Source organism: Acinetobacter sp. A2 (genome assembly GCF_048537555.1).
Classification (GTDB): domain Bacteria; phylum Pseudomonadota; class Gammaproteobacteria; order Pseudomonadales; family Moraxellaceae; genus Acinetobacter.
In genome coordinates this window covers 2709272-2824614 of record NZ_CP183239.1, presented here as the reverse complement: position 1 = coordinate 2824614, position 115343 = coordinate 2709272, and the positions used below count along the sequence as shown (strand labels likewise).

Below are 115343 nucleotides of genomic sequence, written 5' to 3'. Positions count from 1 at the left end.
GCTGTTTTTATCAAATGCTGCACGAGCTTCTGCAGGCGAAAGCCAAATAGGTTGAATATCTTTCCAGTTTAGCTGGGCTTGCTTTAATATTTTGCCCAATAATTCATGTGCACTAGAGCCTTTTTGCACGGCAATGCGTTTGCCTTTTAAATCTTGCAAAGATTGAATCGGACTGCCCGATGGAACAACCAAGGCCTGTGAATTTGGGGTCACCACTTCATAACCGACATAGCGAATATCTTTGCCTGCAGCTTGGGCGAAAATTGGTGGGGTATTGCCCACGTAGCCAAAATCGACAGCACCCACCGCCAAGGCTTCTAACATTTGTGGGCCAGCAGGAAATTCTTTCCAGTCAACTTTGACATTGGGCAGCTGCTGCTCAAATAACTTTTGCTGACGAGCAACCAGTAAATTTAAAGCAGACTTTTGGTAACCAATGCTCAGATGTTGTAGAGGGGCAGCCGAACTTTTTGCTGAATCAGCATTGGCTGAAATTTTTTCACAGCCTGTGAAGCCTAGACTGAACAGACCTAAACTAAATAATGTGAATGTTTGTAGCGCTTTCATTTAACTGTCCTGATTTTTTGTTTTATGGCGATGTGCTTGTTGTGGGTTTTAAAATTGCAGCTTGAATGTCAATTTTTTGTGGAATTAACTTTTGTTGATAGAAAGCATCTGCAACTTGCTGTTGTTGTTGAACCACTTGCGCAGAAATGTTTTGCACGCCAAAACCCATGCGGGCAATAGAACGGCTCAAAATATCGACCGATAAACCCGTCGGTTTTTCTAAGAGTTGTGCAGCCTGTTGTGGATGTTGTTGAATCCACTGTGTGGTGGTATTCAGTTGCTGCACCACTGTGTTTAACAATTCAGGATGAGCTTCGGCAAATTGACGATCTGCCAAATAAAACTGATGATTGCTCACCAAGTTTTGTCCTGTGGCCAGAACACGTGCACCGAGCTGTTGTTCTGCCGCAGCAAAGAACGGATCCCAAATGACCCACGCATCGACAGCACCACGCTCAAATGCAGCGCGGGCATCGGCAGGGGGTAAATACACCTCATGAATATCTTCAAGTTTGAGCTGATGCGCTTGCAAAACTTTTAACAGCAGATAATGCACATTGGAGCCTTTATTCAGTGCAATACGTTTGCCTTTTAAATCTTGGACAGACTGAAGGTTTGAATTTTTGGGTACTATTAATGCTTCAGCCAAAGGTGCAGCAGGCTGATTGGCCACGTACACCAAGTTAGCTTGTGCTGCCTGAGCAAAAATAGGCGGTGCTTCCCCCGCTTCTCCAAAAACCACACTGCCGACATTTAAGCCTTCTAAGAGCTGAGGACCTGCAGGAAACTCCACCCAATTAATTTTGACATTCTGATTTTTAAGGGCGTTTTCTAGTACGGCACGTTCTTTGACAATTGGCAAAATACCGTATTTTTGATAGCCAATATTTAAGGTGATTTGATTGGCTGCTTGGTTTGGAGTACAGCCTGAGAGCAGCATGATTCCGACCCAAGCCGTAGATGTAAGAATCGTTTTTTTCAAAAAAGATGTCGAAATTGGGTACATGCAAATGTGCTCCTGAAATTAAACCCCCCAAAGGGTGTAGCGGGCTGGATGACACATACGCTAAACAGGTTTGTTTTTTGAAAAAAATAATAAATCGGAAATTTCTAAGCAGAAATTGATATAAATAAAAAAGTGCAAACCTTATGTTTAAAACTGCACAAATTGCAGGGGGGGTCGTTAGCAGCATTTATTATTAAGTTTATGATTTTTATTATTTATTTTTATTATTGAAGTTGAGAGATAAATATAGTGAATTTACAGCTAAGGCTTTGTTTTCAAAATAGAAGTATTTTTTTTGCACTGGTTGCATAAGCTTATGCAAAATTGAGCTATATCGCCTACAGGCAAAAAGTCACTTTATAGTGACTTTTTGCAGACAATGGAGTTGCGTTGATAGTTATATAAGGCCTGACGGGCATCGGGCAGTTCATCGACACTGGCAGGGGAAAAGCCTTGTTCTAAAAACCAGTGTGCGGTGCGGGTAGTCAAAATAAACAACTGCTGAATACCCATGGCTTTGGCTTTATCTTCTAAATAATCCAGAATTTGGCGGCCACGATTCGATTTACGATACGCAGGATGCACGGCTACGCAGGCAATTTCAGCAGACCTTAATTCATTGCCTGTGGTAGGAATAGGGTATAGGGCAGCACAGGCTAGAATCATGCCATCTCGCTCAATCACTGCAAACTGCCCAATTTCATTTTCCAGACGTTCACGTGAGCGATAGACTAATACACCTTCTTCTTCTAAAGGGCGTAATAGTCGAATCAGACCGCCCACATCTTGAATATTGGCTGTACGCACTTCTTCATAATGCGCATCACTGACCATGGTGCCTGAACCATCGCGGGTAAATAGCTCTTCTAATAATGCACCATCATAAGCATAAGAAATCAGGTGCACACGATGCACGCCGTTGAGCGAAGCCTCTTGTGCTGCATTTAAGTGCAGTGCCAATTCAGGATGATGCTGTTGCGCAGCTTGAATATATTGATTTAAGTGTTGCGGGTGAATTTCACGTTGCAATTGCCCTTCGGTATTCAGTAATCCGTGCTGTTCACCTAAGAAAATGAGCTTATCGGCTTTTAAATGAATGGCAGTTTTGGTGGCGACTTCTTCTGCCAAGAGATTAAACACCTCACCTGTGCTGGAATAGCCTGTAGGCCCTAACAACACAATATTGTGGTTTTCCAAATGGCGCTGAATGGCATCAGTATCGACACTGCGGACTTCACCTGTGAGTTGGTAATCGACCCCATCACGAATGCCATACGGTTTAGCGGTAATGAAGTTGCCTGACACCACATCGATACGTGCGCCATACATGGGTGAGTTGGCCAGCCCCATCGACAATAAGGCTTCAATTTGCAGACGAATTGAACCCACCGCATTCATCACACAGGATAAAGATTCACGTGTGGTGACACGACGTTGTAAATGAAAAGGGGTGTCAATTTGGCTGAATTTCAGATTTTGATTAATTTGTGGACGCGCGCCGTGGACCAAAATCAGACGAATTCCCAGCGAATGCAGCAGGGCAATATCGTGAATAATATGCTGAAAATTTTCATGCAGCACCGCTTCGCCATCGAACATGATCACGAAAGTTTTATTACGATGGGCATTGATGTAAGGCGCAGAATGTCGAAACCAATGCACATATTGTAAGGTTGTGCTGTGTGGGTTTTCTGCTGAAGTCATGCGCTGGCCTATTTCAATGATCGAGTGCTGTCTTTGATTCTAATCAAAAAAATCTGTAGCGGAAGTCTAAATATAAAAAAACACCTGAATGGTGATTCAGGTGTTGGGAATATGCGAACTCATCGTTGAGGTCGAAATATGCTTTTAGCCAATAATGCGAATGATACGATGCGTGCGTTCATTAATCAGGACATAGTCACCATTGATTTTGTACCATTGTTGGTAACGACCTGTATTGGGTAAACGACGTGCTTCACGGTCACTGACTTTATTGCGTGAAATTTCATAGCCACGTGGGAAGTTTTGACCTACACGCCAGTCACGGCTTGGATTCACACGTTTCTGATTATAACGTTTTTGCTCCCATTGCGTATGCTGACGTTGATTGTCCCAGTGGTTGCTGTGATGTTTATAAGTAGCACTGGCTTGATGGCGACGGTCATCATAACGGTGGTCTGGTGCAGCCATTGCAGAAGTTGTCAGGATGGCCGTTACAGACAGGGCAAGAATGCTGAGCGCTTTTTTCATGAGTGTTTACCTTCGGTTTCTTTTGAATATTGAGTTGATGCATTCAAATTAATGCAGAACTCAAGAGAAACGATGGTGGATAGTTGGCTGAATTGTGAATTTGATGGAGAAAACTAGGAGTGATTGATGGCAAATAATTATATTGACAAATATAGTCAAACATATACAATTTAGGTATTAAATTTTAAAAAACTTGCAATGAAATACTTGACTGAAAGCTTAAAGAAAGTAGAGCAAGACCTTGCTTATTTTGTATCCCCTGAAAATAAAGATGGGTTTATTAAGGAATTTGCATCATGGGTCTATGGTGAGTGGTCAAAGAATGATTTCTATGAAACCGATATTGTAGATTTAGGCTATGATTGTTCTTCGTACCCTGAAAAAACAAATCAATCACTCTCCGATAAATGCCCCACCTATGCTGATTTTATTAATGCAAATACAGGCTTTTCTGAATGTACTCACGTTTCAGGACAAGGTATGCGCTGTCAAGAATATGAGGAAAAATTATTAGAGATTTTTGGTGATGCTTGCGCTAAAAAACTAGATGATTTAGTAGAGCCATATCAACTAGAAGTGCCTGAAAAATACAAAAAATTTGCAGAAAATATTAGTGAACTAATTTTCCTTGAAGTTGTTGATCATCATGAGGATTCAGAACTTTATGAGGTTTGTGACGATATTTTATTAAAATATAATCAGCTAGGAGTCGCATCATCCCCTTATACATGCCCTATCTGTGGATGGGATGAAGACAATGATCTAGCCATATATTGTGATGAATCCATATTTAAAGACTATACACTTGAGGATTTCAAGAAGTTAGCGGAGATTGATTAATGTATTCTCCTGCTAAATTCGGTGAAATGATTGGGAAGTCGGTTAAAACTCTACAAAGATGGGATGCCGAAGGTATTTTGGTTGCATGTCGAAATCCTAAAAATCGCAGATACTACACGCACGATCAATACCTTGAATATATCGGTATAAAAGCAACGGAAGCTAAATCGTCAGTAATTGTTTATTCAAGGGTATCTAGTGTTGCTCAAAAGCCCGATTTAGCTAATCAGGTGTCAGCTTTAGAAACTTTTTGTACTGTAAATGGCTATGCTGTTGATGATTGGGTGTCAGAGGTTGGAAGTGGTTTGAATTATAAAAGAAAGAAATTCAATCAGCTTTTTCTTGATATTGAAATGGGTAAAGTTTCAATGCTTGTCATCGCTCACAAAGACCGTTTGGTGCGTTTTGGTTTTGAGTGGTTTGAATCTTTTGCTGAAAGACATGGTTGTAAAGTTATTATTATGAATCAAGAATCTCTTTCCCCAACGGAAGAAGTAACACAAGACTTGTTAGCGATTATTCATTGTTTTTCCTCTCGACTTTACGGATTAAGTGATCCTAGACAAAATAATGGACAGCACGTCCCTCTAAAGATAACGTAACTTTAATCTTTGGAGATTCAAGAAATGGCTAAACGTTTTAGTCCCGAATTTAAACAGCAAGCGATTGATTATGCACTTTCAAACTCACACGAGTCTGTAGCTGCAATCGCCCAGAAATTAGGTGTGGGTTATTCAACATTAGATAAATGGATTCGTGAAACCAATCCGGCAGGTTCAAGCAAACGTCAACTTTCACCAGAACAACAGCGGATCGTGGAATTAGAGAAAGAAGTCAAACAGCTCAAGGAAGCCAATGACATCTTAAAAAAAGCGCATGTGTACTTTCTAACAGATCATGCCAAGAAAAGTACACGGTAATTCAAGATCTAGATATGAATGAAGTCACCGTATCTTCTGCCTGTAAATACCTAGGTGTCAGCACTTCAGGCTATTATGCCTGGCGAAAACGTCAAGCCAATACGGCACAGAAATATAATGACTTAAAAGCCGTATATTGGCAGCATCATGCACGATTGGGTGCACCTTCATTAGTACATGACATGCATGATTTAGGTTACAACATGAGCGAACGTACTATTGGAAGGATGCTAAAAAAGCTTGGTTTACGTAGCAGGATTGCACGTAAATACAAGCATACGACTGATTCAACCCATCGTTTGCCTACAGCACCCAACTTGTTGGATCGCCAATTTACAGTTACTCAGCCTAATAAAGTCTGGACAACAGACATTACCTATATCCGCACTAAAGAAGGTTGGTTGTATTTATGTGTGATGCTAGATTTATTTAGCCGTCGTATCGTGGGGTGGCAAACCAGCCATCGAATAGACCGCCAGTTGGTGTGTGATACGTTTAACTATGCAATGGCTCGTCAGGGTTATCCAACTGGTGTTATGGTTCATTCGGACCAAGGCTCACAGTACTGTAGTCGTGATTTTAGAGCGCTGTTACTGAAAAATGATTGTACTCAGAGTATGTCTAGACGTGGAAACTGTTGGGATAATGCAGTGACTGAAAGCTTCTTTCATACATTAAAAGGTCATGTGGTACATGGCAGTGTGTTTTCGACTCGAAAAGAAGCGAATGCTGTCTTGTTTGACTATATTGAAATTTATTACAATCGAGTCAGAAGACATTCTGCAAACGGCTGGTTAAGTCCAGAAGCCTTTGAACAGAAATATATTAAAAGTTTAGAGGGGCTGGTTGTCCACGATACTGTCTAGGATCAAAGAAAATACAAAGAAAAAGTTAAAGAATTAGTGAACATCAAGGAATAACTTTTGAAACTAACACGCATCCACCATTGTAAAAACTTGAATGTGCAAAAGTACAAACAGCTTGAGAAACAAGCTGTTTTACTTGGTCGTATTCGTAGCGAGGTGTGGGCTAAATATGGTGCTATTTCAGGTTTGAATATCAGTGACAGAGCTATTCGTGATGCGTGGATGAAAGAAAGTCGTGACTTTGGTGTTTCTGCAAATGCGTGGAAAGAAACGCTACGTGATTGCATAGGTGATATTAAAGCCTATCGAGAAGCATCAAAAGACAAAGTAAAGCAGGCGATCCGAAAACGCACCTCCTGTAATAATGAACAAAAAAGACTATACACCTTGCTTAAAAAAGATGAATGGATGACTGATAATTTCCTCCATCGTCAAATGCGTAATCACTTTAAGCATGGTGTTAATCACACACATAATCAAATTATTGTTCGTGCGGATATGTGTAAAACCTTTGAGTTAAATGGTCAATGTTGGCTTAAAGTACCAAGCCTAATCCCTCGACAAACCATTAAAATCCCATTAAATACGACTGTTGATTTTGCACCGCAAGGCACATTAAGAATTATTCTAAAAAATGGCAATATTGAAGTTCATTCAACCTATGATGCAGTTGAAACACAAGATTGTGGTCAGGAAACAGTAGGTGTTGATAAAGGGTACTCAGAAGCTTTTGTGGACTCTGATGGCGATGTATATGGGAGTGGTCTAGGCAAGCTGATCTCAAGTGAATCAGATTATTTAAATCAAAAGTACAAGCACAGAAACAAGCTCAGAGCGATTGCTAAAGCTAAACCACACAAGAAACAGAAAATTGAGTTAAATAATCTAGGTCGCAAGAAGCTAGATAAGCGACAAGATACTCAAAAAGCAAAGCTCAAAACATTAATATTTACAGCAACTCACAAGTTGGTTGATAAAGCCAAAGTGATTGTTGCGGAAGATTTAACATCCCCAATTCAAAGTAAACGCAACTATGGTAAAAACACCAATAGACGCTTAAATACATGGGCTAAAGGTTTGTTAGCTAATGCCCTAACTTCTATATCTCACCGTAGAGGTTCTACGGTGCATCTAGTCAATTCTGCATACACTTCGCAAAGTGATTCTTTCTTACGTGGGCTTTTAATAGGCACACGCAAGGGAGATCGCTTTCATCGTTTTAATGGGGAAGTTGTGCAAGCTGATTGGAATGCTGCGAGAAACGTGCTTGCAAGATTAAACGACAATGAGATAAGTCGTTATACGCCTTACAAAACTGTAAAGCGTATATTGCAAGAACGGACTGATCGCTATAAGTCGGAACTGACCGACTCAGGCTCTAGTTACACGTTTGGCAACAAGACATTAACAGAGTGCGAATTAGTCCTTGAGTATGTTTGACTACATTTTAAGGAACAGAATGGATGTACCGCTTTGCAAGATGAGAAACCAAGATGTGCTTGGTTATCTATTCTTTTGAAGGGATTACCGTGGAAAGTAAAGAATCCATAAAGCTCAGGTATATTATTTGGGCTTTATGGTTTTCTAAGATATTGAGTAATATGGGGTAAATTGAGATTTCGTATGGGCTGATTATTTGAGGGTGTAAATAATTCTGTATAAATCACATTCTCGCCAACAAGTACAACCGATAGACCACCAATTTTTCTTGGTGTCGCACTGGCTTTCACGAGACCATCCTGTTTAGTTTTAGATCCATTGATAGCAAGGGAATCTGTTGTTTTTGGGTGATGCTGAAAATATGGTTGTTCATCCTTTAAAGTTTGATCAATATTTTCTGGAGACATTTTTTTTAATTGTTCTGCTGGCAATTCATGCAGGCAAATTGTACTTATCATTTGTTAATTTCACATATTATTTTTATCTAAGTATTGAGCATAACAAAATTTTTAAATTATAGGAAAAGCATGCCAAATACCTCACAGATCCAACCCCATCTAAAAGAATGGTGGTGATACGCAACACAAGTGAATATTATTTATAATAATCAATATCTTAATAATAAATCATGATTATAAAATCAAGAAAAATCCAATTTTGAAACAAGTCAGTTTTTAGACAGTTTTGATAGGTCTTACTGATAAATGTAATCAAATCATAATCTTTGGATGCTTTTTAAAGCGTCCAAGTAAGTTAGGAATATCAGTTTACTTTTTCGTGGGAATGAGTGCCCATAAAAAAGCCCAAACTCTAGATTGGGCTTCTCGATAAAATTCAATTACACATTCAGGCGTGTTTATGAACCTGCAATACGCAAGATATGATGGTTTTCCAAATCGACTAAAATATAGTCCTGATTAATTTTATACCATTGTTGTTTGCGTTCAGGTCTAGGCAGGTCGTGATCTTGATAATCGACCTTATAGCCATTGCCACGATAGTGCTGCGGCATGACATAGCCCGTTTGCCACTTATGTTGCTGCAAGCGTTTTACACCACGTTCTTCACGCATACGACGCTTGTCTTGTACGCGCTCTTCCATATTGGCACGAAATTCACGTTTATTTTGTGCCTGATAACGCGGGTGTTCCGCATGATCCCGATCAAATTGAGGAGCAGCAGTCGCTAAATTACTGCCAAGTAAAGCACTGAAAGACATTGCCAGAACTGTCAAAATCTTTTTCATGTAAACCCCTCATTTCTCATCTCTATTTCACAGTTCATACTTTAGCCATTAAATGCAGAGAAACTGTGAAGAAAGCACATGAATTTTTTAAATAAAGCCTGATGCTACAGTATAGAGTCTATTCTATTATGTGACAAAAAAAGCATTTTGAATGTATGTGCGTGCAGAAAATAGAGAGGAAGGGGGTGGGGTATTTTATTTTAGATCGAGCATGACCATAGCAGCGAGCCGCTATGGGATACATCAGTTCCACTGATCTGCCAAACCTTGTAAAGACTGCACTGCGCTCGCTACACATTCGGCTTTTTCTTTGTCATCTAAGGCAACAATCAAATGTTGGCTCAGTTGTAAAGTTTCAATACTTTGAATCACGGCTGTTTTTCGTTTCATATCCGTCATCGCAATCTACCTCAATACTGTTGAAGATGGATTTAGAATAGAGGATTTATATTAATTTGAAAAACAGTTTAATTTTATTGTTTCAATCCAATAAAACGATTAATGTCTTGACCCTGAGTTTGGTAGCTTCACTGGCTTTTAGTAAGCGTAGTTTAAGTCGGTATAGTCGGTGAGTGATTTTTGAATATGTGCATTAATAAATTCACGCACATCTTCAGTTGTCATTGGTGCACCTTGTTTGGTAATCACGTGTTCAATTTCAGGTTGCCCTTCAATTTTAATACGATAGACAAAGTTTTTGACCACGTGATAGCGATCATCCAACTTTTCAATGCCAGTGACATAGTGGTAAGCATGTTCAAAATTGAGATCGGTATGTGAAAACACAAACTGATCAAACAATTTGATTTTTTGGCTGTTGTCGAGCGCTTGAATATCATCCACGATGCTGGCTTCAAACTTCATGCCGTATTTTTCAGAAATAGGCTGACCATCAATCAGTAAAGACACCATGCCATCTTCTAGCGGGGTTACGGTGATGTTATTTAATTCAGTCATGTTGTTCTCTGCAGCGTAAGAGTGGGATAGAAAGGCAGAAGCGTAGCGAGTGAATTCTGTTTATGCAAGATAGACACAGACAATTACTGCGGTGGCCTTTAAGTGCTTATTTTACACAAGATGAAGGTCTGAAAACTGACAGTATGCTACGTAACCTGCATAAAAAAGAAAGCTGATCTGAATTTGCTGCAGCACTGGCAACATGAAGGCTAAGTCATGCGTGGGATAGATATGTATTTCATATATCTATCCCGTGAGGGTGCGCTGTGATCAAGCTGTGCTATGTGTGGTGGTCATTAAGCCACTTGTGTTTGGGCTATAGCGTACTGTGATTTGGCTGCCTCCCATTGCAAAACTGGAACTGCACGGGTAATGGCCAAATTGATTCGCTCATTAAGCAATTCACTTTGTACGGTGTATTCAGGGCTAAAATCTCGGTCTGTGGCATAGACACCAATAGGCAAGGTTTGTGCTTGGAAAAAACTGAATAAAGGGCGCAATTGATGTTCTAAAACCAGTGCATGTCGCTCGCTGCCACCAGATGCAGCCAATAATACTGGCACATCAATCAGTGCATTTTGTTCAACAAAATCAAAAAAATGTTTAAATAAACCTGTAAATGACGCCCGATAGACAGGTGTTCCTACAATCAGTGCATCTGCATTTTCTACAGCAGCTAAATGGTCTTGCACTTGTTGAGGCAATTGATTGCGGTAAATTGCACCGCCTAAAAGTGGCGCAATTTCACTAAATTTAATGAAATGTACCTGAATCGGGATGGCTTTGGCCAAACGCTCTACCAGGGTCTGTAACAGCGCTTCTGTTTTAGAAGGCGCATTGAGCCCCCCGGAAATGGCAACAATATTGAGCGGTTTTTGCTGAGAATATGACATGTGCTGAACAACCTAAAAATAAATTAATTTGGAATGTCGCTATTAATCATGATTGGGCTGTGCACTGTAAAATAAGCAAAAGCTGTAAAGTTATCTCATTTCTAGATATGCACTATAGGCATAGATTGGGGCTAAAAACTGAAGCATAAGTTGTTAAAATTTATATTTATATTTTATTTAAATAAGGTTTTTCGTTTATAGATGGCGTATATATAAAAAAGTGATGCGTATTCAAGTAATTTAAAAAAGCTGAAAATGACGATTTTTTGCACAAACGTAGTATTAAAAAGCGGGATGCAGACGCACAGGATTAATCCTGTGCATCAATACTTTGACCGTTCATGTGTAAGCTGTCATCGCCCATTAAATATAAATAGGCTGGCATGATTGCATCGGGTGTTGGTAAGGTTTTCGGATCTTCATTTGGATAGGCTTTGGCACGCATGGCTGTACGGGTCGCACCTGGATTAATGCAGTTGTAGCGAATATTCGGGTGAACTTGCTCTTTGGCAAATAATTGGCTGACCGCTTCAATCGCAATTTTAGAAACTGAATAAGCCCCCCAGCGTTCACGTGCTTCACGACCAACCCCTGAACTGGCAAATACCACCGAGGCATGTTCTGATTTCGCCAAAAGCGGCAATAATTCCTGAGTCAAGACAAAAGGTGCACGTAAATTCACTGCCATGACATCATCCCAGACATCTGCAGGGTAATTTGCTAACTCGGTGCGTTCACCTAAAATGCCTGCGTTGTGCAAAATACCGTCTAAACGTCCGAATTGTTTCTCTAGGGTATCGACCAGTAACTCATAGTCACGTGGCGATGCGCTAGATAGTTGCAGCGGTAAAATAGCAGGTTGTGGTGCACCTAAACTTTCAATTTCATCATAAATGACTTCAAGTTTATTGAGTGTACGACCATGCAGTACCACGGTGGCCCCATGCAGGGCATAACTGAGGGCAGCGGCACGTCCAATACCATCTCCCGCACCGGTAATGAGGATAATGCGATCTTTTAACAGATCGGGGCGAGGTTGATATTCTGAATATTTCATGGTCATCCCTCCTATATTGATTTTTTATTGGTCATGTTTTAAATGTGATATTCGTGCTTTGACAGGTGTTATAGAATCAACTCAGGCATTGGCATTCAGGCTGCTTGATGATGTTGCGGCTTGCAGCAGCAATTTATCTAAAACCGTATGTAATTCAGCGACTGAATCCACTATACAATCTGCTTGCCACGCTGTTAAGTCATCTTTGTGTTGCAACGGTAAATAACCGTAAGCGGCCAAAATGGTGTACATATTGGCATTGCGGCCTGCATCAATATCACGTGGATGGTCACCCACATAAATACACTCTTCAGGGGCAATTTCAATCTGTTTGGCTGCCAAATACATGGGTTCTGGGTCAGGTTTGGTGTGGCTGACATCTTCAGGGCAGACCAAAACTGCGCAGCGTTCAGTTAAATTCAGTGCTTTGAGCAGTGCTTCGCTGAGCCAGCGGGGTTTATTGGTGACAATTCCCCACGGAATTTGACGCTGTTCCAAAGCTTCGAGCAGTGGATACATGCCTTCAAACAGATCGGTTTCGACTGCAATATCTGCACCGTACAGGTCTAAAAAGCGCTGTCGGTGCGCAAGAAATACTGGATCATCTACCTCAAGTTCTGGATAGACCAGTTTTACCATTGCCCGCGCACCTTCAGACACCTGTGTACGAATAGTTTCTGCTGCTACGATCTCACAGCCTTTGTCGCGGCACATGTCTTGAATGATGCGAATAAAATCTGCAGCGGTATCAATTAAGGTGCCATCGAGGTCGAATAAAACGGCTTTCATTCTGTTGCCTCATTGACCGTGTAAACCATGTAGTTCACATCAACATTAGGTGCCAACCAATAGCGTTTAGTCAGTGGGTTGTAGTGTAAACCCGTCATATCTTTGAGTTTTAAACCCGCTTGGCGAATATCATGTGCCAATTCAGATGGTTTAATAAATTTATGATAATCGTGCGTACCTTTGGCCAGCATACGAAGCACGTATTCTGCACCAATAATGGCAAATAAGTATGATTTTGGATTGCGGTTAATGGTAGAGAAAAATACATGACCACCTGGTTTGACCAGTTTTTGGCAGGCTTGAATAATTGAGGCAGGGTCGGGTACGTGCTCTAACATTTCCATGCAGGTCACGACATCGTACTGGCCAGCTTGTTGTTCTGCCAGTTGCTCAACTGGAATTTGGCGATACTCAATATTATTTACGCCTTCTTGCTCAGCATGGATACGCGCCACATTTAAAGGTGCTTCGCCCATATCAATGCCGAGTACATTGGCACCACGTCGTGCCATGCTTTCTGCCAAAATCCCGCCGCCACAACCGACATCCAGTACTTTTTTGCCTGCTAAACCGCCTGCATGTTCATCAATCCAGTTCAGGCGCAGTGGGTTAATCATGTGCAGGGGACGGAACTCGGAATGCTGATCCCACCATATGGCTGCAAATGCTTCAAATTTGGCAATTTCTTGTGGATCAACATTCAGTTGCGACATGGGTGTCACCTCAATTTAATCGTGATGATGGTAAAAATATGTATAAACCCTAGTGTAGCGTTAATTCTAAAAAAAGCGATAAAAGCTGTAAAAAAGTTCACAGAAGGAAAACGAAATCGGCATATTTGATTTATAGTGTTGCCATAAACTAAACAGAATGATTTAGAGGACTATAAACGCAATGAAAAAATTCCTTTTAGGTAGTTTGGCAACGGCCATCTTTGCTATTTCTGGTAGTGCAATGGCTGCAAATTTTGTTGCAGGTAAAGATTACAGCGTTGTTGCTAACCCAGGGAAAGTGGATGTCCCAGGTAAAATTGAAGTACGTGAATTCTTTTGGTACGGCTGTGGCCACTGCTTTACCCTAGAGCCATATATGCAGACTTGGTTACGCAAATTGCCTAAAGATGTGAATTTTGTGCGTACCCCAGCTGCCATGAACCCTGTATGGGAAATGAATGCGCGTGGCTATTATGTGTCTGAAGCATTGGGCGTACGTAAGAAAACTCACTTGCCATTGTTCCATGCTATTCATGACAAAGGTCAGCAAATTTTTGACCAACAGTCTCAAGCCAAATTCTTTGTAAAATATGGCGTGCCTGAAGCGAAATTTAACAGCATGTTTAACTCGTTTGCGATCACTTCTAAAATTTCACAAGCTAAGCAATTGGCGCGTCAGTATCAATTGACGGGTGTACCTGCCGTGGTTGTAAATGGTAAATACATCGTGCAGGGCGATAACGGCAAAGTGATTCAGGTGGTGAATTACTTGGTCGATCAAGAGCGTAAAGCCAAGAAATAAAACTACGATGCTGTGGTGAAATCACCTTGTGCCTAAAACCGCAATGATTGAAAGATCATTGCGGTTTTTTATGGCTAAAGTGTTTAGCAGATAACTTTAAATAGGCTGCGGACGCTGCCAGTGGCAAATACCACGAAATAGCAAATGGACTTGGGTAATGCTTTGTTGTATGAAGTGTTGCTGTTGTTGCTGCAATTTTTCTGCTTCAAATTGCTGTCCCAAACTGATCCAGTTCATTGCCCAGTTTAAAGACAAATTAATTAAAATATTGGCCAGGACGTGTAAGTCTTCGGCATGTTGAAAATGCTGCACACTTTCTACCCGTTGCAAATCATTGGCTAAATCTTCAATTAAAAAATCAATTTCACGGGCAATGGCTTGGCGTAAAACGGCAGAACCGCCCCAGCGTTCGGCAATTAAAAAAATCCATTGGTGTGGGCGTTGATCGACTGATTTAAAAAACAGGGTCAGTGCCGTTTCTGTCTGTGCATCGGGTTGGTACAAATAGCCTTGCCCCAATTGATGCAAAATCCCTTTAATGTGTAGGGCAACTTGATCGACCAAATCGAGTGCTAAAGCATCCATATCTTGAAAATGCCGATAAAACGCGGTGGGCACGAGCCCAATCTGTCGTGAAATTTCCCTTAAGCTGATGCTGCTAAAGGCACGTCCAGAAGCACTCAGTTGTAGTACCGCATCAATAATGGCCTGACGACTTTGTTGTTTTCGTTCTTCTCGAATCGACATTTTATTTCCTGATTCTGCCAGTGCCGCGCAGTCTAACAAAAACCTGAATTGCAGGATAATACTAAAAGATGAATGAAGCGATGTTGCGGTTATTGTGGCAGAAGTAAGCGAAACTGCACAGGGAACAGCCTAGAAAAGCGACCTTCGCTGTGGCATCTGTTATACTTGCGGGCAATTGATTTGAGCCAAAAATAAGGACCCATTATGCGTATTGACCAACGAGCCTTAGACCAATTACGTGAGGTAAAAATTACCCGTAACTATACTCGCTATGCTGAAGGTTCAGTTTTGGTTGAGTTCGGTCATACCAAAGTTTTGTGTACGGCCAGTATTGATAACTCTGTACCTCGTTTTTTAAAAGGTCAGGGGCAGGGCTGGGTGACAGCAGAATATGGCATGTTGCCACGTTCAACGCATACCCGTAGTGACCGTGAAGCAGCACGTGGCAAACAAAGCGGGCGTACACAGGAAATTCAGCGTTTGATTGGTCGCAGTTTACGTGCCATGGTCGATTTAAAAAAACTGGGTGAAAATACCATTACCATTGACTGTGATGTGATTCAGGCAGATGGCGGTACCCGTACTGCAGCCATTACAGGCGCGGCAGTGGCATTAATTGATGCCATGAATGTATTGCTAGAAAAGAAAAAAATTAAGCATGACCCATTAAAAGGTTTGGTAGCTGCAATTTCTGTAGGCATGTACCAAGATGAGGTATTACTGGATTTATGCTATGAAGAAGATTCAAACTGCCAGACCGATTTAAACGTAGTCATGACCCAAGCAGGTGAATTTATTGAAATTCAGGGTACTGCAGAAGACAAGCCGTTTACTCGCGTGCAGTGCAATGCCATGTTGGAAATGGCAGAAAAAGGTATTCAGGAATTGGTGAAAAAACAGCAACAGGCTTTAGGCTGGTAAACCAAGTTTTCTAAGATTGTACCGCTGTTCAAAACGCATCTTCGGATGCGTTTTTTTATGGATGCGCTTGAATCATGTCAGGAGGGCTGAATCAAAACTATACAATACCGATGCACGGATTCTTTTAAGATGATCGAAAATGTTTAAAACAGGAAGATGCCCATGAAATTACTGATTATTTTGATGTCTGCAATGATGTTGCTACTGACTGCATGTGATTCACGTTCAGAACGTGAAAATGAAGACAATCGTAGCGTACTCGGTCAAGCTTCTGACAACGACAACGACAACGACAACGACAACGACAACGACAACGACAACGACAACGACAACGACAACGACAACGACAACGACAACGACAACGACAACGACAACGACAACGACAACGACAACGACAACGACAACGACAACGACAACGAAGATGATGATTGAGTAGAAATTCAGGCATAAAAAAGGAGGCAAGCTTGCCTCCTGAATTTCAACTTATCTAAGTTCAAGCATTGAAACGCATCGATAAATCAATAGCTTTCACATCTTTGGTCAAGACACCCATCGAAATATAATCAACGCCTGTGCTGGCCACTTCACGTAAATTTTCAATGGTGATATTGCCAGATGCCTCAAGTTTGCAACGCCCCGCCACATGCTGAACAGCATCTATCATCTGTTGCTGGCTAAAGTTATCGAGCATCACAATATCAGCTTTGGCATCGAGGGCTTGATTGAGTTCATCCCAAGTTTCCACTTCAACTTCTACAGGCTTACCCGGAGCAATGGCATGTGCTTTGGCAATTGCCTGAGTAATGCCACCCGCTGCCATAATGTGGTTTTCTTTAATTAAAAAGGCATCAAACAAGCCTAAACGATGGTTTTGACCACCACCAACAGTCACGGCATATTTTTGTGCAATACGTAAACCTGGTAAGGTTTTACGGGTATCTAATAATTTGGTGTTTAAGCCTTCAAGCTGTTGCACATAAGCCGCAGTTTTGGTGGCAACCGCAGACAAGGTCTGCACAAAATTCAATGCAGGACGCTCTACGGTTAATAGGCTGCGAGCTGAACCTGCCAATTTTAAAAAGGCTTCGTTAGCAGCAACTCGATCTCCATCATTTTTTAACCAAGTCACTTGAACATTGGCATCGTAAGCTTGAATCAGTGCATTCACCCACGGCTGACCTGCCAGAATCATATCTTCGCGGCTGATAATGGTCGCAGTGGCCTGCTCATCTTCAGGGGTCAATAATGCGGTAATATCACCATCGCCAATATCTTCTTGCAGCGCTTGCTGAATATTGATTTGGATAGAGTGTTCAAGCAAAGATGGAGAGATGCTCATAAGATTTTCCGTGTCGGTTTTGCCCATGAAAATTGCGCGTTATATTAGCATTGTTCTGCGTCTGGATGTATTTTTTAGCCACGTTCGGGTGTAATTTAAGATGTTCATTGCCATGGCTTGGCATTAAACTGAAAATAGACTTCTATTTTTCTTTTCTAATTGCTTGAGGGTTGCCTTATGCAGCATGAGCCGTCGTTTCAGGTGGTTGAAGGACAATTACAGGGGGCAAGACAAGTCCCATCTCCAAATTTCAACGCCCGTCCGACAGACCAAGAGATTCAATTGCTGGTCATCCACAATATTAGTTTGCCGCCGTCACAATTTGGCGGGGGCTACATCGAGCAGTTTTTTCAAAATCAGCTGGATTGGTCGCAGCATCCTTATTTTCAGACTATTCAGGGCATGCAAGTGTCGGCACATTTGCTGATTTTAAGAACAGGCGAAGTGCTACAATTTGTCAATTTTGCAGATCGGGCTTGGCATGCAGGGCGTTCTAGTTATATGGCACAGCCTGAATGTAATGATTATTCGATAGGTATTGAGCTGGAAGGCAGTGACGATTTACCTTTTGAAGAGGTACAGTATGCACGTTTGGTACAAGTGGTGCAGGCCTTGCAACAGGCGTATCCACGTATTCAGCAGCATATTGCAGGGCATTCCGATATTGCCCCTGGTCGTAAAACTGACCCCGGGCCATTTTTTGACTGGCAACGTTTTCGTGAACAGTTATCTCAAGCTAAAGCTTAGACATTACAGAAAAAATTGATCAATCAATAACAAAACTTTGTTGATGCTTTGATTACAATAGCGACTAAATTTTTAATTGGGTGGTAACGATGGCGCTTTGGCGATCGACCTTTATTGTCAGTGCAATGACCATGCTGTCACGGGTACTTGGATTAGTCCGTGACGTGGTGTTGCTGAATGTATTTGGTGCAGGTAAAGATTTCGATACCTTTGTGGTGGCGTTTCGTATTCCCAACTTTTTCAGGCGCTTGTTTGCCGAAGGGGCATTTTCGCAGGCCTTTATTCCGGTACTGACCGAATACAAAACCAGTCGTACCCATGCCGAAGTGCAAATTCTGATTAGTCGGGTTTTTGGCTGTCTAATGACAGTAATGACAGGGCTAACCTTTGTTGCCATGGTGGCTGCACCTGCAGTAATGTATATCTACGCACCAGGCTTCCATAGCGACCCAGCCAAGTTCGCTTTGGCGACAGATATGTTCCGCCTGACCATTCCTTATTTGTTGTTTATGTCGTTAACGGCATTTGCCAGCAGTATTTTAAACAGCTACGGCTCATTTACTACGCCTGCCTTTGCACCTGTATTGCTGAATCTGGCAATGATTGCAGGGGCATTATGGCTCACGCCGTACATGGCAGAGCCAATTATGGCACTGGGCTGGGCGGTGATTATTGCGGGTGCTTTACAACTTGCAATTCAAATTCCTGAATTGTGGCGTAAAAAACTGCTGATTCCACCCAAGGTTGATTTTAAACACGAAGGTGTGGATCGGATTATGAAGCTGATGCTGCCTGCTTTGTTTGGGGTGTCGGTTACGCAAATTAACCTGTTACTCAATACCATTTGGGCCTCTTTTATGCAGGATGGTTCGGTATCTTGGTTGTATAGTGCAGAACGTATGACAGAGTTGCCGCTAGGTTTAATTGGTGTGGCGATTGGTACAGTTATTTTACCGTCACTGTCTGCACGTCATGCAGAACAGAATATGGACAAATTCCGTGGCATGATGGACTGGGCGGCACGGGTAATTATTTTGGTGGGTGTACCTGCCAGTATTGCACTGTTTATGCTGTCTACCCCGATTATTCAGGCCTTGTTTGAGCGTGGTCAGTTTACCTTTCAAGATACACAAATGACGGCTTTGGCCTTGCAATGTATGAGTGCAGGGGTAATTTCATTCATGCTGATTAAAGTCTTTGCACCGGGCTTTTATGCGCAGCAAGACACCAAAACCCCTGTACGGGTTGGTTTAATGGCCGTGGCAGCCAATGCTATTTTAAACGTGGTGTTTATTGGCTTTTTTAAACTGATTGATTGGGAAGCTGAGCACATGGCATTGGCGTTGGCATCTTCAGGTTCGGCTTTGGTCAATGCTGGCATGCTGTATTTTTATTTGCATCAGCGCAAGATTTTCCGTTTTGGTGCTCACTGGAAAAAACTTATTCTGCAATTTTCCGTTGCCAATGCGGTGATGATTGCTGCGTTATGGTACGCCTTAACTTGGTATAACGGTGATGTATCACAGTGGATGCGTGTGGCTGAAGTGACTGCACTATGTGTAGTGGGTGTGCTGGCATATGCGATTGGTTTATTGGCAACAGGCTTTAGACCACGTCATTTAAAACCATAAATACAGAAATCGCTGTTGAATGCATCCCAAACATCAAAGTAAAAAAATACCGCAATTTAAATTGCGGTATTTTTCTCTCAGCGCTTGATCAAAAGTGTGAGTGGTGATTATTTTAAAATCTCTAAGAGTTCCACATCAAAAATAAGCGTGCTGTTTGGCTCAATGGCATCACCTGAGCCAATTTGACCGTAGGCCAATGCAGCAGGAATGAAGAAGCGGTATTTGGCACCGACTTTCATTAGCTGTAAACCTTCAGTCCAGCCCTGAATGACTTGACTCACCTGAAATTCAGCGGCCTGATCACGAGCAATGGAGCTGTCAAATACCGTACCATCAATTAGGCGACCTTCATAATGCACTTTGACAGTCGAGGTGGCTTTTGGTGATTTACCTGCACCCGCTTGTAAGACTTGATATTGCAAGCCAGACTTAGTGACTTTTACCCCTGCCTTTTTTGCATTGTTACTTAAAAAGGCTTGCCCAATTTTTGCATTGGCATCGGCTACTTTTTTTAGTTCAATCAGTTGTTTGGCTTCGGCTTGTTTTCTAAATTGGGTTAAAACCCGCGCCATTTCTTCATCGCTCAGACTGGCAGGTTGGTCTTGGGTAGCCATTTTTAAGCCTGTCATAAAGGCTTCTAAATCAATGTCTTTTAGCGTTTCAGCATTGCTGCGCCCCATTAAATAGCCAAAGCTATAACCCACCTGATCTGCAACAGGGCTTTTATTGGTCACTGTTTTTGCAAAACCACTGCTACTGAGTAGCGCAATACACACAAGGGCGAGGTGTTTTTTCATTATTTCCGTCCTAAGACAATACAGGAGAGCCAAGCTCTCCTGAAAGGGCGATGTTGTTATTTCACTTCAATCAGTTCAACATCAAAAATTAAGGTGCTGTTGGCAGGAATCATACCCGGTACGCCTTGTTCACCGTAGCCCAATTGTGATGGGATATACAGCGTGGCTTTGCCGCCTTCTTTCATAAGTTGTAAGCCTTCAGTCCAACCTGGAATCACTTGGTTCAGTGGGAATTCAATTGGTTCGCCACGTTGTACTGAGCTATCAAATACTTTGCCATCGACCAGTTTACCGGTGTAGTGCACTTTCACCACAGAGCTTGCTGTTGGCTGTTTGCCTGTACCTTCTTTAACGACTTGGTACTGTAAGCCAGATGCTGTGGTTTGTACGCCTGCTTTTTTACCATTTTCAGTTAAGAATGAATCACTGGCAGTTTGGGCAGCTTGTGCTTGAGTCGCTTGTTTTTGTTGCAACTCTTGCTGGAACTGTTCATAGGCTTTTTGTAGTTCTTCTTCAGTATAAGCAGGTTGTTTACGCGCATGACCTTCACGCACACCTGTTACAAAGCTGTTGATGTCCAGCTCTGGTGGGGTTTGATGTGCCACTTCATAACCCAAAGCGTAGCTGATTTTTTCAACGGCTGAGGCATTTGCAGACGCCTTAGAAGTCGCAACCGCAGGGTTTTGAGAGGCATAATAAACAGGAACAAGTGCAGCACCGCCTAAAATTACAGCAACAGCGATGGGTAAGGCTTTACTCATAGGTTTTCTCAAATTCATTTTATAGTTAAAAAAGCAGCATTCATCTTAGCAGACTTTTTTACAGACTTTTCTATTTTGATACCTGCGTTGAAGCAGGTATCGATTCAACGTTTTAATATATGCTGCTTACGCAGTTTATTCTATAACAGACTGAATATCTAAAACATTTTTTATACATAAATCTTATCAATTCAGGATTCGCTGTGAGCAAATTAAGAAAACTCTGATTTAGTTTGAGCTGCAGGAAAATTTTTATTGTAATCGTAAAATGATTAAGACAGCGTTCTGTGGGCTTGTCGTCCAATAATTGGATTAACCTTCGGTTCGGCCCACTTTTACGAAATATACTCTCATTCGGTAAAATGAAAAGTTGAAAGCATCGCAAGAAAACCATCTTGCGATGCTGTGCTATTACCACTTATTTATTCGCCATATTAGAACTATTCATCCACAGTTGACTTGCGCTGCAAACAAAGCAGTGCTTGTTTTTGCTCAGGTTGTGGATGACACTTCCGAGTATCTTCATGTTATCTAGGTTTTTAGATAAGCGGTTTTACCTAAATAAAGATAGACATAAATATATTTGACTATCCTGATTTAACTTAAAATCAGTCAAAGTCGGCCTTTAACACCACCCGATAGCGAGCCTTGCCTTGATGCAAATGTTCAATGGCCTGATTGATCTGTGACATTGGAAAAACTTCGACTTGCGGGGCAATCTGTTTGCGTGCTGCAAATTGAAGTAATTGACGCAGAGCTTTGGGTGAACCTGTTGAAGACCCCGTCACTGATTTTGCACCACCAATCAAGCTGCCTGCCTTAATAGGCATGGGTTCCAGCGCTAAACCTAGCATGTGAATAGTGCCATGCGGTGCCAGCGTGCTTAAATAGGCATTCCAGTCCAAGCTCACATTTACCGTACTTAAAATCAGGTCAAATTTGCCACGTTGGGTTTTAAGCGCAGCGGCATCACGGCTGTTCACCACATGATCTGCCCCCATGGCCAACAATTCTGCAGTTTTGTCGGGGTTAGTACTAAAGGCCGTAATTTCACAGCCCCATGCTTTTAAGAGTTTGATTGCAATGTGGCCTAAGCCACCAATACCAATCACAGCAACATGATGCACTGCTTGAATTTGGTGTTTCAGAATCGGATCAAATACGGTAATACCGCCGCAGAGTAACGGTCCTGCACTGACAGGATCGACCGCATCGGGTAAGGGGATGACCCATTGCCAGCCTGCTCGGACTTTATCGGCAAAACCGCCTGCATGCCCAACAATGGTGGCTGTAGTGCCATTGCTGCACAGTACTTGTTCACCCGCTATACAGGCATCGCAGTATTGGCAACTGTCTGCTGTCCAGCCAATACCTACGCGTTGTCCAACTTTTAAGCCCTTGGCTTCTGCACCCAATTGGGTAATGGTGCCAATAATTTCATGTCCTGCCACTACAGGATAGACTGAAGAATGCCAGTCATTTTGAATGACCGAGAGATCGGAATGACATAAGCCGCAATATTCAACTTTGACTTCCACCTGATGTGCCTGCAGTTCACCTGCATCAAACTCATAGGCTTGTAGTGGTTCACCCGCTTGCATTGCGGCATAGGCTCGAATGGTATTACTCATATTGCATTGTCCTTGTCATGGGCTGACTGTGTGATTACGGCTAAGGATTAGTATGCTGAACCTTTGTCAGGGTTTTAAAGTTGCAGTGATTTTCATGGTCATTGACCATACCAACGGCCTGCATAAAGGCATAACAGGTAGTTGGCCCTACAAATTTAAACCCTTTTTTCTTTAAGGCTTTAGACATGGCCACACTGGTTGTGGTTTGTGCAGGGGCAAGACGATAGTCTGGCACGTCATTAGAAATTGGCTGCTGTGCGACAAAATCCCAGAGCCATTTCACAACATCTATCTCATCATCTTTTAATTTTTGCCATGCAATTGCGTTGTCACGAATGGCAGTTAATTTACCTGCGTGCCGAATCAGGCCTGCATCTTGTAATTTAAGTGCGATCTCGTCATCACTGAGGGCTGCAATTTCAGCAATGCTGTATTGAAAAAAATGCTGGCGATAAGCTTCACGTTTTTTTAGAACGGTAATCCAAGACAAACCTGCTTGTTGGCCTTCTAGGCAAAGCATTTCAAACAGATGTGCTTCTGCAAAGACAGGCCGTCCCCATTCTAAATCGTGATAGGCCATATAGAGCGGATCATCAGAGCACCAGCCACAGCGTTGTAAGGTCATGTGCGTACTCCTGATCAATTAAGGCATAAAATAATCGGGCAGATTAGAGCTGAAATTGCGCCCATTGGTCGTTTTGGTTATCCCAATAATATAATTCGGCCTGTTCTAAGTCCTGAAAGGAAATCCAGTTATCTTTACCGACTTTATCTGAGTAGCCTGTGCTGATGAGCAAGGCATCTTCGGTAATTTCCATGACCCAACCTTGATGGCTTTGTCCTGCCAATACAATTTTTTGTTGATTGCCAGATTCAGCAAATTCCACCAGTCGATTAATCAGGGCTTCAGACATGAAATGTTCCTAACAAAATTAACGTAAATAAGGATAAGGATTGACCGCACCGCGTCCTTTACCATTTAAATAGAGCCCATAATGCAAATGTGCTGCGGTATGTCGGGCATTGCCTGTATTGCCCACATAGCCAATATGTGCCCCAGCTTTGACATAATCGCCAACTTTGAGTCCACGCTTATGTCCATCTAAGTGTGCATAATAATGCCAAGTGCCTGCGGGGCCGAGTATCCAAATCACTTTACCACCTAAGCGATTATCGCGTAAATCTGCAATTAAACCTTCGGTGGCGCTATACACTTTGCTGCCTTTAGGGGCAATGATGTCGATGCCTTCATGCAGGCGTCCATTGCTGCGTGAAGCACCCCAAGTGTCACTAAGTCGATTTGCTTTAATGCCTCGCACTGGAATGGGCAAGCGGGTTTTTAATTGCATTTGATTGAGTTTGCGTACCAAGTCGGGTGGTAAGGGTGTACTGGGTTTTTTCGGGGCAGAACTACAGGCGGCTATCAGCAGCATGAGCATCGATACGCTTAAAATGGCAATCCATCGAAACATAGAACATCCTTGTAATAGCAGTGAATGCAATGCGTTGAGTGTTCACAATGTTTGACTATGTCATAGATTGATTGCCGAGATCAATTTTTTCATGGCAGTGGGAATTCCTAAATCACTGGCTTGTTGCGGGCTTAACCATTGTGCATTTAGCTCAATCGCAAGGTGTTCTTGCAAATCGGCATCGACCTGAAAACAAATGGCTTCGAGCTGCCAGGTGAAATGGGTAAAACTGTGAGAAATTTGTGCACGTTGCTGCACGTGTTTAAGACCTAAACTTTGGCACAACTGCTCAAAAGCCAATCTATCTTCAATCACAGGTAGACACCATAGCCCGCCCCACAGTCCTGTATTGGGACGCTGTTGCCAGAGCCATTGTTCAGCACATTGCAACACCAACACCTGTGCAGATTTTACAGGTACGGCTTTTTTCGGTTTTTTAAACGGTAGCTCTTGTTCTAAACCTTGTTGATGGGCTTTGCAGTGTTGCTGCATAGGACAATAAAGGCACAATGGTTTTTTCGGGGTACAAATGGTGGCGCCTAAGTCCATAATAGCTTGGGTGTAGTCATGGTTACGTGTGACAGGGCAAAGCTGCTCTGCCAGTTGCCACATGGCACGTTCATGCACAGGTTTGGATAAATCATCTTCAATGGCAAAAAAGCGTGCCAATACGCGCTTTACATTGCCATCCATAATTACGCCGTATTGACGTAAACCCAGTGACATCATGGCACCGCCTGTAGAGCGACCAATGCCAGGCAAGGCCATCCATTGTTCCAAGGTGCTTGGGAAATGCCCTTGCTGTGCCACAATTGTGGCTGCTTTATGCAAGTTACGGGCGCGGGCGTAGTACCCTAAACCGGCCCAATAAGGGGCAACTTCATCCCATGTGGCACGGCCTAGGTCTTGTACGGTAGGGAAGCGCTGTATAAAACGCTCAAAATATTGCAATACGGTTTTGACCTGAGTTTGTTGCAGCATAATTTCAGACACCCACACCGCATAAGGATCATTGGCCACTTGCCACGGTAAGTCATGGCGTCCGTGTTGATCGAACCACGTGAGGAGAGCATCAGAAAATGAAAAAGCAGTCATGCGAACCCAGTTTGTAAAGTAGCGGCCTAGTATAGCCAAACTGGCGCAGGAATGAGGTGCATAAAAAAGAAGATGACGCAGCATCTTCTTTTATTTGGGCTTGACCCTGTTGAGAGAAAAAAGCAGTCGCTTAGATTTGACCGCTCATGCCCCAACGGTTATCCAGTTTTAAGGTCTGACCTTCATAACGCGGAATAATGTGGATGTGTAAATGCTCAGATTTGGCATCGAATACATCGCCATCATTAAAGCCAATATGAAAACCCGCAGGCTGATGACGTAATTGCAACTCATTGCGCGCCAGTTCCAATAAAGACAACAGGCTTTTACGCTCTTTGTCGGTGACTTCAAAAAAAGAACCCACATGACGTATTGGAATAATTACGCAATGTCCTTTAGACAGGGCATTCGGTTCAGGCAAAATCACCCCAAATTCATTTTTTGCCAAAACATCGTAATCATCATAATTGCAATAAGGGCATTGCTCAGTCATTGTTATATCCTCTTCTTTAAAATTTTCTTTGGCTTGCGTTGAGTATATGCTGCGTTATATGTACAGCAGATTAATTGGCCAAACGTCGATCTAGCACTTCATACATTGCCGCTAAACCTTGCTGCTCTGCAGAAGCGTTGTAGCCTAAATCTACACCGTTGGCTTTAGCACGCTCATCGGCTTGAGGGTTACTGAAGCCGTGTTTGGCATCTTCAAAAATAATCACTTCATGGTCAACTTGTGCCGCATGCATTTCTTCACGGAAACTTGCTACATCTTCTAAAGTCACCATGCTGTCTAGCTCACCATGCAATACCAAAATCTCGGCTTGAACCTGACCTTGTTGTGCAGGGGCTTTCGGGCTTAGGTTCGCGTGGAAGGTCACGACGGCTTGCACAGGAGCACCAGAACGCGCCAAATCAAGGACCACTTTGCCACCATAACAGAAGCCAATTGCAGCGAGTTTATCGCGATTTACTTCAGGTTGGGCAGCTAAAGCGTCTAAAGCTGCAGACGCACGAGTCACAATTGTGTCTGCATCTTCAAAAGTTTGCATCATCCATTCGTTGGCTTGAGTGGCGGTGGTGGTGACTTTTTTGTCGCCATACATGTCTATTGCCAGTGCAGCAAAACCATGTTCAGCCAGCTCTCGGGCACGTTGTTCGGTGTATTCATTGCGTCCCCACCATTCAGGTGCGACAATCACGCCCGCGACAGCTTCGCTGGTTTCTGGTGCTGCAAAATAACCAATCAGTTTGCTTCCATCTGCAGCAGTATATTCAATTTCGCGAGTTTTGATTGCTAAAGCCATGCCTTCTTTCCTTATCGTTTTCAATGCCATGATTAAAGCATAATAATATGGCACGCATTTTTAAAAACAGGGTAAAACCTGCTTATAAATGTGAGAAAATATTTTAAAAATCGTGGAATGGGTATGGATTTACTTAAAAACAGGCATAAAAAAAGAAGGAATCATCCTTCTTTTTTATTTAAGTTTTGCAGAATGTCTGACTAGACTTTCCCGCGAGATAAGAAACCAACAATTGCCAGAATAACAGCAATGACTAATAAGATAATGGCAAAGTCTTTAGACAGACCTGCAACACCACCAAAACCAAGTAGACTCGCGATTAATGCAATTACTGCAAAGATAATAGCCCAACGAAACATAATTTTTCTCCATGTGTTTTTATAGCTTCTGAATTCAGTATAGGGATGTGCGCGCAGTGCACTGTTTTGTTTTTGTGTATTAAATGTTCAGTTATTAAAGTTAAGTGTTTGATTCGTTTAAAGACTAAAGCAAGCCTACAAGTCCCCAGAAGGCTGTTATAATGGGGCGGTTTATATATTTTTTGTGCGCTATGTCTGATCAATTACGACCTGAATTTTGGAAAAACTATCCGCTGAATGCCTTAACTACAGCGGAATGGGAAGCCTTGTGCGATGGTTGCGGTTTATGCTGTTTGGTCAAATTAGAAGATGAAGACACGCAGGAAGTGGCTTATACCAAAGTGTCGTGTAAGTTACTGGATTGCAACACAGCGCGTTGTTCAGATTATGCCAATCGCTTTGAATTCGTACCCGATTGCATTCAACTTACCCCAGAAAAACTGGAAAAAATTCACTGGTTGCCGCCAAGTTGTGCTTATCGACGTTTAAAAGAAGGTAAAAATTTGCCGTCTTGGCATTATTTAAATACAGGTTCGCGACAAAGTGTGATTAAAGCCAAAAAATCTGCGGCTGGGCGCTGTATTTCAGAATTAGATGTTGCAGAAGAAGATATTGAAGATTATGTGGTGCGCTGGGTGCGTTGATTTATCTTCAATGTAAGGTCACGCTTAGAGTTTCAGAATAAATCAGCACGATTAGAAATACTCCAAAGCCTGAGATCATAGTAGACTAGAGTGAAGTCAAGTATAGAAATAACAAGATGTCAGAAAGTCATATTCCGCTGCCTGAGCGCTTGCGCCCACGTGATTTAGCGCAAATTATCGGCCAAGATCATTTACTGGGTGAGCAAGCACCATTGCGCCAAATGATTGATCAGGGGCATTTGCCTTCAATTATATTTTGGGGACCACCAGGGGTCGGAAAAACCACCATTGCTTTATTGTTGGCACAGGCGGTAGACCGTCCTTTTATCAGCCTTTCTGCGCTGAATACTGGGGTTAAGGAACTGCGTGAAATAATTGCCGAAGGCGGTGACTTACTTACACCTGTGGTCTTTATTGATGAAATTCATCGTTTTAATAAGTCACAGCAAGATGCCTTATTGAATGCAGTTGAAAAGGGCAAAATCACCTTAATTGGTGCGACGACTGAAAACCCTTCATTTGAAGTGAACAGTGCTTTGTTATCTCGCTGTCAGGTCTATACTTTAAAAGCCCTAGATGCCGATGCAATTCAGACCTTGCTAACACAAGCCATTCAGCAAGATCAGTTCTTAAAAGACCGTTATATTCAGATTGAAGAATTTGATGCTCTAATTCAGTTTGCCGCAGGCGATGCACGCAAAGCTTTAAACTTACTGGACTTGGTTGCAAGTACCTTTGAACCAGATGTAGAAAACATCATCACCAATGCCATTGTGGTGAAGGTCGCACAACAAAATATTGCTCGTTATGACAAGTCGGGCGAACAGCACTACGACTTGGTGTCGGCCTTTATTAAGTCAATTCGTGGCAGTGACCCCGATGCAGCATTGTATTGGATGGCACGCATGCTTAAAGGCGGTGAAGACCCGACTTTTATTGCACGCCGTATGTTAATTGCAGCTTCAGAAGATATAGGCAATTCCAACCCGAATGCCTTGTTGCTGGCAGGCGAGTGCTTTCGTTCGGTACAAGTCATTGGCATGCCTGAAGCACGGATTATTTTAGGACAATGTGCGGTGTATCTGGCCACCAGTGCCAAAAGTAACAGCACTTATTTGGCAATTAACAAAGCGATGGATCTGGCCGAAAAAACAGCGAACTTGCCTGTGCCACTGCATTTACGCAATGCACCAACCAAGCTGATGAAAGAACAGGGTTACGGGGTAGATTATTTGTATCCACACAATTACCCAGAGCATTTTGTGCTACAGGAATATATGCCACCTGAATTGAAAGGTACTAAACTGTATGAGTCAGCACGCAACAAGCGTGAGGTTGAAGGCGAACGTTTACAGCAACGTCGCTGGCAGCAAAATCAGTCATAAGCTATTTAGTGCAGCTGATAAAAATAATTGGCATAAAAAAAGCTCAAGCATACACTTGAGCTTTTTTGCATTGGTTTACAGACATCAAAGAGGTGTCTGTAAGCAAAGACTTAAAGCGGTTTGATGTTTACAGCGTTCGGGCCTTTTTGACCTTGAGTTACGCTGAATTCAACTTGTTGACCTTCATGTAAAGTCTTGAAGCCTGAGTGTGCAATTTCGCTGAAGTGTGCAAACACGTCTGGACCTGATTCTGGTTGAATAAAGCCAAAACCTTTAGTTTCGTTGAACCACTTTACAGTGCCTTTCATCGTAGTATTCGACATAGGGAAATATCCTGCTGAATTTTAATATTTTGCAATCTAAAAAGATTTGGAATAACTGGGAAAAAGATGCGACTTAAAATCTGAACAAAACGAAGGATTACAAAATAAAACTACGGACTTAGACGATTAAAACGAACTTCATATTTTTCTAGTATGGGTACAAGCATACACGGAATTGCAGAATACACAATTTAAATTCAAATTAATTTAAAAAAGGCAATCAGGTCATGTCTTCTAAACTCATTTATTTTGAACAAATCCGCTTGGCAATTTATGCTTTGTTGGCACAGTAAAAATGAAAAAGCCGAGCAAAATAGCTCGGCCTTTAGAATTCAAGACAACTGAAGATTAGATGTTGTCTAAGTCGATGCCTAAACGTGCAGCAACTTCTTCATAAGCTTCAACCACACCGCCTAAACCTTGACGGAAACGGTCTTTGTCGAGTTTTTTCTTGGTGTCTTTGTCCCATAAACGGCAACCGTCTGGAGAGAATTCATCACCCAATACGATACGGTCGTGGAATACACCAAACTCAAGTTTGAAATCGACCAGAATCATGTTACCTGCATCAAACAATGCTTTTAATACATCGTTGACTTGGTAAGTCAGTTCTTTCATTTTTGCCAATTGTTCTGCATTGGCCCAACCTAAAGCAATCGCTTGAGATTCATTGACCATCGGATCGCCAAGCGCATCGTCTTTAAAGAACAATTCAAATGTTGGTGGAGTCAATTCTTTGCCTTCTTCTACACCTAAGCGACGGCAAAGTGAACCTGCAGCGTAGTTACGAATTACACATTCTACAGGAATCATGTCTAACTTTTTCACCAATACTTCGTTTGGTGTAAGTAGCTTTTCAAAGTGAGTTTCGATACCCGCTTCAGCCAATTTTTCCATGATAAAGGCGTTAAAACGGTTGTTCACCTTACCTTTACGATCTAGTTGTTCGATTTTTTCGCCATTGAACGCAGAGGCATCATCACGAAAGACTAAAATCAGGTGGTCTGCACTGTCTGTGGTATAAACAGATTTCGCTTTACCAGTATAGAGCAAGGTTTGTTTTAACATGAGGGAACCTTTTTCAAAAAAAAATGCCTAGTACGGCTAGGCTGGCCAATTTTGGTAAATCTGGGCCAACAGATCTGCAGCTTTTTCTTGGTCTGCAAAGCTGTTATCGGCATTGAACACGGCTAAGTTGTTGCTCGAACCGACAGAGGTCAATCTTAAGACATAAATCTGTTGATCGACCTTAATGGTTGCCTCGTAACGGTTCTTACTTTGACCAACAATGCTGTAATTCAGACTGCTGAGGGTGGCAAGAGTGTATTGCCAAATTGTAGCAGAATTTCCATCAATTTTGAGTAACGGATTTTGGTTTCCATCAACTACAGGCTGAGGACGGCCAATTTGGGTACTGTCTTCAACAGTCGTATTCGCTTGCACAGCTTCAGGACGTGGCATTGCAAAACGGTTGCCACGTGAATTTTCAAGCTTTGGCGCATTGGCCGTTGCAAGCGGGTCAACGCTTGGTGCAGGATACAATGGCGTTGCAGGTCGAACCACAGAACCTTCAGGATATTGAAGTGGTGCTAAAGTGGTGGTGTCTTTATAGTCCAATGAACCATTGTTAATGGCCAGAGAACTACAACCAGCCAAACTCAATACTGAAAGTGCGGCGATAAAACCAAAACGTAATTGCATCATACTAAGCTCTTTTATTGAATGACACCCGCAGCCTGAAGGGCTTCGCGTAGCGGTGCACGATATTGTTCTGCAAGCGGAGTTAATGGCAGGCGAATACCTGTACCAATTAATCCCATTTCATGAAGTGCCCATTTCACAGGAATTGGGTTCGATTCACAAAATAGAATATTGTGTAAATTTGCAATCGTACTGTTCTGTTGCTCTGCACCTGCCGCATCACCAGCAATCGCGGCCGCGCAAACTTGGCTCATGGCTTTCGGTGCAACATTGGCAGTTACAGAAATATTGCCTTGTGCGCCGTGTAGCATCAGTTGATATGCTGTCGCATCATCGCCTGAGTAAACCACCATGTTTTTGCCGTTCAAGCCAGCTAATAACTGCTGACCACGTGGCACATCGCCTGTTGCGTCTTTTACGCCCACAATATTAGGGATGTCTGCCAAGCGAATGACAGTTTCGTTAGACATGTCTACGCCCGTACGACCTGGTACGTTATATAGAATGATCGGTAAATCTACCGCTTCTGCAATGGCTTTATAGTGTTGATATAAACCTTCTTGGGTTGGCTTATTATAATAAGGCGTTACCAATAGGGCCGCATCTGCGCCCAGTTGTTGTGCTTCTTTGGTCAGTTCGATGGCTTCATGCGTTGAGTTTGCACCAGTACCAGCAATGACAGGAATACGCTTATTTGCGACGCGAATAATTTCTGCGATCACTTTGGTGTGCTCTTCCATACTTAAGGTCGATGCTTCACCAGTTGTGCCCACAGCAACAATACTGTTGGTGCCTTGTTCTATGTGCCACTCAACCAGCTTCTCGAGACCTTTCCAATCTACGCTGCCATCTTCTAACATTGGGGTGACAATTGCGACAATTGAGCCTTGAATGGTCTGTGCTTGCTGAGTCATTTTTTAAAAAGATCCTATTTTTCCATCCACAATGGTGTAGAAAAGAAGACGTGGATGGTTGCAGTATTTTGATTTGGGTCAAAATTTAATCAATTTGATTAAATAATGCTTAGCCAAATTATGACTGATTCAGTGTGTCAGAACAATATGCTTTCGTCAAAGCAAACAGAAACTTTGTGAAGTTCGGTAAAAAATGAATTGAACAGGTATTTGTTTTCACAATAAAAAGCAAAAACGACCACAGCAAAGCTGAAATGATTTTCTGCAGGTCTTTAGATCATGCTACTTGAGTCATTTTTAATGCCGCAGGCTGAAATTTGTCACTGAAACCATGATTATTATAGAAAAAAACACTCAATTCAGAGTTTATAGCTCTTATATCTGAGTATTTTAATCGGAATATATGGGTTTTTTGCCTTTCAGATTAATAGCTTTTAAGTCTACTCTGCTTTATGCAGGCTTCTTAAATAGTGAGAATTTTCTAGCGAAATAGTGGTATTTATTTAAAAAAATGAGGGTAACGCAGCTGAATTATTGTTTTTTTCGCTATATTTTTTGCCGCAAAATTTATTTGTACTGTCTTCTGATCTTCAAAAAATCACTTTGGTCTAACACTTATTGATAGCTATTGCTGCTGTTTAAAACTGCGCAAGATGCAGGCTTTCACATGGCTATCTAATTCTAGTAGAGGGACCCAATGGATAGATCAACACAACATACAGATCAACGGCATGCGGTGATTACCGTTGCGATCTGTTTTTTAATTGCAGTCATTGAAGGCCTAGATATTCAGGCAGCGGGTATTGCGGCTGCAGGTATTCGTGAACATTTTGGACTAGACAGCTCACAACTTGGGGTGTTTTTTAGTGCGGGTATTTTAGGTTTATTGCCTGGGGCATTGGTTGGTGGACGTTTTGCAGACCGTATTGGTCGTAAAAAAGTACTGATTTGGTCAACTGCGGTATTTGCCTTATTTACTTTGTGTACCGTTTGGGTCAATAGCTTTGAAAGTTTATTGGCGGTACGTTTCTTGGCGGGGGCGGGCTTAGGTGCTGCTATGCCAATTTTGATTACTTTGGCTTCTGAAGCAGTTTCACCACAAAACCGTGGTCGTGCTGTAGGTTTAATGTATTGTGGTATGCCTGTGGGTGCAGCCATTTTATCTTTAGTGGCCAGTACAGATTTTGGTTCAAACTGGAAAAATATTTTCTATTTGGGCGGTTTGCTTCCGTTTATTGTGATTCCGTTGATGATGTGGTTATTGCCAGAATCACGTGAGTTTTTAAAAGCACAAGCAGCAGGCAATCATTTGGCAGCACAAAACGCTGCGCCTAAAGCGTCTTTTAAAGATTTATTTAACTCACAAAACTTAATGCGTACCTTATTTATTTGGGTGAGCTACTTCTTTACCTTAATGGTGGTTTACATCATGTTGAGCTGGTTGCCATCCTTATTTATGGAGTTAGGTTTCTCACGTAAAGAAGGCAGTACAGCACAGTTCTACTTTATGGTGAGTGCAACTGTAGGTACCGTAATTTTAGGTATGCTGACCGACCGCTGGAAAAAAGCCTACGTTATTTTGTTGATGTACGGTGGCATTTTGGCAGGCTTATTTGCACTGAATGCAGCAGGTTCACTGACCCAAATGTATATGGCATCGGCCTTGGTGGGTGCATTCGTGATTGGCTGTCAGGGCGTGTTGTATGCTTTTGGTAGTATTGTTTACCCAACTGAAGTACGTGGTACAGGGGTGGGTGTTGCATCTGCTGTTGGCCGTGTGGGGGCAATGCTTGGCCCTGCAATTGCGGGTCAGTTATTGGCAGCAGGCTTTGGTGCGGCAGGGGTCGTATCAGCAGCCATTCCTTGTATTATTATTTCAGCAGTCTTCATGTTGTTATTGGTACGCCGTATTCAAACTGTTTAAAAGGATGAGAACAGCTTGAAGTCAAAATAGCCCGCAATGCGGGCTATTTTTTGTTTTGATTGAAAATTTTGAGTGAGCAAACCGCTTGATTTAGTGTGACAAGTACTGTCGCACAGCTGCCTGTTTTATCGAGGGATATCCACCACAAAGGGTATAATAGAACGTAAAAAAACAGTTAAAAAATAAGAGTGTGATGGACATGAAACAGAAAAAATTGATTGCTGAGTTTCAGGTCAGCCAACAGCAGTTTTCACTGTATTTGGTTGAATACGAATTTATTTTAGAACTTAAACGCAAGTTTCAGGCAACACGGACATCCCCAAAACAAAACGCATGGCTGGCGTTTGCAGATCAAGCCACTTATGAAGATGTTAATGCAGGGATTGATGCCTTTCAGGTCATGTCTTTAGCCCGACAACATTTGGTGAACTATTTGACTCGGCATCCACTGCCTTATTTTTATTTCCATGCTGCCACAGCACGTAAAGCCAAAGTCTATCCGCATTTTGTACGGCAGTTATTGTCACAACTGCCCGCCTATCAACATTGTGTGGAACAGGGTTCTTTTTATTTTTATCAAAGTGATACAACTCAGGTTTAAATTTCAGCTATGCTGATGGCAGTGTTTAGCTTTGAAAAGGAAACAGCATGCAGCAGGTCAATAGCGCCCTGATTGTGGTGGATGTGCAAAACGGATTTTGTCCGGGTGGAAATTTGGCCGTTGCCGACGCCGATCAAATCATTCCCTGCATTAATGCGCTTGGGCGCGTGTTTCATAATATTGTGATTACGCAAGACTGGCATCCTGCAACGCATGTATCCTTTGCGGCAAACCATGCGGGCAAGCAAGCTTATGAACAGATTCAGCTCAGCTATGGTGAGCAGGTACTTTGGCCTGTGCATTGTGTGCAAGGTACGTCCGATGCTGAACTACACCCAGACCTAGATTTACCAACAGCACAACTGATTATTCGCAAAGGTTTCCACCCTGAAATAGACAGTTATTCTGCCTTTATGGAAGCCGACCGCAAAACCACAACAGGATTAGCCGCGTATTTAAAGGCGCGTGAGATTGATACGGTTTATATTGTGGGCATTGCCACCGATTTTTGTGTGGCATGGACGGCAATGGATGCTTGCCAGTTAGACTTTCAGACTTATGTGATTGAAGATGCCACCAAAGCCATTGATCTAAATGGTTCTTTGCAGCAGGCATGGCAACAAATGCTGGCACATGGTGTGCAGCGGATTCAAAGTGCAGATATTTTAAATTAATGTCAGATACATGGTCTAAGATAAAAGAAGTCACTAAAAGTGCTGTTTTGCTATAAAAATGTATTGAATGTAAGATAAAACAAACAAAATCAATTTTTTAGATTGACCTTGTACTGACGAAATGTTCTGCAATTGGTTGTGGGTGTAACATGATTGTCATAATCTCTACCTACCATGCCTGCACTGAGGCGAAATAAGCAGACTGTCCCAAAACAGCATAGAGAAGATATGGAACACTTTCAGCATTCATCTGATACTTATTTTAATCGTGAACTTTCCTTAATTGAGTTTAACCGTCGGGTCTTGGCGCAAGCATTAGACCCTGATTTACCTATTTTAGAACGGTTGAACTTTTTAATTATTTTTTCACGTAATTTAGATGAGTTTTTTGAAATTCGAGTCGCTGGGCTAATGAAGCAGCTCGATTTGAATGCGATTACCCGTACCCCAGATGCAATTCCAACTGAACACGTGTTGGCAGAGCTGTCAGATAAAGTCCATCAGGCGGTCAAACAGCAATATGACACCTTAAACTTTGCAATTTTGCCGCAGTTACAAAGCTTGGGGATTCATTTTATTCAGTTTCAAGACATTCTAGATAAACATAAGGCTTGGATTGCCGACTATTTTGCGCGTCAGGTACAACCTGTTTTAACGCCAATCAGCCTTGACCCTTCGCATCCATTTCCACGTTTAGTCAATAAAAGCCTGAACTTTATTGTTAGTTTGCAGGGCAAGGATGCCTTTGGGCGAGAAATTGAAATGGCGATTGTACCTGCGCCACGTTCATTGCCTCGTTTAATCAACTTACCTAAAGAAGTTGCAGGCAGTGCGACAGAACACATTTTCTTGACGGCTATTATCCAACAGCATATCAATGATTTATTCCCAGGCATGAAGGCTACAGGCTGCTATGCATTTCGGGTGACGCGTAATGCCGACCTGATTTTGGCAGAAGATGTTGATGATTTGGCGGTAGCCCTTAAAGATGAACTTTCATCGCGTCGTTTTGGTCGCGCAGTGCGTTTGGAAATTGAAGATGACTGCCCGCAAGACATTATTGACTACTTGCTGACAGAATTTGATTTAGATGAACAGCAACTGTATCGGATTAGTGGCCCAATCAATCTATCACGTCTGACCAGTAGTTTTGACCGTCCTGAATTAAAGTATCCACCTTTTGTGCCCGTTATTCCCAAAGTATTTCGGAAGCAAAAACCAATTTTTGAAATTCTAAAAAAGCAGGATGTGTTGCTGCATCATCCTTTTGACTCTTTTCAGCCTGTAATTAATTTACTTAAAGAAGCGGCGAAAGATCCAAATGTGTTGGCAATTAAGCAAACCTTGTACCGCAGTGGCCCTGACTCTGAAATTGTACAGGTACTTGCTGAAGCTGCACGTAATGGTAAAGAAGTTACGGCAGTGATTGAGCTGCGGGCACGTTTTGATGAAGAATCTAACATTATGGTGGCCAACGTCTTGCAAGAGGCGGGTGCTGTGGTGGTGTATGGTATTGTGGGCTATAAAACCCATGCCAAAATGATTTTGATTGTGCGCCGTGAGCAAGACCAATTGGTGCGCTATGTGCATTTGGGTACGGGGAACTATCATGCAGGCAATGCACGCATGTACACCGACTATGGCTTAATGACCACACAGCCAGATATTTGTGAAGATGTGCATCGTGTGTTTCAGGAACTTACAGGTATGGGCAGATCGGCAAAATTAAAAACTTTGCTGCACGCACCATTTACCTTGCATAGTGAGTTGTTGAAACTGATTGAGCAAGAGATTGCCTTTGCGCAAGCAGGCAAAGCTGCCCGAATTATGATTAAAGTCAATGCACTGACAGAGCCTGAATTGATTACGGCCTTATACCGTGCTTCGCAGGCAGGGGTGCAGGTTGACTTAATTATTCGCTCAATTTGCTGTTTGATTCCACAAGTCAAAGGCATGTCGGAACGTATTCATGTGCGTTCGATTGTGGGACGTTTTCTGGAACATACTCGTGTTTATTATTTTGAGCATGGCGGGGCGAAAAAATTGTACTGTGCCAGTGCCGACTGGATGGGACGCAATTTATTTTCACGGGTGGAAACCTGCTTCCCAATTTTGGATGAGAAAATTAAACAACGCATTGTAGAAGATGGCTTGCTGAGTTATTTACACGACAACCAAAATGCTTGGGAACTTCAGGCCAATGGTGAGTGGAACAAAGCAGAGGTTGGTCAATCAGCGGCTTATAGTGCACAAATGCATTTGGTGGAACAAAAGCAACTGAATCTATAAACAGGCAAGTATCCCAAAATAAAAAACCTGAGTGGTGATATTTCCACTCAGGTTTTTGTTTTCTGGTGAGCTTCACCGTACTTTTATTATTTAAGCACTTTTAGAAGATTTACCTTTTAAAATTTCAGTTCTAAGGCTTTGTGCCAGTTCAGCCGAAGCACTGTCCATGCCATTGACCATAAAGGCGTGTCGCATCAATACATTGGTTGGATTTGGCATACTTACCAACTCATAATGCGCAGATAACTCGTCTAACAATTCATTGGGCAAGTGCACAGCATTTTCGCGGGCAGACAGTTGATTAACCAATCGCTCTGCCGCTTGAGCAGCAGACAGCTGCATGGCGTCTACCGAAGTAGATAAACCACTACGGGTTTGTAACACGAAGCGTTTTTCTTCACGGTAGCGCTTATAGAGTACTTCTGACAACAATTGGAATACGGTGCCAATCATGGCCATACATGGCACAGCATTAGGCGTATTGGCTGCAATACTGAGGGTTGCACCTTCTTCATGGAAGGGTTGCACGGTTTGAATATCTGAACGGTTTAGTTTGTAGTGCTGTACGCACAATTCAATGCTTTTATTTAGAAAAATTTGGCACAGACTAAAATATGGTACAGAAACAGTTTGATTGACGGTGTCTAATAACTGTTTTGGATCATAAAACTGAATATTGAGTGCAATGTTATTTTCGGGTTGCGCAGGCTCAATGGCTTTATTGGTTTTAGGTGGCAAGACTGGTTTAGGCTGCTGCTGAGCTTGAGCCAATGCCAAGGCAGTTTGGTGTTTTTCTTGTTCCAGTGCCTGTGTTAAAGCTTGCAACTCATGTTTTAAGCGTGACTCGTTGTTAATACGTGCCAGATATTCACTACGGCTTGGACGGGCAATGGCTCGATATGCTAACCACAATAAACCGTGAATAATTAAAGACAATAATGTTGCTAGCCACTGTGTTCGTAAAATTTCACCAATACTCGGTTGAATCAGCGTGATTTCAATGCTGCCAACTTTCTTTTCATTCACCAGTGCATCACGTACAAAAACTTCGCCCTGACGGGTACGTGATTGTCCACCTGTGGCCAAGACCTGATTGTGGGCATCTAAAATGCGAATAGAAGCAATGCTTGGATTGGTGGCATAGCGATTCACCAACAAGGCCAGCGATACCGTATTGGCAGGTTCCAGCTCAGAAAGGCTGTCGGTGACCAGTTGGCTGGTCATTAACTGCCCCTGATTGGCGCGGTTTTCATTCAATTGGTGTGTTGTTGCAAGCACCAATAAAAAGGTGTGAAAAGCAAAACTTACAATCAATAGGCTAGCAAATAGCCCTTGTCTAGGCGCATTCAAGGTAAAACTTCCAAGGCATTTATATTCAATTTAGATTATGATTCTCACAATAGTTGTAGCTCAGACCCGAGTCAATTCATGCGAGAAATCATTCTTATATCATTTTTAGGACCTGACCAACCTAATCAGTTTACTCGATTAATGCAGGTATTGTCCGCTCATTCCTTACAAATCTTAGATGTTGGCCAAGCTGTTATTCATAATCAACTGACTTTAGGTATTGTTGTTGCATCAGAAGACCAGACCGCAACCGCTTTAGCCATGAAGGAGATTCTGATTTTAGCACATGATATTGGCTTAACAGTGCGTTTTAAACCAATCTCTGCAACCGAATATGAGCAATGGGTAAACGAAGGTGGCCGTACCCGTTATATCGTAACGGCACTGGCACCCGAGCTAAATGCCTCACATTTGCAGGCGGTTACGCATATTGTGTCTAGTCAGGGTTTTAATATTGAAACAGTGACACGTTTGTCGGGTCGTCCGCAGCTCAATGCATCTGTAGATGAACCAAAACGTGCCTGTGTGCAGTTTGGTTTAAGTGGGCAAATGCTAGATGCTGTGGCCATGCGTGCTGCATGTTTAAGCCTGTCGAATGAACTGAGTGTGGATGTTGCCGTACAAGAAGACAATGCCTACCGTCGTAACCGCCGTTTGGTTTGTTTTGATATGGACTCGACCCTGATTGAGCAGGAAGTGATTGATGAGTTGGCTATTGAAGCAGGCGTAGGCGATCAGGTAGCTGAAATTACCGAACGTGCCATGCAGGGTGAGTTGGACTTTCAGCAAAGTTTCCGTGCCCGTGTGGCATTGCTGAAAGGCTTAGATGCTGCAGTGTTACCTAAAATTGCAGAGCGACTTACAGTCACTGAAGGTGCCGAGCGTTTAATTTCAACGCTGAAATCCTTGGGTTATCGCACTGCAATTTTGTCGGGTGGTTTCCAGTATTTTGCAGAATACCTACAGGAAAAACTGGGGATTGATGAAGTGCATGCCAACATTTTAGATGTGGAAAATGGCGTGGTAACGGGTGAAGTCAAAGGCCATATTGTGGATGGTGCACGTAAGGCATTATTGTTACGTGAACTGGCAGAAAAAATGGGCATTTCTTTGGAGCAAGCCATTGCTGTGGGGGATGGTGCCAACGACTTGCCAATGCTTTCCATAGCAGGTTTAGGTGTTGCATTCCGTGCCAAACCTTTGGTGCGTCAGAATGCCAATCAAGCCATTTCAAGTGTGGGCTTAGATGGCGTCCTGTATTTACTGGGTGTGCATGACAAAGATTTGAACCGCGCCTAATATGACAAATCAATGAAAAAAACGCGGCAGTCATGCTGCGTTTTTTGTTTGTATAATCAGCAGATAACGATAAACGGTAAGGAAAAACTGCCGATAAAAACAACAACAAGATCGAATCAAAAAAAATTTTTTTAGGGCAAAAATATAAGGTGTTTTTTTGTAATGACACGCGAATAAAGAGCCTGCTTCACTTCCCGAAAACTACCAAATTAAAAAAATGTAATGACAATATAATATTGCGACAAGGTGTGTCGCTTTATGAAAATACAAGTCTTTTTTTATCGAAAAAACGCAGCATAATGCATGCATAGAATTTAAATCGACATCCATTATTTATTTAAACGGTATTTGAAGTTGCAGACCAATTTAAAAATGAGGCTGCATCTTTAGACGGAGGTTTTTATGGTAACAGCGAATTTAGCGACCATTGTTGGCTTAAGCCTAGTCGCAGCTGCGTTGATTGCTGTTTTCTTTTCGCCTTATCGTCGCTGGTTAAACTTTATGTTGGCAGGTATGGTTTTTTGGGGCTTGTTAGAAGTAGTACGCTACAGTGTACAACGCGTGTTTGAGCTACCAATTACCTATAGTTATCTGTCTGCAATTTGCTTGGCGATGGCATTGGTAACTTTATTATTATTACGAGAAGATCGACGCGCAGAACGTGCTTTGGCAAAACGCCGCTATATTGAACATACCCCAGTGTATGAAGATGATCAGCAGCAATGCTCAAGCCGTTAATTAAAATAGATCCTTGATTTAAAAAAGATGCAACAGGTTTGCATCTTTTTAGTTTATAAATACGGTTAACTCACCCATAAAGTGTGCGACAAAAGTTTAACATCCAGCTTAAGATTGTTATACAAAGCCTTGCGGTAAAAAGCAGGAGTTGTGATAGGATGATGCGATCAACTCTCCAACAATTACAATAGGCTTCACAGTCATGAAACTTTCTGCAATTCCTGTGGTCAAACTTCCTTTAGTTGATGTCAGTACCGATCCACTTGACCTTTTAGTGGCAGGTTTGGCATTACGCATGAAACAGCTGGCACGTACCAGTCCAAAATTTATTGAGTTGGTGCATGAGCGTCAGTTCCGTATTCAAATTGGTACAGATTTGGGCATGGCGCGTCAAATTATTGTCAACAATGGTCATATTGATACGGTTGCTGGCGATGCAGAAAAAGCAGATTTTGTTTTGCAATTTGCAGACAGCGAGCAAGGGGTGAAAACCTTGATGAAAGGTGACCCAACTGCGTTCATGACTGGTATGCAAAATGGCAGCATTAAAATGGAAGGTGATTTTGGCTTGTTGGTCTGGTTTAACCAAGCAGCGAAATTAATTCCGCCTAAATTGCCAAAACCTGTAAAAGAAAAAATTAAATTAGCACGTCAGTTTATTAAACAAAAAACAGGCAAATAAGTTGCCATGATGTGAAAAAACCTCTGATCAGTTTTGACAGAGGTTTTTTAATGCACTTTATTCTACTTCTAAACAGAAAGTCACTGGCCCATCATTTACCAGATGTACTTTCATATCGGCAGCAAAAATACCCGTTTCTACTTGATCAAACTGGCTTTTGGCATAGTCCACCAATTGTTCGTAGAGCTCTTGAGCGGCTTGTGGGGGCATAGCAGGGCCAAAATCAGGACGTAAACCTTTTTGGGTCTGTGCCATGAGGGTAAATTGTGAAACCAATAACACACCGCCATTGGCCTGACTGACATTCCAGCCCATTTTGCCTTGTTCATCATCAAAAAAACGATATTTCAGAATTTTATCAATCAGCTTTTTGCCTTTTTCAAAATTATCGTCTTTGCCTAAACCTAAGAACACCAAAATACCCTGTTGAATCTCGCCAGTGATTTTGCCATCGACCACGACTTTAGCTTCAAGAACCCGTTGTAATAATGCACGCATACTCAGTATTAATCTAAGTGAAGAGATGGCGAGATTCTAACAAATTCATGCCCGCTGGCGTGATTAAAGATCAGCTTACTCCAAGTAACTAAGCGATAAACCCACCGAAAATGAAACAGGAATGGAGCCGTACGGTGCAGCAAAGTTGTAACAAGATTGTCGATAAAAGCCCTTTTTTGCTGAAAAAATTATGCTTTAATGCAAGAAGGATCGCGAAATGATGAGCACTATGACCCCAATTATTCAATCTTTGCTTGATACAGATTTGTATAAATTCACCATGTTACAGGTGGTACTGCATAAGTTTCCGCAAACGCACAGTGTTTATCAGTTTCGCTGCCGTAATCTTGAAGATACTGCCTATCCACTGACCGATATTTTAGATGAACTAAATGAACAGCTAGATCACTTGTGTCAGCTGAAATTTAAAGAAGATGAATTGCAGTATTTGCGCAATTTACGCTTTATTAAAAGTGATTTTGTCGATTATTTAGAACTGTTCCAGCTCAAACGCCGTTTTATTCAGGCTAGTATTGATGCACAGGGCCGCTTGGACATTCGGGTGGAAGGCCCAATGGTACAAGCCATGATGTTTGAAATTTTTGTGCTGGCCATTGTGAATGAACTGTATTTCCAGCGAATTCGCACAGATGAGGTCTGGGCAGAAGGCGAGCGACGTTTACAGCAAAAAATTGCCCTGATTCAGGACTATCAACAGCAGCAACAACCTGAAGACCCGCCATTTTTAGTGTCAGATTTTGGTACGCGTCGTCGTTATAGCTTTGCTTGGCAAAAGCATGTGGTAGCAGCTTTTCATCAAGCTGTACCCGATGTATTCCGTGGCACCAGTAATGTTCTGTTAGCCAAAGAATTAGGTATTACGCCTATTGGTACCATGGCACATGAATTTTTACAGGCTTTTCAGGCATTGGATGTGCGTCTGCGCGATTTCCAAAAAGCTGCGTTGGAAACTTGGGTGCAGGAATATCGGGGTGATTTAGGTATTGCCCTGACCGATGTTGTGGGAATGGATGCTTTCCTGCGTGATTTTGACCTATATTTTGCCAAGTTATTTGATGGTTTGCGACATGACAGTGGCGACCCGTATGCGTGGGGCGATAAAGCCTATGCACATTATAAAAAGCTGAAAATTGACAGCAAAACTAAAATGCTGACCTTTAGTGATGGATTGAATGTTGAAAAAGCATGGGCCTTGCATCAGTACTTTAAAGACCGTTTTCAGGTCAGTTTTGGGATTGGTACCAATTTGACCAATGACATGGGGCAAACGGCACTGAATATTGTGTTGAAGCTAGTCGAGTGTAATGGTCAGTCGGTGGCGAAATTGTCAGATAGTCCTGGTAAAACCATGACCGATAATGACACCTTCTTGGCATATTTGCGTCAAGTTTTTGATATTCAAGCACCAGTTTAAAGACCAACAAACCTATAAAAACTGAAAAAAGACCGAAGAAAATCTTCGGTTTTTTTCTAGATTAAAGCATGTGATTGTTAAAATTCTGAGAAAGTTATGAAAAAAACAGTATGCGCCCAAAAATGACCTATACTAAGTTAAAGTGGATTGCCAACCAGACTGAACAGCATAAAAATGAACGCTTCACCATTCGATTTTGGACTGCTGATTGAAGCAGAAGATTTAGTCCCCGTTTTAGGACATGACAAATTACGCATTGTCGATTTAAGCCGTAATTCGGTGTATGAGCAATTGCATCTGCCGCATGCCTTACAGGTCAAACCGAGCATGCTGTTACGTCAGGATGAAGATACTTCGGGTCTATTGCCAGAACCTGAAGCCTTACAGGATTTGATTCAGTATTTGAATATCTCGCCTGAGCATCATGTGGTGGCTTATGATGATGAAGGCGGTGCATGGGCTGGGCGTTTGATCTGGAACTTGCACTGTTTAGGCTTTGAAAATACCAGTTTGCTCAATGGCGGTATTCATGCTTGGTTGGCCGCAGGTTTTCCGACCACTTCTGAAGTTGAATCACTGAAACCTGTCAGTACACTTGCTCCTGTTGTAGCGCAAAATCAGTATCGTATTCAATATGATGAGCTATTAGAAAAGTGCCAAAACCAGTCTGTTCAACTGTGGGATTGCCGTACTGTAGATGAATATACAGGGCTGCGTTTGGCTGCACGACGCGGTGGTCACATACCAGGGGCATTGCATTTTGAATGGAGTACTGCCCTTAATCGTGAAAATCATTTAAAATTGCACCCCTTAGAACGCACACGACAGCGTCTGGAACAACTCGGATTCAATCTCAATGAACCTGTAGTGGTGTATTGTCAGTCACATCACCGTTCAGGTCTGGCCTATATTTTAGGAAGATTACTGGGTTGGCAAATTCAGGCCTACGATGGTGCGTGGAGTGAATGGGGCAACCGCCCTGACAGTCCTGTTATTACTGGAGAGTTGCCGTCTTGAGCCTCACATCACGTTTAAAAAAACAAATTTTCATTCAGGCACAGCGCGTTGTGCCACAACATCAATTATCACGTGTTGTAGGTAAACTTGCAGCTAGCGAGCATCCTGTACTGAAAAATGCGGTTATTACGGCATTTAAAGCCCAGTATGGCATTGATATGTCATTGGCAGAGCAAAGCAATGCCTTGAAATATAAATCTTTTAATGAATTTTTCACCCGTTCTTTAAAGCAGGGCGTACGTGAAATTGACAGCAATCCGAGCAGCATTGTATCGCCTGCAGATGGTGCAATTTCGCAATTGGGTAAAATTGAAGATGGCGCTATTTTTCAAGCCAAAGGCCAGCAATTTACTGTTGAAAATTTAATTGCCGACCCGCAACTGGCAGAACCATTTAAAAATGGTCAGTTTGCCACGGTATATTTATCTCCGAGAGATTATCACCGCGTGCATATGCCGTTTGCAGGCACACTGACTGAAACTCTTTATGTGCCAGGTGAGCTATTTTCGGTGAACCAAACCACAGCAGAAAATATTCCAGGTTTATTTGCCCGCAATGAGCGTATGGTGTGTTTGTTTGATACCGAACTGGGTCGTATGGCGGTTGTTTTGGTGGGTGCGATGATTGTAGCGGGTATTGAAACCGTAGCTACAGGCAAGGTGAAACCATCGGGGCGTTTAGAACTGAATCAACACCAATTGTTCCTTGAAAAGGGTGCAGAATTGGGACGTTTTTATTTGGGTTCAACGGCAATTGTTTTATTTGAAGAAAATAAAATGCAGTGGGATGCTGAATTCCAAGCCAATTCGGTGGTGGAAATGGGTAAAGCCTTGGGGCATACCGTTACCGCAGTATAATTTTATGGGTTGAGAAATAAAAAACGCCAAATTGATTTGGCGTTTTTTTGATTTCAATGAGCAGGATATTTTTAAACTTGAACTTAAGTCACATGGTATAAACGTTCTTTCGGGAACACGACTTTAAAGGTAGAGCCTTGATTTTCTTTAGATTCTACTTCCAAGTGTGCGTTGTGCTGCATTAAAACGTGCTTCACAATTGCTAAGCCTAAACCTGTGCCGCCAGTTTGTCGGCTGCGTGCGCTGTCTACACGGTAAAAGCGCTCGGTCAGACGTGGTAAATGTTTAGGATCAATCCCGATGCCTGTATCTTCCACAGTAAAATAGCCTTGATTGCCATCATCATGCCAGCCAATGGTAACGGTACCGCCTTTCGGGGTGTATTTAATGGCATTAGTAATCAGGTTACTAAAGGCACTGGCCAGTTCTACATCTGAACCGATTAAATCATAATGACTGTCAATATTTAAGTTGAGGGTATGACCATAATCGACATTATAGGCATGCGCATCATCAAATAATTGATTCATTAAACTTGGCATTTCAATGATTTGATTTTTGGCGATGGTTTTTTCATTTTCCAAGCGAGATAATAAAAGCAGGTCATTCACCAACGCATTCATGCGGCGGGTTTGTGACTGCATTTGCTCGAAAGCACGTTTCCAGCGTGGGTTAATCTCTTCTTGATCGGTAAAGGTTTCAATATAGCCACTGAGTACGGTCAGCGGGGTGCGCAATTCGTGTGAAATGTTATCGACAAAGTCTTTACGCATTTGCTCAAGGTTATGCATACGGGTCATGTCGTAGGCAAATAACAAACGGCTATCTCCACCAAATTGGGTCATTTTAACCTGTACGTATTGCCCTTCGCATACGGTCGATTTCATCTTTAAGCCATCGGGTGCTTGGTCAATATGGTTAAAATATTCAATAAAATTCGGTTGGCGCAAAATAGTCAGAATATTGCGTCCACGGTCTAAGGGCTGAATACCTAAAAGTTTTTCTGCGGCAGGGTTCCACCATTCAATTTGGTGATTTTCATCAATCAGCATGACAGCTTCATCTAATGCCACTAGAGATGACTGTGCGCGGTCAATCAGCCCGACCATTTCGGCCTGAACAATACGTTCCTGACGTTGTGAGCGATAAACATTGAATAACAATGCCCCCCAAATGCCGTGCAGATTGGGCGGCACATCATAGGGACGATTAGAAATCCAGTCGTTGACTAAGTATAAAGAGCGCATTTGCTGAAGAAAAAACAGCAAAAAGGCGATGCTAATACAAATCCAAAAATACCCAATCCCAAATCCAATCAAACTTGCAATAATGAGAAAAAAGGCCAGTAAACGAAAGTCTTGTTTGGCAAAAGTCCATAAACTGCTGTAACGAACTTGTTTGAGGTCACGGGCGAGTTCAGGGACTGGGTAAGGTTCGTACATAAAATAATTTTAGCCTAAAGCAACATCCGCACGCGTCGAGAAGCGATAACCTGTACCACGTACCGTTTGCACAAAACGGTCTACACCATACGGTTCCAAGACTTTACGTAAACGACGAATATGCACATCAATAGTTCGGTCTTCAATATATACATTGCCGCCCCAGACTTGGTCAAGCAATTGTGCACGGGTATAGGCACGTTCAGGATGGGTCATAAAGAACGCAAGTAAGCGATATTCAGTTGGCCCCATTTCTAAAATATTGTCACCAAAACTCACCCGCTGGCTAACTGGGTCTAGAATTAAACCGTTGGCATCAATGGTTTTTTCACCGCTTAGGGCATTGGCACGACGTAATACCGCTTTAATACGCGACACCAGTTCACGGGTCGAGAAAGGCTTGGTCATGTAGTCATCTGCGCCTGCATCTAGCCCTTGAACCTTGTGGTCTTCTTCGCCACGTGCAGTCAGCATAATCACTGGAATTTCTGCAAGGTTATCGTCACGTTTTAGGCGACGGCACAAGTCTACACCGCTGACACCGCCTGGCATCATCCAATCAAGCAAGATAAGCGCTGGACGTTGATCGACAATCATTTGATGCGCTTGTTTTGCATCTTCTGCCTGTAAGCACTGAAAGCCTGCCATATCTAAAGAGGTATGGATCATTTCCCGAATTGGGAGTTCGTCATCGACGATTAAAATGTAGTCATCTTTCACAACGCAATATCCTATAGATGTTAACGGTGGACCGTTTTATTTATGACAGGCTTATTACAAAGATTAATTATGACAGTATCATTGCAGAAAGGGGTAAACAGGCTATTTTTGCAATAATTTGTGACAAACTAGTGTCGATTTGATGAAATATCTGCAGATATTCAGTCAAAGTAAAATAATGAAATTAAAAAATATTATGAATATTTTTCAGTTTTATGACAGATTGCTGGAATCTTTATCAAGCACTTGCTCTTTGTCTGAAAAGGTTTGAAGCAGTGATAAAAATACAATGCGGCAAGACGACAAAACATCTTCCATCGATTGTTTAAAATCACTCATGACCCAGCGAATCGCAATTTGGGTGACATAGCCATTTAAGCCTGTGGCAACCAAGGAAATTTCACGGTTAGGGCGGTCTAAATGCGGCATCATCAACATCACAAAGGCCTGAATCATACGGTCAAAACGTGACATGGTTTCGTGAATAGTGGCCTGATTATGCAGTTCCTGTACCAACATGGCATCTATATAAATAATACGTGCCATTTGTGGGTTGTTTTTTAGGGTGGTCAGCAAGGCGGTCAGGCCTGCATCAATCATTTTTTTCGGGTCGGTGGATGCCTGCATAATGGCTTGCATGACATTTTGCTGCAATTCATCAATCAGTTTTAAAAAAATAGTCTGAAATAGTTCTTCGCTTTTTTTAAAGGATTCGTAAAAGTAACGCTCGGTCAGTTTGGCTTCGGTACAAATATCTTTGACAGTCACGGCAAAAAAACCATGCGTACCATAGGCCTGAATACCCGCTTCAATCAGTTTTTCCCGACGTGCCTGTTTGCGTTCAGTTAAAGACAGACCTTTAAACTGACGTTCTTTTTGTTGTTTTTGGGGCTGTTGTTGTGTGTCTGCGTGGATGGGCAGTTGTTCTGTCATCTTCACCTGAGCCAAATAAATTCGTTAATGGGTTTTATATTAGCAATAATTATCTGTTAAACCTATGTTTTCATATTTGTTTGCGATATTCGTTTTGACTTATATTGACAATAGTTATTGTCAAAATTATATTGAAAGCGATATAACTGCACAGCCCTACAGAAAAACAAGCAGGTCTGAACTGTGCAGGCAACACACTCAAGGAAACCACATGAAAAATTTTAAAAATAAAGTTGCCGCAATTACAGGTGCAGGCTCGGGGATTGGACAGCAACTGGCAGTGCTTTTGGCACAGCAAGGCTGTCATTTATCGCTTAGTGATGTGAATGAACAAGGTTTGGCCCAAACGGTAGACTTGTTAAAAAACAGCAATGTGCGTGTGACCATTAAAAAGGTAGATGTGTCTCAGCTGGAGCAAATGCGTGCTTGGGCGGCAGAAACTGTACAAGATCACGGCTCGGTGAATATGATTTTTAATAATGCAGGCGTGGCTTTGGGTTCTACTGTAGAGGGCGCAACTTACGAAGAACTGGAGTGGATTGTTGGCATTAACTTTTGGGGCGTGGTGTATGGCACCAAAGAGTTTTTGCCTTTAATTAAACAAACGGGCGATGGCCATATTATTAATATTTCAAGTTTGTTTGGTTTAACCGCACAACCGACTCAGTCGGCCTATAACGCAACCAAATTTGCGGTGCGTGGTTTTACAGAGTCTTTGCGTCAGGAATTGGACTTGGAAAACTGCGGTGTGAGTGCATTGAGTGTACATCCAGGTGGGATTCGTACCAATATTGCCAATAACGCAAAAATGAATGACAGCATGCGCACGTTGGGTATGAATCCTGAAAAATCGGCACGTGCATTTAATAAATTATTGCGTTGTCCACCTGAAGAAGCAGCACGTCAAATTTTAGAAGCGGTACAAAAAGATAAACGCCGTTTATTGATTGGTAATGATGCGAAAAGCTTAGACTTGATTCAGCGTATTGTTCCAACGGGTTATCAAAAAGTCACAGCATGGGCAACCAAGCTGGGTAAAAAACGTAGTTAATCTAATCTAGACTAAACAAGACCATTTAGACTAAAACCTGGATGGTCTTTTTCTTCCAGACGAATTGATAATACGCGCCTTGACCGATGCACAGGCTCACAAATGCCAAGGCATAGGCATACCAAATACCTTCCAAGCCCCAGCGTTGACTAAACAAATAGGCACATGGCACTTCAATCAGCACAATGGCTAAAATATTGATGATCATGGGTACAGTGACTGTGCCACTGGCACGCATAATTGAGGCAAAAATTGCACTGGCACCAAAGAATACAATGGCCCACAACACAATAAATAACAGTTGTTGACCTAGCACCACCACCGCAGGGTCGGTAATAAACAGCGCCATCAGATATTTAGAAAACAAATAGCCTAAACTGACTAAAATACCGGTAATCACCAGATTCATTCCTAAGGCGGTGCGGGTCACTTTGGCCAGTAGTTCGGCTTTACCTGCACCAATCGCTTGTGCAGCAAAAATAGAAGCGGCAATGGCAATAGACAGTGCAGGGAACTGAATGTAATTCAACACCTGATTGACCGCACCATAGGCTGCTGTGGCTTCTGCGCCATGCCGATTAACCAACCCCACAATCACCAAACCTGCCATAGACGTGGTGACCATTTGTAAGCCTGTCGGAATGCCTAAGCGTAAAATGACTTTGCTTAAATGGGGTTGATGCCGAATTTGGCGAAACAAGTGCCAATCTAGTTTGAGTGGATGATCTTTTTTATTTAAATAAATCACCAAGAAAATTAAAACAGCCAGATAACCTAAAATGGTGGCAATGGCCGGTGCAATAATGCCCAAACGTGGAAAGCCAAAATAGCCTGCAATCAGTACAGGTGTAATCACGACGCCCATGAGACTGGTCAAACTCAATGCAATCAATGGCGTTAGACTGTCGCCCACACCACGTAAAATAGAGGTATAGATAATATAAACAAATAGCAGCGGACTGCCTGCCAGCATCCATTGCACATAAGGTACTGAAAGATGCATCACTTTCGGGTCAGTGCCAAGTAATAGTAGAATTTGCTTGGCAAAAATTACGCCCAAGCAGGCAATGACACTGCCCCCAATTAGGGTCATAAATAAGGTCGAACCCACAATACAGCGTACTTTTTCAACATTTTGTGCGCCCCATGCTTGTCCGACCAATACGGTAGACCCTGCCGAGAGTCCAATCACAAAGGCCATCAGGCAAAAAATAATCGGGAAAAATACCGACACTGCAGCAATCGCATCGACCCCGAGCATTTGTCCCACAAACACAGTATTAATGGTGCCTGAGAGATTTTGCAAAATATTGGTGGCAATCAACGGCAATAGAAACACCAAAAAGGTTTTCCAAAGCTGAGGGTGATCGACCAATGCCTGAGGTCTTGCCATGCCAAATCCTGCGTTTGAACTGCGGTTGTTTTATTCACCCTAGCATGATTCGCCCCTAAAAAGCCTTAGCTTTTCAGTAACTCAGCGATGCAATTCCTGACTTAAACTGCCGATAAAATTTCCGCTGCACGTAACAGCGTCTCGGTTTTTTTGGCAAAGCAGAAACGAATTAAACGTAAGTCATCAGGCGGGCTTTGATAAAACGCAGACACAGGAATACCGACAATGCCATGTTGCTCGGCAAGGAAATGGCACATGTCTACGGCATTTAAATCAGGACGGATATTGCTGTAATCCAAATTTTGAAAATACGTGCCCTGTGCAGGACTCAACTGAAAACGTGACTGGGCAATACCATGATTAAATAAATCACGTTTGGCCTGATAAAAGCCTGCCAGCTCTGCAATATGTTCAGGATGCTGCTGCATATAGTTGGCCAGTGCCACTTGCACAGGCGTCACCCCACAGAAATTCACAAACTGATAGGCTTGGCGGAAGAGTTGCATTAAAGCAGGTGCGGCTGCACAGTAGCCTGTTTTCCAACCTGTGACATGAAAGGTTTTACCAAAAGAACCGACGACGAAACTACGTTCTCTGAGTTCAGGAAAAGACAGTGCAGAACGGTGTTGCTGATCATCAAAGACCAAATGTTCATAGACTTCATCGGACAGTACCACAATGTTATGTGCCTGAATCAGGTGAATTAACTGTTGCCACTCTTGTTCTGACCATACCGTGCCTGTGGGGTTGTGCGGTGTGTTGATAATGATCATGCGGGTTTTGGCATGAATCGCATCTTTAACCCTATTCCAGTCCACCTGAAAATGCGGAGCTTGCAATGGAATGTGCACAGCTTTTGCACCCAGCAGCTTTGCACATGGGGCATAGCTGTCATAACTCGGGTCAAAAATAATGACTTCATCGCCTGCTTGCAGCACGGTTTGCATAATGCTAAAAATGGCAAGGGTTGCCCCTGGGGTGATGGTAATTTCACTGACAGGGTCAAGCTGTAATTGATCGCGCTGCAAAAACTGCTGCGCCAGTTGTTCACGCAGTGGTAAGTAGCCATCACCTGAAGGATATTGATTGAAACCTGCATGTGTGGCGTGGCTTAATGCGTCTAGTAGTGCTGCAGGTGCAGGAAAATCTGGAAAACCCTGCGATAAATTTAAGGCATTGAGTTGTTGAGCTAAAGCCGACATACGGCTAAAAATACTGAGGCCTTGAGCAGGGAGTTTTGCGTGAATATTGAGCATAGAGAGGTTCTGATGGTGGCAGCAGTTTGCTTTACATCGTAGCGTTTTCAGGGTTGAATGCAAATGGGGATAGGGTTGGTTTTTTAGTTTTACGAGTGGTAGATAACTTTGTTAAATATCGAGAGATATAATCCCTCAAATACTAAAATGGGAGCACAATAACTCCCATTTTTAGATATTGTAAATGGAGATACTAAATTAAATTTCTTCAAATAACTCTTGGGCAAACTTTCGAGCTAAATCATCTTTTTCCTTATTTAGCTCAGGCAAATTTATAGCATACTGAATTGCTTCACGACCTGAAATTGCCATAGGCCCATAATCATCATAGTCTTCTCCAGTGTAGGCATTGTAAGCTCTGAAATCATCTTGAGTAAAATCTACGTCATAAAGTTGTGCTATATAGATGTATAGCCATGCTTCTTCATCAGTTTTGAATATTTTGTTATAAAGAAAATATTCAATCGCATCAACGTCACCACGATTACACAAGTATAGGACTTGTTTATAGACTGTTTCTGTATCTGCATCCCAATTAATTTCATTGAGATTTAGTGGTGAGTTTTGAATATAAGATTCAAAATATTCAGCTTGTTTTATATATTCTTCATACTGAGCTTTATTTTTCTTAGTTTCGTCAGAAAGGATATATTTTTGTTTATTATTGTCCCATTGGCTTCCAAAATTTGAGCCAGAGCGACCAAAAGGCGCAATCTGATTAGCTAAATATCGGTAATAAGCCCCGATTAAAGCATAGACATCTGCATTGTTTCGTTCTTTTGCATAAGAAAGTATTTTTTCAAAATGTTCTGCTATTTTTGAAAAATCAAAATATTCATCTTCAAATTCCAGATCAATTACTGGCCCATTTTCAAAATCGATATAGCTTAGCTCTTCTCTTAAACATCTAAAGTTGATGGCTTCTAAATTTAGCCATAAAAGTTCTCGATAGATAGTTTTAGAAATTGAAAAATAAAGTTGTTCTGAAATATCAACTTTTAACAGATTCTTAAGTTTTATGATAATTGTTGTAAGATGCTTGAGTAATGAACGACCTTCGTAATCATCCCAGTGCAGTTCATCTTCGTCATAATTTGAATAATCTGTTTCGGGGGGATTGTGTAATATTTCTAAAGTTAAAGCTCCAATTAATTCATGCTGATAATATTCTTCAGAATTATCATATTCAGCTAGAATTAAAAGATTTTGAGCTACAAAGGCACTATAAGTTTTATAGCCTTGGTATAACGCAATTAATTCATAAATATGTGAACGGGCAAGCTTAACAGAATATTGTTCTTGAACTTTTTTGGACAATTGAAAAGCGAATTCTTGAATAGACATAATTTTCTTTACCTTCAACTCTAAACTCTTATTCAAAGAATTTTTGGTGTCATAAGACTTTTAGCAACGCATGTTTAAATGCTAAGAACCAAACGAGTTGATACTTAAGAAAATTAAATTTCAGACATAATTTGATAACTATAAATTTATAGTTTAAATCCCTTTTTTACTCATGCGTAAGTACGGTAGGCGACCTTGCTTTTAAAATAATAAATTTTGCCTAAATTTACAACTGAAAAATGATAAATTTTTACCCGTCATTAATTCATCAATTAGATGATTTATCTAAACTAAAGTATTGGGGTTTAATACAAAATCAATCTCAAATCAACTCGACCAACGCCCGAATAATCCCTAGACCCAAACCAATAAATGCACCGACGACGACACCATTGACCCGAATCATGTGTAAATCGCCACCGACTTCGTTTTCAATTTTGCCAATCATTTCGCGTGAGTCCCATTCATGAATACGCTCACTAATAAAACGAATCACTTTTTCGCTGTATTGATCTGACAAGTTGACCGCAATAGCGCCCATTTTTTCATTTAGTAACTGACGCACAGCCGTGTTGGCAATGATATTTTCACCAACTTGCTGAATTGCGACACGCAGGTTTTGGGCAATCCCCGAGTCAGGCTTTTGCAAATCTTCCTTAATCGCATTGCAGAGAATCACCACTGCACCACTAATAAAGTTCAAGACCGGTGGGCTGTCTAACAGGGTGTTTTTAGTGTTATTCAGACGCAGGCTCGCACTGCTGTTGTTGTCTGCCAGTTGCAGCATCAGCTGTTGTCCAGCATCTTCAATCTTTTGGCGCCAAGGATGATCTGGGTCTGCCAGCATAGATTCGACTCGTTGCAACAAGGAATCTATGGTGCGTTGCTGTACATCAATGCCAATCCAGCTAGCACCTTTAGCCAGTTTCCAGACGCCCAATTCTTTAAACAACTGACGGGTTAATTCACGGCTTTTTTCAGGATGTCTTAGCATCCAGTCATGAGCTAGGTCTAAACCACGTTGCAGCACATCTTGGTGGAAATCATTTTCTAAAACGGCACGCAGCATTTCACTGGCCAAATGGTTTACCTGAGTGTTGCGAATCCATTGCACACTGTTACTTTGAATAAAGCGCCCAATTTGCTCTTGTCCCACGAACTCAAAAATTTTCGGTACAGTTTGCTGAATGACTTGCGTGACTTGCGCATTATTTTGTGGATTGGCCAACCATTTACCCACGGCTAAAGATAAATCTGTACTGTGCAGGCTTTTTTCTACCACTTGTGGCGACAAAAAGTTTTCCTGTACAAAACGTCCCATCGACTCGGCAATACGGTCTTTGTTGCGCGGAATAATTTCGGTGTGATCACGTAAAAACTTGGGAATTGGCATTTTGCCAAAAGGATTGCGAAACAGCACAGTAATTGCATACCAGTCTGCCAGACCACCCACTACACCTGCCTCGGCAGATAGCATCAGAATATGAATCAACCAGGTATATTCAGGCAGTAATTTTGCGGTCAGCATTAATACCAGCCAGGTCAGTACCGCAATCACTAAGGCAATGGTGGCAAAGCGTTTACTGCGCTGCAAACTTGGAGATACGTTTGCTGAGTGCTGAGTTGGGCTATTGGCAGGTGCTGGATTCATGCACACATCCTTTTAAAGCGAGAGTGACCAAATAACAATGCTTGATGCAAATTACTGCCTTACTGTGTCGCAGGGGCAGCAGGCACAATCAGCGGTTGTCCTGTTGGACTTAACCCATATTTAGCGCCTAAAGACTGTAAAATCAATGTGGCATCAAAGGCATCTTCAGGGGCAGATTTCTGATCTTTAAAACACTGAATGGTGTAAGACACCTGCATTGGATCTAAATTGACCACCTGTGGCATGTCATAAAACGGGTCAGGCCAGAACGGTGCACGGCGGTGATAATAGCCATACGGTGAATAATTGTATGGATAATAACTCGGTGCAGGGTAGACCACCGCTTGTCTAGGCGGTTTTTGGCTGCGGTTACTTGGGTCATCTAAAACTTTAAAGAAACGGAAACCGTGTTGTAGTGTGGTTTGCGCCGCTTTAACCAAAGTGATTTCTTCGGCTGTACCAAAACTCATGTTGTGACCCGCCAGAAAACTAATTCGATAGGTCTGTGCATTGAGTGGTGTTGCGCTGTAGCGTCCTAATTGCTCAAAACTTAAGGGTTTTGAGGGTGTAGTGGCACAACCTGTAAATAGCAAACTGCCTGCAAGGGCAAGACCGAGTAGGGAATATTTCATAAGAAAGCTCTCCTGCGCAATTCAACCCGTTATCACAACCGAGTCAATTAAAAACTACTATTGGGTTGGGTTAAAAACTCAAGCTCTTCTGCGCTAGATGGACGTCCCAACACCTGATTTCGGTGCGGATAATGTCCAAAACGGTCAATAATCACTTTGTGTTTAAGTTCATAGCCCAAAACAGTGGGGTCATCCAAACTTTCAAAAAGCCCTAAGGCCACTTCGTGAATGCGTTTCGATTCGCTGTGCATAAATGGCATATATAAAAAGCGGCGCTCAATTGGCTTTAAGTCCTGATCCAGTTTTAAATGAATCATTTCCTGCGCCAAGACCAAGGCCATACCATCTTGAGCGAAGGCACGTGGGTCATTACGATATAAATTACGTGATAGTTGATCTAAAATAATAATTTCAGCCAAACGCCCTGCGGGTGTTCCACGCCATGTCCATAATTCTCCCTGCGCAGCTTGGCGATGCACTTCTGCAAATTTTTCTGCAAGTAAGGCGTCGAATTCTGCAGTTTTCACAAACCAATTTGCTTCTGCAGCTGGAGAAAACCAAAAATCTAAAAAATCTTGATAATTCATACGCTTTATTATTTACCTCTGCTCATTTGATTATAAAATCACAAATTTAACGTGTCTTATAGTGCAACTTTGTGATAAAAAATTGCCAAATTAAAATTTATTGACGTTGACCACTATATAAAATGTCAGCCTGCCCCAAAATCATCATTTTGTTAGAAAAAACAGCCCAAGCGCATGTACTGCTGCCAAATCAAGTTATACTTGAAAGGTTATGGTTTTATCTTAGATCATGCCCATGATTAAGAAAATTGCAACCGACCCAAAATCAGCTTGTGGTTTATGTCGTATTCGTAGTGTATTGGATTAAGCGAGAGTGTAATGAGTCAACCCGAACCAAATGCGCAAGATGTTTTACCGAACTGGGTAGACGCTGCGCTGCTTCAAGGGATGTTGCGCGGGATTGAACGCGAAAGTCTGCGTATGCAAAGTGACGGCTTTTTGTCGCAGCAAGCACATCCTCAAGCTTTGGGTTCGGCACTGACACATCCACACATTACAACAGATTATTCTGAAGCGTTGATGGAGTTTATTACTCCACCGCAAAACAGTATTCCGCAGGCTTTGGCGTATTTGCGTGATATTCACAGTGTGGTGCATCAGCACTTGGGTGAGGGCGAAAAGCTTTGGCCACTGTCTATGCCGTGTATGCTTGATGAAACCGATGAAGGCATTCCACTGGCGCAATATGGCAGCTCCAATATTGGGCGTTTTAAAACCCTGTATCGCCGTGGTTTGGGTGTGCGCTATGGCCGCCGTATGCAGACCATTTCAGGGGTGCATTATAATTTATCCTTCCCTGAGCATTTATTTGCAGCCCTTCAACAACACGAAACCGATGATCAGCTAAAAGCGCTCAGTTTGCAGGATTATCGCAGCCATCGTTATTTGGGTTTAATTCGTAATTTTATTCGTTTAACGCCTTTGGTGATGTTCCTGCTCGGTGCGAGTCCATCGGTATGTCAGTGTTTTATGACAGGGCGTGAACACCATTTGTTGCCGTTGTTACGAGGTACGTTGTATTTGCCGTATGCCACCGCATTGCGTATGGGCAATTTTGGTTATCAAAACTCGGCACAGAAAAAACTCGGTATCCATTACAACGACTTAACGGGTTATTTGGATGGTCTGCAAAAGGCCGTGAAAACGCCGTATTTACCATTTAGCCGTTTAGGTTTGGATGATGAAACGGGTGAAGCGATTCAAATTAATGACCATGTCCTGCAAATTGAAAATGAGTACTACAGTTTGGTACGTCCAAAACAAGTGCCGCAGGATGGTGAAACACCATCACAAGCCTTGGCGAATCGTGGTATTGGTTATGTGGAACTACGTGCGGTAGATGTTAACCCATACAGCCCAATCGGGATTGATGAACATACGGCAGGCTTTTTGGAAGTCTTGGCGCTGTATTGTTTACTGAGCGACAGCCCAGCCTTGTTTGATGCAGAACAAACGATTATTGAGCAAAATCAGGCCGAAGTGGTCAATCGTGGTCGTGCGCCAAATGCACAAATTCAGGAAGGCGAAGTCAAAACTCCAATTGAAGCGTGGGGGCAGCACTATGTCACCACCATGCAACCTTTGGCTGCTTTACTTGACCAAAGTTATGACACCCAATTGTACTCGAATGCCTTAACACACATGATGGTGCGTTTACATGAGGTGGATGAAACGCTGTCTGCGCATATGATTACAGATACTATTCGTCATGGCGGAACGTGGGGCTTTGGCAGTTATATGGCACAGCAACATGCGCATGTATATGAGCAGCATCAACTTAGCCCAGAAACACAGGCTTATTTTGATGCTGCTGCGCTACAATCAATTCAGCAACAACAACAACTTGAACAAGAACATAGTCTGAGTTTTACAGACTATTTAGCAAAATATCGCTAATCATTCCGAGGCTCGAGCATGCAAATTAGTTATCGTCTGCTAAGTGGTTTTTTATTTTTAGCCAGTGTCGTGGGGATGGCATTTGCATTGTATTTGGAGCATGTGCAAGGTTTGGCACCGTGTCCATTGTGTGTGTTTCAGCGTGTCGGTTTAATCGCCTTGGGCGTAATGTCACTGATTGCCTTTGTGCATAACCCACGCTCCAATGTGGTCAAACGCATATATGCCTTGTTGGGCAGTATTGGCATTTTATGGTCAGTGGGTGTGGCAGCACGGCATGTATGGTTGCAAAACCTGCCACCCGATCAAGTTCCAAGCTGTGGTCCGGGACTGGATTACTTGGTTGAGGCTTTGCCAATGAAGTCTGTGTTGCAGCAAGTGCTGTCGGGTTCAGGCGAATGTGCGGTAATTGATTGGACGTTCTTGGGGCAGTCTTTACCAGTATGGTCATTGCTGTTTTTTAGTGTGTTGGCCTTGGTCAGTTTATGGCAATTACTGCGTAACTATCCTTTTGTTGCGCCTGCTTCATTTGGCAAAATCAAGAAAAAATAAGTTCAGTCTATCTGGTATTGGATTTAAAAAAGCGCCATCTACAAAACTGAGATGGCGCTTTTTTTATATTTTTAGTTGGTGAGTCTTAAATTTTAAGTCAGGGCAATGCCTTCTAAACTTGACCAATCACCAATAAATTCATGGATTTGCTGTTCTGGTACATCTTCTTGTGGTGGATAAAACCACTTCACCAATTGCTCGGCCACACTTGGGTGATAAGGCAACTGAAAATGGTTTAAACCATAAAACACCGCTTTATGTGATTCGGGCAATTTCAATTCAAAACGTGGGTTGGGATGTTCGCCCAAAGCACTTTTCACGCTAACCAGATAATCGCCAATCACTTTGCGGTTCAGCTTTTGTTTTTTCTCACGCTCAATACTGCCTGCAACAAAGTAGGTGTTGATATGGGTCGGTAAGGGCGCAGGTTTACGATTGTCATCGACCTGTCCAATCCGTGCCTGATTATGTTCCCAGTCATCATCACGCACACTGCCATGCCGCAAATCTAAAATGCCGTTACTGCGGATATTCACCAAATGCCCGACAATTTTCACAATCGGGAAGCGGCCTAGTTTATCTTGCAAATGGAACCCAAAACGCTCCAGTACTGCCCCATGGTGCGGTGAACCTAGACATACCAGATTTTCCACCAAATGAATCCAGCCATGCATATTTTGTTTGCCGTAAAACAGCGCACTGCGTGACACCAAGCCGCCCATGCTGTGGCCAATTAAATCAATACTGGTAATTTGAGGATGACGCTGAATTAAGTCTTCCAGTGTATTGGCGAGACTACGCCCATTGGCTGAAATTCTGCGTCCTGTATTGTAGTTCAGATACAGCATGGTGTTGTGATCACGTTGCGCCAGTAGTTTTTCACCAAAACCACCCATTTGATGTGATGTCCAATCTAAATGGTTACGACACAAACCATGCGCAAAAATCACAATACGCCCAGACAAATCGCCTTGTTGAACTGCACCATAGTGATCGTATAGCACCATAGGCAACGCGAGCGGATTTTGCTGCTCGAGTAAATAATCTCCCAACACCCCATTGAGTACACCTACTAAAAAGTGCAGGCTGGGGGTTAGAGCTTTGTCATGTAAATTGGGGAATTGTGCATTAATATGGCGTAAGCCTGGTGCAACAAAGTGGTAGCCGTATTGTTGCAAACTATTAAAGGCAAATTTATACAGCTTTTGAAATGTGGCTGTTTTTTGGAATTTTTTGGAGCGTTGTTCGCTCATGCCAAACACGCTAAGCAGGACTTCACGCTGGATGGTTTGAATGACATCGGTCATGACAGCATTCAGACGTGTGCTGACCAGTTGTGCCAAGCCTTCTAAAATATCGGCCTGACTTGGAGGTGTACGGTCCCATCTACAATAGGTTTCATGCAGTGGTGTTAAACTTGGCATACTGTGTTGCCCCTTGTGTTCCCATATACCGAACGCTTTATTTTTACTTGAGTTCGCGGTATAAACTTGTACGCTTTCATTTTATCGTGTTTATTTCGATCTGCTTTTAAAATACCGATGACTGCCAAGATGCACGCGTCTTTTTGTCTAACAATTGCATTTTTCCATGAAAAATAAATTAAAAACACATAAAAAGTGGCTAAATTTCACGAGATCGAGAGAAAAAATAAGGGCATAGCAACAATGAATTTGATTTATTTACATGGTTTTCAAAGTAGCCCTTTGTCCATGAAAGGGCAGCTATTGTATGCCTATGTGCAGCAGCATCGCCCTGATATTCAGATGCATTTGCCCGATTTAAATGCTCCACCTTTAGCGGTTTTGGCAAACGTATCGGCATTGATTCGACGTTTGCCCAATGTGGCATTGGTGGGCAGCAGTCTAGGCGGCTTTTATGCGACACAACTGGTCGCACAGCATCATGTGCCTGCTGTTGTGATTAACCCTGCTATGCGACCATGGCAATTGTTTCAGGACTTGTTTGGCGATGTGCTGCCCTATGTGGTACATCCGAACTGGAGCTTAACTGCAGCGCAATTGGATGACTTAGCAGACATTGCGTTGCCTGTTGCGCAAGATGCAGACAAAATATTGGTGTTATTGCAACAAGGCGATGAAGTTTTGGATTATCGTGAAGCGCAGCGTTATTATAGTGCTGCCTCACCTTCGGCCATGATCATGACTGAAGCGCACGGCAATCATGCCATGGATGATTTTGCAGACAAAATTCCGATGTTACTGCAATTTTTATCGGATTCCCTAGCTTAAGGAAACAGTACAACGTGTCTCAATATACCGCTCAATCTCTTGAAGTTTTATCTGGTTTAGATCCAGTACGTCGTCGCCCGGGCATGTATACCGACACCACACGTCCGAACCATTTGGCGCAAGAAGTTATTGATAATGCGGTGGATGAAGCACTTGCAGGGCATGCCAATAAAATTACCGTAAAAGTCTATAAAGATGGCTCTTTGTCGGTAGAAGACAATGGCCGTGGTATGCCTGTCGATATTCACCCAGAATACGGGCAAAGCGGGATTGAAATTATTCTGACCAAGCTGCATGCAGGCGGTAAGTTCAGCACCGACAACTACCAATTTTCGGGTGGTTTGCACGGGGTCGGTATTTCTGTAGTGAATGCCTTGTCCAGTCGGGTTGAAGTGACCGTACAGCGTCAGGGCAACCTGTATAAAATGGCTTTTGATCAGGGCGAAGCCGCTGCACCTTTAGAAGTCTTGGAAGGCAAAGCGCCAAAACGTGCTTCGGGTACGTTGGTACATTTCTGGCCTGAAGCTAAATATTTTGATTCACCTAAATTTGCGCTAAAAGCCTTAAAGCACAATTTAAAAGCCAAAGCGGTACTGGCTGCAGGTTTAGAAATTCATTACATTGATGAAATTAACGATGAAAAAATTGTCTGGCAGTTTGAAAATGGTCTAGTCGACTATTTGATGGATGAGCTGGAAGATCGTGAGATTGTACCTGCTCCTGCTTTTGTGGCGACAGGTGAGGCAGAACGTGCTAGTGCAGAATTTGCAATTTGTTGGAACGTAGAAGGTGGCGAGCAAATTCAGGAAAGTTATGTCAACTTGATTCCGACTGCGCAAGGCGGTACGCATGTCAATGGACTACGTTCTGGTGTGACCGATGCTTTACGTGAGTTCTGTGAATTACGCAATTTATTGCCGCGCAATTTAAAGCTATCTGCCGAAGATGTTTGGGATGGGGTTAACTACATTTTATCGTTAAAGTTCCAAGAGCCGCAGTTTTCTGGGCAGACCAAGGAGCGTTTATCGAGCCGTGAAGCGGCAAGCATTATGCAGAATATCGCCAAAGATGCTTTTGCCTTGTGGTTGAACCAAAATTCTGACATTGCCATGCAATTGGCAGAAATGGCAATTTCCAAAGCAGGTCGTCGTTTAAAAGCAGCGAAAAAAGTAGAACGTAAAAAAATTGTTTCAGGCCCAGCCTTGCCGGGTAAATTGGCAGATTGCGTGGGACAAACCCGTGAAGAATCGGAACTGTTTATTGTCGAAGGTGATTCCGCAGGTGGTTCTGCCAAACAAGCACGTGATAAAAACTTTCAGGCGATCATGCCAATTCGCGGAAAAATTTTAAATACGTGGGAAGTATCTTCGGACGAGGTTTTGGGTTCGCAGGAAGTACACGATATTGCAATTGCGATTGGGGTTGACCCGGGCAGTGATGATTTATCTGAATTGCGTTATGGTAAGGTTTGTATTTTGGCTGATGCCGACTCGGATGGTTTACACATTGCCACTTTGCTGTGTGCCTTGTTCGTGAAGCATTTCCCAAGCTTGGTGGAAGATGGGCATTTATATGTCGCCATGCCGCCATTATTCCGTATTGATGACGGTAAAGATGTGCATTATGCGCTAGATGAAGATGAGCTAGAAAATACGCTGAAAAAAGCCAAAACCAAAAATCCGCAAATTACCCGATTTAAAGGTTTGGGTGAAATGAATGCCAGTCAGTTACGTGAAACCACGATGGATCCAAATACACGCCGTTTGGTGCAACTCGATTTGGATGATAGTCATTTTACCGCAGGTTTATTGGATAAATTGCTGGCTAAAAAACGCTCTGCAGACCGTAAAGTGTGGTTAGAGCAAAAAGGTAATTTAGCCGATTTGGCGGTTTAAGCTGATTTAATTTAGAAAAAGCATCCATTATTTCAAAAAAGTAATGGATGCTTTTTATTGTAATTTTGATTGGTGTTTATAATTCAATATTTTCAGGCCATAAAAAATATCCACCATATTGACTGGTTTTAAATTCTGCACCTACGTCTTTGCCTTGTTGAGTGAGTGTGTGCTTTCCAGCATCATTGATATTTAATAAGCCTTTTTCGGTAAAATGAGCCAACAATTCATTGGTTTTCATTTTATGTTTTGCTGCAAGTTTAGATGATGTTAATTTACCAACATTATTGTCATTGGTTTCTTCAACAGATTCATTTATTGGTTCGGCTTTCACTTCATCTAAACTAATTCTAACTTCATCACTAATACGAATAATACGTTGCGCTTCTTCATAAGCATCTTTAAAGACATCTTGATCTTCATATTTGCGAATCAAAATGCCCATTTCGTTATTATTAATTTGGCTAAATTCATAAAGATTTAGACTAGAAATAATACATTCAGATTCATTGAGATAGCATTTAGCATGTAAGTTTTTACAAAAACTGAGCCGAACAAAATCAAGTTTTTGCATCCATTTTATTTCATCAGGATGTAAATCACTTTTTCCATAAACGATTCGAATATCAATTTTGAGTCGATCTTTATCTTCAAGTAACTCTTTAATACGGTCATTTAAACGTAAATATGGGCTAATTAAAATTAACCTTTCTTTGGCATTTTTTATCAGTTCTTCTAAGAAAAAATTGGTCGCGCTCGTATTTAAAAACTTAGCCATTTAACCCTCCTCATTGTGTCTAAATTATTATGTCCTGAGTATAGCGAATTTATTTAGGGGCAGAGTAAAACTTGAAGTGCGACATAAACCACCTAATTAATTTAAAGGGTTTATGGAGTATATAAAATTGTCATACCATCATCTTAACTTTGAAGATCGTACTGCATTAATGCTTGAGTCAAGAAAAGAAGGCTTTTCAGCCAGAAAATTTGCTGAACTCATTAAAAGACATCCTAGTACGATCTATCGTGAGCTTAAAAGAAATAGCATCAATGACGTTTATCAAGCTCGATATGCTTCTGATAACACCTTCGCTAGACGTAGACGTGGTCACAGAAAACTCAAAATCGATTCAATCCTCTGGAAATTTATTGTTGAAGCGATCCGTTGTTTATGGTCTCCTCAGCAAATAGCAAAGCGTTTAAAGACATTTCCTGATTTGGATCAAACAATGAATGTAAGCCATACAACGATTTATTCAACGATACGAGCATTACCAAAGGGTGAGTTGAAAAAAGACTTATTATCCTGTCTGCGTCATGAAAATAAAAAGCGAAAAGCTAACGGTGAACCTAAAAAAGATTCTATATTACAGGATATTAAAACTATTCATGAGCGCCCAGCCGAAGTTCAAGAAAGAAAAATACCGGGTCATTGGGAAGCTGATTTAATTAAAGGTAAAGACAATAAAAGTTCGATAGCAACACTTATTGAACGAAATACACGGCTCTGTATCTTGGCAACATTACCTGATGCAAAGGCAGAATCAGTGCGCAAGGCTTTAACTGAAGCTCTGAAATATTTACCTGCAGAACTGCGTAAAACGTTGACCTATGACCGTGGACGCGAGCTGGCAGAACATAAAATACTTGAAGAAGATTTAGGCATAGATGTATATTTCTGTGACCCACATTCACCCTGGCAAAAAGGCACATGCGAAAATATGAATGGTTTAATTAGGCAATATTTACCTAAAGGGATTGATTTAAATCAGGCAGATCAGCATTATTTAAATTAAGTTGCCATGTCACTGAATACTCGTCCTAGAAAAGCGTTAGATTGGCTTACACCATTAGAGAAATTTGCTCAGCTTGTTGATTATCATAAGACTTTTCAAACTGTCGCACCTCATGTTTGAATTCGCCAGGTAATGATTTGATGATTAAAAATATTCTAAAATTGAGGCGAAAAAAATGGAGCATCTTGTGCTCCATTTTTTATTGATCCTTAACTAAAGAACCAATATACAAATAATGAAATAATAAATACGCACATGACGTTCAACACCATGCCCACACTCATCATTTCACTTTGTTTAATTTGACCTGTACCAAATACAATCGCATTTGGTGGCGTTGCCACAGGTAACATAAAGGCACACGATGCACCAATACCAATAATCACCACTAAAATTTCTTTTGGAATACCCATTTGGTCTGCAATTGCAGCAAATACAGGAACCAATAACGCAGCAGACGCTGTATTACTGGTAAATTCAGTTAAGAAAATAATGAAGATGGTCACCGCAAAAATCACTACCAATGGCGAAGTATCACCAAAGGTATTGGCAAGGGTTTGACCCAATACCAAAGATGCGCCTGAATCTTTTAAGATCGCACTGAGGGTTAAACCACCACCGAACAGTAATAACACGCCCCAATCGGTATTTTCAGCTACTTGCTTCCAAGATGCAGTACCTAGCATGACTACCAAACATGCAGCAGCTAATGCAGTCCATGTATCGGGTTGGCTAATGCCGAAGGTTTCGCTAAGTTTTTTACCAAAAATCCACGCCACTGCAGTACATACGAATAAAATCATCGTTGCAACACGGGTTTTGGTCCAAGGAATCACTTCAGTTTCAAAATGAATTTTTTGATTTAAATTTGGACGCAATACCAAATATAAGCTGACCAACATCGCTGGTAGCAAAATCAGCATCATTGGTAAACCAATTTTCATCCAGTCAGCAAAGTCATAGTCTAATGCTTTGGCTGCAATAGCGTTTGGTGGCGAACCCACCAACGTACCCAAACCACCTAAACTGGCAGAGTAGGCAATCCCCAATAAAATGAAAACGAAGGTTTTACGCTCTTTGGTGGCATCGAGGTGTGATAACAAACCTAGTGCCAACGGTAACATCATCGCCGCCGTGGCTGTGTTGGAAATCCACATCGACAACGCAGCAGTGACGATAAAAATAGATAAAACCGAAATCCCCAAGTGACCGCCCGACATGGAAATAATCCACATCGCAATTTTACGATCCAGTTTCTGAATGTGCAGCGCAGTTGCTAAAGCAAAACCACCAAAGAACAGGAAAATGACAGGGTCTGCAAAAGTTGCTAATGCTTGCTTGGTTGAAATTGGTACAAGTTCTTTGCTGGCATTTTCAAGTGGCATACCTAAAGCCACAGCAAGCACAGGTACTAACAGTGCTGTAATGGTAATGTGTACCGCTTCGGTGAGCCATAAAATACCAATAAAAAGCAACAGACTTAGACCCTTATTGGCGTTTTCATCATAGGGTAAGACGTTATACAAACCGAAAGAGAGCAGGGTCGCAAGAATAACAATGGCCCAAGTCTTGATCAGTTCTTTTCGCTTAATACTGGCTGGCACTTCTATATGGTTATTTTCCATAGAAGTTCGCTCCGTAAAAATGGAATAAAAGGAAAAGTTGGAAGATTGGTCGGTGCAAACGACCGAAGCAGTCTTAACAGACTGTTTTTTAAGCTAGTCTTAATTATAGGTGTAAAAAATTATTTAAGCTAAAAAAAAATCTAAATAATTTTCCATTTGTTATGTTCATTTTATTGATTTATATCAACAATGCAGGCTGTTTTGTGATGATGGCTAATCCTTGAGCAATTGCGTAAATAGCCATGAAACTAAGTAAAGTAAAAACAATGTGCTTAAATACAGCCTGAGAAATATTTTTACGAATCAGACTGCCCACATAAACCATTGCTACAGAAATTAGGCAAATTAGCGCCAAAACCTTAAATTGTGTGCTGCTAAATTGTTGAATTACTGGATATAACACTGCCAGTTGAATGAGTTTAGAGACAATAAAATTAAGATTACTAATCACCACAATATCGGTTTTACTGTGTTGGGTGCTGAGCAAATACATCATTAAAAACGGTGCCATGGCATTGGTGGCTCCACCAATCACACCTGCTAGAAAACCAAAAATCAGCATATTTTTCAGTGAGGCTGAAATTTGTAAGGGGCGGGTTCTAAACTGATCGGCCACGTAAAGCAGAATCAGTGTCCCCATCGCAAATTTTAAATAGCCTTCATTTAGAATCAGCAGCAAACTGACGCCTAAATAGCTGCCAATTAACGCACTGAGAATTAAGCCCCAATATTTTTTGCAGTAGCCATATAAACTGCTCAATAAAGATTGCTTGGTGTCACCCCGCAACATGTATAGATTTAACAGTAAACAGGGAATGAGAACCAAGGCGACTGCGGTACTCAGCGGATACAGCATCGCCACTGCAGCGGTGCTAAGCATGGGAAAGCCAAAACCACTCATGCCATGTAAAATTGCGGCAATGGCACAAAATAGCAGAATAATAAAATCAGTTTTTTGCATGTGAAGTCACATTGCTTTTTATTTGAAATTTAAAGTAAATGTAGCGGAGTTTTAAGTGAAGTACAAATGAGTCGCATGCTAATTTTATACCTGAATATAAATTAAAAAATTTTAACAGCCAATAAAAAAGCAAGACCGAAGTCTTGCTTTTTTGAATAGCGATCAGGCTGGCTTAGAAGTGGTATTTTACCAATGCGCTAACATCGTTTTGATCTACGCCTTTAATACCAAACTTGTTGTTCCAAACAGAGTGTTCGATACCCACATATAATTTAGTTTTAGGTGAAATGTGTTTACCCACATTCCATTTATATTGAGAAGTCCAGTTGAGTTCACTGGCGTGGTCATCTTCTGCAGTAGACCAGTCTAGGAACGCATCAGCCAAGAACTCTTCAGAACCAATTTTAAATGGTACAGCATAAGTGATGGTCATTTGATAATCATCTTTAGAGATATTCTTATCGTTATCTGCTTTGTAGAAGTTTACATTTGCATATTGCGTATATGGAATGTCTAAAGAGAAACCTACACCGTATAAAAAGTTATTAAATTCAGTATTTGCACCATGTCCTGCATTATGTTCCCAAGTCGTTGCAATGAGAACATCTTTCACTGGGCCAAAAGATAGGTTTTGACCTGTAATTTCACCCAAACTTAAACGTGGTGCTAATTCAAAATAGGTTGAGTCATCATCATTACCATCCCATTGTTGGTCAACGAAGAAGAACACATCAGAATATTTGAGTTTAGCTGCATATTCAGCAGTAAGAGTCGTACGATCTTCAGTACCTACTTCATAGTTTTCACCATAAAGACCAGTCAAGCTGAAATCCTGCCATACAATAGGATTTGCTTGCGTAAAAGTTGCAGCAGTAGAGAGAGCGCATAGCGCAGCAATATGTGTAAATTTCATAAAATAAGACCCCAAGAAAAGCGTTTCAAGGATACAGATTCTTAAGCAAAAATAAAGCAAAATTCGATTATTGACAGGTCATTTCTTGGTATTTTTTGCCAATTCTAAAAGCGCTGCATTTTTGCAGGATTTAAAACCAATGGTAAAAATAATGTCTAGCTTTTTGCATGCCATGCTAAGCCCCTTAAAAGCATCAAGTTTCTGTGTTGAAAAATCAATCACATCTGCTTGAACAGTCAAATTGGTTGCTTATTGAACATCTGAGCGAAAACTTGTCCTAAAAGGGTTATTCTTTTGCTGCTTTTCTATAAATATCGCTTGCATATTTTTTAGATAGGCCCGATATTCAAGGTATAGGGACACGGTTCTGCAGACTTAAAAGTGTTCATCATTCAAACGGGAGGAAGTTATTCCAAACTAAGTTGAAGATGTACTTTATGCTGTAAAAACAGCACATTATAAACACGCTAAAATGTATATGTATAAAATTATATGTAAGATTTTGGCACAACAAGATTCAGAAATAACGAACGCAAGAGGATGAAATCATGAATATTGAAATCCGTACCGATAAAAACATTCAAAACAGTGATCGATTAATTAGTTACGTTCGTGAAGAACTGAATAATGAATTCCAACGCCACAGTGAGCGTATTACCCATTTTTCAGTACATTTTAGTGATGAAAATGGGGAAAAAGGCGGTGATGACGACATCCGTTGCATGATTGAAGCCCGTCCAGCAGGTTTAAAACCAGTGGTTGTAAATCATCGTGGTCACAACATTGATACTGCAATTCATGGTGCGATTGACCGTTTAAAACGCAGCCTAGAACATGCGTTTGAAAAAAATGAAAACCCTCGTGGTGCACGCCCTGAATTTGTAGATACAGATGTCGATGCTGACGAATAAGAAACATGCAGTTTAAGTACTGCAGACTTCTGGCCTCGCAAATATTGCGGGGCTTTTTTATGCCTGATAGAACTGTGCAGATGTAAATTCACGATTTGCTGACATTTATCTCATACAAATGCCGCTTTATTGGGCATAATAGTCTTAAATTGAATATTGATTGAAGAGAGCTTTCTGCATGTTAACTGCGCAACAACAAGTTTTGGTGCAAGCAATAGAAGAATTAGACCTTGCCCAAGTGCAACGCCTTTTGGCAGAGGGTTTGGATCCGAATTTTATGGATGCCGAAAAGGGGCCTGTCATTTCGGTCTGGTCTGACGGTTTATTTCAGTGGTGGGAAAAAATTTGTGAAGCTTATGAAGCGGGTCAGCCATTAAGTGATCAGCAAAAACAACAAGATTTACAAGTCCATCTAGATATTTTAGAAGCCTTGATTCAAGCCAAAGTGAATTTGCATTTATGGGATGCCGAAGAAGTCTACGGACCACTTTGGGATGCTGCGAGTGCAGCATGTGCACCTGCCGTACAACGTCTGTTAGATGAAAAAGTGGATCCAAATACCAAAGATGAAGACGGTTTAACTATTTTATCTTCAATCAGTGATTTATTGTTTGACTGTGATTTTGATGAAATTCAATGGTCTGATGCTTTGCCAGAAGAACAACAGACTTTAGAATTGTTGCGTCGCCATGGCGCAAAAATGAGTAAAGAATTGGCCTAACTGCAGAGATTAAAAATATGTCAGCATTAAAAACAGTTGGAATTCTGGTGGCAGCAGCGATCAGTATGCAGGTTGGAGCAACCGAGTTTGAATTTGATCGTCCTGGTGCAGGAATGAGCACAGGCATCACCCCTGTAGGAAAATTGGCTTGGGAACAGGCTTTACCAAGTGCAAGTTATCAGGAAAGTAACAACGCTTTGGGCGAAACAGTGAAAACCACACGCTTAAATGCTGACATGTTGTTGCGTACAGGTTTAATGCAGGACTTAGAGTTGCAACTAGGTTGGCAGGGTCCCGCGTGGAGCCAAAGCAAAACTGCAGGGCAATCGGTTGAAGATGATGGTTTGGGCGATGTCAGCATTGGCCTAAAACAAGCAATTGATTTAAATGACGATAAATTGTCGATGGCAGTATTGTTAGAAGCGTTAATTGCCACAGGCAATGACGGTTTTACTGAACATGACGATATTTACAGTTTAAGCACAGCGGTGAGCTATCAATATAGCGACCTATTAAAAACGGGCATCACCATGCGTTATGCGGTGCAAAATAGTGATTGGGCGGCAACTGCGATTCCAAATATTCAATATCGTTTAAATGATCAATGGTCGGGTTTTTCTGAGTTGGTATATCGCAAAGCAGAAAGTCAGGACTATGAATATGGTTTGGGTTCAGGGCTGATTTATACACTGAATGAGCGTACCCAACTCGATGCCAGTGTTGGTGTAGATTTAGACGGTGCAGATAAAAGTTACCGTGCAGGTTTAGGGATGTCGTTCCTGTTTTAAGTGAACAGCACTTAAACAACAACTCAAAATGCAGCGCGTGTAAACAGTGATTTCACGCGCTGCATTTATTCAATAACAACAAAGTGTATGCGGAGGCAGCTAAAACAAGATGACACCGCCTTTTTTTCAGCCGAGTGCAGCACAGTTAAATGCAGTGATTCGAGGCGTGGCTTATCATCTGAGTCACTATTTGCATAAAGCTGTGCGTATTTTATTGTTGGGTTGGCTGTTGCTGTTCAGTTTGAATGTGCAGGCAGAAACGCCATTACTTCCGCCCGAAAAAGCCTTTCAGTTTAGTGTTGAATCTGTAGATTCGCATCAGGCAGAACTGCGCTGGAACATGCCTGAACAGTATTATTTGTATCGACATCAATTTAAGGTCGAGCATGGGCAGCAAGTGCTGGCTTTGGAGTTGCCTCCCGCTGAAGATGTTTATGATGAAAATTATGGACACACTCAAGTTTATTATCGGCAGGTGAGTTTTAAAATTCCCACCCAAACTGCGCAGCACTATCAAGTGACTTGGCAAGGGTGCGCCCAAGATCGGATTTGTTATCCACCGCAGCGCATAGAATTCCAGACCGATAACACAGGTTTGGTCATTTTAGAAAATCAAAGTGCATCACAAAAAAGTATTTGGGCTGGGCAAAGTAGTTCCACTCGTGAAGGATTTTCAACTGCACCTGCCAATTCTCCAACTGATTTGCAGACAAGCCCTGAAGCTGCACAACCTATAACGGCACAAGATCAGCAGTGGTCTGAAAAACTGGCACAAAGCTCGTTGGCCTATGGTTTGCTATTATTTTTTGGATTGGGGCTGCTGCTGGCTTTTACCCCGTGTTCTTTGCCGATGTTGCCCATTTTGACCTCCCTATTGGTACGTGAACACAAAGGCATCAAAGCATGGATGATTGCACTGGTCTTTGTCTGCAGTATGGCCATGGTCTATGCGCTGTTGGGATTAATTGCGTCATCAGCAGGTTTGAATTTTCAGCGTTGGTTGCAGCAGCCTGCAACCTTAATTGCCTTTAGCCTGTTATTTGTGCTGTTTGCTTTAAACCTATTTGGTTTGTTTGAAATCAAGTTACCACGTGCTTGGGTCAATCGACTCGATCAGGCGCAATCTATGCAAAAGGGCGGTAATTTAGCTGGTGCTGCGCTAATGGGCATGTTATCTGCCTTGTTGGTTGGGCCGTGTATGACTGCGCCGTTAGCAGGGGCATTATTGTTTATTTCCCAAACCCAAAGTCAGATACAGGGTGCGTTACTACTATTTACACTCGGTTTTGGCATGGGTACGCCGTTATTGTTGGCCAGTGTGCTTGGGGCAAAAGTATTGCCGCGAGCAGGCTTGTGGATGCATCAAATTAAAGTGCTGTTTGCCTTTATTATGCTGGCTTTAGCACTATATTTTGTCCGTCCTTTAATTGGTGAAGCATGGCTGCAATGGCTTAGCTTGGCACTTGGACTTAGTTTTATTGGCTATGTGCTGCATCGTTTAAGCCGCTATCATGGTGGCTTGCGAGCCCTTTATGTGAGTGCGTTATTGTTGGTTGTGCCTTATCTGATTTATAGCCAGTATCAACACAGTCAGCGCTTTTGGCAGCAAAAAAGTGTAGTAGGATTACAATGGCATCAGGCCAAAACTGCTGCCGAATTACAACAGTTACTGGCTCAAGCCCCTAAAAATCAGCAAGTGATGATCGATGTTTATGCCGACTGGTGTGTAGCGTGTCGTCCGATTGAGCAGCAAGTATTGAAGGCTGCTGAGGTTAAACAGGCATTGGCAGCGTATTATCTGATTAAACTCGATTTAAGTGATTATGATGAAAGTCATCAGGCCTTGCTTAATCAATGGGAAATTTTAGGGCCACCGACATTCTTGTTTTTAGATGCACAACAACAAGAAATTCGCAGTTTACGTTTAACAGGTGCATTTACCGAGCGTACTTTATTGCAACAGCTCAGTCAGTTGGACACAGCACAGGAATCACAATTATGATGCAACTGTATATTGCCAATAAAAATTATTCGAGCTGGTCGCTGCGTCCGTGGCTGGTGTTAAAAGCATTTCATCTGCCTTTTGAGGAAATTCAGATCAATTTTCCCACAGAACGTGGTCAGGGTAATTTTAAACAGCAGGTGCTGGCAGTGAACTCAAACGGTAAAGTACCTGCTTTATTGCATGATGGATTATTGGTCTGGGATTCTCTTGCCATTTGTGAATATTTGGCTGAGCAATTTCCAGAGCAAGCCCTGTGGCCACGTAATGCACAACAACGCGCTTGGGCACGCAGTATTTGTGCAGAAATGCACAGCGGTTTTACAGATTTACGCAGTTTATGTGGGATGAATATTCGCGCCAATTTAGCGGAAGTTGGCGCAAAATTATGGCAAGAACATGCAGGTTTGAGGCAGGATGTGGCTCGCATTGAACAGATTTGGGCAACACGCCCAACTGTAGGTGGCTTTTTATGTGGTGAATTCAGCATTGCCGATGCCTTTTATGCCCCTGTGGTGACACGTTTTATGACTTATGCTTTGCCCGTGAGCGCAGAAAGTCAGCAGTATATGCAACTGGTGATGCAGCATCCCGCTATGCAGGCTTGGATGCAAGCAGCTTTACAAGAGCCAATGTGGGTCAATTATTTGGAACCTTATCAAAGCCAAGTCTGAATGGAGTAGTCGTGTAAATTTGGAGTAGCTATTGCATAACCAAAGTGGGTTGTGGCGCAGCGATCTTGCCAATTTTGTTCCAAAAATAAAACAGAGTGTCTTAATTCTCCAGATTATTCAATTTAGCGCAAAGATTAAAATAACTTTATTGAATGAATAAAGAATTGAGATGCAGCCATGAAAATTTTACATATCGACTCCAGTATTTTAGGTGAAAATTCAGTTTCACGTCAGTTGAGTCAGGCCATTGTGCAACAACTGACTGCAAAACATGCCCATGCGCAGGTCGATTATTTAGATTTGGCACAGCAACCGATTCCGCATTTAACTGCCGAAATTTTAATGGGCCAAGATGTAGAACAAGCCGCTTTGGGTGAAAAAATTATCCAGCAATATATAGATGCCGATGTCGTGGTCGTGGGTGCTGCCATGTATAACTTTGGTTTGACTTCTACCTTGAAAGCATGGATTGACCGCATTAGTGTGGCAGGCAAAACTTTTAAATATACCGAGCAAGGTCCTGTGGGCTTGGCGGGTGAGAAAACAGCGTATATCGCCAGTAGCCGTGGTGGCGTCTATGGTGATAACAGCCCTGCCGATTTTCAGGAAGATTTTCTAAAAACCATCTTCAATTTTACAGGCGTGAATGATGTGCAAGTGATTCGTGCGGAAGGTGTGAGTATGTCTGAATTTAAAGATCAGGCAGTTGCTAAGGCCTTGCAACAAATTCAGGCAATTTAGGCTGTATTTTTCCCAATAAAAAAGCTCAGTATCTTAAGGATGCTGAGCTTTTTTATTGTCAGTTTTATTGAAAACTCCGTTTACGCGCATAGAGCTGCAATGATGTCATCAACGGTTTTAGCTTAATTTCAAATTTAGCTTTGATCTTGCAGATGAGCAAATTCAGCCAAATCTGCCAAAGCTTGCTTGGCTTCATCAAACCATGGCGAAAACATTTGAAAATTGTGCCACATGCCTGTGTAGAGTTTGTAATGTACTTCTCCCCCTGCTTGTTCAGCTTTTTCTTTAAAACGGGCTGCATCGTCCAACAAAATTTCTTTAGAGCCAACTTGTACCAAAACAGGGGGCAAGTCGTGTAAATCATCAAATAAGGGTGAAATTTGTGGCGCAGCACGATCCAGTTCAGGCGGCACATAATAATCAATGCCTGTTTCTAGTGTTTCAATCGAGAGTAGGGCATCATGCTTGCGGTTATAGCGTAAGGATTCACTGGTGAGCGTTAAATCCAGAAAGGGTGAAAGCAGCATCAGGGCGCTGACTTGTGGCAATTGCTCATCCCGTATTTTCAAGGCCAGTGCCAAAGCCAGATTTGCCCCGCAAGAATCGCCAGACAAAATAATGTCTTTGGCTTGAATACCTTGTGTTAAAAGACTTTGATAAACATCAAAGACAGCTTCTAAGGCATTAGGAAACGGATGCTCAGGTGCAAGAGGATAATCGACATGAATGACCTGCATTTGAGTACGTGCCGCCACTTGGCTTAAAAATGCCCGATGCGTATTTAAAGAACCTAGAAAAAAAGCCCCGCCATGAATATGAAAAATTAGCTGTGTAGCAGCATCCTGAGGTTTTAATTCTTCGGCACGTAAACCTGCCAAACGCAATGTGCGTACCTGCACCGACTTTTGCATAGGAAACAAACGACACATTTGCTCAAGTGCAAAACGTAAAGAATTGGGTGGTAAATTTAACTGACTAGGTGTGCGGATGGTGGTTTTTAAAAACCGCTCTGTAATAATTTGTTTCCACATGGGGTTAATCTTCATGATTTTTCCATTTTGTTCTTTATTTGATCGGATATTTGTGTATTTACCAACATAATTTACAAGGGTACACTAAACGGTCACATTCAAAAATTGCAAATTTGTTGTGACTTTTTAATAATAAAGTTGTCTGATAGTAGACCAGGGAAACAAAACAATGAAAAAAATTGTACTTGCATTCGGGCTGTTAGGTTTAAGCGCTTTAGCCAATGCTGCAGATCCGCTTAACGGCACAGTTTGGAAAACAATTGACGATAAAACCAAACAACCCAAAGCCACGGTAAGATTTACTGAGCAAAAAAATGGAACTTTAACCGCAAGTATTCAGTCAATTTTAACACCTGGTGAAGAAAATGCCTGTACAAAATGTGAAGGTCCGTACCACAACAAATCTTTGAAAGGTTTGACCATTGTTCGCGGTCTGAAAAATACGGGTGGCACAAGCTACGATGGTGGTTCAATTCTTGACCCGCAAACTGGTAAGACCTACAAACTTAAAGGTAAACTTGCCAATGGTGGTAAGAAACTTGAATTACGCGGTTTCATTGGTGTAGCGGCATTAGGTCGTAACCAAACTTGGATTCGCGCAAACTAAGTTGTCGTTTAAGGCTGTCGCTAAGGCAGTCTTAGCAACTAAGAATCAAAAAAACCTGCTTAATTTAAGCAGGTTTTTTAATGGAATTTTTTGAGCTTAGATTAAAGCACGATAAGCAGCTTCATCAAAACCTGCAATAAAACCCGATTCGGTTTTTAAGACAGGGCGTTTAATTAAACTGGTGTGAGTACATAGTGCCTCTATTAAACTGGCTTCACTGGCCAGTGCTGTTTGCTGTTCTGCTTCACTGAGTTTGCGCCATGTGGTGCCTTTTTTATTTAAGATGATATCTTGCCCAAGTGCATCTAACCAAGTTTTGACGGTTTCGGCATCAATTCCTTGTTTTTTATAATCATGAAATTCATAACTTAGCCCTAATTCATTGAGTAAATCGAAGGCTTTTTTCATAGAGTTACAGTTTTTAATACCATAAATTTTGAACATAATTTTTCACATCAATATCATCAAGCTGGCTATAGCCTAGCCCAAAACAGCGTTAAGCGCTAGAAATCACCATGAACATGAATATCGACAAGTGTATTTGTCATCAATACGTCATAGCGATGTCACGAGATTGACACTTGGCGGTTCTAAAATGTGACGTATAAACAGAACAACATGAAAAACTTGATAAAAATAGATTCAAGTCAAAATAAATACAAGAATGAAGTGAAGAATAATAGTAACAGCGCAGAAAAGAACAAACACAAGATAAGATGATAAAAAGAGAAAACCCGCATTTAATCATCCTGATTATGCGGGTCTCATTTTAACGTCCATTGTTACATCCTTGAAAAGCAACTTGAATCAAGTTTACTTTTTCCATCCATCGGCTTCCAATCCTTTTGTGTCGTCCTGACTGTCCCTTTGCCGTGATGCAATAATGCGCTGAATGGCCCTGAAGTTAAATGTATAAAGTCGACAGATTATGTGCGAATTGAACCTCGATTAAGTGAACATTTGTTCACTCATTTGGGCGGTAAAATTTGTGTGAAGATTAAATTTTATAATCAATAATCACTGGGGCGTGGTCGCTAAACCATTCTTCTTTATATACCCACGCATTGACTGTACGTGTTTTCCAGTCAGGAGAGCAGGTATGATAATCAATCCGCCAACCTACGTTCTTGGCACGTGCTTGCCCGCGATTGGACCACCAAGAATACAGCTCTGCTTCCTGACGTACTTCACGGAAAGTATCGACATAGCCTAAATCATTATAAATATAATCTAACCATGCACGTTCATGCGGCAAACAGCCTGAAGATTTTTGGTTGCCTGACCAGTTTTTAATATCAATGCGTTTATGCACGATGTTGTAGTCGCCACAGACAATGATGGATTTATTTTCTTCACGCCACTGTTTTAGAATCTTTTGATACTCTTCTAAAAAGTGATCTTTCCGCATTTGTGCTTCTTCACCCGAAGAGCCAGAAGGCAAATACAGTGAACAGATGTAAATTGGATGATCTAGCCCGACATCGAACTCGGTACTGATAAAGCGGCCTTGTGAGTCTGCCAATTCAAAACCCAAACCATTTTGCACAGATACAAATGGTAAGCGGCTATAAATGGCTGTGCCTGCGTAGCCAGCACGCTCTGCAGGGAAAAGATGGGTGTACCAGCCTTCAGGTTTAAATTTATCGGTCCATTGGGCATGGGTGATGCGACTTTCCTGCATGCAAATCACATCTGCTTCAGACTGTTCTAACCATTCGAGTAAGCCCTTGCTTACCGATGAACGCAACCCATTGACGTTAATTGAAACCACTCGAAGAATTTTTTGATCACTCGGATAGCTACTCTTTGGTATCATGCTCAGGTCTTACCTCAATGTATTAATTCGGAGCACCTCATGACATCGCCAGCTCAATTTAACCCGCAAGCTTTTATCGAACTCGCCTTATCACGTGGTGTGCTTAAATTTGGTGAGTTTACTTTAAAATCGGGTCGTGTGAGTCCTTATTTTTTTAACGCAGGTCTATTAAATGATGGTGAAGCTTTATCGCTATTGGCTTCAGGCTATGCAGACCAACTTATGCAATGCAAAAATGTAGATGTGATTTTCGGGCCTGCCTATAAGGGGATTCCATTTGTTGCGGCTACTGCTGTGGCTTTATCTCAGAATCATGGCGTGAGTGTGCCGTGGGGCTTTAATCGTAAAGAAGCTAAAGATCATGGCGAAGGTGGTGTGCTTGTCGGTGCTGCGGTTGAGGGCAAAAAGGTTTGGATTATTGATGATGTGATCACTGCGGGTACAGCTATTCGCGAAGTGGTCACTATTTTGAAAAATGCAGGCGCACAAATTGCAGGTGTATTGGTGGCTTTAGACCGTCAGGAAAAAGGTCAGGGCGATTTGTCTGCCATTCAGGAAGTGCAAAAAGAGCTGGAAATTCCTGTGCATGCTCTAATTACCATGAAAGATTTAATGAACTATTTAGATGCCAAAGGTGAAAAAGAGGCCTTGGCAAAAATGGAAGCGTACCGTGTGAAGTATGGGGTTTAAGTTTATTGAGGAAGGAAGCGAGAGCTTCCTTTTTCACTTTTATTTATTTTAATAACATTATGGGATGTGATAAATAATGATATAAAGTCTAACTGAAGCAGTTGGACTAAATTTGATTATAATATGAGAAATATACTGCGATTTTTTACTCATCTCAAAGTTTGTTATACTTATTAAATAATAAAAACATATATGAACTTAAAAATGACAAGATCGGCTTTTTACACGAATTATTTATCGAAAAACTACAGCAAATTTCTTCAAAAATGCCTCAGAATTTTCTTAGTCTGGATTAAATTATAAGGATTAAGATTATGAAAGGTTTTGCTATTCATAATGCACCAACAACTCATGGTGGTCGTATTTTCGCTACTCAGATAAGAGATTCTCAAATGGGAAATTCTTTTATTAGAGCTGGTGATGGACATTTTTGTCCTAAATGCAAATCTTGGTCTACAGTGATTAAAAGTCATGACCATATTATCTTTGATGGTAAGCCAGTTGCTTATGTGGGTGATAAACTCAGCTGTGGTGCTATCATTCAACCGCAACAATCACACGTTGTTGGAGATAGCAGTAGTGCTAGTTGCCATGTTGTTTCTAATCCTCAAGCCAGTCAAGATCAGTTGGTGAATGCTCAACAGAACTTAATCAATCATTCTGCAAATAAGAGGCAATATGAAAACTATTATATTGAGTGTAATAAAACCGATTATGTGAAATTTAAAACAGGAATACCTCCATACGATGAAGATAACAAAGGATTACTAGGAACTATTCTGCAAATTGTTTCAGGAACATGTGATTTTTTCGTTACATATATTTTAAAGGATAAAAACCTTTTTATAACGGTTTCCTATCTTCCTCCAGTGGTAAAACATGAGGCAAATAAAATCATTCCTTATGCGACTCTAAGACTCTATAAAGAAAAAAATAGAAAATCTGAATTATTAATAAGACAAGAATTGAAGTCAGATGGCGGGGTTTGGAGTACTGAACGAGGAAAAGAGCCTGTAGGTTTCTGTAATGTCGCCTTGCCTGATCCAGATTTACTACCATTGAAAGTTGAATTAGATCTTGGATATGTATTGATGTTTAATGGCGGCACCGTTACACCAATACCGAGTTTTACAACCTACACATTTACTTTAAACTCCGCAGCAAGAGAAGTTAGATGAAGTTTTTCCTTACTTTTTTAGCAGTTTTTTTTATATTCGGAAATACTGCCTGCTCATCTAATGATCATAATACTCGTCATACTGAAGCTAAGCCCATTAGAGACAGTGATGCTACATTAAATCTTTCCATAGAAGATCAGACTATTATAAAAAAATATAAAGATACGATTCATAATTTGAATTTCAGAGAAAGAGAGCATGCGAATCAAGTAATGAAAGATAGTTTGCCTGAAATAAGCAAGATTAAGAATGATCATGAGCGAGAAAAGTTGCAAATGCAGATTTACTTAGCTACAGATATGTATAAAGAAGCTCATGATTTAAATGGTAAAATGTTAAAAGATGTGTTTAGTGAAGCACGTTTGCTCACCCAATGTGAGTTAAGCTATTATGCAAAAAGACCCCAAAACGAATATGAAAAATGTTATGCGGAATTAGCATTATTATTGCAACAGACATTGAATGACACTCCTAAAAATGACCCTGAATATTTATATGGTGAGTGGGGATATTTACTCGCAATGTATAAGGCAGGGCATGATGAATATAAACAAAAAATGAAAGAGTTTATTCATTCTACTCAAGATGAAACAATGAAATATCAATTTGAAAGCTCTTATGAATTGGCTATTGAACAGGTGGCAAGTTATAAGTAACCCTCGTTCTCATGATTGTGTTCGGGGAATTCTCTCCAAATAATAGAAGTTAAACCAAAATTTGTTGATGAAAAATCAGTGATCAATACATCACAAGGTCTTGAGCACCGTAATTGCATCTCTCAGGGTTGTTGCTAAGTAAAGTGATATCAGTCGACTCAAAAAACAGGCATTTTTATTTGGGATCACAAACTGGGTATGCAAATGTTCTTACTTAGCCTCCTCCTCACACTTCTTACACTCCAGCATTACTCCAAGCTTTTCTTTGCGCCCTTGCTCCGTGATCACCCATGGGCGGTTTTGCCAAGGCGGATTATGCCGTACATGCTGTCCATGACCGCAGGCTAAATCTGCGACCCAATCATTTTCTTCATCTAAATGAAAACCAATAATCGCTTGTTGCATCGCAAACTCCTAAGTATGTGATGAGGCTAGATAAAGCGTTACGAAAATTGCAGCAAAACCAAAGCTAAACTCCGCTATACTTTTGCTTATTCAATTCTTCAAAAGAGCACCGAAATATGCGCGTACTTGTGGTGATGGATCCCATTGAAACAGTTAATCTGAAAAAAGATTCCACTATGGCAATGCTATGGGCTGCTTCACGTCGTGGGCATACCTTGGGCTATGCATTACAGCAAGACTTATATATTGATCAGGGCAAGGCATTTGGCCTCATTGCACCGCTCAAAGTCTTTGAAGACTATAACCATTATTACGAATTGGGCGAAAAACGCAAAGAATCCTTGGCAGATTATGATGTGATTCTTATGCGTAAAGACCCGCCTTTTGACATGAATTTCGTCTACACCACGTATATTTTAGAGCAAGCCGAGCGAGAAGGCGCATGGATCATCAACAAGCCGCAAAGCCTGCGTGACTGTAACGAAAAACTATTTGCGACCCAATTTCCTGAGCTACAAGTTCCGACCTTGGTCACTTCACAACAAAGCCTAATTCGTGAATTTATTCAGCAACATGGCGATGTAATTGTCAAACCGCTAGACGGCATGGGCGGCATGGGGATTTTCCGTTTATACCAAGATGGGGTCAATATTGGCTCAACCATTGAAATTTTAACCAACAATGGCACACAGCCAATCATGGCGCAGCGTTATATTCCTGAAATTGTGGATGGTGATAAACGCATCCTCATGATCAATGGCGAACCTGTGCCTTATTGCTTGGCGCGTATCCCACAAAATGGCGAAGTGCGCGGCAATTTAGCTGCAGGTGGTTTAGGTGAAGCACGTCCATTGACTGAAAATGACAAGGCCATTGCAGCCAAAGTCGGGCCATACTTACGCGAAAAAGGTCTAGTTTTTGTCGGACTAGATGTGATCGGCAACTATGTCACTGAAATTAACGTGACCAGTCCAACTTGTATTCGTGAAATTGACGCACAGTTTGGCACATCTATAGCCGATGATTTATTTGACGTACTCGAAGCAGGGCGTAACAGTTAAACGAGAGTCTATGCTTTGACTGATTACATCGCAGGTTTAAGTACCGAATGAGGCTATAAAAAAGTGTGAGTCAAATCAGGCTAAGAAAGTTCAGACAATAGCGCTCTAATTTTAGGGTGCTTTGTTTTTAGAATGAAAGATACAAAAATGCACACTTATGCTTTGTAAAATAGGTCAAATAAATTGTCTGAAACTGAATAAAATTTAACATTTTCCGTAGATTAATAATAAAACTAGTTTAAACTTGAAAAACTGTAGAAAAAAACAATCAAGCACTTGGTGAAAAAAAGTAAATATCCTTTCAAGCCTATGCGTTTGTGATTACAATTGATGCCTTATACAAGATTTTTATTTGCCTTATTTTGAGTTGAAGAATTAAACCGTGACTGACGCACAGCAACAACAGCCTAAACATGTCATGATGATGGCCGCAGGTACAGGTGGACATGTTTTTCCAGCGCTGGCCGTCGCAAAACAATTACAGCAACAAGGGATTCAAGTGTCATGGTTGGCAACGCCAACGGGCATGGAAAATCGCCTGCTTCAAAACCACAATATTCCAATTTACCAAATTAATATTCAGGGTGTACGCGGTAACGGTCTGATCCGTAAACTGGTCGCACCATTTAAAATTTTAGGCGCAACATTGAGCGCCATGCGTTACATGAAACAATTAAAGGTTGATGCTGTTGCAGGCTTTGGTGGCTACGTGGCAGGGCCAGGTGGCTTAGCTGCTCGTGCCTTAGGCATTCCTGTGATTATTCACGAGCAAAATGCGGTCGCAGGTTTTACCAATACTCAGTTAGCACGTGTGGCAAAAACCGTATGTCAGGCTTTCCCAAATACGTTCCCAAACAGTGAAAAAATTGTCACCACAGGTAACCCTGTGCGTGCAGAAATTACGGCAACGCTAAGCCCTGCGTGGCGTTATCAGGAACGTGAAAAAGCAGGCTTGCCTATTCGTATTTTAATTGTGGGCGGTTCACTCGGTGCACAAGCCTTAAATGAGTGTGTGCCTGAAGCTTTAAAACAGCTGAATCTACCTTTAGATGTGTATCATCAGTGTGGTCAAAACCATGCCGAAGCGACGCAGGCGCGTTATGCGCATAAGCCAGACAGCTTGCAGGTCAATGTACAGCCCTTTATTGAAGATATGGCACAAGCCTACAGTGATGCCGATTTAATTATTTGTCGTGCTGGTGCGTTGACCGTGACTGAGGTTGCGACTGCGGGTGTTGCGGCTGTATTTGTACCTTTGCCAAGCGCAGTGGATGACCACCAAACTGCAAACGCCAAGTTTTTAGCCGATCTTGGTGCTGCCAAAATTTGTCCGCAGGCCAGTATGACGCCTGAAAGTTTAACTGCCTTATTAACCCCGTTGATGAATCGTCAATTGTTATCTGAAATGGCGGTCAAAGCCCGTCAGCAGGCACAACCTGATGCAACCCAACAGGTGGTTCATTTAATTCAAGCATTGTTCGAGTAAAATATGTCTCCATCTACACCCGCTGACCAAGCGAAAAAATTAATTAAAGTGCCTGAAATGCGCCGTATCAAACACATTCATTTTGTGGGTATTGGTGGCGCGGGGATGTGTGGTATTGCCGAAGTCTTGAAGAACCAAGGCTATAAAGTGTCGGGTTCAGACATCAAGGTATCCAAAACCACAGCACAATTAGAAGAAAATGGTATCAAGGTCTATATTGGGCATGCGGCAGAAAATATTAAAGGTGCCAATGTTTTGGTGGTTTCTACTGCAATTGACCCAGAAAACCCTGAAATTAAAGCCGCAATTGATACCCGTATTCCTGTGGTGCGTCGTGCCGAAATGCTGGGTGAGTTGATGCGCTATCGTCATGGTATCGCTGTTGCGGGAACGCATGGTAAAACCACCACGACCAGTTTAATTACCTGTATGTTGGCCGAAGAAAATATGGATCCAACTTATGTGATTGGTGGTTTGCTGAACCGTACGGGTGTGAATGCGGCACTTGGTGCTAGCCGTTATATCGTGGCTGAAGCTGACGAATCAGATGCCTCATTCTTATTCCTAGAACCTATGGCGGCTGTGGTGACCAATATTGATGCTGACCACATGGACACCTATGGCGGTAGTTTTGATACTTTAAAAGATACTTTTATTCAATTCTTACATAAACTGCCATTCTACGGCTTGGCGGTGGTGTGTGGTGATGATGCCAACATTCGCGAAATTATGCCGCGTATTGGCCGCCCAGTATTGACCTATGGTTTTAACGAAGACAACGACATTCGTGCCATAGATGTTGATCAGGACGGTATGCGCACTCACTTTACTGTTTTGCGTAAAGACCGTGAGCCATTACGTGTAACGGTGAATCAGCCTGGTTTACACAACGTACTGAATGCCTTGGCAGCAATTGGGATCGCGACCGATGAAGGCGTTTCTGATGGTGCAATTTGCCGCGCCTTAGAAGGCTTTAGCGGTGTAGGCCGTCGCTTCCAAGTTCAAGGTGAATTTGCTGTAGATGGTGGCAATGTGAAATTGGTGGATGACTATGGACACCACCCGAAAGAGGTTGAAGCAACCATTAAAGCGGCACGTCAAAGTCATCCTGACCGTCGTTTGGTGATGTTATTCCAGCCACACCGTTTTAGCCGTACCCGTGACTGTTTTGATGACTTTGTAGAAGTGTTGTCGCAAGTCGATCAATTACTGTTGCTGGATGTTTATCCTGCGGGTGAAAAACCAATTGTGGGTGCAGATAGCCGTACTTTGGCGCGCAGCATTCGTTTACGTGGTCAGGTCGAGCCAATTTTGGTCGATCTACACGATGGCAATTTACCGAATATTGTGAAACAAGTGTTACAAGCCAATGACTTGTTATTGACTCAGGGTGCAGGTAATGTTGGGGCAATTTCAATCGAACTTGCACAAAATCATCTGTATTTAAAATAATCACAGCGTGTGATTTTGAATTTGATCGACCAGTTTTAAAGTTTAAGGATATAAACGTGTCAAATGCTTCAAAGTTCGGCAAAGTTGCCGTGTTATTGGGTGGAAAATCTGCTGAACGTGAGGTTTCTCTAGACAGCGGGCAAGCGGTACTCGAAGCACTGCTACGTTCAGGGGTTCAAGCAGAAGCCTTTGATCCTCAGTCACGTAGTGTGACGGAATTGGTCAATTATGACCGTGCCTTTATTGTGTTACATGGGCGTGGTGGTGAAGATGGTCAAATTCAGGGCGTACTGGAGTGGTTGAACATTCCATACACAGGCACAGGTGTGCAAGGTTCAGCCATTGGCATGGATAAAGTCAAAACCAAGCAAATTTGGCAGGGTTCGGATTTGCCAACGGCACCTTATCGTATTGTTAGCAAAGATTCTAATATTGAAGAGGTGGTCGCAGCTCTAGGTTTGCCACTCATCATCAAGCCTGTGCATGAAGGTTCAAGCATTGGTATGAGCAAAGTTGAAAAAATGGAAGACTTTGCCGAAGCTGTAGCCAAGGCGACTGCACACGATGCCGTGGTCATGGCAGAAAAATGGATTACTGGGCATGAATTTACCATTGTGTTACTGAATGGTCAGGCCTTGCCAATTATTCGTTTAGAGCCACCGAAAGATGTGGCGTTTTACGACTATGAAGCTAAATATCAACGTAATGATGTGCAATATGGTATTCCATGTGGTTTAAGTGCCGCAGAAGAACAACAGTTACAGGCATTGGCTTTACGTGCTTTTCAGGCAGTGGGTGCAAGCGGCTGGGGTCGCATTGATGCCATGCAAGATGAGCAGGGCAATTTCTGGCTACTGGAAGTCAATACTGTGCCAGGCATGACCAGTCATTCTTTAGTACCAAAAGCTGCAAATGCAGTGGGCTATAGCTTTGATGAACTCTGTGTGGCGATTTTGGCACAAACCCTTACAGGTGAAGCGCACTAAGTATGGCTCAACTTCCAGCATCTTTGCGCCGTAAACGGGCAGCAATTACCTCAATTCATGATAAGCCACCGACAGCCAAAGAAAAGCTGATCAATTTTGGTGGCTGGGTAATGCTGTTTGTGGCGATGCTGGTGTTGGCCGTTGGCGCTTATGCGTTATACACGGTGATGACCGATGCTCAAATTGCCAAGCTGGATGTGGTGGGTACGCGTTCAGATGCAGAACATCGTCAGGTTATGACTCATGTTAACCCTGTCATGAAAAAGAACTACTTTACCTCTGACCTAGAGCAAATTCGTGACACCACTTTAGAGTTGTCTTGGGTAGATCGGGTGGTGGTTTCCCGTGCTTGGCCAAATGCAATTCGGGTGCGGGTGATGCCTCGTCACGCCATTGCCCGTTGGGGTACAGGGCGTTTACTAAGTGACAGTGGTGAGGTGTTTAGCGAAGTCACACCACAAAATAATCAACATTTGCCGTTATTACACGGCCCAGCGCATCAGTCTCAAATGATGATGCGCCGTTATAATGAAATTAACCAATTATTCTTACCCGTTAACGATCGTTTAAAAGAACTATATTTAACAGAGCGTATGACGTGGTTTATGCAGTTTGATTCAGGTCTACGTGTTATTGTAGATAAAGATCAAACCATGAGTAAGCTGCAACGTTTGGGGCATCTTGCACAAAGTGATTTAAAACCTGTATGGTCTAAAATCTCGGCTATCGACTTGCGTTATCGCAATGGTTTAGCCATTCAGTGGAAAAACTCCATTGCACCTAAAATTGCAAATGGTCACTTTGTTGTAACGATTGATGACACAAGCATTGCAGAGGGAATAAGAGCAAAGCCATAATATTGGGCTTTAAAAAAATAGAGGCATTAAGCCATAAATTAAACATACTGGTAATGGTAGTAAATAAATGAGTGAAGCTGTTCCCTCGGTTGTTGCGATTGACATTGGGACGCACAAAGTTTCAGTTTTGATTGGTAAGGTTCATGCGCCAGACAATATCCAAGTAATTGGTATGGCGACTGCGCGTAACCGCGGCATGAATAAAGGCAAAATTGTCAGTCTTGATAAAGTCATCACGGCTATTAAAAATGCTGTGCAGGAAGCGGAAGATATGGCTGAATGTCGTGTGCATTCGGCATGGATTTCTATTCCAAGTGCAGAACTCAAAAGTTTTTATGCCTCTGGTCGCACCCCAATTGAAAACAGTGAGCACATGATTACCACCAGCGAAGTGGTACGTGCTTTAGATTTAGCCAAAGCCAGTCATCTCACCTCAGACCATTATTTGGTGAGTGCAGTACCGCTTGGTTTCGATTTAGACGATTCTGGCGAATGGGTACAAAACCCGATTCGTATGTCGGCACATAGCATGACGGGGCATTATCAGTTAATGATGTTGCCTATTAGCACCATGCAGAATTTAGACCGTGCCTTAAAAGGGGCCAATATTGGCGTCGAAAAAATGGTGGTGTCTAATTTGGCAACCGCAGAAGCCAGTTTGCTGAAAGATGAAAAAGAATATGGCGTGTGTCTGGTCGATTTAGGCGCAGGCACCACCAGCATGGCGGTTTATTTAGATGGTCGTCTAGCGTTGGCACACACTTTGCAACGTGGTGGTGAACACGTGACTCGTGATATTGCAGCGGTGTTACAAACCACAACTGAAGAAGCTGAACGGATTAAGCTATTGTATGGCTGTGTAGATATGAAAGTGGTCAAACCTGATCACATGATTCAGATTCAGGGCATTGATGGGCCGCAAACCATTAGCCGTATTGAACTGGCGGAAATTATTATTGCGCGTTATGAAGAAATTTTTGCACAAATTCGTCAGGAACTCGAAAAGAGCGGTGCCATTCATGGTTTATATCATGGTGTGGTTTTGGCGGGTGATGCCTCACAAATTGAAGGCATGATCAGCTTGGTACGTCGTATGTTGGGTGTTTCGGCACACTTGGGGAATCATCCTTCACAAGTTTATGCCGATGAACCGCATCAGGCCGCCTTACGCCGTTCACAATATGCAACAGCTTCAGGCTTATTGCTTTATAGTCAAAACTATACTCAAGACACGATTGTAGAACATGAAGACCCTGAAACCTTATCGGTTTGGGGGCGTGTGGGACGTGCGTGGTCAGGGTTAAACGAAAAGTTAAAATCGATTTTTTAAGTTGAGTTTTTTGGGAATATTGTTAGGAAGTTGTACGGATCATCGCTTGTACTTGACAAGCCAGAAGTTGAACAGCATTCTTAAAAATAATTTTTTATGAAGATCAAGGCAGTATACGGGCTTAAGTGACTGCCAATTATTATGTATTAGGAAATCTAAAGGTCATGGCCTCATTTGAATTTTTTGAAGATGATCAAACCGATAGCAACGGTCAAGCCCGTTTCACTGTGTTTGGTGTAGGTGGCGCAGGCGGTAATGCTGTGCAACACATGCTGGAGTCCGATATTCAGGGTGTAAAATTTGTTTGTGCTAACACTGACAAACAAGCACTAGATCGTATGAATTCGCAGTTTAAAATCCAGTTGGGTGAGCAAAGCACGCGTGGTTTAGGTGCGGGCGGCGATCCTCAAGTGGGGCAAACTGCAGCAGAAGAAAGCCGTGAACTGATCTGCCAACAACTTGAAGGCACAGATATGGTATTTGTGACCGCAGGTATGGGTGGCGGTACAGGTACAGGTGCTGCCCCTGTCGTGGCTGAAATTGCGAAAGAGATGGGTATTTTGACTGTTGGTGTGGTCACAACACCGTTCAATTTTGAAGGTAAACGCCGTTTGCTGTCTGCCGAAAAGGGTATTGCCGCTTTAGAACAATATGTCGACTCGTTAATCATTATTCCAAACCAGCGTTTAATGAAAGTTTATCGCGACATTTCCATGAAAGATGCGTATAAAAAAGCCGATGACGTTTTACTGAACGGTGTGCGCAGTATTTTTGATTTGGTGGTACGTCCTGGTCACATCAACCTTGACTTTGCAGACTTGAAAACTGCAATGAGTACACGTGGTTATGCCATGATGGGTGTGGGTTCTGGTCGTGGTGAAAACCGTGCTCGTCAAGCAGCTGAACAAGCGATTCGCAGTCCATTGTTAGACAGCGTGACGATTGCCAATGCCAAAGGCTTGTTAATTAACGTCACAGGTGGTGAAGACGTGACCTTCGGTGAAATCGAAGAGATCATGGATGTGATTCATCAGCTTTCAGATACTGAACAAACTCAAGTGTTCTATGGCACTGTATTTGATCCAGATGCACGTGACGAAATTAGCGTGACTGTGATTGCTACAGGTTTAGCACGTAATACAGGCGATACGCCAGAGCCAGCGAAACGTACTGTGACTCAAACTGCAGCTGCAGCTCCTGCCGCAGCGGTAGAAGAAGATGATGTGCCTGCCATTCAGCGCCAACAAGCAGATGCTGCGCCGATCAGTGCAACCAGTACTTCGGGTGCTGCACGCCCAACGCCAATGAGTATTCAAGACTATTTGAAAAATCAGCAGCGTAAATAAGCCAAGATCATCAATTTAATTGTATGATCGGGAAAAGGCAGTTTTAAACTGCCTTTTTTGTTTTTTATCAATGGCTAAATATGCTAACGTATAGCGGTTTTAAAATTTAGATGAATTGAGAACATGCTGAAACAACGTACCCTACAACGTGTCGTCAAGGCGAGCGGTATTGGTCTGCACAGTGGTCAAAAAGTATTGATCAACTTTGTGCCGCATCATGCCGATGGGGGAATTGTGTTTCGTCGTATCGATTTAAACCCACCTGTGGATATTCCAGCCAATGCCATGCTGATTCAGGAAGCATTCATGTGCTCAAATTTGGTTCAGGAAGATGCCAAAGTCGGCACCATTGAGCATGTGATGAGTGCAATTGCGGGTTTGGGTATTGATAACCTGATTATTGAAGTTTCTGCTTCTGAAGTGCCAATTATGGACGGCAGTGCCGGGCCCTTTATCTATTTATTGATGCAGGGTGGTTTGAAAGAACAAGACGCTGCAAAAAAGTTCATCAAAATTTTAAAGCCTGTAGAAGCCTTAATTGATGATAAACGTGCGGTATTTACTCCGCATGAAGGTTTCCAGCTCAATTTCACCATCGACTTTGATCACCCTGCCTTTAAAAAAGAATATCAGTCAGCCACCATCGATTTTTCGACAGAAACTTTTGTCTATGAAGTCAGTGGTGCACGCACTTTTGGCTTTATGAAAGATTTGGACTATTTAAAAGCCAATAATTTGGCTTTGGGTGCAAGTTTAGATAATGCGATTGGGGTGGATGATACTGGCGTGGTCAATGAAGAAGGTTTACGCTTCTCCGATGAGTTTGTGCGTCACAAAATTTTAGATGCAGTAGGGGATTTATATTTGCTTGGGCATCAAATTATTGCCAAGTTTGATGGCTATAAATCAGGACATGCGCTAAATAATCAGTTATTACGCAATGTTCAGAGTGATCCAAGCAGTTATGAAATTGTAACATTTGATGACATAAATTCTTGCCCGATCAGTTATGTCCAAGTGACATAAGTCATTGTCTTTTCTTGCTAACGTTATAATGTAACAATAAAAAGTGTGACATAAATCACAAATTTACATTCGAGTTTTTGGAGTTTTCTGCAAACAATTATTTTTTATTGCTTGCCAAACGTAACAAAGCTTGGCTAAGCTTAGGGTCGCTCACAAAGTCAGCAGCACCTCGTAACATATCTTGAGTTTCTGGACTAAGTGTTTTTAAAGGCTTTTCACTCTTTTGGGGTGTTTGAGATTCAACTCTTAATCGAACCTGAATTTTTTGCAAGTCTTTAAGTTCATGCAGTTGTGACAGTTGAGTAATGTATTGCTTTTGCAAATAGCCAAGTTGGCTCACCATTGCCTGATTGGTTCCGGTAATGGTTAAGACACCTTGCTGATAACAAACCACCTGCCATTGCTCTGGTTGCGGCAGTAAAGGTTGAATAAGTTTGCTAAGTTTCTGCCATGCAGCAACTTGGGTTGAGAGAAACGTTAGGTTTCCTGTTTTTATGTGTTTTCTTGTTTGTTGAAAGAGATTCACAGGTTCGGACATACATCATTCCTTCATGTTTATGCCCTAATCTTATGCGCTCCTTTCAGTAGATATCAAGGAAGAGATCACAAGGAACTTCAAGTAAGAACAGTTAAGAGGTTTTTTTATGCATTCACGCCGTATTTTATTAGCGTTTTCACTGGCAGCTTCTGCTGCATCTGTTGCATTTGCAGACTTGGTTGAGTTAGATTCACAAAATTCATCAACTGACCGTATTGAACAATTAACACGTACCTTGTCTCAAGGTTCTTATACTGAATCACAAGATATTGACGTTCCTGCACAAACGCAGATGACGGTTAAGCTGCGTGAAAAAACTACAGAATTAAATAACGCGTCTTTAGCCAAAAAATATGGTTCTAATACCAGCACCCGTTTTGCTTCTTCAAATCCTTATTCGTGGTTAGTGTCACATCCTTTACCGAATGCACGTGTTAGCTCGAACTATGGCGGTCGCGTGATGAGTGGTCGTGCTGAAAACCACTCTGGCTTAGACCTTGCTGCACCAAGTGGTACACCAATTTATGCGACTGGCCCTGGTGTTGTGACTAAATCAGGCTGGGGCACAGGCTATGGTCAATATGTAGAAATTAACCATGGCAATGGCTACCTTACACGTTATGCACACGCTTCACGTTTGATTGCACGTGTGGGCGACCGTGTTGAAGCAGGTGAACATATTGCCAATGTTGGCTGTACAGGTCGTTGTACAGGCCCACACCTTCATTATGAAGTTGTGAAAGATGGCAAGCGCAAAAATCCTTCAACTTATTTAGCGATGTTGCCGTAATTGGTACGCTAATTTAAGCGATTGGCTTGTAGTACTTACTAAGACCAACACAGAATTGGATTAAATTAAAGCGGCGTCAGTCGCTTTTATTTGGTCTGGTGTTTAGTCAGAGTTTAAATAGTTAACAATATCTGCATTGCATGAGTTATTAAAACAAATCAAAATGCTTTGCTGTATTTACGCCCTGAGTAATTTAATATTAGCCATTCACTTATCACTTAGAAAAATAATAACAGCCAGTGCAGCAACTATTGTATAAAAAACCGCCTATATTGGCGGCTTTTTGTTATCTCGTGTAAGTAAATGTCAATCAGTATTTATTTGCTAAATAGTGTGGCAGATGCGCATTTAAGTTTAGCCATATCTACTAAAGTCTAAAATATGTTACATATAAACGCATACGATTAGGCTTAGGAATAGTGAACTATGGCGTTTTATGGTGATACGGACGCACAAGAAACCCAAGAATGGCAAGACGCCTTTGATGCTGTGTTACAACACATGGGAACAGAACGAGCAGCATTTTTACTAGAAAAGCTGTATCAACGTGCAATTGCAAAGCATGTTCCCATTCAGCGATTAAATACTCCCTACCTGAATACCATTTCAGTTGAAGAACAACCTGCCATGCCAGGCGATCAGGATATGGAACGCCGTATTCGTGCGTTAATTCGCTGGAATGCGTTGGCCATGGTGTTACGTGCCAATAAAACAGGTGATGATTTAGGTGGTCACTTGGCCAGCTTTGCTTCTTCAGCAACCTTATATGATGTCGGTTTTAACCATTTCTTCCGTGCTAACAGCGACCATTTTGGCGGTGACATGATCTACTATCAAGGTCACTGTGCACCCGGGATTTATGCACGTTCATTCTTGGAAGGGCGTTTAACCGAAGATCAATTGAATAATTTCCGCCGTGAAGTGGGTGGTAACGGTTTACCGAGCTATCCACATCCTTATTTAATGCCAGATTATTGGCAGTTCCCAACGGTGTCGATGGGTCTGGGCCCGATCATGTCGATTTATCAGGCACACATCCAAAAATATTTAATGAACCGTGGTTTGATTAAAGAAGAAGACCGTAAGGTGTGGGCGTATTTGGGCGATGGTGAAATGGATGAGCCAGAAAGTCTGGGCGCAATTTCACTGGCAGGCCGTGAAAAGCTAGATAACCTGATTTGGGTGGTGAACTGTAACTTACAACGTCTAGATGGCCCTGTACGTGGTAACGGTAAAATCATTCAAGAGTTGGAATCGTTATTCCGTGGTGCGGGCTGGCGCGTGATTAAAGTGGTTTGGGGCCGTCATTGGGATGCCTTATTAGATAAAGATGACTCAGGTGCACTAAGAGCCATTATGGAAGAAGCGGTGGATGGTGATTATCAGCGCTTACAAGTTAAAGGTGGTGCCTACGCACGTGAGAAATTCTTTGGCAAGTATCCTGAAGCCAAAGAACTGGTTAAAGATTTAAGCGATGAAGATATTGATAACCTGAACCGTGGTGGTCACGATCCGTATAAAGTGTTTGCGGCTTATGCGGAAGCATGTAAGGCCAAAGGTCAGCCAACGGTAATTTTAGCCAAAACGGTAAAAGGTTATGGTTTGTCTGATGAAATTGAAGCGGTGAACAAAACTCACCAAATCAAAAAAATGCAGTTGGACTCTTTAAAATATGTACGTGACCGCTTTAACTTGCCATTTAGTGATGAGCAACTCGAAGAAGTGCCGTTCTATCGTCCAAGTGAAAACTCGCCTGAATTAAAATACATGAAAGCGCGTCGTGAGGCTTTAGGTGGTTATTTGCCTGCACGTCGCAAAGACAGCGAAGCCTTGGAAATTCCCGCACTATCCGTTTTTGATTCAGTCTTGGCGGGTTCAGGTGGCAAAGAACAATCTACGACGATGGTGATGGTGCGTTTAATTTCTGCTTTGCTGAAAGAAAAAGCCATTAAAGACCGTGTGGTGCCAATCGTTCCTGATGAAGCACGTACTTTCGGTTTAGAAGGGATGTTCCGCCAGTTGGGTATTTATGCCGCACATGGGCAAAAATATACCCCTGAAGACCAAGAACAGTTAATGCATTATCGTGAAGCCAAAGACGGTCACATGCTGCAAGAAGGGATTAACGAAGCGGGTGCGATGAGTGCTTGGGCGGCGTTAGGCACCAGTTATTCAACCAATAACCTGCCTATGATTCCAATGTATATGTATTACTCTATGTTTGGTTTCCAGCGTATTGGTGATATTGCATGGGCTGCGGGCGATGCACAGGCTCAAGGCTTCTTGTTAGGAGCGACTGCAGGGCGTACCACACTGAATGGTGAAGGCTTGCAACACCAAGATGGTCATTCACATATTTTAGCCAACACCATTCCAAACTGTGTGTCTTATGACCCATGTTTTGGCTATGAGCTTGCGGTGATTGTGCATGATGGTTTGCAGCGTATGTATGTGAATCAGGAGCGTGTGTTCTATTACTTAACCGTTATGAACGAAAACTACGAGCATCCTGAAATGCCACAAGGTGTTGAAGAAGGTATTAAACGTGGTATGTATTTACTGCAGGAAGATGAAAAAGCCACTGTTCAATTGCTAGGTTCGGGCGTGATTTTACGTGAAGTGATCAAAGCTGCGAAAATCTTGCGTGAAGAGTATCAAATTCATGCCAACGTCTACAGTGTGACCAGTTTTAACGAATTGGCACGTGATGGTATGGCGTGTGAAGAATACAACCGCTTGCATCCACTGGCAGAAGAAAGCAAAGAGCCATGGGTGTCGCAACAACTGCGAGGTACAGATGGTATTGTAGTTTCTGCAACCGACCATGTACGTGCGTATAGCGAACAGATTCGTGGTTACTTGCCAGACAACCGTCCATTCGTTGCTTTAGGTACAGATGGATATGGCCGCTCAGATACCCGTGGCAACTTGCGTAGCTACTTTGGTGTGGATGCAGCACACATTGTGGTAGCAACCTTGAAAAAGTTAGCAGATGAGGGCGAAGTCGATGCGCGTTTAGTCAAAGATGCGATTTCGACCTTTGAGTTGGATACCGACCGTCCTGTAGCGTGGGCACCGCAAGCGGTTCCTGAAGTACAAGCTGTTGCTGACTACAAAGAGGAGCACTGATCATGCAAATTCAAACACCTGATATTGGTGTCGATAAAGCCACAGTTGCTGAAATTCTGGTCAAAGTTGGCGACACAATTGCAGTTGATGATAGCATTGTTTTACTGGAATCTGACAAAGCCTCAGTGGAAGTACCTAGCACTGCCGCAGGGGTAGTCAAAAGTATTTTAGTGCAGCAGGGTGATGAAGTTGCCGAAGGTGCAGTTTTGGTTGAACTCGAAGCCGATGCACAAAGCTCTGTAGTTGCAGAACCTGCCCCACAAGCTGAAGTACAGACTGCTGAGGAACTAACGGAACAAGTTGCTACTGAAGCGCCAAGCACAGCTGCATCTGCAACCACGCAAGAAGTTGATGTGCAAGTGCCTGACATTGGCGTGGAAAAAGCGGTGGTTGGTGAAATTTTGGTACAAGTGGGCGATGCCATTGAGGTAGATCAAAGCCTGATTGTGGTGGAATCAGATAAAGCCACAGTAGAAGTGCCAAGTACTGTGTCGGGTACAGTGACTGCCATTGCTGTGACTACTGGGGATACTGTAAAAGAAGGTGTGGTGATTCTCACTGTGAAAACAGTAGCTACTACTGCAGCGACACAAGCACAGCCAGCTCAAGCGCCAAAAGCAGAAATGGTGGCAGAAGAAGCTTCAACAGCATCTACGCCATCACAAGCAGCATCTGCTCAGGTAGATGTATCTGTACCTGATTTAGGTGTAGATAAAGCCACGGTTGCAGAAATTTTGGTACAAGTCGGTGATACGGTTAGTGCAGATCAAAGTCTGATTGTAGTGGAGTCAGATAAAGCCACAGTGGAAGTCCCTAGTACAACTGCAGGGGTCATTCAAGCCATTCATGTGGAATTGGGACAAAGTGTTACACAGGGCAATGCCTTGGTGAGTATCACCACGCAAAGCACAGCAACCGCTTCTGCACGTCAGGCACCTACAGCCTCTGTGACTGCAGCAAGTCCAACACCTGCTACAGTAACAACGGCTCAAGTAGAGCTGGCAGCTGAACCTGTTAATGTGGACAAGCTCAGCAAAGCACAAAACGAAGCCAATGCAAAAGTCTATGCAGGCCCTGCGGTACGTAAACTGGCGCGTGAGTTAGGGGTGGTTTTGGCCGATGTCAAAGCCACTGGCCCACATGCGCGGGTTATGAAAGAAGACTTGAAAGCTTATGTCAAAGCGCGCCTCACTGCGCCGCAAGCTGCGCCAGTTGCCACTACTGCGCAAGTGGCAGGTCTACCAAAACTGCCAGACTTTAGCGCCTTTGGTGGTGTGGAAGAACATGCATTGACACGTTTGCAACAAGTGTCAATTCCGCAACTGTCATTAAACAATTACATTCCACAAGTCACACAATTTGATTTGGCCGACATTACTGAGCTGGAAGCATGGCGTGGTGAATTGAAAGGCAACTTTAAAAAAGAAGGTGTCAGCCTGACCATTTTGGCGTTTATTGCCAAAGCTGTGGCGCACTTACTTAAGGCTGAACCATATTTCGCTGCGCATTTGGCAGATGATCAAAAGTCGGTACTGTTGCGTAAAGAAATTCATATGGGTATTGCGGTTGCAACACCTGATGGCCTGACTGTACCTGTACTGCGTCATCCAGATCAAAAATCGATTAAACAAATTGCAATTGAACTGGGTGAACTTAGTCAAAAAGCGCGTGATAAAAAGCTATCACCAAAAGACTTACAAGGTGCAAACTTTACCATTACCAGTTTAGGTTCGATTGGCGGGACAGCATTTACCCCGTTGGTGAACTGGCCGCAGGTCGCAATTTTGGGTATTTCCCCAGCGACCATGCAGCCTGTCTGGAATGGTGAAGGTTTTGATCCACGCTTGATGTTGCCATTGTCATTGTCGTATGACCATCGTGTCATCAACGGTGCCGATGCAGCACGTTTTACCCATAAACTGACTCAGTTGTTGGCTGATATTCGGAGTTTACTGCTCTAAATCAAGTCAAAAAATTTACTTAAAACCCTGCTACGGCAGGGTTTTTTGTGACTTATTTTTATTCGCTTTGATGTCAGCACAGCATTTGCTTAAGCACACTATTCCGTTTAGAATAGGCTTACTTCATTGGGGAGTAGCCGCTTTTTACTTACGGGGTTTAAACCGCATCAAGTAAAAAGGTGATGGTCAACATATTTGTTCCACAGAACATGGTCATCATAGCAAAGAACCAAGTCTGCTTTTTCAAGCTTTCTTTTGTTGGCAAGACCTTTGATTTATCACTCTGCAGATTTTGGCTAGCAGGAGGGATAGGTCATTGGTATGTGTGCTAGCCAGAGAAAAACATCATGTATGAATTCCTCATCTCGACTGCCATAGTCGCTTTAGCTGAAATGGGTGATAAAACCCAGTTACTGGCGTTATTACTCGCAGCCCGCTTTCGTAAACCTGCCCCTATTTTAGTTGCCATTTTATTGGCAACACTGATTAACCATGGTCTTTCTGCAGTGTTAGGGCAGTGGATTACCACCGTACTCAGCCCAGAAGTCTTGTTGTGGATTTTATCTTTAGGCTTTATTGCAATGGCTATCTGGATGCTGATTCCCGACCAGTTGGATGATGAAACCGAAAGCATCAACAAATGGCAAAAATATGGTGTGTTTGGTGCAACCTTTGTGCTGTTCTTTTTGGCAGAAATTGGCGACAAAACTCAAATTGCCACGGTGGCTTTGGCGGCACGTTATGACAGCATTTTCTGGGTCATGCTGGGTACGACATTAGGCATGATGCTCGCCAATGCGCCTGCGGTATTTATTGGTAATAAACTGGCGACCCGCTTGCCAATTGCTTTAATTCATAAAATTGGCGCACTGATTTTCTTAATTATTGGTGTATCGACCTTGGCACAGCATTATTTCTTCTAGAGAATCAGTGAATGTGTATAAATCCTGAGCAAAATGCTTGGGATTTATTTTTGTAAGTTGTGATGCAATTCACTGATATTTCAGATAATCCAAGCTATTTTATTTATTGTAACTTTCCATAAATAGCTATATGTTATTCAGTCATAGAAAACGTATTTTTTAAAATGAAAAAATCGGGGTTTGGTTATGGCATTTGACCGTACAACATCGCAGGTCTTGTTTGACAATGGGACACACAAATGTATTAGTTTTACCAGTTTGGTCAAAGGTGAAGGTGTTCAGGCTAACCAATTTCTGATCCTTGATAATAACCGTGCTGCAGTGCTAGACCCAGGTGGTGACCTGACCTATGTGCCACTGACCATGGAATTAAATAAATATACCCGCCTGACCAATCTTGATTATGTAATGGCATCTCACCAAGACCCAGACATCATCACCTCAATGCCGCGTTGGTTGGTATATACCGAAGCAAAAATTGTAGCGTCAAAATTATGGGCGCGTTTCTTGCCGCATTTGAGCTCATCTTTTATGAGCGACCGCATGAAAGGCAACTGGCTAGACCGTTTAATTGAACTGCCAGATGAAGGTCAATCCATCCCTTTGGGCGAGTCAAAAATTGTTGCGGTGCCTGCGCACTTTTTGCACTCGGTCGGCAACTTCCAGTTTTATGACCCTGTTGCCAAAATTTTATTCTCGGGCGATATGGGCGCATCCATGGTGGAAGATGCTTCGATTCCATTGACCGATTTTGCTGCGCATATTCCTGCCATGAAAGGCTTCCATCAGCGTTATATGTGCTCGAACAAAGTTATTCGCCTGTGGGTGAGCATGGTGCGCACTATGGATGTAGAAATGATTGTGCCGCAACACGGTACGCCTTTTGTCGGCAAAGAACAGGTGAATCAATTCCTTGATTGGATTGAAACACTGGAATGTGGTGTCGATTTGATGGATGAGCACGTATTTAGCTATCCTGAATAAGTGACAAAAAAAAGCTAAAAAACCGTAAAAAAAACTTGAGTGCAAAAACAACTTTTTTTAAGATTTTCGCCCAAAAACGATTTTTTTGATGGTGAGAACTTAACGAATGTTGTCTCAAGTACCTACACAGGATGCCTGCTTAAGCTGTGGCGCGTGTTGCGCTTATTTCCGTGTTTCATTTTATTGGGCAGAAGGCATGAATATGCCTGAGCACTACACGGAACCAGTGACAGCAGTGTATTCATGTATGTGCGGAACCAACCAAAGTCAGCCACGTTGTATTGCTTTACAAGGTGAAGTTGGGCAGCAGGTCAGTTGCGGGATTTATGAATTGCGCAGCAGCTCTTGCAAAGAAGTGCAAATTGCCGATGACCAATGCAACAAAGCCCGCCTTGCACATAATATGATTCCATTTGTGCAAATTGAACCTGCGATTCCTGTCAATGATGATGACTTTGATCAAGTGGTTTAAGGCCTAAAGTAGTCAGATTGAATAAGCAAAGCTACGGCTTTGCTTTTTTAATGACTAAATTTTGTTGGGATCGTTTAATCATTTTTTATTGAGGCTTTAATGATGAGGTACATGAAACATCAAAGCTATTCCATTGACACAGACTGCGGCTAGAAAAATAAAGGCTTGAGCGTGGGGGAGCTGATTTTTAGATGAAAAATACTGTTTTTTTCAGTCAGACAACCCCAGTTAGGCAGAATAAAAAATATTTCTTAGAGAACAAATGAAATTTGTGCCCAGATTTGTTTATAATGGCTCACGGAAATTACCAGTGAGACTGTTATGCTGACCATCGTTCAAGAAGCGTTAACCTTCGATGATGTCTTATTACTCCCTGCCTATTCTACTGTTCTCCCAAAAGATGTCTCCTTAAAGACACGTTTTACGCGCGGCATTGACCTGAATATTCCGCTTGTTTCAGCGGCAATGGATACAGTGACTGAATCACGTATGGCAATTGCGATGGCGCAAAACGGTGGTATTGGTATTCTACATAAAAACATGGACATCGTAGCGCAAGCTGCAGAAGTGCGCCGTGTGAAAAAATTCGAAGCGGGTATGGTGAAAGACCCAATTACCGTAACCCCAGAAACCACAGTACGTGAATTGATTGCGCTGACTCAAGCCAACAATATCAGCGGTGTGCCTGTGGTGAAAGATGGCAAAGTGGTGGGTATTGTGACAGGACGTGACACACGTTTTGAAACAAACCTTGAACAACCTGTCAGCAACATCATGACTGGCCAAGATCGTTTAGTGACGGTACGCGAAGACGAATCTAAAGAACATATTCAAGCTTTATTGCAACAACACCGCATTGAAAAAGTGTTGGTTGTCAATGAAAATCAAGAGCTGAAAGGCTTAATTACGGTGACTGATTTCCGTAAAGCAGAATTGTATCCAAACAGCTGCAAAGATGACTTAGGTCGTTTACGTGTGGGTGCTGCAGTCGGTACAGGTGCAGAAACACCAAGCCGTGTTGAAGCGTTGGTTGAAGCAGGTGTTGATGCGATTGTGGTGGATACTGCTCATGGTCACTCTGCAGGTGTAATTGAACGTGTACGTTGGGTAAAAGCTAACTATCCACAAGTTCAAGTTATTGGCGGTAATATCGCAACGGGTGATGCTGCTTTGGCATTGTTAGATGCAGGTGCAGACGCAGTAAAAGTCGGGATTGGTCCTGGTTCGATCTGTACCACACGTATTGTGGCGGGTATTGGTATGCCGCAAATTTCTGCAATTGACTCTGTTGCCAATGCATTAAAAGAACAGATTCCATTAATTGCCGATGGTGGTATTCGCTTCTCTGGCGATATGGCGAAAGCTATTGGCGCAGGTGCAAGTACCATTATGGTGGGTTCATTGCTTGCGGGTACTGAAGAAGCACCGGGCGAAGTTGAATTCTTCCAAGGCCGTTACTATAAAGCTTACCGTGGCATGGGGTCATTGGGTGCAATGGCGGGTGCAACAGGTTCTGCAGACCGTTATTTCCAAGACTCTAAAGCAGGTGCAGAAAAACTTGTGCCAGAAGGTATTGAAGGTCGTGTGCCGTATAAAGGTCCAATGGGTAACATCGTGCATCAAATGATGGGCGGTCTACGTTCATCTATGGGTTATACCGGTTCTTCAACCATTGAAGACCTACGTCAGAATGCAAAATTCGTGAAAATTACTGCAGCAGGTATGCAGGAATCCCACGTGCATGATGTGACGATTACTAAAGAAGCGCCGAACTATCGTGTTGGTTAATTTTTAGTATCGTTTTCAAATAAAAGCCGTCATCTATATGACGGCTTTTTCATTTTTGGTGTAAAGTAACTTGCAGTAAAAAAGTGATGATAAAGATCACCTCTAAGAAGTGAGAACAATATGAGTTATTTTGGTACAGACGGCATTCGAGGGAAGTTCGGAGAGTTACCTATTACACCTGAATTTGCATTAAAACTGGGTTTTGCAGCAGGTAAAGTTTTAAAAAAGCACACCAAAAAAAATAAACCAATTGTGGTATTGGGTAAAGATACACGTCTTTCAGGCTATATTTTAGAAGCAGCGTTACAGGCGGGTTTGAACGCCGCAGGTGTATATGTGCACTTGTTGGGCCCATTACCCACCCCAGCCATTGCACACTTGACCCGTGCCTTGCATGCCAGTTTAGGCATCGTGATTTCAGCATCACATAACCCGTACTTTGATAACGGAATTAAATTTTTCTCAGGTGAAGGGAAAAAACTTCCAGATACGATACAAGAAGAAATTAACCAAGAATTACAGCAAGAGTTAAAAATTGAAGACACAGCCAACTTGGGTAAAAGTGTTCGTGTAAAAGATGCCAATGGGCGTTATATCGAGTTCTGTAAATCGACTTTCCCGTATCATTTAGATTTAAATGACCTGACCATTGTGGTCGATTGTGCCAACGGTGCAGCCTATAACGTCGGCCCTGCGGTATTTCGTGAACTGGGTGCCAAAGTCTTTGCCATTCACAATGAACCGAATGGTTTAAATATTAATGAACATTGTGGTTCGACTCATCCTGAGCATTTACAAAAGGCAGTGTTGGATCATCAAGCCGATTTGGGGATTGCTTTTGATGGCGATGCAGACCGTGTAATTTTGGTAGACCGTCATGGCAAGCTGATTGATGGTGACCATATTTTATATATTCTTGCCACGCAAGGCTCGAAAAAACCTGCAGGAATTGTGGGCACATTGATGAGCAATATAGCCTTGGAATTGGCTTTAGAAAAAGCCCAAGTGCCGTTGTTGCGTGCCAATGTAGGCGATCGTTATGTGCTGCAAGGTTTGGAAGAAAATGGTTGGGTCATTGGTGGCGAGCCATCGGGTCATATTCTAACCTTGGACAAGAGCACCACTGGTGATGCCATTATTGCGGCACTGCAAGTGTTAACGGTGATGGTGGAACAAAACAAAACCCTAGATGAATTGGTTGCAGACTTTAAACTGTTGCCAAATGTGCTAGAAAATGTACGTTTAGAGAATATGTTTGACCCGTATGCGGTGCCAGCATTGGTTGCAGAATTTGATCGTGCAACTGAGCAGCTCAAAGGTCGTGGCCGTCTATTGATTCGTAAATCGGGTACTGAACCTGTGATTCGCGTGATGGTGGAAGGCGATGATTTGGCAGAAGTAAGTGCATTGGCAAAACATTTGGCAGATGCTGTACGTCGTCATGCAATCTAAAGGGGTATAAATCGTGAGTGATTTAATCAAGGATTTAAGTGAATTACGTTTAAGTTACCAAAAAGGTGAATTGTTGGAAGCGCAGGTGAGTGCCAATCCGCATATTCAGTTTTTGAATTGGTTTAACCATGCTTTAGAGGCTAAATTACATGAACCCTATGCCATGTCATTGGCCACTGCCAATGCCCAAGGTCGCCCGCATGTGCGTACAGTATTACTGCGCGGAGCAACCGAGTCAGGCTATGACTTTTATACCAATTATGACAGTCAAAAAGGGCTAGATTTAGCAGCGAATCCTTATGCGGAATTATTGTTTTACTGGCCTGAGCTAGAACGTCAAATTCGGGTGAGTGGCTATGTTGAAAAAATTGATGAGCAAGAGTCGACCGCGTACTATCACAAACGCCCACGTGACAGTCAGATTGCTGCGCATATTAGTACCCCGCAAAGTGGTGTGATTGCTAGCCGTGAGGAATTACAGGCACGTTTTCAGGACTTGCATGTTCAAGTGGGGGATCAGTCAGAATTACAAAAACCTGTATTCTGGGGCGGTTACCGCTTACAGCCAGATTATTATGAGTTTTGGCAAGGTCGTCCGAACCGTTTGCATGACCGTTTACGTTATGAAAAAATTGAGGGCGAATGGTCGTTACAACGCTTGATGCCTTAAATTACTGGAAACTATGTCAAAAATTCAAATAAAACAAAGACCTTTACTAACACGCCCTGAAAGTTTTCAGGGCGTCTCCACATTTGTTGCCCAGATTTTAGCGCGCCGTGGGGTGACGTCTGAACAGGAACTTGAGCTCAAGCTCAAACATCTGCTTGCCCCAAGTATGAAAGGTTTGCCTGAGGCAATTCAGTTGATGGATCAGGCGATTGATCAGCAGAAAAAAATAGTGATTGTGGGCGATTACGATGCCGATGGTGCTACCAGTACCGCATTGATGATGTTGGCCTTACGCGACATGGGGGCGCAGGTACAGTATTTGGTGCCTGACCGCTTTAAATATGGTTATGGCTTAACTCCCGCCATTGCCGATTTGGCTTTTGAGCGTTATGCCCCTGATTTATTAATTACTGTAGATAATGGCATTTCCAGTCACACGGGAGTTGAGCGTGCTCAAGCTTTGGGGATGCAGGTCATCATTACCGATCATCATCTCACCACGAAAGCCACGCCCAATGCAGAAGCCGTGGTCAATCCAAATCAACTGGGCTGTGATTTTCCAAGTAAAGCTTTGGCAGGGGTGGGTGTAGCGTTTTATGTACTGGCCAATCTCTCTAGTCAGCGTAAAAAACAGGGAAAATCTGCTACAAATTTGACCCAATATTTAGATTTGGTGGCTTTGGGAACCTATGCCGATGTTGCAAGTTTAGATTATAACAACCGTATTTTGGTGGATGCTGGCTTAAAACGAATACAGCAGAACTTGTGTCGTCCTGGAATTAGCGCATTGTTGGATTTGGCAGGGCGTGAACCCGCGCAGCTTAAAGCTCAGGATTTAGGTTTTGTCTTGGGGCCACGTATTAATGCTGCAGGACGCATGGAAACCATGGATATCGGGATTGAATGTTTATTGGCAGCAGATATGCAAACTGCTTATGCCTTGGCACGTCAGTTAAATAGCCTGAATCAGGAACGTCGTCAGGTTGAAGGGCAAATTAAACAGGATGCGTTGGCTGAACTGGAAAAGCTGCAATTGCATACAACTGATTTGCCGCATGCTTTGGTCTTGTTTGAAGAACATTGGCATCAAGGTGTGATAGGCATTGTTGCGGGTCGCTTAAAAGAACAGTTTCACAGGCCTGCAATCGTTTTTGCTGCTGATGAAGATGGTGAACATATTAAAGGCTCGGCCCGTTCCATAGAAGGTATTCATATTCGTGACAGCATTGAATTGGTGGCAGAGCAATATCCACACTTGGTTAGTCATTTTGGTGGGCATGCTGCAGCCGCAGGCTTGACCATTAAAAAGGCTCATTTTGCAGAATTTAAACAGGTGTTTGAACAGCTAATTGCGCAGATGGATGCAGAGCTGTTTCATGCCGTGCTGTGGACAGATGGTGAATTGCCGCCAGAGGCTTTTCATTTGCACACGGTAGAGATGCTGCAGCATTTGGCGCCGTGGGGGCAGAAATTTCCGCAGCCTGTGTTTGAAGGACGGTTTAAAGTGGTCGATTTTAGATGGTTGAAGGACACCCATTTAAAATTACGTTTGGCATTGGACAATGGGCAAGTGGTTGATGCGATTGCGTTTGGTGCCAAAGATAAATTTGAATTTAACCCGATGCGGGATCATGTGCGTTTGGTTTATGAATTAGAGCGCAATGTGTTTAATGGCAATGTGAGTTTGCAGTTGCATATTGTGCACTTGGAGCAGTAATCCAAATAAAAAATCCGCTCAATTTGAGCGGATTTTTTTGCTTGAATGCACAATTTCTGCCTCACTGCTTTATTTTAGTGCATAAAAAAGCACCCTTCCGAAGAAGAGTGCTGTTTGAATATCTAATTAGGCTAAACTTAGAAGCGATATTTTGCCGCTAAGCCAAAGCTGTTGTAGTCATTGTTGAATTGCTCACCAAAGCCTACACGACCCTCTAAGCTCACTTGTGGTGTAAAGAACTTACGAGCACTTACACCGAATTCGTTCGTATCTGCAGGACCGGTGTCTTTGCTGTAGTAATCCACACCAACACTCAATGTTTTATCGATGTAGTAGTCTGCAGCTAGATTGTATTCATCTAGATCACCGAAAGCTGCACCCGCTTCTAAGTTGATGTCTTTACCATTCGATAAAGTGGTTACGTATTTCGCACGTAAAGTTGGGTCGACACCATCGTCATAATCGTTGTCATAGCCTTTAACACCTGCAGCGATTAATAAACCTGGAGCAGGAAGGTAACCAACTTCGGCACCGTAAACTGTTTCATCGAAGTCAGCGCCAGAAGCATATTTACGGTCATCACGTCCAACATTACCACTTACATAGAAGTCAGAATTTGGAACGAAATATTCAGCACTTACGCCATATTGATGACGTTCATCATCACCAACTTCGTCATATTGGTATTTGGCGTTTACATTGCTTGCACGATCAAGGAACGCCGCTTCTGCCAAAGGCGCATTGCGGGTTTGTACAGGGTTGAAGTAATAAGTACCATCTACACCGAATGAACCGCTTGAGCTGCCATTGTCTGGATCGACATAAGCTGCTGATGCACCAATTTCAGCTTGGTATGCGTTCGCAGTACCAGTGATAGCCAAAGCTGAAAGTAGGGCTGATGCGATTGCTAATTTTTTCATGGAAAGTACCCCTCTGAATCTGGTTAACAGTTAAACTTTTTGTTACAACTTTCAGTCTAGGCGAAAAAAAATCAGCGTCAATCACAGGAGAGTTACCGCTTTGTTACAAGCGTTAATTTGTGTAATTTTTTGAGTTTAAGTGATTGAAATAAAAATGAAATAATTAAATGTTTTGTTTTATTAAAACTATGTAGATTTTGTGAATTTTCTAAATATTGACTATAAAATCATCAAATATGTGTCAGTTCTCCTTCAACGCTAGAGCAAATGGAAATTGCAGATCTAAATATTTCAGGCAAATTTAAGCTGAATATGTGTAGGCATTGGCTGGCTATTTATGTCTAGAAAAGTTGTATGGGAAATAGCAGCAGGGTGGCAATGCCTGAACAGGTCTGTGCTACAATTATTGGTTATTGAGCTTCATTGTTAATTGAGAGAATTTGCGTGGAAATTAATCCTTATCTAAACCAATTAAAAGACTTGAACGAACGTGGTCAAACACTACGGGGGTATCTTTGACTACGATCTGAAAAAAGAGCGTTTAGAAGAGGTTCTCCGCGAGTTGGAAGACCCTGCCATTTGGAATGATCAAAGTCGTGCTCAAGTGATGGCCAAAGAAAAAGGCGAACTTGAGAATGTGATTAATGTTCTGGAAGGTTTGGCAACCCAGTTGGAAGATGCGCAAGCCATGCTGGATTTGGCGGTTGAAGCAGATGATGAAGACTTATTGGTTGATGTGCAGTCAGAGTTGACCTCTGCTGAAGAAGAGCTGGCCAAATTAGAATTCCGTCGTATGTTCAGCAACCCAATGGATCCAAATCCGTGTTATGTCGAAATTCAGGCGGGTTCAGGCGGTACAGAAGCGCAGGACTGGGCATCTATGTTGCTGCGTATGTATATGCGCTGGATTGAACGTCATGGCTTTAAAGCAGAATTGATGGAAGAGTCAGATGGCGATGTGGCAGGGATTAAATCTGCAACAATTCGTGTAGAAGGCGAGTATGCCTATGGTTGGTTGCGTACTGAATCGGGCGTACATCGTTTAGTGCGTAAGTCACCATTTGACTCGGGTAACCGTCGTCATACGTCATTCTCTGCGGTGTTTGTTTCACCAGAAGTGGATGACAACATTGAAATTGATATTAACCCTGCCGATGTTCGTACTGATACTTACCGTGCTTCAGGTGCGGGTGGTCAGCACATTAACAAAACCGACTCTGCGGTACGTTTAACCCACGCACCAACAGGTATTGTGGTGGCTTGTCAGAACCAGCGTTCGCAACACGCCAACCGTGACCACGCATGGAAACAGTTACGTGCCAAGTTATACGAACTGGAAATGAGCAAACGTAATGAGGCGGCTCAAGCACTGGAAGACTCGAAGTCAGATATTGGTTGGGGCAGCCAAATTCGTTCTTATGTATTGGATGACTCGCGGATTAAAGACTTGCGTACAGGGGTGGAAACCTCAAATACGGGTGCAGTTTTAGATGGTGATTTAGACAAATTTATTGAAGCCAGTTTGAAACAAGGCCTGTAAGTTTAAATTTACAGGACCCAATAAGTCTGCCCAATTCGGTTGATCTGCTTAAATTGTTTAAACAATTTGTATAAATCGTAAAAAAGCGATATTAATATCGAAAAAATACGATATATTAAAGGCAGCTGCTGAATTGGGCTTATATTTACGAATATGTGTCTGAATGATGGATGTCGATTTAATATTTAAAGCCTTAGCCAATCCTACCCGTCGGCAAATTTTAGAATGGTTAAAAGCACCAGACCAATTTTTGTCGGTAGAAGAGTGTGGCGACTTTAAGCGTGGCGTATGTGCAGGACACATTGAGCGTTTGGGCAAGGTGTCGCAATCGACCATGTCAAATCATTTATCGGTACTGCAACAGGCAGGCCTTATTCGTGCAGAAAAGTATGGGCAATGGTCGTATTTTTCTCGTAATGAAGCACTAATTCAGCAATACATCGAATATTTAAAACACTCACTCTAAACAGTCGCATGTTGTAGTGAGTCATGAGGCAATGATGGCTGAATTAAACTCTCCTTTGGTTTTGGGTGATCTTCATCTTAAAAACCGTGTAGTGATGGCACCTTTAACCCGCAGTCGTGCCAGCGATGACCGTGTACCTACGCCAATGATGGCGGAATATTATGCACAGCGAGCCAGCGCAGGCTTAATTATTTCAGAAGCAACGGTGATTTCTGAAGAAGCCAATGGCTATTTCAATACCCCAGGTCTATTTACAGATGCACAAGTACAAGGCTGGAAATTGGTTACCGATGCGGTGCATGCCAAAGATGGTCTGATTGTCGCGCAATTGTGGCATGTGGGGCGGGTATCCCATCCTGATTTGCTGAAGGGTGAAACACCTGTTTCGGCAAGTGCTGTGCAACAAGCTGGTCATGTCAGTTTGTTACGTCCAAAGCGTCCTTATGTATTACCACGTGCTTTGGAAATTTCAGAAATTCATGCCATTACCGAGCAATATAAACAAGCCGCGATCCGTGCCAAAGAGGCTGGTTTTGATGGTGTAGAGCTGCATGCGGCCAATGGTTACCTGATTGACCAATTCCTACAAAGTAAAACCAACCAACGTGAAGATGAATATGGCGGTGCTGTGGAAAATCGCGCACGTTTCTTGTTGGAAGTTGTAGATGCCTTGATAGAAGTATGGGGCGCAGGTCGTGTCGGTGTGCATTTAGCACCACGTGGCGATGAACATGACATGGGGGATGATGATCCACGTGAAACCTTTGGCTATGTGATGCAGCAATTGGGTCAGCGCAAAATCGCCTTTTTCTTTACCCGTGAATATTTGGCTGAAGACAGCATTTCCGAAGAAATGAAAGCACGTTCAGGCGGTGTGCCATACATTGCCAACATGCGTTTAAGCCGTGCCGATGCGGTGGAATTATTGGCATCAGGCAAGGCCGATGCAGTGTCGTTTGGTAAGGCTTATATTGCTAACCCAGACTTATATGAGCGTTTACTGGCAGATGCTCCTTTAAATGAACTCAAACTGGAAACTATGATTGGTACTGCTGTTGCAGAAGGCTATATCGATTATCCAACTTTGGCTGAAACACAACAATCTGTAGAATAAAAGCCCGTACAGCGCCACATACGATTAACATGCGTGTGTGGCTCTGTTATATTTTGCCGACAGTCTTTCTTTTGGGGCGCATCTTTTGGCTACTCCATTTTGGTATAACGCAGCTTTAACCCTGCTAAAACCGATTTATCAGTCACGTATTCGTAAACGTGCCGAACATCCTGAGCAATTACAACAAGAACTGCTTGAGCGTTTTGGCCCATTTCAGCCCGCTAAAAATTTACATGCCATTTGGTTTCATGTGGTGTCGGTAGGTGAAACCAATGCTGCACAACCATTAATTGAATATTATTTAAAAGCAGGTCACCCTGTTTTAGTCACCAATACCACCAAAACGGGACAGGCTCGTGCCAAGTCTTTATTTTTAAAAGCACCCTATTTAAATTTATTTCAGGCCGTGTATTTACCTGCCGATCAGGTGCATTTAATTCGTGAGTTTTATCAAAAATATCAGCCTAAATTATTGGCCTTGGTCGAAACAGAATTATGGCCAAATTTGATTGATCAGGCGCAGCATTTTCAAGTGCCATGTTTACTGATTAATGCACGACTTTCAGAAAAATCGGCCAAAGGCTATGCCAAAGTTAAAGGCCTGACACGTGGCATGTTGCAGGGGTTGCAACAACTTTTGGCACAAGACCTTGCTACACAACAACGTTTTGTGGCTTTGGGTATGCCCGAAGCACGTACGCAGGTGTTGGGTAATCTTAAATTTGACATTACTGCACCTGAGCATTTTGTGCAGCAGGCAGCACAGCTACAGCAAGAATGGCAATTGGCACAGCGTAAAATTGTGGTGCTGGCCAGTACCCATGCACCCGAAGAACAACAATTATTGACTGCTTTAAAACCGTACTTTGAGCAACATCCCGAATTATTGTGCATTGTTGCACCACGTCATCCAGAGCGTTTTGATGAAGTTGCACAATTGGGACAAAGGCTGCAACTTAATATGCAGCGTCGTAGTTTGGGTGAAGGTATCCAAGCAAATACACAGCTATATTTAGCCGACAGTATGGGTGAAATGTGGCTGTGGTATGCCATGAGTCAGGCTTGCTATGTGGGCGGTTCATTGAATGAACCTGGCGGTGGTCATAATATTTTAGAGCCTTTGGCTTTAAATGTAGCCACCGTATTGGGTAAAAATTATTTTAACTTCCAAAGTATGGTGGATGAGTTTGTTGCGGCAGAAGCGGTGTACGTGGTTGATGATGCAGCACAAGCTGTGAAAACCTTGACTCAACTGTTATTTGAACCAGCATTACGTGCACAATTGAATCAGAATGCCCAAGTGATTATGTATAAAAATCGTGGTGCACTACGTGAGCATATTCAGGTCATGGATCAGTATTTGTAAGCATGAATATTGTATTACTTGGCCCGCGACAGACTACCAATGAAATATGGTCAATTACAGCACAGCGACAGCTGCAGCATTTGCATACGCATGTCGGTGTACAAGTCGGTGACACCTTAAAAGTCGGGATTCGTGGTGGCAAGCGTTATTTGACTGAAGTGGTGGAAGTCAGTGAGCAGCGGATTCAGGTCAAAGCCTTACATGAAGAAGCTGTACCTCAAAAATTACCCGTGACCCTGATTGTGGCCTTACCACGACCAAAAGTGCTGCGCCGTTTAATTATGGACAGCGTGACATTAGGTGTGGAAAAAATCATTTTACTGCACAGCTATCGGGTTGATAAAAGCTATTGGCAAACGCCATTTTTACAGCAGTTGGATCAATATATCACTTTAGGTTTAGAACAAGCGGGCGATACCATTGCGCCTGACATTCAGTGCTATAAACGCTTTAAACCCTTTGTGGAAGATGTTTTGCCTAATTTGATCTCTGCAGATTGTCCTGCATACGTGGCGCATCCTTATACTGAACTGGCAATGCCGAACACCATTCAACATCCTTGTAGTATTGTGATTGGCCCAGAAGGCGGCTTTATTCCTTATGAAATTGATTTACTCGAAAAAAACGGCTGCCAAGCACGACACTTGGGCAACCGTATTATTCGGACTGAAACCGTGATTGCCTATGTATTAGGGCGTTTGTTTGGCTCGGTTTGAATCTTCTTCAAGCAATGCCGTTTCACCTCGATACACTTTCACTTCCTGTACTGGGTAAGGAATGGAAATGTGATGCTCGGCAAAGGCCGCAATGACACGCTCCTGCACCTCACTAATGGAAGCCGATGTGGTGGTTTCGGTGGTATTGACCCACCAGCGCACATTTAAATTGATGGAAAAATCGGCCAATGCAGTGACATTCACACTAAAGGCAGGCTGACTTAAAATTTTGATGTCGCGGTCTAAAATGGCCAAAATAATCTGTTTGGCTTTTTGTACGTCATCTTCATAACCAATACCCACCACGAACTCGCAACGACGACGGGTATACGCAGTATTTACAGTCACGGCACTGGTATAGACCGTGGCATTTGGAATCACGATGCGACGGCCATCGGGAGAGCGCAAAAAGGTTGCACGAATCTGAATATCTTCCACCGTGCCTTCCATATTATTGACGATGATGTCATCGCCAATTTTAAAAGGCTCACCAATCAAAATCAGTACACCCGACAATAAGTTCTGAAAGATATCCTTAAAGGCAAAACCAATCGCCACTGAGCCTAATCCCAAAGCACTCATGAGCTGACTTGGGGTAAAGCCAGGAATGGCAATCACCATCGCAATTAAAAAACCAAAAAAGACAATGGCAGAGCTACCGACCCGATTTAACACCAAGACCAAATTTTGTCGGGTATAGGAGCGATTAGACAGTGTTTTACGGACAAACCATTTAAATACACGGGCAATTAACCAAAACAAAATCAGTACCACTGCAGCTATACATAAATACGGCACCCGCTCCCAAAAGCCATCCATAATTTTGTCGATAGTGGAGTAGGCGTCGTTGTACTTGGCCGTATGATTAATCACGGTTTGCGTGGTTTTGTCAGTGGCTTCATGCAACAGTTGACTGGTGTTTTCAGACACTTCACTTAACGAGGGCTTGGATTCTGCCACGGTGATTCCGAACTCAAAATAGAGAGGCTATTTTGCCTGAAAAAATGGCTTTGGTTAATCCGCTGTTACGCACTTGGCAATCTTTTAGACAAGATGATGACATTTTAGCTGAGATGTACTGCATGCTGTGTTTTTTACTTTTTATCGTGATTACGCTAAAAAATATTGATCCTTTTGCGTGTTGATGTTTGCAATATGCTGCGTAAAAAAATGTGAAGATGTAGCGTCGTTGAGCGTAAATTTCTTTAAAAATCATGCAATGCGCTGTAGAGTGGAATGAAAACACCACAGTATGTAGGCAGCATTTTCGGTATAAATCAGAACAGTCGAAGTTCTGAAATCTTGTATAAATTTTATGCGACTAAAGCCGAATAGTAGGCTGTAAAACAGTCAGTTCATACTGTAAATGTGCAGAAATAATAATCAATAACGTGGCATACATCTCGTGATGAGATGCAAGAACATCAAGGAAGTAGCAGATGAAAGACGTATATCCTGTTCCAGATGAATTTAAAAAGACTGCCCGTACCACTGAGGCAGAATATTTCCAACGCTATCAACAATCTATAGAGGATCCAGATGCTTACTGGGCTGAACAAGCTCGACGTTTGGATTGGATCAAACCTTTTACGCAAGTCAAAAACACCAACTTTGACCCCGAACATTTCAACATAGAATGGTTTGCCGATGGGCAGCTCAATGTCAGTGCTAATTGTTTAGACCGTCATTTAAAAGAGCACCCTTATAAACCTGCCATTATTTGGGAGGGTGATCATCCATCTCGTCACAAAGTAATTTCTTTTGCTTCACTGCATGATGAAACCTGCCGTTTTGCCAATGTGCTGAAAAAGAATGGTGTACAAAAAGGCGACCGAGTGGTGCTGTATATGCCTATGGTGTCGGAAGCTGCGATTGCAATGCTGGCCTGTGCACGAATTGGTGCGGTGCATTGTGTGGTTTTTGGTGGTTTTTCACCCGATGCTTTGGCCAGCCGAATTGAAGACTGTCAGGCCAAGTTAATCGTGACCGCAGACTCGGCCATGCGTGGTGGCAAGCCGATTTATTTAAAAGCCAATGTAGATGAAGCGCTGAACATTGCAGGTACTGAATGTGTGCAGAATGTGATTGTGGTGCATCGTACAGGCAACCCGATTCAGATGCAGCCTGAACGCGACTTGTGGTATCACATGGAAATTATGTCGGTGAATGACAATTGCCCGCCAGAACCGATGAATGCTGAAGATCCGCTATTTATTTTATATACCTCGGGTTCCACAGGAAAACCGAAAGGAGTTTTACATACCACAGGCGGTTATTTAACCTATGTGAACAGCACCTTCAGAGAAGTATTTGATCTGAAACAGGATGATGTGTTCTGGTGTACTGCAGATGTGGGTTGGATTACAGGGCATTCTTATGTTTTGTATGGCCCTTTGTCGAATGGTACATCCACCGTGATGTTTGAAGGGGTACCCCAATACCCAAGTTGGGCACGTACAGGACATATTGTCGATAAGCACAACATCACCATTTTATATACAGCACCGACTGCCATTCGAGCCATGATGCGGGAGGGAGACCATTTTGTACGTGAAAGTGACCGCAGCAGTTTACGTTTATTGGGTTCCGTTGGTGAGCCGATTAATCCTGAAGCTTGGAACTGGTATTACAACGTGGTGGGTGAAGGACGTTGCCCAATTGTAGATACATGGTGGCAAACCGAAACAGGCGGTATTTTAATTTCAGCATTGCCAGGTGCAACCCCGCTTAAACCGGGTTCGGCAACCCGACCATTATTTGGGGTACAACCCGCAATTGTGGATGCAGATGGCAATGAACTAGAAGGTGCAACAGAAGGTAATTTAATTATTAAAGATTCATGGCCAGGGCAAATGCGCAGTATTTGGGGTGACCCTGCACGTTTTATTGGAGCATATTTTTCGACCTATCCAGGTTCGTATTTCACAGGAGATGGTGCGCGCCGTGATGAAGATGGTTATTACTGGATCACAGGACGTGTGGATGATGTCTTGAATATTTCAGGGCACCGTTTAGGAACGGCCGAAATTGAAAGTGCTTTGGTGGCACATGAAGCGGTGGCTGAGGCAGCAGTGGTGGGAATGCCACATGACATTAAGGGGCAGGGGATTTGTACCTTTGTGACCTTACAAGCAGGAATAGCAGAGTCAGAACAGTTGCGTGAGGAGTTAGTGCATTGGGTGCGTAAAATTTTAGGGCCAGTGGCAACACCAGATGCTTTGTATTGGGCACCTGCTTTACCTAAAACCCGTTCAGGTAAAATTATGCGTCGTATTTTACGTAAAATCGCTGCAAATGAATTGGATAGTTTGGGAGACACTTCCACCTTGGCTGAGCCGCAAGTGGTCGAACATTTGATTGCTACGGTGTATGGGGGGAGGTGAGGAATTATTTTTAATAAATTGAGATCATTAAAAAAAGCCTCAATCTTTCGATTGAGGCTTTTAGAATTTGGAGCGGGAAACGAGACTCGAACTCGCGACCCCAACCTTGGCAAGGTCACCGAGATTTATTTCATTAAATTACATTAATTGTAAGTAACTGATTTAATTGGAATGATTTAAATTTTTATAGGGTAAATATTTCATCAATTTATATCATTTAATGTTATTTTGGTCACTTAATTTTAGATATTTTACTTTGTAAAAGTCACCTATTTTTTGATACTGATTTTCATGAGAAACAATAACAATATATGGTTTAATATAATGATTATTAATCAGTATGAAAATATTTTATATTCAATTCAGTAAATGAATATTATGCCCAATCCTATTTTGGATTATTTGCAGGGTTTCTGAGCGAATCTGTTCAGGTAATAGATCACGAGTGATCCTAGTGAATCGTCTGGTAACCTCACAAATCGAGCCAATTATTTCATCGACTTCTTTAACAGAAAGATCGGCTTCCTTAGAACCACGTTTTACAAGAGCTTGTCGAGGAATATCCAGTGCCTCACCCATGATATCCATTTGATGATATCCACCTGGCCCTTCACAGAAAGTAACATCATAGGCAGGGGCGAGTTTCCATTGCCCATTTTGGGACATCAGAAATGAAAAGTTTTTGCAATGATCATCTCGATTATTGAAGACTACATTGAAAACAGCTCGCTTGAATGCAATTGCTTTTTCGCGAACATCATTGGTGCAAAAGTGTGCAGCGCGAAGAAAGTTACTGTAGTCTAAACTTCCAGGCGATGTCAAATCAGCTCCAGTAAAGGCAGCTAAACTTTGCATTGGGATGCGTATGCTATGTTTTCGATAAAATCTCTTTGATGCAAATGCGGTTAATCCATTCGGAAGAGTAAAATATTGAGTGTCAGGGGTATCAATATGACAATAACGCAAGCATTCTGCATAAACAGCTTCAATTGCACAAACTTCAGGATGCTCTTGCTGAGCGGGAAATTTGATCAGCCAAGCTTCATGTTGATATGAGCTAACTGTTGAGAATTCGTTGGTGACAGCATCACGATAGACGAGTGCTTTTGGCCTTACACCTTGTGGCGATCCACCCATAATTAATAAATACTGTAAAAATTCTGCACCTTCTCCTTTGAGAAATTCCTGGACTTCTTGAGCGAGTTTAATCAGTGGAATATTTTCAGTTAATGCTAACTCAGGTGCTGAAGATTCAAAGGATAATGCCCCCATCGCATGTGTATTAATA

Annotated in this window: 111 protein-coding genes, 3 pseudogenes and 1 riboswitch (2 of these 115 running past the window's edge); of the genes and pseudogenes, 61 read left to right on the top strand and 53 right to left on the bottom strand. The window is 42.3% G+C overall.

The window, feature by feature from the left end; all coding sequences use genetic code 11:
- From ACNS8M_RS13420 to ACNS8M_RS13405, 4 genes are all read right to left on the bottom strand, one after another.
- Positions 1-567, bottom strand: the 5' portion of a protein-coding gene (locus ACNS8M_RS13420) for an aliphatic sulfonate ABC transporter substrate-binding protein (protein ID WP_168419350.1). 429 nt of this gene lie to the left of the window's left edge; only the first 567 of its 996 coding nucleotides appear in the window; the start codon lies at positions 565-567; the stop codon falls past the left edge of the window.
- Between the two features lie 22 nt (positions 568-589).
- A complete protein-coding gene (locus ACNS8M_RS13415; RefSeq protein ID WP_228278974.1) occupies positions 590-1507 on the bottom strand; it encodes a sulfonate ABC transporter substrate-binding protein in 918 nt (305 codons plus the stop codon).
- A gap of 423 nt (positions 1508-1930) precedes the next feature.
- Positions 1931-3277, bottom strand: coding sequence for an amino-acid N-acetyltransferase (argA, locus tag ACNS8M_RS13410; protein ID WP_168460458.1), 1347 nt, complete (start codon positions 3275-3277; stop codon positions 1931-1933).
- Between the two features lie 144 nt (positions 3278-3421).
- Positions 3422-3805, bottom strand: coding sequence for an RcnB family protein (locus tag ACNS8M_RS13405; RefSeq protein ID WP_131261243.1), 384 nt, complete (start codon positions 3803-3805; stop codon positions 3422-3424).
- Positions 3806-4003: 198 nt separating this feature from the next.
- Between ACNS8M_RS13405 and ACNS8M_RS13400 the strand changes: the two genes are divergently transcribed.
- From ACNS8M_RS13400 to ACNS8M_RS13385, 4 genes are all read left to right on the top strand, one after another.
- The gene (locus ACNS8M_RS13400; protein WP_096902615.1) at positions 4004-4645 is read left to right on the top strand and encodes a hypothetical protein; all 642 of its coding nucleotides are present in this window, start codon (positions 4004-4006) and stop codon (positions 4643-4645) included.
- A complete protein-coding gene (locus ACNS8M_RS13395; protein WP_419224920.1) occupies positions 4645-5247 on the top strand; it encodes an IS607 family transposase in 603 nt (200 codons plus the stop codon). The genes ACNS8M_RS13400 and ACNS8M_RS13395 overlap by 1 nt, the downstream gene beginning before the upstream one ends.
- 24 nt (positions 5248-5271) lie before the next feature.
- A protein-coding gene (locus ACNS8M_RS13390; protein WP_087514482.1) for an IS3 family transposase occupies positions 5272-6431 on the top strand; the annotation gives its coding sequence in 2 pieces (ribosomal slippage) (positions 5272-5506 and positions 5506-6431; 1161 coding nt in all).
- Positions 6432-6488: 57 nt separating this feature from the next.
- On the top strand, positions 6489-7871 hold the full coding sequence (locus ACNS8M_RS13385; protein WP_419224919.1) for an IS200/IS605 family accessory protein TnpB-related protein: 1383 nt from the start codon (positions 6489-6491) through the stop codon (positions 7869-7871).
- 134 nt (positions 7872-8005) lie between these two features.
- On the opposite strand, the gene ACNS8M_RS13380 is transcribed toward ACNS8M_RS13385, so the two are convergent.
- From ACNS8M_RS13380 to ubiG, 8 genes and pseudogenes are all read right to left on the bottom strand, one after another.
- The gene (locus tag ACNS8M_RS13380; protein ID WP_168417630.1) at positions 8006-8329 is read right to left on the bottom strand and encodes a hypothetical protein; all 324 of its coding nucleotides are present in this window, start codon (positions 8327-8329) and stop codon (positions 8006-8008) included.
- A gap of 398 nt (positions 8330-8727) precedes the next feature.
- Positions 8728-9117, bottom strand: coding sequence for an RcnB family protein (locus tag ACNS8M_RS13375; protein WP_168417631.1), 390 nt, complete (start codon positions 9115-9117; stop codon positions 8728-8730).
- Between the two features lie 243 nt (positions 9118-9360).
- On the bottom strand, positions 9361-9516 hold the full coding sequence (locus ACNS8M_RS13370) for a hypothetical protein (protein ID WP_165492522.1): 156 nt from the start codon (positions 9514-9516) through the stop codon (positions 9361-9363).
- A gap of 138 nt (positions 9517-9654) precedes the next feature.
- Entirely contained in the window at positions 9655-10074 is a 420-nt protein-coding gene (locus tag ACNS8M_RS13365; RefSeq protein WP_168460459.1) for a hypothetical protein, read from the bottom strand.
- Positions 10075-10394: 320 nt separating this feature from the next.
- Positions 10395-10967: pseudogene (gene msuE, locus ACNS8M_RS13360) on the bottom strand (FMN reductase); the annotation flags it as partial.
- Between the two features lie 310 nt (positions 10968-11277).
- Positions 11278-12024 (bottom strand): YciK family oxidoreductase, encoded by a 747-nt coding sequence (locus tag ACNS8M_RS13355; protein ID WP_168417634.1) that lies wholly within the window; start codon positions 12022-12024, stop codon positions 11278-11280.
- Between the two features lie 81 nt (positions 12025-12105).
- Complete coding sequence (locus ACNS8M_RS13350) at positions 12106-12813, bottom strand: HAD family hydrolase (RefSeq protein WP_419224918.1); 708 nt, start codon at positions 12811-12813, stop codon at positions 12106-12108.
- On the bottom strand, positions 12810-13526 hold the full coding sequence (ubiG, locus tag ACNS8M_RS13345) for a bifunctional 2-polyprenyl-6-hydroxyphenol methylase/3-demethylubiquinol 3-O-methyltransferase UbiG (RefSeq protein WP_168417636.1): 717 nt from the start codon (positions 13524-13526) through the stop codon (positions 12810-12812). The genes ACNS8M_RS13350 and ubiG overlap by 4 nt, the downstream gene beginning before the upstream one ends.
- Positions 13527-13707: 181 nt before the next feature.
- Between ubiG and ACNS8M_RS13340 the strand changes: the two genes are divergently transcribed.
- Entirely contained in the window at positions 13708-14328 is a 621-nt protein-coding gene (locus tag ACNS8M_RS13340) for a thiol:disulfide interchange protein DsbA/DsbL (protein WP_168460463.1), read from the top strand.
- A 96-nt stretch (positions 14329-14424) separates the two neighbouring features.
- Here the strand turns inward: ACNS8M_RS13340 and ACNS8M_RS13335 are convergent, their stop codons facing one another.
- Positions 14425-15075, bottom strand: coding sequence for a TetR family transcriptional regulator (locus ACNS8M_RS13335; protein ID WP_168417638.1), 651 nt, complete (start codon positions 15073-15075; stop codon positions 14425-14427).
- A gap of 204 nt (positions 15076-15279) precedes the next feature.
- Between ACNS8M_RS13335 and rph the strand changes: the two genes are divergently transcribed.
- The gene (gene rph, locus ACNS8M_RS13330; RefSeq protein ID WP_096902471.1) at positions 15280-15996 is read left to right on the top strand and encodes a ribonuclease PH; all 717 of its coding nucleotides are present in this window, start codon (positions 15280-15282) and stop codon (positions 15994-15996) included.
- Positions 15997-16158: 162 nt separating this feature from the next.
- On the top strand, positions 16159-16428 hold the full coding sequence (locus ACNS8M_RS13325; protein WP_419224916.1) for a hypothetical protein: 270 nt from the start codon (positions 16159-16161) through the stop codon (positions 16426-16428).
- A gap of 61 nt (positions 16429-16489) precedes the next feature.
- Here ACNS8M_RS13325 and nadC read toward each other — a convergent pair whose 3' ends face one another.
- Positions 16490-17335, bottom strand: a complete 846-nt coding sequence (gene nadC / locus ACNS8M_RS13320; RefSeq protein ID WP_168417639.1) for a carboxylating nicotinate-nucleotide diphosphorylase — start codon at positions 17333-17335, stop codon at positions 16490-16492.
- A gap of 177 nt (positions 17336-17512) precedes the next feature.
- Between nadC and ampD the strand changes: the two genes are divergently transcribed.
- Together ampD and murJ are read left to right on the top strand one after the other, a co-directional pair.
- Positions 17513-18082, top strand: a complete 570-nt coding sequence (ampD, locus tag ACNS8M_RS13315) for a 1,6-anhydro-N-acetylmuramyl-L-alanine amidase AmpD (protein ID WP_168525268.1) — start codon at positions 17513-17515, stop codon at positions 18080-18082.
- Positions 18083-18162: 80 nt separating this feature from the next.
- Complete coding sequence (gene murJ, locus ACNS8M_RS13310) at positions 18163-19713, top strand: murein biosynthesis integral membrane protein MurJ (protein ID WP_171525557.1); 1551 nt, start codon at positions 18163-18165, stop codon at positions 19711-19713.
- A gap of 107 nt (positions 19714-19820) precedes the next feature.
- Here murJ and ACNS8M_RS13305 read toward each other — a convergent pair whose 3' ends face one another.
- The 10 genes from ACNS8M_RS13305 to ACNS8M_RS13260 all read right to left on the bottom strand — a co-directional run bounded on the left by ACNS8M_RS13305 (position 19821) and on the right by ACNS8M_RS13260 (position 27132).
- Positions 19821-20510 carry an FKBP-type peptidyl-prolyl cis-trans isomerase gene (locus tag ACNS8M_RS13305; protein WP_168417642.1) on the bottom strand — a complete coding sequence of 230 codons (690 nt, stop codon included), beginning with the start codon at positions 20508-20510 and terminating at the stop codon, positions 19821-19823.
- Between the two features lie 56 nt (positions 20511-20566).
- The gene (locus tag ACNS8M_RS13300) at positions 20567-21271 is read right to left on the bottom strand and encodes an FKBP-type peptidyl-prolyl cis-trans isomerase (RefSeq protein ID WP_168460465.1); all 705 of its coding nucleotides are present in this window, start codon (positions 21269-21271) and stop codon (positions 20567-20569) included.
- 608 nt (positions 21272-21879) lie between these two features.
- Positions 21880-22902 (bottom strand): NADPH-dependent aldehyde reductase Ahr, encoded by a 1023-nt coding sequence (ahr, locus tag ACNS8M_RS13295; RefSeq protein ID WP_168460466.1) that lies wholly within the window; start codon positions 22900-22902, stop codon positions 21880-21882.
- A gap of 40 nt (positions 22903-22942) precedes the next feature.
- Complete coding sequence (locus tag ACNS8M_RS13290; protein ID WP_168460468.1) at positions 22943-23527, bottom strand: DNA-3-methyladenine glycosylase I; 585 nt, start codon at positions 23525-23527, stop codon at positions 22943-22945.
- A gap of 43 nt (positions 23528-23570) precedes the next feature.
- Positions 23571-23816, bottom strand: a complete 246-nt coding sequence (locus ACNS8M_RS13285; RefSeq protein WP_168417646.1) for a hypothetical protein — start codon at positions 23814-23816, stop codon at positions 23571-23573.
- Between the two features lie 18 nt (positions 23817-23834).
- Complete coding sequence (locus tag ACNS8M_RS13280; RefSeq protein WP_168417647.1) at positions 23835-24374, bottom strand: M23 family metallopeptidase; 540 nt, start codon at positions 24372-24374, stop codon at positions 23835-23837.
- Between the two features lie 60 nt (positions 24375-24434).
- Positions 24435-25469, bottom strand: coding sequence for an A/G-specific adenine glycosylase (gene mutY / locus ACNS8M_RS13275; RefSeq protein ID WP_286428623.1), 1035 nt, complete (start codon positions 25467-25469; stop codon positions 24435-24437).
- 130 nt (positions 25470-25599) lie between these two features.
- Positions 25600-25962 carry an HIT family protein gene (locus tag ACNS8M_RS13270; RefSeq protein ID WP_004974104.1) on the bottom strand — a complete coding sequence of 121 codons (363 nt, stop codon included), beginning with the start codon at positions 25960-25962 and terminating at the stop codon, positions 25600-25602.
- Between the two features lie 70 nt (positions 25963-26032).
- Entirely contained in the window at positions 26033-26773 is a 741-nt protein-coding gene (locus tag ACNS8M_RS13265; protein WP_168417649.1) for a dienelactone hydrolase family protein, read from the bottom strand.
- Positions 26774-26973: 200 nt separating this feature from the next.
- On the bottom strand, positions 26974-27132 hold the full coding sequence (locus ACNS8M_RS13260; protein ID WP_004647174.1) for a DUF1328 domain-containing protein: 159 nt from the start codon (positions 27130-27132) through the stop codon (positions 26974-26976).
- Positions 27133-27323: 191 nt separating this feature from the next.
- Between ACNS8M_RS13260 and ACNS8M_RS13255 the strand changes: the two genes are divergently transcribed.
- Both ACNS8M_RS13255 and ACNS8M_RS13250 read left to right on the top strand, forming a co-directional pair.
- Positions 27324-27776, top strand: a complete 453-nt coding sequence (locus tag ACNS8M_RS13255) for a YcgN family cysteine cluster protein (protein ID WP_168417650.1) — start codon at positions 27324-27326, stop codon at positions 27774-27776.
- 116 nt (positions 27777-27892) lie between these two features.
- Positions 27893-29161 (top strand): replication-associated recombination protein A, encoded by a 1269-nt coding sequence (locus ACNS8M_RS13250; RefSeq protein ID WP_168417651.1) that lies wholly within the window; start codon positions 27893-27895, stop codon positions 29159-29161.
- 110 nt (positions 29162-29271) lie between these two features.
- On the opposite strand, the gene ACNS8M_RS13245 is transcribed toward ACNS8M_RS13250, so the two are convergent.
- The 4 genes from ACNS8M_RS13245 to dapA all read right to left on the bottom strand — a co-directional run bounded on the left by ACNS8M_RS13245 (position 29272) and on the right by dapA (position 32099).
- Positions 29272-29484 (bottom strand): cold-shock protein, encoded by a 213-nt coding sequence (locus ACNS8M_RS13245; protein WP_168417652.1) that lies wholly within the window; start codon positions 29482-29484, stop codon positions 29272-29274.
- Between the two features lie 348 nt (positions 29485-29832).
- Positions 29833-30552 carry a phosphoribosylaminoimidazolesuccinocarboxamide synthase gene (gene purC, locus ACNS8M_RS13240; protein ID WP_004974116.1) on the bottom strand — a complete coding sequence of 240 codons (720 nt, stop codon included), beginning with the start codon at positions 30550-30552 and terminating at the stop codon, positions 29833-29835.
- A gap of 36 nt (positions 30553-30588) precedes the next feature.
- Positions 30589-31185: a lipoprotein-34 precursor (NlpB) gene (locus ACNS8M_RS13235; protein ID WP_168460542.1), complete on the bottom strand. Its 597-nt coding sequence runs from the start codon at positions 31183-31185 to the stop codon at positions 30589-30591.
- A 14-nt stretch (positions 31186-31199) separates the two neighbouring features.
- A complete protein-coding gene (gene dapA / locus ACNS8M_RS13230; protein ID WP_168417653.1) occupies positions 31200-32099 on the bottom strand; it encodes a 4-hydroxy-tetrahydrodipicolinate synthase in 900 nt (299 codons plus the stop codon).
- Between the two features lie 697 nt (positions 32100-32796).
- Here dapA and mhpT point away from each other — a divergent pair.
- From mhpT to ppk1, 4 genes are all read left to right on the top strand, one after another.
- Positions 32797-34023 carry a 3-(3-hydroxy-phenyl)propionate transporter MhpT gene (gene mhpT / locus ACNS8M_RS13225; RefSeq protein WP_004974130.1) on the top strand — a complete coding sequence of 409 codons (1227 nt, stop codon included), beginning with the start codon at positions 32797-32799 and terminating at the stop codon, positions 34021-34023.
- A 199-nt stretch (positions 34024-34222) separates the two neighbouring features.
- Positions 34223-34624 (top strand): hypothetical protein, encoded by a 402-nt coding sequence (locus tag ACNS8M_RS13220; RefSeq protein ID WP_419224915.1) that lies wholly within the window; start codon positions 34223-34225, stop codon positions 34622-34624.
- 47 nt (positions 34625-34671) lie between these two features.
- On the top strand, positions 34672-35298 hold the full coding sequence (gene pncA, locus ACNS8M_RS13215) for a bifunctional nicotinamidase/pyrazinamidase (protein ID WP_180060871.1): 627 nt from the start codon (positions 34672-34674) through the stop codon (positions 35296-35298).
- A gap of 228 nt (positions 35299-35526) precedes the next feature.
- Entirely contained in the window at positions 35527-37587 is a 2061-nt protein-coding gene (ppk1, locus tag ACNS8M_RS13210; protein ID WP_419224914.1) for a polyphosphate kinase 1, read from the top strand.
- Between the two features lie 90 nt (positions 37588-37677).
- On the opposite strand, the gene ACNS8M_RS13205 is transcribed toward ppk1, so the two are convergent.
- Entirely contained in the window at positions 37678-38937 is a 1260-nt protein-coding gene (locus tag ACNS8M_RS13205; RefSeq protein WP_168525282.1) for a hypothetical protein, read from the bottom strand.
- Positions 38938-39015: 78 nt separating this feature from the next.
- On the opposite strand from ACNS8M_RS13205, the gene serB reads away from it, so the two are divergent.
- The 3 genes from serB to ACNS8M_RS13190 all read left to right on the top strand — a co-directional run bounded on the left by serB (position 39016) and on the right by ACNS8M_RS13190 (position 41656).
- Positions 39016-40236 carry a phosphoserine phosphatase SerB gene (serB, locus tag ACNS8M_RS13200; protein ID WP_168417658.1) on the top strand — a complete coding sequence of 407 codons (1221 nt, stop codon included), beginning with the start codon at positions 39016-39018 and terminating at the stop codon, positions 40234-40236.
- Between the two features lie 402 nt (positions 40237-40638).
- On the top strand, positions 40639-40974 hold the full coding sequence (aciT, locus tag ACNS8M_RS13195) for a ciprofloxacin tolerance protein AciT (protein ID WP_019838067.1): 336 nt from the start codon (positions 40639-40641) through the stop codon (positions 40972-40974).
- 202 nt (positions 40975-41176) lie between these two features.
- Positions 41177-41656 (top strand): SCP-2 sterol transfer family protein, encoded by a 480-nt coding sequence (locus tag ACNS8M_RS13190; protein WP_168460472.1) that lies wholly within the window; start codon positions 41177-41179, stop codon positions 41654-41656.
- A 57-nt stretch (positions 41657-41713) separates the two neighbouring features.
- Here ACNS8M_RS13190 and dtd read toward each other — a convergent pair whose 3' ends face one another.
- The gene (dtd, locus tag ACNS8M_RS13185; protein ID WP_168417660.1) at positions 41714-42154 is read right to left on the bottom strand and encodes a D-aminoacyl-tRNA deacylase; all 441 of its coding nucleotides are present in this window, start codon (positions 42152-42154) and stop codon (positions 41714-41716) included.
- Positions 42155-42383: 229 nt separating this feature from the next.
- On the opposite strand from dtd, the gene pncB reads away from it, so the two are divergent.
- The 3 genes from pncB to asd all read left to right on the top strand — a co-directional run bounded on the left by pncB (position 42384) and on the right by asd (position 45463).
- Entirely contained in the window at positions 42384-43589 is a 1206-nt protein-coding gene (gene pncB, locus ACNS8M_RS13180; RefSeq protein WP_168417727.1) for a nicotinate phosphoribosyltransferase, read from the top strand.
- Between the two features lie 174 nt (positions 43590-43763).
- Positions 43764-44606, top strand: a complete 843-nt coding sequence (locus ACNS8M_RS13175) for a sulfurtransferase (RefSeq protein WP_168460473.1) — start codon at positions 43764-43766, stop codon at positions 44604-44606.
- Positions 44603-45463 carry an archaetidylserine decarboxylase gene (gene asd / locus ACNS8M_RS13170; RefSeq protein ID WP_168460474.1) on the top strand — a complete coding sequence of 287 codons (861 nt, stop codon included), beginning with the start codon at positions 44603-44605 and terminating at the stop codon, positions 45461-45463. Before ACNS8M_RS13175 ends, asd begins: the two co-directional genes overlap by 4 nt.
- 83 nt (positions 45464-45546) lie before the next feature.
- Here the strand turns inward: asd and phoR are convergent, their stop codons facing one another.
- From phoR to ACNS8M_RS13155, 3 genes are all read right to left on the bottom strand, one after another.
- On the bottom strand, positions 45547-46905 hold the full coding sequence (gene phoR / locus ACNS8M_RS13165; RefSeq protein WP_168417663.1) for a phosphate regulon sensor histidine kinase PhoR: 1359 nt from the start codon (positions 46903-46905) through the stop codon (positions 45547-45549).
- Positions 46906-46914: 9 nt separating this feature from the next.
- Entirely contained in the window at positions 46915-47625 is a 711-nt protein-coding gene (gene phoB / locus ACNS8M_RS13160) for a phosphate regulon transcriptional regulator PhoB (protein WP_004974162.1), read from the bottom strand.
- Positions 47626-47838: 213 nt separating this feature from the next.
- Positions 47839-48558 (bottom strand): TetR/AcrR family transcriptional regulator, encoded by a 720-nt coding sequence (locus tag ACNS8M_RS13155; protein WP_168417664.1) that lies wholly within the window; start codon positions 48556-48558, stop codon positions 47839-47841.
- Between the two features lie 211 nt (positions 48559-48769).
- Between ACNS8M_RS13155 and ACNS8M_RS13150 the strand changes: the two genes are divergently transcribed.
- Entirely contained in the window at positions 48770-49609 is an 840-nt protein-coding gene (locus ACNS8M_RS13150; protein ID WP_168417665.1) for an SDR family NAD(P)-dependent oxidoreductase, read from the top strand.
- A gap of 25 nt (positions 49610-49634) precedes the next feature.
- On the opposite strand, the gene ACNS8M_RS13145 is transcribed toward ACNS8M_RS13150, so the two are convergent.
- From ACNS8M_RS13145 to ACNS8M_RS13120, 6 genes are all read right to left on the bottom strand, one after another.
- Entirely contained in the window at positions 49635-51002 is a 1368-nt protein-coding gene (locus tag ACNS8M_RS13145) for an MATE family efflux transporter (RefSeq protein WP_168417666.1), read from the bottom strand.
- A gap of 101 nt (positions 51003-51103) precedes the next feature.
- Positions 51104-52258, bottom strand: a complete 1155-nt coding sequence (locus ACNS8M_RS13140; RefSeq protein WP_168460475.1) for a methionine aminotransferase — start codon at positions 52256-52258, stop codon at positions 51104-51106.
- A 198-nt stretch (positions 52259-52456) separates the two neighbouring features.
- Positions 52457-53602: a hypothetical protein gene (locus ACNS8M_RS13135; RefSeq protein ID WP_171525217.1), complete on the bottom strand. Its 1146-nt coding sequence runs from the start codon at positions 53600-53602 to the stop codon at positions 52457-52459.
- Positions 53603-53924: 322 nt separating this feature from the next.
- Positions 53925-55253, bottom strand: coding sequence for a DUF445 domain-containing protein (locus ACNS8M_RS13130; RefSeq protein ID WP_419224913.1), 1329 nt, complete (start codon positions 55251-55253; stop codon positions 53925-53927).
- A 59-nt stretch (positions 55254-55312) separates the two neighbouring features.
- Positions 55313-55885 carry a CC0125/CC1285 family lipoprotein gene (locus ACNS8M_RS13125; protein ID WP_168460480.1) on the bottom strand — a complete coding sequence of 191 codons (573 nt, stop codon included), beginning with the start codon at positions 55883-55885 and terminating at the stop codon, positions 55313-55315.
- Between the two features lie 47 nt (positions 55886-55932).
- Positions 55933-56472 carry a DUF924 family protein gene (locus tag ACNS8M_RS13120; protein WP_168460482.1) on the bottom strand — a complete coding sequence of 180 codons (540 nt, stop codon included), beginning with the start codon at positions 56470-56472 and terminating at the stop codon, positions 55933-55935.
- A gap of 318 nt (positions 56473-56790) precedes the next feature.
- Between ACNS8M_RS13120 and gshA the strand changes: the two genes are divergently transcribed.
- Entirely contained in the window at positions 56791-58368 is a 1578-nt protein-coding gene (gene gshA, locus ACNS8M_RS13115; RefSeq protein WP_419224912.1) for a glutamate--cysteine ligase, read from the top strand.
- Between the two features lie 18 nt (positions 58369-58386).
- The gene (locus ACNS8M_RS13110) at positions 58387-58920 is read left to right on the top strand and encodes a disulfide bond formation protein B (RefSeq protein ID WP_104852736.1); all 534 of its coding nucleotides are present in this window, start codon (positions 58387-58389) and stop codon (positions 58918-58920) included.
- Positions 58921-59012: 92 nt separating this feature from the next.
- Here ACNS8M_RS13110 and ACNS8M_RS13105 read toward each other — a convergent pair whose 3' ends face one another.
- Positions 59013-60344 (bottom strand): alpha/beta fold hydrolase, encoded by a 1332-nt coding sequence (locus tag ACNS8M_RS13105; protein WP_168417674.1) that lies wholly within the window; start codon positions 60342-60344, stop codon positions 59013-59015.
- 243 nt (positions 60345-60587) lie between these two features.
- Between ACNS8M_RS13105 and ACNS8M_RS13100 the strand changes: the two genes are divergently transcribed.
- Together ACNS8M_RS13100 and parE are read left to right on the top strand one after the other, a co-directional pair.
- Positions 60588-61172 carry a YqiA/YcfP family alpha/beta fold hydrolase gene (locus ACNS8M_RS13100; RefSeq protein ID WP_026438348.1) on the top strand — a complete coding sequence of 195 codons (585 nt, stop codon included), beginning with the start codon at positions 60588-60590 and terminating at the stop codon, positions 61170-61172.
- A 14-nt stretch (positions 61173-61186) separates the two neighbouring features.
- Positions 61187-63067: a DNA topoisomerase IV subunit B gene (gene parE, locus ACNS8M_RS13095; RefSeq protein WP_004974183.1), complete on the top strand. Its 1881-nt coding sequence runs from the start codon at positions 61187-61189 to the stop codon at positions 63065-63067.
- A 76-nt stretch (positions 63068-63143) separates the two neighbouring features.
- Here parE and ACNS8M_RS13090 read toward each other — a convergent pair whose 3' ends face one another.
- Positions 63144-63845 (bottom strand): phospholipase D family protein, encoded by a 702-nt coding sequence (locus ACNS8M_RS13090; RefSeq protein WP_179994149.1) that lies wholly within the window; start codon positions 63843-63845, stop codon positions 63144-63146.
- A gap of 112 nt (positions 63846-63957) precedes the next feature.
- Between ACNS8M_RS13090 and ACNS8M_RS13085 the strand changes: the two are divergent.
- Positions 63958-64983: pseudogene (locus tag ACNS8M_RS13085) on the top strand (IS30 family transposase).
- A gap of 89 nt (positions 64984-65072) precedes the next feature.
- On the opposite strand, the gene ACNS8M_RS13080 reads toward ACNS8M_RS13085, so the two are convergent.
- The 4 genes from ACNS8M_RS13080 to ACNS8M_RS13065 form a co-directional block, all read right to left on the bottom strand.
- Positions 65073-66488: an SLC13 family permease gene (locus tag ACNS8M_RS13080; RefSeq protein ID WP_168460488.1), complete on the bottom strand. Its 1416-nt coding sequence runs from the start codon at positions 66486-66488 to the stop codon at positions 65073-65075.
- 178 nt (positions 66489-66666) lie between these two features.
- A complete protein-coding gene (locus tag ACNS8M_RS13075) occupies positions 66667-67449 on the bottom strand; it encodes a sulfite exporter TauE/SafE family protein (RefSeq protein WP_168460490.1) in 783 nt (260 codons plus the stop codon).
- Positions 67450-67621: 172 nt separating this feature from the next.
- On the bottom strand, positions 67622-68362 hold the full coding sequence (locus ACNS8M_RS13070; protein ID WP_168460492.1) for an outer membrane protein OmpK: 741 nt from the start codon (positions 68360-68362) through the stop codon (positions 67622-67624).
- 78 nt (positions 68363-68440) lie between these two features.
- Positions 68441-68602, bottom strand: a complete 162-nt coding sequence (locus ACNS8M_RS13065; RefSeq protein ID WP_346792794.1) for a hypothetical protein — start codon at positions 68600-68602, stop codon at positions 68441-68443.
- A gap of 308 nt (positions 68603-68910) precedes the next feature.
- Between ACNS8M_RS13065 and ACNS8M_RS13060 the strand changes: the two genes are divergently transcribed.
- The 6 genes from ACNS8M_RS13060 (at position 68911) to ACNS8M_RS13035 (ending at position 74199) form a co-directional block, all read left to right on the top strand.
- The gene (locus ACNS8M_RS13060; RefSeq protein ID WP_168417681.1) at positions 68911-69273 is read left to right on the top strand and encodes an HPF/RaiA family ribosome-associated protein; all 363 of its coding nucleotides are present in this window, start codon (positions 68911-68913) and stop codon (positions 69271-69273) included.
- 178 nt (positions 69274-69451) lie between these two features.
- Positions 69452-69994, top strand: a complete 543-nt coding sequence (locus ACNS8M_RS13055) for an ankyrin repeat domain-containing protein (RefSeq protein ID WP_168460494.1) — start codon at positions 69452-69454, stop codon at positions 69992-69994.
- Positions 69995-70011: 17 nt separating this feature from the next.
- The gene (locus tag ACNS8M_RS13050) at positions 70012-70782 is read left to right on the top strand and encodes a transporter (RefSeq protein ID WP_168417683.1); all 771 of its coding nucleotides are present in this window, start codon (positions 70012-70014) and stop codon (positions 70780-70782) included.
- Between the two features lie 109 nt (positions 70783-70891).
- On the top strand, positions 70892-72784 hold the full coding sequence (dsbD, locus tag ACNS8M_RS13045; protein WP_168460496.1) for a protein-disulfide reductase DsbD: 1893 nt from the start codon (positions 70892-70894) through the stop codon (positions 72782-72784).
- A complete protein-coding gene (locus ACNS8M_RS13040) occupies positions 72781-73458 on the top strand; it encodes a glutathione S-transferase family protein (RefSeq protein ID WP_168417685.1) in 678 nt (225 codons plus the stop codon). Before dsbD ends, ACNS8M_RS13040 begins: the two co-directional genes overlap by 4 nt.
- A 177-nt stretch (positions 73459-73635) precedes the next feature.
- Entirely contained in the window at positions 73636-74199 is a 564-nt protein-coding gene (locus tag ACNS8M_RS13035; RefSeq protein ID WP_168460498.1) for an FMN-dependent NADH-azoreductase, read from the top strand.
- 134 nt (positions 74200-74333) lie between these two features.
- On the opposite strand, the gene ACNS8M_RS13030 is transcribed toward ACNS8M_RS13035, so the two are convergent.
- Complete coding sequence (locus ACNS8M_RS13030) at positions 74334-75245, bottom strand: alpha/beta hydrolase (RefSeq protein WP_168460500.1); 912 nt, start codon at positions 75243-75245, stop codon at positions 74334-74336.
- Positions 75246-75399: 154 nt separating this feature from the next.
- Between ACNS8M_RS13030 and ACNS8M_RS13025 the strand changes: the two genes are divergently transcribed.
- On the top strand, positions 75400-75837 hold the full coding sequence (locus ACNS8M_RS13025) for a DUF2147 domain-containing protein (RefSeq protein ID WP_168460502.1): 438 nt from the start codon (positions 75400-75402) through the stop codon (positions 75835-75837).
- Between the two features lie 96 nt (positions 75838-75933).
- On the opposite strand, the gene ACNS8M_RS13020 is transcribed toward ACNS8M_RS13025, so the two are convergent.
- Both ACNS8M_RS13020 and ACNS8M_RS13015 read right to left on the bottom strand, forming a co-directional pair.
- Entirely contained in the window at positions 75934-76281 is a 348-nt protein-coding gene (locus ACNS8M_RS13020; RefSeq protein ID WP_168417689.1) for a Spx/MgsR family RNA polymerase-binding regulatory protein, read from the bottom strand.
- A gap of 553 nt (positions 76282-76834) precedes the next feature.
- The gene (locus ACNS8M_RS13015) at positions 76835-77653 is read right to left on the bottom strand and encodes an exodeoxyribonuclease III (protein ID WP_419224911.1); all 819 of its coding nucleotides are present in this window, start codon (positions 77651-77653) and stop codon (positions 76835-76837) included.
- Between the two features lie 39 nt (positions 77654-77692).
- Between ACNS8M_RS13015 and pyrE the strand changes: the two genes are divergently transcribed.
- The 3 genes from pyrE (at position 77693) to ACNS8M_RS13000 (ending at position 80177) form a co-directional block, all read left to right on the top strand.
- Positions 77693-78343, top strand: a complete 651-nt coding sequence (pyrE, locus tag ACNS8M_RS13010; protein ID WP_168417691.1) for an orotate phosphoribosyltransferase — start codon at positions 77693-77695, stop codon at positions 78341-78343.
- 314 nt (positions 78344-78657) lie between these two features.
- Positions 78658-79521, top strand: a complete 864-nt coding sequence (locus ACNS8M_RS13005; RefSeq protein ID WP_194559173.1) for a PAAR domain-containing protein — start codon at positions 78658-78660, stop codon at positions 79519-79521.
- Positions 79518-80177 carry a hypothetical protein gene (locus tag ACNS8M_RS13000; protein ID WP_168460506.1) on the top strand — a complete coding sequence of 220 codons (660 nt, stop codon included), beginning with the start codon at positions 79518-79520 and terminating at the stop codon, positions 80175-80177. Before ACNS8M_RS13005 ends, ACNS8M_RS13000 begins: the two co-directional genes overlap by 4 nt.
- Before the next feature lie 210 nt (positions 80178-80387).
- On the opposite strand, the gene ACNS8M_RS12995 is transcribed toward ACNS8M_RS13000, so the two are convergent.
- Entirely contained in the window at positions 80388-80582 is a 195-nt protein-coding gene (locus ACNS8M_RS12995; protein ID WP_168460508.1) for a DUF3565 domain-containing protein, read from the bottom strand.
- A gap of 116 nt (positions 80583-80698) precedes the next feature.
- On the opposite strand from ACNS8M_RS12995, the gene gshB reads away from it, so the two are divergent.
- The 8 genes from gshB to lpxC all read left to right on the top strand — a co-directional run bounded on the left by gshB (position 80699) and on the right by lpxC (position 90126).
- Positions 80699-81643, top strand: a complete 945-nt coding sequence (gene gshB / locus ACNS8M_RS12990; protein ID WP_168460510.1) for a glutathione synthase — start codon at positions 80699-80701, stop codon at positions 81641-81643.
- Positions 81644-82025: 382 nt separating this feature from the next.
- Positions 82026-83129 (top strand): undecaprenyldiphospho-muramoylpentapeptide beta-N-acetylglucosaminyltransferase, encoded by a 1104-nt coding sequence (murG, locus tag ACNS8M_RS12985; protein ID WP_168417695.1) that lies wholly within the window; start codon positions 82026-82028, stop codon positions 83127-83129.
- 3 nt (positions 83130-83132) lie between these two features.
- Entirely contained in the window at positions 83133-84581 is a 1449-nt protein-coding gene (gene murC / locus ACNS8M_RS12980; protein ID WP_168460512.1) for a UDP-N-acetylmuramate--L-alanine ligase, read from the top strand.
- 56 nt (positions 84582-84637) lie between these two features.
- On the top strand, positions 84638-85567 hold the full coding sequence (locus tag ACNS8M_RS12975; RefSeq protein WP_286428566.1) for a D-alanine--D-alanine ligase: 930 nt from the start codon (positions 84638-84640) through the stop codon (positions 85565-85567).
- A gap of 2 nt (positions 85568-85569) precedes the next feature.
- Positions 85570-86424 carry a cell division protein FtsQ/DivIB gene (locus tag ACNS8M_RS12970; RefSeq protein ID WP_168417698.1) on the top strand — a complete coding sequence of 285 codons (855 nt, stop codon included), beginning with the start codon at positions 85570-85572 and terminating at the stop codon, positions 86422-86424.
- A gap of 67 nt (positions 86425-86491) precedes the next feature.
- A complete protein-coding gene (gene ftsA, locus ACNS8M_RS12965) occupies positions 86492-87754 on the top strand; it encodes a cell division protein FtsA (RefSeq protein ID WP_286428562.1) in 1263 nt (420 codons plus the stop codon).
- A gap of 164 nt (positions 87755-87918) precedes the next feature.
- On the top strand, positions 87919-89100 hold the full coding sequence (gene ftsZ / locus ACNS8M_RS12960) for a cell division protein FtsZ (protein ID WP_168417700.1): 1182 nt from the start codon (positions 87919-87921) through the stop codon (positions 89098-89100).
- Positions 89101-89223: 123 nt separating this feature from the next.
- A complete protein-coding gene (lpxC, locus tag ACNS8M_RS12955; protein ID WP_168417701.1) occupies positions 89224-90126 on the top strand; it encodes a UDP-3-O-acyl-N-acetylglucosamine deacetylase in 903 nt (300 codons plus the stop codon).
- Between the two features lie 97 nt (positions 90127-90223).
- Here the strand turns inward: lpxC and ACNS8M_RS12950 are convergent, their stop codons facing one another.
- Complete coding sequence (locus tag ACNS8M_RS12950) at positions 90224-90664, bottom strand: DciA family protein (RefSeq protein WP_168417702.1); 441 nt, start codon at positions 90662-90664, stop codon at positions 90224-90226.
- A 106-nt stretch (positions 90665-90770) separates the two neighbouring features.
- Here ACNS8M_RS12950 and ACNS8M_RS12945 point away from each other — a divergent pair, with 106 nt between their 5' ends.
- The 10 genes from ACNS8M_RS12945 to recJ all read left to right on the top strand — a co-directional run bounded on the left by ACNS8M_RS12945 (position 90771) and on the right by recJ (position 104550).
- Positions 90771-91454 (top strand): M23 family metallopeptidase, encoded by a 684-nt coding sequence (locus ACNS8M_RS12945; RefSeq protein ID WP_168417703.1) that lies wholly within the window; start codon positions 90771-90773, stop codon positions 91452-91454.
- Positions 91455-91880: 426 nt separating this feature from the next.
- Positions 91881-94583, top strand: a complete 2703-nt coding sequence (aceE, locus tag ACNS8M_RS12940; RefSeq protein ID WP_168417704.1) for a pyruvate dehydrogenase (acetyl-transferring), homodimeric type — start codon at positions 91881-91883, stop codon at positions 94581-94583.
- A 2-nt stretch (positions 94584-94585) separates the two neighbouring features.
- Entirely contained in the window at positions 94586-96544 is a 1959-nt protein-coding gene (locus tag ACNS8M_RS12935) for a 2-oxo acid dehydrogenase subunit E2 (RefSeq protein ID WP_168460520.1), read from the top strand.
- 116 nt (positions 96545-96660) lie between these two features.
- A riboswitch (yybP-ykoY riboswitch) is annotated at positions 96661-96819 on the top strand.
- A 72-nt stretch (positions 96820-96891) separates the two neighbouring features.
- Complete coding sequence (locus tag ACNS8M_RS12930; RefSeq protein WP_136144497.1) at positions 96892-97467, top strand: TMEM165/GDT1 family protein; 576 nt, start codon at positions 96892-96894, stop codon at positions 97465-97467.
- Positions 97468-97653: 186 nt separating this feature from the next.
- Positions 97654-98451, top strand: a complete 798-nt coding sequence (locus ACNS8M_RS12925) for an MBL fold metallo-hydrolase (protein ID WP_168417706.1) — start codon at positions 97654-97656, stop codon at positions 98449-98451.
- A gap of 106 nt (positions 98452-98557) precedes the next feature.
- Positions 98558-98923: a YkgJ family cysteine cluster protein gene (locus ACNS8M_RS12920; RefSeq protein ID WP_168417707.1), complete on the top strand. Its 366-nt coding sequence runs from the start codon at positions 98558-98560 to the stop codon at positions 98921-98923.
- A 321-nt stretch (positions 98924-99244) separates the two neighbouring features.
- Positions 99245-100711: an IMP dehydrogenase gene (gene guaB, locus ACNS8M_RS12915; RefSeq protein ID WP_419224910.1), complete on the top strand. Its 1467-nt coding sequence runs from the start codon at positions 99245-99247 to the stop codon at positions 100709-100711.
- Between the two features lie 120 nt (positions 100712-100831).
- Positions 100832-102163 carry a phosphoglucosamine mutase gene (glmM, locus tag ACNS8M_RS12910; protein ID WP_419224909.1) on the top strand — a complete coding sequence of 444 codons (1332 nt, stop codon included), beginning with the start codon at positions 100832-100834 and terminating at the stop codon, positions 102161-102163.
- Positions 102164-102176: 13 nt separating this feature from the next.
- Positions 102177-102833 carry a pyridoxamine 5'-phosphate oxidase gene (pdxH, locus tag ACNS8M_RS12905; protein ID WP_168525331.1) on the top strand — a complete coding sequence of 219 codons (657 nt, stop codon included), beginning with the start codon at positions 102177-102179 and terminating at the stop codon, positions 102831-102833.
- 13 nt (positions 102834-102846) lie between these two features.
- Entirely contained in the window at positions 102847-104550 is a 1704-nt protein-coding gene (gene recJ, locus ACNS8M_RS12900) for a single-stranded-DNA-specific exonuclease RecJ (RefSeq protein WP_419224908.1), read from the top strand.
- Positions 104551-104687: 137 nt separating this feature from the next.
- Here the strand turns inward: recJ and ACNS8M_RS12895 are convergent, their stop codons facing one another.
- The gene (locus tag ACNS8M_RS12895; protein ID WP_419224907.1) at positions 104688-105470 is read right to left on the bottom strand and encodes a putative porin; all 783 of its coding nucleotides are present in this window, start codon (positions 105468-105470) and stop codon (positions 104688-104690) included.
- Positions 105471-105914: 444 nt separating this feature from the next.
- On the opposite strand from ACNS8M_RS12895, the gene prfB reads away from it, so the two are divergent.
- The 5 genes from prfB (at position 105915) to ACNS8M_RS12870 (ending at position 110672) form a co-directional block, all read left to right on the top strand.
- Positions 105915-107010, top strand: a protein-coding gene (gene prfB, locus ACNS8M_RS12890) for a peptide chain release factor 2 (RefSeq protein WP_419224906.1) whose coding sequence is annotated in 2 segments (ribosomal slippage) — positions 105915-105986 and positions 105988-107010 — 1095 coding nt in all. Because the reading frame shifts where the segments join, the coding sequence is not laid out codon by codon here.
- Positions 107011-107176: 166 nt separating this feature from the next.
- The gene (locus tag ACNS8M_RS12885; protein ID WP_168417728.1) at positions 107177-107476 is read left to right on the top strand and encodes an ArsR/SmtB family transcription factor; all 300 of its coding nucleotides are present in this window, start codon (positions 107177-107179) and stop codon (positions 107474-107476) included.
- Positions 107477-107510: 34 nt separating this feature from the next.
- A complete protein-coding gene (locus ACNS8M_RS12880) occupies positions 107511-108590 on the top strand; it encodes an alkene reductase (protein WP_168460543.1) in 1080 nt (359 codons plus the stop codon).
- 85 nt (positions 108591-108675) lie between these two features.
- On the top strand, positions 108676-109956 hold the full coding sequence (locus ACNS8M_RS12875) for a 3-deoxy-D-manno-octulosonic acid transferase (protein WP_168460530.1): 1281 nt from the start codon (positions 108676-108678) through the stop codon (positions 109954-109956).
- 2 nt (positions 109957-109958) lie between these two features.
- Complete coding sequence (locus tag ACNS8M_RS12870; protein ID WP_168417717.1) at positions 109959-110672, top strand: 16S rRNA (uracil(1498)-N(3))-methyltransferase; 714 nt, start codon at positions 109959-109961, stop codon at positions 110670-110672.
- Here ACNS8M_RS12870 and ACNS8M_RS12865 read toward each other — a convergent pair.
- Complete coding sequence (locus ACNS8M_RS12865; protein WP_419224905.1) at positions 110646-111632, bottom strand: mechanosensitive ion channel family protein; 987 nt, start codon at positions 111630-111632, stop codon at positions 110646-110648. The two genes, ACNS8M_RS12870 and ACNS8M_RS12865, sit on opposite strands and share 27 nt — an antisense overlap.
- 479 nt (positions 111633-112111) lie before the next feature.
- Between ACNS8M_RS12865 and acs the strand changes: the two genes are divergently transcribed.
- The gene (gene acs / locus ACNS8M_RS12860) at positions 112112-114055 is read left to right on the top strand and encodes an acetate--CoA ligase (RefSeq protein ID WP_419224904.1); all 1944 of its coding nucleotides are present in this window, start codon (positions 112112-112114) and stop codon (positions 114053-114055) included.
- Positions 114056-114412: 357 nt separating this feature from the next.
- Here acs and ACNS8M_RS12855 read toward each other — a convergent pair.
- A pseudogene (locus tag ACNS8M_RS12855) lies at positions 114413-115343 on the bottom strand (type II toxin-antitoxin system HipA family toxin) (it continues 267 nt past the right edge of the window).

Bases quoted from the DNA above. Each gene is read 5' to 3' on its own strand.
- ACNS8M_RS13415 (WP_228278974.1), bottom strand. From the start codon at position 1,507: ATGCTGCTCTCAGGCTGTACTCCAAACCAAGCAGCCAATCAAATCACC.
- argA (WP_168460458.1), bottom strand. From the start codon at position 3,277: ATGACTTCAGCAGAAAACCCACACAGCACAACCTTACAATATGTGCAT.
- ACNS8M_RS13405 (WP_131261243.1), bottom strand. From the start codon at position 3,805: ATGAAAAAAGCGCTCAGCATTCTTGCCCTGTCTGTAACGGCCATCCTG.
- ACNS8M_RS13400 (WP_096902615.1), top strand. From the start codon at position 4,004: ATGAAATACTTGACTGAAAGCTTAAAGAAAGTAGAGCAAGACCTTGCT.
- ACNS8M_RS13395 (WP_419224920.1), top strand. From the start codon at position 4,645: ATGTATTCTCCTGCTAAATTCGGTGAAATGATTGGGAAGTCGGTTAAA.
- ACNS8M_RS13380 (WP_168417630.1), bottom strand. From the start codon at position 8,329: ATGATAAGTACAATTTGCCTGCATGAATTGCCAGCAGAACAATTAAAA.
- ACNS8M_RS13375 (WP_168417631.1), bottom strand. From the start codon at position 9,117: ATGAAAAAGATTTTGACAGTTCTGGCAATGTCTTTCAGTGCTTTACTT.
- ACNS8M_RS13370 (WP_165492522.1), bottom strand. From the start codon at position 9,516: ATGACGGATATGAAACGAAAAACAGCCGTGATTCAAAGTATTGAAACT.
- ACNS8M_RS13365 (WP_168460459.1), bottom strand. From the start codon at position 10,074: ATGACTGAATTAAATAACATCACCGTAACCCCGCTAGAAGATGGCATG.
- ACNS8M_RS13355 (WP_168417634.1), bottom strand. From the start codon at position 12,024: ATGAAATATTCAGAATATCAACCTCGCCCCGATCTGTTAAAAGATCGC.
- ACNS8M_RS13350 (WP_419224918.1), bottom strand. From the start codon at position 12,813: ATGAAAGCCGTTTTATTCGACCTCGATGGCACCTTAATTGATACCGCT.
- ubiG (WP_168417636.1), bottom strand. From the start codon at position 13,526: ATGTCGCAACTGAATGTTGATCCACAAGAAATTGCCAAATTTGAAGCA.
- ACNS8M_RS13340 (WP_168460463.1), top strand. From the start codon at position 13,708: ATGAAAAAATTCCTTTTAGGTAGTTTGGCAACGGCCATCTTTGCTATT.
- ACNS8M_RS13335 (WP_168417638.1), bottom strand. From the start codon at position 15,075: ATGTCGATTCGAGAAGAACGAAAACAACAAAGTCGTCAGGCCATTATT.
- rph (WP_096902471.1), top strand. From the start codon at position 15,280: ATGCGTATTGACCAACGAGCCTTAGACCAATTACGTGAGGTAAAAATT.
- ACNS8M_RS13325 (WP_419224916.1), top strand. From the start codon at position 16,159: ATGAAATTACTGATTATTTTGATGTCTGCAATGATGTTGCTACTGACT.
- nadC (WP_168417639.1), bottom strand. From the start codon at position 17,335: ATGAGCATCTCTCCATCTTTGCTTGAACACTCTATCCAAATCAATATT.
- ampD (WP_168525268.1), top strand. From the start codon at position 17,513: ATGCAGCATGAGCCGTCGTTTCAGGTGGTTGAAGGACAATTACAGGGG.
- ACNS8M_RS13305 (WP_168417642.1), bottom strand. From the start codon at position 20,510: ATGAAAAAACACCTCGCCCTTGTGTGTATTGCGCTACTCAGTAGCAGT.
- ACNS8M_RS13300 (WP_168460465.1), bottom strand. From the start codon at position 21,271: ATGAGTAAAGCCTTACCCATCGCTGTTGCTGTAATTTTAGGCGGTGCT.
- ahr (WP_168460466.1), bottom strand. From the start codon at position 22,902: ATGAGTAATACCATTCGAGCCTATGCCGCAATGCAAGCGGGTGAACCA.
- ACNS8M_RS13290 (WP_168460468.1), bottom strand. From the start codon at position 23,527: ATGACCTTACAACGCTGTGGCTGGTGCTCTGATGATCCGCTCTATATG.
- ACNS8M_RS13285 (WP_168417646.1), bottom strand. From the start codon at position 23,816: ATGTCTGAAGCCCTGATTAATCGACTGGTGGAATTTGCTGAATCTGGC.
- ACNS8M_RS13280 (WP_168417647.1), bottom strand. From the start codon at position 24,374: ATGTTTCGATGGATTGCCATTTTAAGCGTATCGATGCTCATGCTGCTG.
- mutY (WP_286428623.1), bottom strand. From the start codon at position 25,469: ATGACTGCTTTTTCATTTTCTGATGCTCTCCTCACGTGGTTCGATCAA.
- ACNS8M_RS13270 (WP_004974104.1), bottom strand. From the start codon at position 25,962: ATGACTGAGCAATGCCCTTATTGCAATTATGATGATTACGATGTTTTG.
- ACNS8M_RS13265 (WP_168417649.1), bottom strand. From the start codon at position 26,773: ATGGCTTTAGCAATCAAAACTCGCGAAATTGAATATACTGCTGCAGAT.
- ACNS8M_RS13260 (WP_004647174.1), bottom strand. From the start codon at position 27,132: ATGTTTCGTTGGGCTATTATCTTTGCAGTAATTGCATTAATCGCGAGT.
- ACNS8M_RS13255 (WP_168417650.1), top strand. From the start codon at position 27,324: ATGTCTGATCAATTACGACCTGAATTTTGGAAAAACTATCCGCTGAAT.
- ACNS8M_RS13250 (WP_168417651.1), top strand. From the start codon at position 27,893: ATGTCAGAAAGTCATATTCCGCTGCCTGAGCGCTTGCGCCCACGTGAT.
- ACNS8M_RS13245 (WP_168417652.1), bottom strand. From the start codon at position 29,484: ATGTCGAATACTACGATGAAAGGCACTGTAAAGTGGTTCAACGAAACT.
- purC (WP_004974116.1), bottom strand. From the start codon at position 30,552: ATGTTAAAACAAACCTTGCTCTATACTGGTAAAGCGAAATCTGTTTAT.
- ACNS8M_RS13235 (WP_168460542.1), bottom strand. From the start codon at position 31,185: ATGCAATTACGTTTTGGTTTTATCGCCGCACTTTCAGTATTGAGTTTG.
- dapA (WP_168417653.1), bottom strand. From the start codon at position 32,099: ATGACTCAGCAAGCACAGACCATTCAAGGCTCAATTGTCGCAATTGTC.
- mhpT (WP_004974130.1), top strand. From the start codon at position 32,797: ATGGATAGATCAACACAACATACAGATCAACGGCATGCGGTGATTACC.
- ACNS8M_RS13220 (WP_419224915.1), top strand. From the start codon at position 34,223: ATGAAACAGAAAAAATTGATTGCTGAGTTTCAGGTCAGCCAACAGCAG.
- pncA (WP_180060871.1), top strand. From the start codon at position 34,672: ATGCAGCAGGTCAATAGCGCCCTGATTGTGGTGGATGTGCAAAACGGA.
- ppk1 (WP_419224914.1), top strand. From the start codon at position 35,527: ATGGAACACTTTCAGCATTCATCTGATACTTATTTTAATCGTGAACTT.
- serB (WP_168417658.1), top strand. From the start codon at position 39,016: ATGCGAGAAATCATTCTTATATCATTTTTAGGACCTGACCAACCTAAT.
- aciT (WP_019838067.1), top strand. From the start codon at position 40,639: ATGGTAACAGCGAATTTAGCGACCATTGTTGGCTTAAGCCTAGTCGCA.
- ACNS8M_RS13190 (WP_168460472.1), top strand. From the start codon at position 41,177: ATGAAACTTTCTGCAATTCCTGTGGTCAAACTTCCTTTAGTTGATGTC.
- dtd (WP_168417660.1), bottom strand. From the start codon at position 42,154: ATGCGTGCATTATTACAACGGGTTCTTGAAGCTAAAGTCGTGGTCGAT.
- pncB (WP_168417727.1), top strand. From the start codon at position 42,384: ATGACCCCAATTATTCAATCTTTGCTTGATACAGATTTGTATAAATTC.
- ACNS8M_RS13175 (WP_168460473.1), top strand. From the start codon at position 43,764: ATGAACGCTTCACCATTCGATTTTGGACTGCTGATTGAAGCAGAAGAT.
- phoR (WP_168417663.1), bottom strand. From the start codon at position 46,905: ATGTACGAACCTTACCCAGTCCCTGAACTCGCCCGTGACCTCAAACAA.
- ACNS8M_RS13155 (WP_168417664.1), bottom strand. From the start codon at position 48,558: ATGACAGAACAACTGCCCATCCACGCAGACACACAACAACAGCCCCAA.
- ACNS8M_RS13150 (WP_168417665.1), top strand. From the start codon at position 48,770: ATGAAAAATTTTAAAAATAAAGTTGCCGCAATTACAGGTGCAGGCTCG.
- ACNS8M_RS13145 (WP_168417666.1), bottom strand. From the start codon at position 51,002: ATGGCAAGACCTCAGGCATTGGTCGATCACCCTCAGCTTTGGAAAACC.
- ACNS8M_RS13140 (WP_168460475.1), bottom strand. From the start codon at position 52,258: ATGCTCAATATTCACGCAAAACTCCCTGCTCAAGGCCTCAGTATTTTT.
- ACNS8M_RS13135 (WP_171525217.1), bottom strand. From the start codon at position 53,602: ATGTCTATTCAAGAATTCGCTTTTCAATTGTCCAAAAAAGTTCAAGAA.
- ACNS8M_RS13130 (WP_419224913.1), bottom strand. From the start codon at position 55,253: ATGAATCCAGCACCTGCCAATAGCCCAACTCAGCACTCAGCAAACGTA.
- ACNS8M_RS13125 (WP_168460480.1), bottom strand. From the start codon at position 55,885: ATGAAATATTCCCTACTCGGTCTTGCCCTTGCAGGCAGTTTGCTATTT.
- ACNS8M_RS13120 (WP_168460482.1), bottom strand. From the start codon at position 56,472: ATGAATTATCAAGATTTTTTAGATTTTTGGTTTTCTCCAGCTGCAGAA.
- gshA (WP_419224912.1), top strand. From the start codon at position 56,791: ATGAGTCAACCCGAACCAAATGCGCAAGATGTTTTACCGAACTGGGTA.
- ACNS8M_RS13110 (WP_104852736.1), top strand. From the start codon at position 58,387: ATGCAAATTAGTTATCGTCTGCTAAGTGGTTTTTTATTTTTAGCCAGT.
- ACNS8M_RS13105 (WP_168417674.1), bottom strand. From the start codon at position 60,344: ATGCCAAGTTTAACACCACTGCATGAAACCTATTGTAGATGGGACCGT.
- ACNS8M_RS13100 (WP_026438348.1), top strand. From the start codon at position 60,588: ATGAATTTGATTTATTTACATGGTTTTCAAAGTAGCCCTTTGTCCATG.
- ACNS8M_RS13090 (WP_179994149.1), bottom strand. From the start codon at position 63,845: ATGGCTAAGTTTTTAAATACGAGCGCGACCAATTTTTTCTTAGAAGAA.
- ACNS8M_RS13080 (WP_168460488.1), bottom strand. From the start codon at position 66,488: ATGGAAAATAACCATATAGAAGTGCCAGCCAGTATTAAGCGAAAAGAA.
- ACNS8M_RS13075 (WP_168460490.1), bottom strand. From the start codon at position 67,449: ATGCAAAAAACTGATTTTATTATTCTGCTATTTTGTGCCATTGCCGCA.
- ACNS8M_RS13070 (WP_168460492.1), bottom strand. From the start codon at position 68,362: ATGAAATTTACACATATTGCTGCGCTATGCGCTCTCTCTACTGCTGCA.
- ACNS8M_RS13060 (WP_168417681.1), top strand. From the start codon at position 68,911: ATGAATATTGAAATCCGTACCGATAAAAACATTCAAAACAGTGATCGA.
- ACNS8M_RS13055 (WP_168460494.1), top strand. From the start codon at position 69,452: ATGTTAACTGCGCAACAACAAGTTTTGGTGCAAGCAATAGAAGAATTA.
- ACNS8M_RS13050 (WP_168417683.1), top strand. From the start codon at position 70,012: ATGTCAGCATTAAAAACAGTTGGAATTCTGGTGGCAGCAGCGATCAGT.
- dsbD (WP_168460496.1), top strand. From the start codon at position 70,892: ATGACACCGCCTTTTTTTCAGCCGAGTGCAGCACAGTTAAATGCAGTG.
- ACNS8M_RS13040 (WP_168417685.1), top strand. From the start codon at position 72,781: ATGATGCAACTGTATATTGCCAATAAAAATTATTCGAGCTGGTCGCTG.
- ACNS8M_RS13035 (WP_168460498.1), top strand. From the start codon at position 73,636: ATGAAAATTTTACATATCGACTCCAGTATTTTAGGTGAAAATTCAGTT.
- ACNS8M_RS13030 (WP_168460500.1), bottom strand. From the start codon at position 75,245: ATGAAGATTAACCCCATGTGGAAACAAATTATTACAGAGCGGTTTTTA.
- ACNS8M_RS13025 (WP_168460502.1), top strand. From the start codon at position 75,400: ATGAAAAAAATTGTACTTGCATTCGGGCTGTTAGGTTTAAGCGCTTTA.
- ACNS8M_RS13020 (WP_168417689.1), bottom strand. From the start codon at position 76,281: ATGTTCAAAATTTATGGTATTAAAAACTGTAACTCTATGAAAAAAGCC.
- ACNS8M_RS13015 (WP_419224911.1), bottom strand. From the start codon at position 77,653: ATGATACCAAAGAGTAGCTATCCGAGTGATCAAAAAATTCTTCGAGTG.
- pyrE (WP_168417691.1), top strand. From the start codon at position 77,693: ATGACATCGCCAGCTCAATTTAACCCGCAAGCTTTTATCGAACTCGCC.
- ACNS8M_RS13005 (WP_194559173.1), top strand. From the start codon at position 78,658: ATGAAAGGTTTTGCTATTCATAATGCACCAACAACTCATGGTGGTCGT.
- ACNS8M_RS13000 (WP_168460506.1), top strand. From the start codon at position 79,518: ATGAAGTTTTTCCTTACTTTTTTAGCAGTTTTTTTTATATTCGGAAAT.
- ACNS8M_RS12995 (WP_168460508.1), bottom strand. From the start codon at position 80,582: ATGCAACAAGCGATTATTGGTTTTCATTTAGATGAAGAAAATGATTGG.
- gshB (WP_168460510.1), top strand. From the start codon at position 80,699: ATGCGCGTACTTGTGGTGATGGATCCCATTGAAACAGTTAATCTGAAA.
- murC (WP_168460512.1), top strand. From the start codon at position 83,133: ATGTCTCCATCTACACCCGCTGACCAAGCGAAAAAATTAATTAAAGTG.
- ACNS8M_RS12970 (WP_168417698.1), top strand. From the start codon at position 85,570: ATGGCTCAACTTCCAGCATCTTTGCGCCGTAAACGGGCAGCAATTACC.
- ftsA (WP_286428562.1), top strand. From the start codon at position 86,492: ATGAGTGAAGCTGTTCCCTCGGTTGTTGCGATTGACATTGGGACGCAC.
- ftsZ (WP_168417700.1), top strand. From the start codon at position 87,919: ATGGCCTCATTTGAATTTTTTGAAGATGATCAAACCGATAGCAACGGT.
- lpxC (WP_168417701.1), top strand. From the start codon at position 89,224: ATGCTGAAACAACGTACCCTACAACGTGTCGTCAAGGCGAGCGGTATT.
- ACNS8M_RS12950 (WP_168417702.1), bottom strand. From the start codon at position 90,664: ATGTCCGAACCTGTGAATCTCTTTCAACAAACAAGAAAACACATAAAA.
- ACNS8M_RS12945 (WP_168417703.1), top strand. From the start codon at position 90,771: ATGCATTCACGCCGTATTTTATTAGCGTTTTCACTGGCAGCTTCTGCT.
- aceE (WP_168417704.1), top strand. From the start codon at position 91,881: ATGGCGTTTTATGGTGATACGGACGCACAAGAAACCCAAGAATGGCAA.
- ACNS8M_RS12935 (WP_168460520.1), top strand. From the start codon at position 94,586: ATGCAAATTCAAACACCTGATATTGGTGTCGATAAAGCCACAGTTGCT.
- ACNS8M_RS12930 (WP_136144497.1), top strand. From the start codon at position 96,892: ATGTATGAATTCCTCATCTCGACTGCCATAGTCGCTTTAGCTGAAATG.
- ACNS8M_RS12925 (WP_168417706.1), top strand. From the start codon at position 97,654: ATGGCATTTGACCGTACAACATCGCAGGTCTTGTTTGACAATGGGACA.
- ACNS8M_RS12920 (WP_168417707.1), top strand. From the start codon at position 98,558: ATGTTGTCTCAAGTACCTACACAGGATGCCTGCTTAAGCTGTGGCGCG.
- guaB (WP_419224910.1), top strand. From the start codon at position 99,245: ATGCTGACCATCGTTCAAGAAGCGTTAACCTTCGATGATGTCTTATTA.
- glmM (WP_419224909.1), top strand. From the start codon at position 100,832: ATGAGTTATTTTGGTACAGACGGCATTCGAGGGAAGTTCGGAGAGTTA.
- recJ (WP_419224908.1), top strand. From the start codon at position 102,847: ATGTCAAAAATTCAAATAAAACAAAGACCTTTACTAACACGCCCTGAA.
- ACNS8M_RS12895 (WP_419224907.1), bottom strand. From the start codon at position 105,470: ATGAAAAAATTAGCAATCGCATCAGCCCTACTTTCAGCTTTGGCTATC.
- ACNS8M_RS12885 (WP_168417728.1), top strand. From the start codon at position 107,177: ATGGATGTCGATTTAATATTTAAAGCCTTAGCCAATCCTACCCGTCGG.
- ACNS8M_RS12880 (WP_168460543.1), top strand. From the start codon at position 107,511: ATGGCTGAATTAAACTCTCCTTTGGTTTTGGGTGATCTTCATCTTAAA.
- ACNS8M_RS12870 (WP_168417717.1), top strand. From the start codon at position 109,959: ATGAATATTGTATTACTTGGCCCGCGACAGACTACCAATGAAATATGG.
- acs (WP_419224904.1), top strand. From the start codon at position 112,112: ATGAAAGACGTATATCCTGTTCCAGATGAATTTAAAAAGACTGCCCGT.